This is a genomic window from Proteus sp. fly-1013, assembly GCF_040140245.1.
Classification (GTDB): Bacteria; Pseudomonadota; Gammaproteobacteria; order Enterobacterales; family Enterobacteriaceae; genus Proteus; species Proteus mirabilis_B.
In genome coordinates this window covers 57,672-173,014 of the sequence record NZ_JBEEWD010000007.1, presented here as the reverse complement: position 1 = coordinate 173,014, position 115,343 = coordinate 57,672, and the positions used below count along the sequence as shown (strand labels likewise).

General features: G+C 39.0%; 102 protein-coding genes and 1 pseudogene (2 of these 103 cut by a window edge). 55 read left to right on the top strand and 48 right to left on the bottom strand.

All coding sequences use genetic code 11. The annotated features are described in order from the left end of the window. The 6 genes from pstA to ABN236_RS14495 all read left to right on the top strand — a co-directional run. Positions 1-899, top strand: partial view of a phosphate ABC transporter permease PstA gene (gene pstA / locus ABN236_RS14520; RefSeq protein ID WP_228766712.1) — the 3' portion only. It extends 4 nt beyond the left edge of the window; only the last 899 of its 903 coding nucleotides appear in the window; the start codon falls outside the window, past its left edge; the stop codon is at positions 897-899. A gap of 29 nt (positions 900-928) precedes the next feature. After that, positions 929-1,705: a phosphate ABC transporter ATP-binding protein PstB gene (pstB, locus tag ABN236_RS14515; RefSeq protein ID WP_088494316.1), complete on the top strand. Its 777-nt coding sequence runs from the start codon at positions 929-931 to the stop codon at positions 1,703-1,705. A gap of 14 nt (positions 1,706-1,719) precedes the next feature. Beyond that, positions 1,720-2,454, top strand: a complete 735-nt coding sequence (gene phoU, locus ABN236_RS14510; protein ID WP_088494315.1) for a phosphate signaling complex protein PhoU — start codon at positions 1,720-1,722, stop codon at positions 2,452-2,454. Between the two features lie 214 nt (positions 2,455-2,668). Then, positions 2,669-3,508 (top strand): ABC transporter substrate-binding protein, encoded by an 840-nt coding sequence (locus ABN236_RS14505; RefSeq protein WP_036933789.1) that lies wholly within the window; start codon positions 2,669-2,671, stop codon positions 3,506-3,508. Between the two features lie 106 nt (positions 3,509-3,614). Then, positions 3,615-4,352: an amino acid ABC transporter permease gene (locus ABN236_RS14500; protein WP_088494314.1), complete on the top strand. Its 738-nt coding sequence runs from the start codon at positions 3,615-3,617 to the stop codon at positions 4,350-4,352. A gap of 1 nt (position 4,353) precedes the next feature. Beyond that, a complete protein-coding gene (locus ABN236_RS14495) occupies positions 4,354-5,106 on the top strand; it encodes an amino acid ABC transporter permease (protein WP_311755506.1) in 753 nt (250 codons plus the stop codon). Positions 5,107-5,162: 56 nt separating this feature from the next. Here the strand turns inward: ABN236_RS14495 and ABN236_RS14490 are convergent, their stop codons facing one another. Together ABN236_RS14490 and ABN236_RS14485 are read right to left on the bottom strand one after the other, a co-directional pair. Beyond that, positions 5,163-5,675, bottom strand: coding sequence for a GNAT family N-acetyltransferase (locus ABN236_RS14490; protein WP_109408978.1), 513 nt, complete (start codon positions 5,673-5,675; stop codon positions 5,163-5,165). Next, positions 5,653-5,949: a type II toxin-antitoxin system TacA family antitoxin gene (locus tag ABN236_RS14485; protein ID WP_109408979.1), complete on the bottom strand. Its 297-nt coding sequence runs from the start codon at positions 5,947-5,949 to the stop codon at positions 5,653-5,655. The genes ABN236_RS14490 and ABN236_RS14485 overlap by 23 nt, the downstream gene beginning before the upstream one ends. Before the next feature lie 303 nt (positions 5,950-6,252). Between ABN236_RS14485 and ABN236_RS14480 the strand changes: the two genes are divergently transcribed. From ABN236_RS14480 to ABN236_RS14470, 3 genes are all read left to right on the top strand, one after another. Then, positions 6,253-7,611: an NCS2 family permease gene (locus ABN236_RS14480; protein WP_252957024.1), complete on the top strand. Its 1,359-nt coding sequence runs from the start codon at positions 6,253-6,255 to the stop codon at positions 7,609-7,611. A 219-nt stretch (positions 7,612-7,830) separates the two neighbouring features. Beyond that, positions 7,831-8,205 carry a hypothetical protein gene (locus ABN236_RS14475; protein ID WP_311755507.1) on the top strand — a complete coding sequence of 125 codons (375 nt, stop codon included), beginning with the start codon at positions 7,831-7,833 and terminating at the stop codon, positions 8,203-8,205. Next, positions 8,186-8,848, top strand: a complete 663-nt coding sequence (locus tag ABN236_RS14470; protein WP_311755508.1) for a hypothetical protein — start codon at positions 8,186-8,188, stop codon at positions 8,846-8,848. Before ABN236_RS14475 ends, ABN236_RS14470 begins: the two co-directional genes overlap by 20 nt. Here the strand turns inward: ABN236_RS14470 and ABN236_RS14465 are convergent, their stop codons facing one another. Next, positions 8,849-9,406: a GNAT family N-acetyltransferase gene (locus ABN236_RS14465; RefSeq protein ID WP_349474304.1), complete on the bottom strand. Its 558-nt coding sequence runs from the start codon at positions 9,404-9,406 to the stop codon at positions 8,849-8,851. Between the two features lie 2 nt (positions 9,407-9,408). Continuing rightward, positions 9,409-10,881, bottom strand: a complete 1,473-nt coding sequence (locus ABN236_RS14460; protein ID WP_349474303.1) for a glycosyltransferase family 39 protein — start codon at positions 10,879-10,881, stop codon at positions 9,409-9,411. A 188-nt stretch (positions 10,882-11,069) separates the two neighbouring features. Here ABN236_RS14460 and yihI point away from each other — a divergent pair, with 188 nt between their 5' ends. The 6 genes from yihI (at position 11,070) to ABN236_RS14430 (ending at position 17,155) form a co-directional block, all read left to right on the top strand. Next, positions 11,070-11,567 carry a Der GTPase-activating protein YihI gene (gene yihI / locus ABN236_RS14455; RefSeq protein ID WP_088494309.1) on the top strand — a complete coding sequence of 166 codons (498 nt, stop codon included), beginning with the start codon at positions 11,070-11,072 and terminating at the stop codon, positions 11,565-11,567. 225 nt (positions 11,568-11,792) lie between these two features. Further along, the gene (locus ABN236_RS14450) at positions 11,793-13,238 is read left to right on the top strand and encodes a DUF4026 domain-containing protein (RefSeq protein WP_349474302.1); all 1,446 of its coding nucleotides are present in this window, start codon (positions 11,793-11,795) and stop codon (positions 13,236-13,238) included. Between the two features lie 398 nt (positions 13,239-13,636). Continuing rightward, positions 13,637-13,873 (top strand): ferrous iron transporter A, encoded by a 237-nt coding sequence (gene feoA, locus ABN236_RS14445; protein ID WP_036914344.1) that lies wholly within the window; start codon positions 13,637-13,639, stop codon positions 13,871-13,873. A gap of 48 nt (positions 13,874-13,921) precedes the next feature. Then, positions 13,922-16,249, top strand: a complete 2,328-nt coding sequence (feoB, locus tag ABN236_RS14440) for a Fe(2+) transporter permease subunit FeoB (RefSeq protein ID WP_349474301.1) — start codon at positions 13,922-13,924, stop codon at positions 16,247-16,249. 19 nt (positions 16,250-16,268) lie between these two features. Continuing rightward, positions 16,269-16,499: a FeoC-like transcriptional regulator gene (locus ABN236_RS14435; RefSeq protein ID WP_109395065.1), complete on the top strand. Its 231-nt coding sequence runs from the start codon at positions 16,269-16,271 to the stop codon at positions 16,497-16,499. A gap of 185 nt (positions 16,500-16,684) precedes the next feature. Further along, positions 16,685-17,155, top strand: coding sequence for an OsmC family protein (locus ABN236_RS14430; protein WP_349474300.1), 471 nt, complete (start codon positions 16,685-16,687; stop codon positions 17,153-17,155). Positions 17,156-17,198: 43 nt separating this feature from the next. On the opposite strand, the gene bioH is transcribed toward ABN236_RS14430, so the two are convergent. Further along, positions 17,199-17,972: a pimeloyl-ACP methyl ester esterase BioH gene (bioH, locus tag ABN236_RS14425; protein ID WP_349474299.1), complete on the bottom strand. Its 774-nt coding sequence runs from the start codon at positions 17,970-17,972 to the stop codon at positions 17,199-17,201. A 37-nt stretch (positions 17,973-18,009) separates the two neighbouring features. Between bioH and gntX the strand changes: the two genes are divergently transcribed. From gntX to glpD, 6 genes are all read left to right on the top strand, one after another. After that, positions 18,010-18,702 (top strand): DNA utilization protein GntX, encoded by a 693-nt coding sequence (gene gntX / locus ABN236_RS14420; RefSeq protein WP_349474298.1) that lies wholly within the window; start codon positions 18,010-18,012, stop codon positions 18,700-18,702. Positions 18,703-18,762: 60 nt separating this feature from the next. After that, the gene (gene nfuA, locus ABN236_RS14415; RefSeq protein ID WP_023583208.1) at positions 18,763-19,341 is read left to right on the top strand and encodes a Fe-S biogenesis protein NfuA; all 579 of its coding nucleotides are present in this window, start codon (positions 18,763-18,765) and stop codon (positions 19,339-19,341) included. 179 nt (positions 19,342-19,520) lie between these two features. Next, a complete protein-coding gene (gene glpE / locus ABN236_RS14410; protein WP_069369522.1) occupies positions 19,521-19,847 on the top strand; it encodes a thiosulfate sulfurtransferase GlpE in 327 nt (108 codons plus the stop codon). A gap of 19 nt (positions 19,848-19,866) precedes the next feature. Then, a complete protein-coding gene (glpG, locus tag ABN236_RS14405; protein WP_349474297.1) occupies positions 19,867-20,706 on the top strand; it encodes a rhomboid family intramembrane serine protease GlpG in 840 nt (279 codons plus the stop codon). Positions 20,707-20,744: 38 nt separating this feature from the next. Then, positions 20,745-21,503: a DeoR/GlpR family transcriptional regulator gene (locus ABN236_RS14400; RefSeq protein WP_006534541.1), complete on the top strand. Its 759-nt coding sequence runs from the start codon at positions 20,745-20,747 to the stop codon at positions 21,501-21,503. A 309-nt stretch (positions 21,504-21,812) separates the two neighbouring features. Beyond that, positions 21,813-23,306: a glycerol-3-phosphate dehydrogenase gene (glpD, locus tag ABN236_RS14395; protein ID WP_088494301.1), complete on the top strand. Its 1,494-nt coding sequence runs from the start codon at positions 21,813-21,815 to the stop codon at positions 23,304-23,306. Between the two features lie 125 nt (positions 23,307-23,431). On the opposite strand, the gene ABN236_RS14390 is transcribed toward glpD, so the two are convergent. After that, positions 23,432-23,791: a DUF488 domain-containing protein gene (locus ABN236_RS14390; RefSeq protein ID WP_318620396.1), complete on the bottom strand. Its 360-nt coding sequence runs from the start codon at positions 23,789-23,791 to the stop codon at positions 23,432-23,434. A 279-nt stretch (positions 23,792-24,070) separates the two neighbouring features. On the opposite strand from ABN236_RS14390, the gene metF reads away from it, so the two are divergent. Then, complete coding sequence (gene metF / locus ABN236_RS14385) at positions 24,071-24,970, top strand: methylenetetrahydrofolate reductase (protein WP_088494299.1); 900 nt, start codon at positions 24,071-24,073, stop codon at positions 24,968-24,970. A 50-nt stretch (positions 24,971-25,020) separates the two neighbouring features. Here the strand turns inward: metF and ABN236_RS14380 are convergent, their stop codons facing one another. From ABN236_RS14380 to ABN236_RS14335, 10 genes are all read right to left on the bottom strand, one after another. Next, positions 25,021-25,611, bottom strand: a complete 591-nt coding sequence (locus tag ABN236_RS14380; protein ID WP_311755513.1) for a DUF4291 domain-containing protein — start codon at positions 25,609-25,611, stop codon at positions 25,021-25,023. A 194-nt stretch (positions 25,612-25,805) separates the two neighbouring features. Next, positions 25,806-26,903, bottom strand: a complete 1,098-nt coding sequence (locus ABN236_RS14375) for a Fic family protein (RefSeq protein WP_349474296.1) — start codon at positions 26,901-26,903, stop codon at positions 25,806-25,808. Between the two features lie 106 nt (positions 26,904-27,009). After that, positions 27,010-28,014 (bottom strand): LacI family DNA-binding transcriptional regulator, encoded by a 1,005-nt coding sequence (locus ABN236_RS14370; protein WP_088494296.1) that lies wholly within the window; start codon positions 28,012-28,014, stop codon positions 27,010-27,012. 54 nt (positions 28,015-28,068) lie between these two features. After that, on the bottom strand, positions 28,069-29,586 hold the full coding sequence (locus ABN236_RS14365) for a tripartite tricarboxylate transporter permease (RefSeq protein WP_069369516.1): 1,518 nt from the start codon (positions 29,584-29,586) through the stop codon (positions 28,069-28,071). A gap of 19 nt (positions 29,587-29,605) precedes the next feature. Then, positions 29,606-30,067: a tripartite tricarboxylate transporter TctB family protein gene (locus tag ABN236_RS14360; protein ID WP_088494295.1), complete on the bottom strand. Its 462-nt coding sequence runs from the start codon at positions 30,065-30,067 to the stop codon at positions 29,606-29,608. Between the two features lie 61 nt (positions 30,068-30,128). Beyond that, positions 30,129-31,103 (bottom strand): tripartite tricarboxylate transporter substrate binding protein, encoded by a 975-nt coding sequence (locus tag ABN236_RS14355; RefSeq protein WP_227718964.1) that lies wholly within the window; start codon positions 31,101-31,103, stop codon positions 30,129-30,131. 20 nt (positions 31,104-31,123) lie between these two features. After that, positions 31,124-32,176 carry a sialidase family protein gene (locus ABN236_RS14350; protein WP_088494293.1) on the bottom strand — a complete coding sequence of 351 codons (1,053 nt, stop codon included), beginning with the start codon at positions 32,174-32,176 and terminating at the stop codon, positions 31,124-31,126. A gap of 22 nt (positions 32,177-32,198) precedes the next feature. Beyond that, the gene (locus ABN236_RS14345; protein WP_349474295.1) at positions 32,199-33,128 is read right to left on the bottom strand and encodes a dihydrodipicolinate synthase family protein; all 930 of its coding nucleotides are present in this window, start codon (positions 33,126-33,128) and stop codon (positions 32,199-32,201) included. A 10-nt stretch (positions 33,129-33,138) separates the two neighbouring features. Further along, positions 33,139-34,785 carry a signal transduction protein gene (locus ABN236_RS14340; protein ID WP_075671193.1) on the bottom strand — a complete coding sequence of 549 codons (1,647 nt, stop codon included), beginning with the start codon at positions 34,783-34,785 and terminating at the stop codon, positions 33,139-33,141. A 50-nt stretch (positions 34,786-34,835) separates the two neighbouring features. Next, positions 34,836-36,422, bottom strand: coding sequence for an FGGY-family carbohydrate kinase (locus ABN236_RS14335; protein WP_088494291.1), 1,587 nt, complete (start codon positions 36,420-36,422; stop codon positions 34,836-34,838). 439 nt (positions 36,423-36,861) lie between these two features. Here ABN236_RS14335 and ABN236_RS14330 point away from each other — a divergent pair, with 439 nt between their 5' ends. Continuing rightward, a complete protein-coding gene (locus ABN236_RS14330; RefSeq protein ID WP_270756383.1) occupies positions 36,862-37,290 on the top strand; it encodes a hypothetical protein in 429 nt (142 codons plus the stop codon). A 51-nt stretch (positions 37,291-37,341) separates the two neighbouring features. Here ABN236_RS14330 and ABN236_RS14325 read toward each other — a convergent pair whose 3' ends face one another. The 6 genes from ABN236_RS14325 to ABN236_RS14300 all read right to left on the bottom strand — a co-directional run bounded on the left by ABN236_RS14325 (position 37,342) and on the right by ABN236_RS14300 (position 43,153). Continuing rightward, positions 37,342-38,094, bottom strand: coding sequence for an ABC transporter ATP-binding protein (locus ABN236_RS14325; RefSeq protein ID WP_349474294.1), 753 nt, complete (start codon positions 38,092-38,094; stop codon positions 37,342-37,344). 24 nt (positions 38,095-38,118) lie between these two features. Next, positions 38,119-38,934 carry an ABC transporter ATP-binding protein gene (locus ABN236_RS14320; RefSeq protein ID WP_349474293.1) on the bottom strand — a complete coding sequence of 272 codons (816 nt, stop codon included), beginning with the start codon at positions 38,932-38,934 and terminating at the stop codon, positions 38,119-38,121. After that, entirely contained in the window at positions 38,912-39,781 is an 870-nt protein-coding gene (gene opp1C / locus ABN236_RS14315; RefSeq protein ID WP_349474292.1) for a nickel/cobalt ABC transporter permease, read from the bottom strand. The genes ABN236_RS14320 and opp1C overlap by 23 nt, the downstream gene beginning before the upstream one ends. Positions 39,782-39,783: 2 nt before the next feature. Further along, positions 39,784-40,710 carry a nickel/cobalt ABC transporter permease gene (opp1B, locus tag ABN236_RS14310; RefSeq protein ID WP_349474291.1) on the bottom strand — a complete coding sequence of 309 codons (927 nt, stop codon included), beginning with the start codon at positions 40,708-40,710 and terminating at the stop codon, positions 39,784-39,786. 71 nt (positions 40,711-40,781) lie between these two features. Further along, positions 40,782-42,356: a nickel ABC transporter substrate-binding protein gene (nikA, locus tag ABN236_RS14305; RefSeq protein ID WP_349474290.1), complete on the bottom strand. Its 1,575-nt coding sequence runs from the start codon at positions 42,354-42,356 to the stop codon at positions 40,782-40,784. A gap of 11 nt (positions 42,357-42,367) precedes the next feature. After that, a complete protein-coding gene (locus tag ABN236_RS14300) occupies positions 42,368-43,153 on the bottom strand; it encodes a class I SAM-dependent methyltransferase (protein ID WP_088494284.1) in 786 nt (261 codons plus the stop codon). A gap of 412 nt (positions 43,154-43,565) precedes the next feature. Between ABN236_RS14300 and ABN236_RS14295 the strand changes: the two genes are divergently transcribed. From ABN236_RS14295 to ABN236_RS14240, 12 genes are all read left to right on the top strand, one after another. Further along, positions 43,566-45,083 carry a vWA domain-containing protein gene (locus ABN236_RS14295; protein ID WP_349474289.1) on the top strand — a complete coding sequence of 506 codons (1,518 nt, stop codon included), beginning with the start codon at positions 43,566-43,568 and terminating at the stop codon, positions 45,081-45,083. Positions 45,084-45,662: 579 nt separating this feature from the next. Further along, positions 45,663-47,138 (top strand): SrfA family protein, encoded by a 1,476-nt coding sequence (locus tag ABN236_RS14290; RefSeq protein ID WP_270756378.1) that lies wholly within the window; start codon positions 45,663-45,665, stop codon positions 47,136-47,138. A gap of 3 nt (positions 47,139-47,141) precedes the next feature. Further along, positions 47,142-50,126 (top strand): virulence factor SrfB, encoded by a 2,985-nt coding sequence (locus ABN236_RS14285; RefSeq protein ID WP_349474288.1) that lies wholly within the window; start codon positions 47,142-47,144, stop codon positions 50,124-50,126. After that, positions 50,123-52,834, top strand: coding sequence for a putative virulence factor (locus tag ABN236_RS14280; protein ID WP_349474287.1), 2,712 nt, complete (start codon positions 50,123-50,125; stop codon positions 52,832-52,834). Before ABN236_RS14285 ends, ABN236_RS14280 begins: the two co-directional genes overlap by 4 nt. Positions 52,835-52,837: 3 nt before the next feature. Next, on the top strand, positions 52,838-53,854 hold the full coding sequence (locus ABN236_RS14275) for a hypothetical protein (protein ID WP_349474286.1): 1,017 nt from the start codon (positions 52,838-52,840) through the stop codon (positions 53,852-53,854). A 9-nt stretch (positions 53,855-53,863) separates the two neighbouring features. Continuing rightward, positions 53,864-55,867 carry a vWA domain-containing protein gene (locus ABN236_RS14270; RefSeq protein WP_349474285.1) on the top strand — a complete coding sequence of 668 codons (2,004 nt, stop codon included), beginning with the start codon at positions 53,864-53,866 and terminating at the stop codon, positions 55,865-55,867. Then, positions 55,867-56,559 (top strand): ABC transporter ATP-binding protein, encoded by a 693-nt coding sequence (locus tag ABN236_RS14265; RefSeq protein ID WP_194951439.1) that lies wholly within the window; start codon positions 55,867-55,869, stop codon positions 56,557-56,559. Before ABN236_RS14270 ends, ABN236_RS14265 begins: the two co-directional genes overlap by 1 nt. Then, positions 56,540-57,775 (top strand): ABC transporter permease, encoded by a 1,236-nt coding sequence (locus tag ABN236_RS14260; protein WP_349474284.1) that lies wholly within the window; start codon positions 56,540-56,542, stop codon positions 57,773-57,775. Before ABN236_RS14265 ends, ABN236_RS14260 begins: the two co-directional genes overlap by 20 nt. Then, positions 57,765-59,321, top strand: a complete 1,557-nt coding sequence (locus tag ABN236_RS14255) for a formylglycine-generating enzyme family protein (protein ID WP_349474283.1) — start codon at positions 57,765-57,767, stop codon at positions 59,319-59,321. The genes ABN236_RS14260 and ABN236_RS14255 overlap by 11 nt, the downstream gene beginning before the upstream one ends. Positions 59,322-59,345: 24 nt before the next feature. After that, on the top strand, positions 59,346-60,029 hold the full coding sequence (locus tag ABN236_RS14250; RefSeq protein WP_088494275.1) for a coiled-coil domain-containing protein: 684 nt from the start codon (positions 59,346-59,348) through the stop codon (positions 60,027-60,029). A gap of 17 nt (positions 60,030-60,046) precedes the next feature. After that, positions 60,047-60,535, top strand: a complete 489-nt coding sequence (locus tag ABN236_RS14245; RefSeq protein ID WP_349474281.1) for a hypothetical protein — start codon at positions 60,047-60,049, stop codon at positions 60,533-60,535. A 248-nt stretch (positions 60,536-60,783) separates the two neighbouring features. Further along, a complete protein-coding gene (locus ABN236_RS14240) occupies positions 60,784-61,335 on the top strand; it encodes an Ail/Lom family outer membrane beta-barrel protein (RefSeq protein ID WP_349474280.1) in 552 nt (183 codons plus the stop codon). A gap of 86 nt (positions 61,336-61,421) precedes the next feature. Here the strand turns inward: ABN236_RS14240 and ABN236_RS14235 are convergent, their stop codons facing one another. Further along, positions 61,422-61,880: a GNAT family N-acetyltransferase gene (locus ABN236_RS14235; RefSeq protein WP_088494274.1), complete on the bottom strand. Its 459-nt coding sequence runs from the start codon at positions 61,878-61,880 to the stop codon at positions 61,422-61,424. A gap of 39 nt (positions 61,881-61,919) precedes the next feature. Next, positions 61,920-62,915 (bottom strand): hypothetical protein, encoded by a 996-nt coding sequence (locus ABN236_RS14230; RefSeq protein ID WP_349474279.1) that lies wholly within the window; start codon positions 62,913-62,915, stop codon positions 61,920-61,922. Positions 62,916-62,936: 21 nt separating this feature from the next. Here ABN236_RS14230 and ABN236_RS14225 point away from each other — a divergent pair, with 21 nt between their 5' ends. After that, complete coding sequence (locus ABN236_RS14225; RefSeq protein ID WP_349474278.1) at positions 62,937-63,353, top strand: DUF365 domain-containing protein; 417 nt, start codon at positions 62,937-62,939, stop codon at positions 63,351-63,353. Between the two features lie 112 nt (positions 63,354-63,465). Here the strand turns inward: ABN236_RS14225 and chbG are convergent, their stop codons facing one another. The 6 genes from chbG to ABN236_RS14195 all read right to left on the bottom strand — a co-directional run bounded on the left by chbG (position 63,466) and on the right by ABN236_RS14195 (position 68,827). Further along, the gene (gene chbG / locus ABN236_RS14220) at positions 63,466-64,227 is read right to left on the bottom strand and encodes a chitin disaccharide deacetylase (protein ID WP_088494271.1); all 762 of its coding nucleotides are present in this window, start codon (positions 64,225-64,227) and stop codon (positions 63,466-63,468) included. A gap of 36 nt (positions 64,228-64,263) precedes the next feature. Then, positions 64,264-65,619 (bottom strand): 6-phospho-beta-glucosidase, encoded by a 1,356-nt coding sequence (locus ABN236_RS14215; protein WP_349474277.1) that lies wholly within the window; start codon positions 65,617-65,619, stop codon positions 64,264-64,266. 160 nt (positions 65,620-65,779) lie between these two features. Then, positions 65,780-66,637 carry a transcriptional regulator ChbR gene (chbR, locus tag ABN236_RS14210; protein WP_088494269.1) on the bottom strand — a complete coding sequence of 286 codons (858 nt, stop codon included), beginning with the start codon at positions 66,635-66,637 and terminating at the stop codon, positions 65,780-65,782. Between the two features lies 1 nt (position 66,638). Beyond that, positions 66,639-66,986 carry a PTS N,N'-diacetylchitobiose transporter subunit IIA gene (gene chbA, locus ABN236_RS14205; RefSeq protein WP_088494268.1) on the bottom strand — a complete coding sequence of 116 codons (348 nt, stop codon included), beginning with the start codon at positions 66,984-66,986 and terminating at the stop codon, positions 66,639-66,641. 61 nt (positions 66,987-67,047) lie between these two features. Further along, positions 67,048-68,406, bottom strand: a complete 1,359-nt coding sequence (gene chbC, locus ABN236_RS14200) for a PTS N,N'-diacetylchitobiose transporter subunit IIC (protein ID WP_088494267.1) — start codon at positions 68,404-68,406, stop codon at positions 67,048-67,050. A gap of 94 nt (positions 68,407-68,500) precedes the next feature. Next, complete coding sequence (locus tag ABN236_RS14195) at positions 68,501-68,827, bottom strand: PTS sugar transporter subunit IIB (RefSeq protein WP_069369489.1); 327 nt, start codon at positions 68,825-68,827, stop codon at positions 68,501-68,503. A 453-nt stretch (positions 68,828-69,280) separates the two neighbouring features. Between ABN236_RS14195 and ABN236_RS14190 the strand changes: the two genes are divergently transcribed. Genes ABN236_RS14190 through ABN236_RS14175 form a run of 4 tightly spaced genes read left to right on the top strand, consistent with a single transcriptional unit; the run spans position 69,281 to position 72,964 of the window. Next, positions 69,281-70,246 carry a siderophore ABC transporter substrate-binding protein gene (locus tag ABN236_RS14190; RefSeq protein ID WP_349474276.1) on the top strand — a complete coding sequence of 322 codons (966 nt, stop codon included), beginning with the start codon at positions 69,281-69,283 and terminating at the stop codon, positions 70,244-70,246. A gap of 4 nt (positions 70,247-70,250) precedes the next feature. After that, positions 70,251-71,213: an ABC transporter permease gene (locus ABN236_RS14185; RefSeq protein ID WP_075674003.1), complete on the top strand. Its 963-nt coding sequence runs from the start codon at positions 70,251-70,253 to the stop codon at positions 71,211-71,213. Next, the gene (locus ABN236_RS14180) at positions 71,200-72,207 is read left to right on the top strand and encodes an iron chelate uptake ABC transporter family permease subunit (protein ID WP_088494265.1); all 1,008 of its coding nucleotides are present in this window, start codon (positions 71,200-71,202) and stop codon (positions 72,205-72,207) included. Before ABN236_RS14185 ends, ABN236_RS14180 begins: the two co-directional genes overlap by 14 nt. Position 72,208: 1 nt before the next feature. Then, the gene (locus ABN236_RS14175) at positions 72,209-72,964 is read left to right on the top strand and encodes an iron ABC transporter ATP-binding protein (protein WP_088494264.1); all 756 of its coding nucleotides are present in this window, start codon (positions 72,209-72,211) and stop codon (positions 72,962-72,964) included. Between the two features lie 80 nt (positions 72,965-73,044). Here the strand turns inward: ABN236_RS14175 and ABN236_RS14170 are convergent, their stop codons facing one another. Then, on the bottom strand, positions 73,045-73,599 hold the full coding sequence (locus tag ABN236_RS14170; RefSeq protein ID WP_349474275.1) for a TetR/AcrR family transcriptional regulator: 555 nt from the start codon (positions 73,597-73,599) through the stop codon (positions 73,045-73,047). Positions 73,600-73,685: 86 nt separating this feature from the next. Between ABN236_RS14170 and ABN236_RS14165 the strand changes: the two genes are divergently transcribed. Further along, positions 73,686-75,176, top strand: a complete 1,491-nt coding sequence (locus tag ABN236_RS14165) for an MFS transporter (RefSeq protein ID WP_349474274.1) — start codon at positions 73,686-73,688, stop codon at positions 75,174-75,176. Between the two features lie 207 nt (positions 75,177-75,383). Here the strand turns inward: ABN236_RS14165 and ABN236_RS14160 are convergent, their stop codons facing one another. Together ABN236_RS14160 and ABN236_RS14155 are read right to left on the bottom strand one after the other, a co-directional pair. Further along, positions 75,384-76,199 carry a phosphoribosyltransferase family protein gene (locus ABN236_RS14160; protein WP_349474273.1) on the bottom strand — a complete coding sequence of 272 codons (816 nt, stop codon included), beginning with the start codon at positions 76,197-76,199 and terminating at the stop codon, positions 75,384-75,386. 205 nt (positions 76,200-76,404) lie between these two features. Continuing rightward, positions 76,405-77,190 (bottom strand): AraC family transcriptional regulator, encoded by a 786-nt coding sequence (locus ABN236_RS14155; RefSeq protein WP_088495979.1) that lies wholly within the window; start codon positions 77,188-77,190, stop codon positions 76,405-76,407. A gap of 446 nt (positions 77,191-77,636) precedes the next feature. Between ABN236_RS14155 and ABN236_RS14150 the strand changes: the two genes are divergently transcribed. From ABN236_RS14150 to dmsD, 4 genes are all read left to right on the top strand, one after another. Beyond that, positions 77,637-80,057, top strand: a complete 2,421-nt coding sequence (locus ABN236_RS14150) for a DMSO/selenate family reductase complex A subunit (protein WP_194951450.1) — start codon at positions 77,637-77,639, stop codon at positions 80,055-80,057. Then, the gene (locus ABN236_RS14145; RefSeq protein ID WP_349474272.1) at positions 80,054-80,695 is read left to right on the top strand and encodes a DMSO/selenate family reductase complex B subunit; all 642 of its coding nucleotides are present in this window, start codon (positions 80,054-80,056) and stop codon (positions 80,693-80,695) included. Before ABN236_RS14150 ends, ABN236_RS14145 begins: the two co-directional genes overlap by 4 nt. After that, positions 80,692-81,591 (top strand): dimethyl sulfoxide reductase anchor subunit family protein, encoded by a 900-nt coding sequence (locus tag ABN236_RS14140; RefSeq protein WP_318620344.1) that lies wholly within the window; start codon positions 80,692-80,694, stop codon positions 81,589-81,591. Before ABN236_RS14145 ends, ABN236_RS14140 begins: the two co-directional genes overlap by 4 nt. A gap of 78 nt (positions 81,592-81,669) precedes the next feature. Continuing rightward, the gene (dmsD, locus tag ABN236_RS14135) at positions 81,670-82,239 is read left to right on the top strand and encodes a Tat proofreading chaperone DmsD (protein ID WP_270756351.1); all 570 of its coding nucleotides are present in this window, start codon (positions 81,670-81,672) and stop codon (positions 82,237-82,239) included. A 98-nt stretch (positions 82,240-82,337) separates the two neighbouring features. On the opposite strand, the gene norR is transcribed toward dmsD, so the two are convergent. Continuing rightward, complete coding sequence (gene norR, locus ABN236_RS14130) at positions 82,338-83,855, bottom strand: nitric oxide reductase transcriptional regulator NorR (RefSeq protein ID WP_318620340.1); 1,518 nt, start codon at positions 83,853-83,855, stop codon at positions 82,338-82,340. Between the two features lie 190 nt (positions 83,856-84,045). Here norR and norV point away from each other — a divergent pair, with 190 nt between their 5' ends. From norV to ytfE, 3 genes are all read left to right on the top strand, one after another. Beyond that, on the top strand, positions 84,046-85,494 hold the full coding sequence (gene norV / locus ABN236_RS14125; protein WP_098941608.1) for an anaerobic nitric oxide reductase flavorubredoxin: 1,449 nt from the start codon (positions 84,046-84,048) through the stop codon (positions 85,492-85,494). After that, positions 85,491-86,645: an NADH:flavorubredoxin reductase NorW gene (norW, locus tag ABN236_RS14120; protein ID WP_349474271.1), complete on the top strand. Its 1,155-nt coding sequence runs from the start codon at positions 85,491-85,493 to the stop codon at positions 86,643-86,645. The genes norV and norW overlap by 4 nt, the downstream gene beginning before the upstream one ends. A gap of 298 nt (positions 86,646-86,943) precedes the next feature. Then, positions 86,944-87,606: an iron-sulfur cluster repair protein YtfE gene (gene ytfE / locus ABN236_RS14115; protein ID WP_194951456.1), complete on the top strand. Its 663-nt coding sequence runs from the start codon at positions 86,944-86,946 to the stop codon at positions 87,604-87,606. 317 nt (positions 87,607-87,923) lie between these two features. Here the strand turns inward: ytfE and ABN236_RS14110 are convergent, their stop codons facing one another. Further along, positions 87,924-88,670 carry a phosphoribosyltransferase gene (locus tag ABN236_RS14110; protein WP_349474270.1) on the bottom strand — a complete coding sequence of 249 codons (747 nt, stop codon included), beginning with the start codon at positions 88,668-88,670 and terminating at the stop codon, positions 87,924-87,926. 86 nt (positions 88,671-88,756) lie between these two features. Next, entirely contained in the window at positions 88,757-90,964 is a 2,208-nt protein-coding gene (locus ABN236_RS14105) for an extracellular solute-binding protein (protein ID WP_349474269.1), read from the bottom strand. Positions 90,965-91,326: 362 nt separating this feature from the next. Here ABN236_RS14105 and ABN236_RS14100 point away from each other — a divergent pair, with 362 nt between their 5' ends. The 3 genes and pseudogenes from ABN236_RS14100 to ABN236_RS14090 all read left to right on the top strand — a co-directional run bounded on the left by ABN236_RS14100 (position 91,327) and on the right by ABN236_RS14090 (position 94,149). Beyond that, a complete protein-coding gene (locus ABN236_RS14100) occupies positions 91,327-92,148 on the top strand; it encodes an MBL fold metallo-hydrolase (protein ID WP_006534465.1) in 822 nt (273 codons plus the stop codon). A 13-nt stretch (positions 92,149-92,161) separates the two neighbouring features. After that, positions 92,162-93,401 (top strand): annotated as a pseudogene (locus ABN236_RS14095) (MFS transporter). A gap of 34 nt (positions 93,402-93,435) precedes the next feature. Then, positions 93,436-94,149, top strand: a complete 714-nt coding sequence (locus ABN236_RS14090; protein ID WP_109395250.1) for an MgtC/SapB family protein — start codon at positions 93,436-93,438, stop codon at positions 94,147-94,149. Positions 94,150-94,230: 81 nt separating this feature from the next. Here the strand turns inward: ABN236_RS14090 and ABN236_RS14085 are convergent, their stop codons facing one another. The 10 genes from ABN236_RS14085 to ABN236_RS14040 form a co-directional block, all read right to left on the bottom strand. After that, on the bottom strand, positions 94,231-96,213 hold the full coding sequence (locus ABN236_RS14085) for an acyltransferase family protein (RefSeq protein WP_349474268.1): 1,983 nt from the start codon (positions 96,211-96,213) through the stop codon (positions 94,231-94,233). Positions 96,214-96,316: 103 nt separating this feature from the next. Then, positions 96,317-97,030 carry a hypothetical protein gene (locus ABN236_RS14080; RefSeq protein WP_349474267.1) on the bottom strand — a complete coding sequence of 238 codons (714 nt, stop codon included), beginning with the start codon at positions 97,028-97,030 and terminating at the stop codon, positions 96,317-96,319. 180 nt (positions 97,031-97,210) lie between these two features. Then, complete coding sequence (locus ABN236_RS14075; protein WP_194951460.1) at positions 97,211-98,101, bottom strand: dihydrodipicolinate synthase family protein; 891 nt, start codon at positions 98,099-98,101, stop codon at positions 97,211-97,213. 172 nt (positions 98,102-98,273) lie between these two features. After that, positions 98,274-99,161, bottom strand: a complete 888-nt coding sequence (locus ABN236_RS14070; protein WP_088494247.1) for a MurR/RpiR family transcriptional regulator — start codon at positions 99,159-99,161, stop codon at positions 98,274-98,276. Positions 99,162-99,350: 189 nt separating this feature from the next. Then, entirely contained in the window at positions 99,351-99,824 is a 474-nt protein-coding gene (nanQ, locus tag ABN236_RS14065; protein WP_088494246.1) for an N-acetylneuraminate anomerase, read from the bottom strand. Positions 99,825-99,837: 13 nt separating this feature from the next. Next, a complete protein-coding gene (locus ABN236_RS14060; RefSeq protein ID WP_088494245.1) occupies positions 99,838-101,328 on the bottom strand; it encodes a sodium:solute symporter family protein in 1,491 nt (496 codons plus the stop codon). A 51-nt stretch (positions 101,329-101,379) separates the two neighbouring features. Further along, a complete protein-coding gene (nanK, locus tag ABN236_RS14055) occupies positions 101,380-102,249 on the bottom strand; it encodes an N-acetylmannosamine kinase (protein ID WP_194951462.1) in 870 nt (289 codons plus the stop codon). Further along, positions 102,246-102,944, bottom strand: a complete 699-nt coding sequence (locus tag ABN236_RS14050) for an N-acetylmannosamine-6-phosphate 2-epimerase (protein WP_349474266.1) — start codon at positions 102,942-102,944, stop codon at positions 102,246-102,248. Before ABN236_RS14050 ends, nanK begins: the two co-directional genes overlap by 4 nt. A gap of 208 nt (positions 102,945-103,152) precedes the next feature. Continuing rightward, the gene (locus ABN236_RS14045; protein WP_349474265.1) at positions 103,153-103,848 is read right to left on the bottom strand and encodes an oligogalacturonate-specific porin KdgM family protein; all 696 of its coding nucleotides are present in this window, start codon (positions 103,846-103,848) and stop codon (positions 103,153-103,155) included. Between the two features lie 82 nt (positions 103,849-103,930). After that, positions 103,931-105,088 (bottom strand): N-acetylneuraminate epimerase, encoded by a 1,158-nt coding sequence (locus ABN236_RS14040; protein WP_349474264.1) that lies wholly within the window; start codon positions 105,086-105,088, stop codon positions 103,931-103,933. Positions 105,089-105,710: 622 nt separating this feature from the next. Between ABN236_RS14040 and fdnG the strand changes: the two genes are divergently transcribed. Genes fdnG through fdoI form a run of 3 tightly spaced genes read left to right on the top strand, consistent with a single transcriptional unit; the run spans position 105,711 to position 110,354 of the window. Further along, positions 105,711-108,758 (top strand): formate dehydrogenase-N subunit alpha, encoded by a 3,048-nt coding sequence (gene fdnG, locus ABN236_RS14035; protein ID WP_349474263.1) that lies wholly within the window; start codon positions 105,711-105,713, stop codon positions 108,756-108,758. 10 nt (positions 108,759-108,768) lie between these two features. After that, entirely contained in the window at positions 108,769-109,698 is a 930-nt protein-coding gene (fdxH, locus tag ABN236_RS14030; protein ID WP_088494240.1) for a formate dehydrogenase subunit beta, read from the top strand. Further along, the gene (fdoI, locus tag ABN236_RS14025; RefSeq protein WP_088494239.1) at positions 109,695-110,354 is read left to right on the top strand and encodes a formate dehydrogenase cytochrome b556 subunit; all 660 of its coding nucleotides are present in this window, start codon (positions 109,695-109,697) and stop codon (positions 110,352-110,354) included. The genes fdxH and fdoI overlap by 4 nt, the downstream gene beginning before the upstream one ends. An 86-nt stretch (positions 110,355-110,440) precedes the next feature. Here the strand turns inward: fdoI and fdhF are convergent, their stop codons facing one another. Next, positions 110,441-112,609 carry a formate dehydrogenase subunit alpha gene (gene fdhF / locus ABN236_RS14020; protein ID WP_349474262.1) on the bottom strand — a complete coding sequence of 723 codons (2,169 nt, stop codon included), beginning with the start codon at positions 112,607-112,609 and terminating at the stop codon, positions 110,441-110,443. A gap of 607 nt (positions 112,610-113,216) precedes the next feature. Between fdhF and ABN236_RS14015 the strand changes: the two genes are divergently transcribed. Beyond that, on the top strand, positions 113,217-114,533 hold the full coding sequence (locus ABN236_RS14015; protein WP_088494237.1) for a sodium-dependent transporter: 1,317 nt from the start codon (positions 113,217-113,219) through the stop codon (positions 114,531-114,533). 149 nt (positions 114,534-114,682) lie between these two features. Here the strand turns inward: ABN236_RS14015 and ABN236_RS14010 are convergent, their stop codons facing one another. Beyond that, a protein-coding gene (locus ABN236_RS14010; RefSeq protein WP_088494236.1) for a TRAP transporter large permease crosses the window boundary here: on the bottom strand, positions 114,683-115,343 show its 3' portion. It continues 647 nt past the right edge of the window; the window shows 661 of its 1,308 coding nt (coding positions 648-1,308); the start codon falls outside the window, past its right edge; it ends in the stop codon at positions 114,683-114,685.

The following is a 115,343-nucleotide window of genomic DNA, read 5'->3' as shown; positions in this document are numbered from 1 at the left end:
CTAAAACATCCTCTTCTTCATTGCGAGTTCAAACAGAAAACGAGCTGCGTGTACGCCATAAACGCCAACTTTGGCGTCGTCAAAAAAATCGTATCGCGCTATTTTTATCTGTCTCTACCATGGCATTTGGTCTTTTCTGGTTAACATGGATTTTATTCTCCACGTTTACCAAAGGCTTCGATGGCATGTCACTTGCACTTTTTACTGAAATGACACCTCCGCCGAATACTGATGGTGGCGGATTGGCGAATGCCATTGTCGGTAGTGGATTACTCATCCTTTGGGCAACAGTGATTGGAACACCATTAGGTATTCTTGCAGGGATTTATCTTGCTGAATATGGTCGTCGTTCATGGCTTGCTGAAACCACACGCTTTATTAACGATATCTTGCTGTCAGCGCCGTCAATCGTTGTCGGGCTCTTTGTCTACACCATTGTTGTCGCACAGATGCAGCACTTTTCAGGATGGGCGGGAATTATCGCATTAGCGTTACTGCAAATTCCTATCGTTATTCGCACCACTGAAAATATGTTGAAGTTAGTACCTGATAGCTTACGCGAAGCCGCTTACGCATTAGGGACACCAAAGTGGAAGATGATCTCTAAAATCACCTTAAAAGCCTCGGTATCAGGCATTATCACAGGTGTGTTATTAGCGATTGCGCGTATTGCAGGCGAAACTGCACCACTGTTATTTACTTCACTATCAAATCAATTCTGGAGCACAGACTTAAACGAACCGATAGCTAACTTACCTGTGACTATCTTTAAGTTCGCCATGAGTCCTTTTGCACAATGGCAAGAGCTTGCTTGGGCTGGCGTATTACTTATCACCCTCTGTGTTCTATTTATCAATATTATTGCGCGCGTGCTATTTGCTAAACGCAAGCACGGTTAACGCAGAAAGTTAAGCAAGAGAGACGTTGAATGATTATGGCTAATGATAACGCAGGAAATAAAATTCAAGTTCGTGATTTGAACTTCTACTACGGTAAATTCCATGCGCTGAAAAATATCTCTTTAGATATTGCCAAAAATAAGGTGACTGCATTTATCGGCCCTTCTGGCTGTGGTAAATCAACCTTACTGCGTACTTTTAACAAAATGTATGAGCTTTATGGCGAACAACGTGCAGAAGGTGAAATTCTGCTAGATGGCAACAATATCCTGACAGATAAGCAAGATATTGCGTTATTACGTGCCAAAGTCGGAATGGTATTCCAAAAACCAACACCGTTCCCGATGTCGATTTATGACAACATCGCCTTTGGTGTACGTTTATTCGAAAAATTGTCTCGCGCTGATATGGATGAACGTGTTCAGTGGGCTTTGACTAAAGCCGCATTATGGAACGAAACCAAAGATAAATTACATCAGAGTGGATATAGTCTGTCTGGTGGTCAACAACAGCGTTTATGTATAGCACGCGGTATCGCTATTCGCCCTGAGGTTTTATTACTTGATGAGCCTTGTTCAGCACTTGACCCTATCTCAACTGGTCGTATTGAAGAACTTATCAGTGAACTTAAATCAGAATATACCGTGGTTATCGTGACACATAACATGCAACAAGCGGCACGTTGTTCTGATCACACTGCATTTATGTATTTAGGCGAGTTAATTGAATTTAGCGATACGGATACGTTATTTACGCGTCCTGCGAAAAAACAAACTGAAGATTACATCACTGGGCGTTACGGCTGATAACGAGGCACTAAATGGATAATTTAAATCACAATAAGCATATTTCTGGTCAATTTAATGCTGAGTTAGAGCATATCCGTACTGAGCTGATGGTTATGGGTGGGCTTGTTGAAGAGCAACTGAAAAAAGCCATTATGGCGATGCATAATCAGGATCAAGCATTAGCAAATGAAGTCATTCAAGGTGACCATAACGTCAATATGATGGAAGTCGCCATTGATGATGCGTGTATGCGAATTATTGCTAAACGCCAGCCAACCGCGAGTGATTTACGTTTAATTATGGCGATATCAAAAACGATCGCTGAACTAGAACGTATTGGTGACGTTGCTGAAAAAATCTGTAAAACCGCACTTGAAAAGTTTTCACACCAACATCAACCACTGCTCGTGAGCTTAGAATCTTTAGGTCAACACGCCATACAAATGCTTCACGATGTTCTTGATGCATTTGCGCGTATGGACTTGGATGAAGCAGTGCGTATCTATCGTGAAGACGCTAAAATTGATAACGAATATGAAGGTATCGTCCGTCAATTGATGACTTATATGATGGAAGATCCTCGCACTATTCCTAGCGTGCTAACAGCACTATTTTGTGCGCGTTCTATTGAACGTATTGGCGACCGTTGTCAGAACATTTGTGAGTTTATTTTCTATTACGTAAAAGGTCATGATTTCCGCCATTTAGGGGGCGACCAAGTAGAAAAAATGCTCACAAAAAATGACGATAGCAACGCTTCTAAATAAATTTCTCTCTCTTTTTCTTCTCTTCAAAACAGCGGCGCTCATGTCGCTGTTTTTTTTATGCTCTATAAATTAATACCGCTTTCGCTCAACACTTTTTTCCATCTTATTCCTTAAAAGCATATCCATATCAATTTTTATTATTTTATGAACTTAGATCAACTTGATAGCGTGATATCCAACATAACGATGATAATTCTTTTCTTTGGGGTGAATAATGAAATTACGTGTCTTGGCAACCGCATTAATTGCAGGCTCTGTGCTTTTCTCTGGTATTGCAAAAGCAGATAAGCTCGATGATATAAAAAAAGCAGGTGTAGTACGTATCGCGATTTTTGACAGTAATCCTCCATTTGGGTTTATTGATCCTCAAACCAAAAAACTCGCAGGTTATGATGCAGATATCGCCAATGAGATCGCCAAAGATTTAGGTGTAAAACTGGAATTGCGTCCAACAAACCCAGCAAACCGTATCCCACTTTTAAGCTCTAAAAAAGTCGATTTAATCGCAGCTAACTTCACCATTACCGATGAGCGAGCTAAACAAGTTGATTTCTCTGTTCCTTACTTTGCAACCGGACAAAAATTTATTGCACGTAAAGGGGTTTTAACCAACCCAGAACAAATTCACTCACTGCGTATTGGTGCTGATAAAGGTACTGTTCAAGAAATCACATTACGTGAACGCTATCCTGACACCAAAGTTATCTCTTATGACGATACACCACTGGCTTTTGCTGCATTACGTAACGGTAACGTACAAGCCATCACACAAGATGATGCGAAGTTAGTGGGTTTATTAGCAAATCTTCCTGATGCCATTAAAGCCGATTTTGAAGTGTCATCATTTAGCATTACCCGTGAATACCAAGCAGTTGCAGCCGCTAAAGGTGAAGAGCGTTTAATTAACGAAATCAATAACACCCTATTAAGATTGGAAAAAGAGGGTAAAGCCGACGAGATCTACAATCGTTGGTTTGGCCCTGAAACAAAATCAGCTCAACCTCGTGGTGATTTTAAATTTGCTCCACTATCAGAGCAAACACCACAATCTTGATCTTTAAAGCGTAATAACTTTCTTCTTTCATCAAAATAAAGTTATTCCTTTATTAAAACACCTACCCCGCTTTTGCGGGGTTTGGTGTCTACAATAGGCCTATTATATGTTTGAGCAATTTCTTTCACATTACCTTCTCGAGCCACACTATTTAAATTGGCTCTGGAGTGGTTTTCTAATCACCTTGCTTATCTCTTTTTGGACTATTGTCATTGCAACATTAATGAGCTTTGCCCTTAGTGCTGCAAGAGATAGCGCTTTTGCACCATTACGCTGGTTAGCTACTACTTATACTTCTCTATTTCGTAATACTCCGCTGTTAGTGCAGTTATTCTTTTGGTATTTCGCATCAGGAGAAATTCTGCCACAAAGCGCCATGGTATGGTTAAACACTCCTCATGAGATTACATTTTTAGGTATAACGCTTTCTTGGCCTTCTTTTGAGTTTTTGGCGGGTATTGTGGGTCTGACATTTTACTCAACGCCATTTATTGCCGAAGAGCTAAGAGCCGGTATTCAAGGTGTTAGGCAAGGACAAAAGTATGCCTCTTTGGCATTAGGTCTAACTCAGTGGCAATCTATGCGCTATGTGATTTTACCTCAAGCCTTTCGTATTGCTCTGCCCCCTTTATTGGGTCAATACATGAATGTGATAAAAAACTCATCACTGACGATGGCTATTGGTGTTGCGGAGCTTTCTTACGCATCAAGGCAAGTCGAAACAGAATCACTACGCACCTTTGAAGCCTTTGGTGTTGCAACGATCCTCTATATTGCAGCAATCGCATTGATGGAAGCTTGGGGACAATGGCATCAGCAACGTAAATTAGCACAAGGGTATTAATATGGACTTTACTGTTATTGCTGATAACTGGCAGTACTTACTCTTTGGTGCTTATCCTGATGGGCCTTTAGAAGGTGCAGCACTGACCGTTTTTATCAGCATCATTGCAGGTATTGCATCAATTATTTTGGGTACATTAGGTGGCATTGCTTTGGCTATGCTCAGAGGTGTCTGGGTTAACCTTTTTGCAGCTTTTTTAGGTTTTTTCCGCGCAATTCCTGTCATTATGTTGATATTTTGGGTCTATTTTCTATTGCCCGTTGTATTAGGAATGGAAATTCCTGAAATCACCACCGTAATTTGTGCATTGGCCTTAATTACGTCGTCTTATATTGCGCATGGCGTTAAAGCTGGCATTTTGGCGATTGGAAAAGGGCAATGGCAAGCTGGATTATCATTAGGCTTTAATCGCTGGCAAGTATTGTGGTACATCGTATTGCCACAAGCATTACGCATGATGGTGCCTTCGTTTATTAATCAGTGGATAGCCTTAATTAAAGATACTTCATTAGCTTATGTGGTGGGTGTGGGTGAACTTTCTTTCTTAGCGACTCAAGTTAATAACCGCAGTATGGTTTATCCAATGGAAGTTTTCCTGTTTGTTGCTTTTATCTATTTTATTCTCTGTTTTTCATTGGAGATTATTGCCAATAGAGTAGCGAAATTATTTTCCACACAAAAAGAAAAGCGCCCTTTTTGGCAGATGGTGTTGCCGTTTAAACAACAATCATTTGTTAAGAAAGAAATGGGATAAACAAAAGAGACTAACTTATTGTTTTAATAAAATAAGTTAGTCTCTTTATAATTGATTTATTCATTATCAACTAGACTGATTACCGCTTTAGCATTCGCCATAGTCATAAATAAACGATATTCATTTTGGCTAAATGAAGAAAAACCTAATCCTTGATACATACTTTTTGCAATATCATGCTTTGCATCTACGATAATCATGGGTATCGGAATATTACCAGATGAATTTATTGCTTTTCTTACAGCATCAACTAATAAAATAGATCCTAAACCTTGGCGTTGATACTGCTGACTAATTGCTAACCGCCCGATTAATACGCAATAGAGCTCTTTGGGATATTTTTTCCCGATTTCTTGCGGTAATTCATCTAAATCGATAGTACACAATGCTAATGAATAAAATCCTTTAATTTTTGTAGGCTCGATTTCACTTGTTAATACAAAAGTACGCGCTAAATCTTTTTCATGATGTTGATTGGATATTGCTTTCAAGTAGTTATTAAGTGTTTTATCGCCACAATCAAAAGATGTTCTATCATGTATTTTTCTATTCAGAGGACTTATTTTCATCAAGAATTGTTTCCTTATGCTTGCGCGCGGCACGAAGGAAGCGATCATTTATTTCGATTGGTTTTTCCAATGCATTAATAAAATCTAAAGCATCTTCCTGACAAAGTTTAATACGCATATCTTGCTCGATTAGCCGTTTAGCTTCAGCAATAGCTGCTTGTACAATAAAACTATTTAAACTCGTATAACCTGATAATGATAAAGCCTTTTCTAACAAAATTTTCATTTCGGGACTAATACGTGTTGTGATCCTTTCATTTGATAAAGTAGGCATAATTCCTCCACCTCTTTATTAAAACTTATTTAATAGCTGTTATTTATAAAACTAGTAAAACTTCAAAACAGCTCACTTTTCAAGCAAGATAATATGATCAAATTTTAACAAAGTAAATAAAATGTGCCATTTTGACGTCATGCAATTATTAGCACTAAACTACACTTAGTTTATTAAATATCTCCATCTATTTTTAATGCCTTCGCTGTAGCGCTCTACGCAATCGATTACTTTTTTAGGTGCAGTTATTGTTTTATTTGTGTAGGATAAAGCGAAAAACATTTTTTTTGGGATCTTTTGTCTATGAGCATGTCATCACCAAATTCTGGATCACAGGGTTTGCTCCAACGCCTGTTTAAGCTACAAGAACACGGCACAAACGCTCGCACCGAACTGATTGCGGGTATCACGACTTTCTTAACGATGGTTTATATTATCTTCGTTAACCCTCAAATTCTTGCTGCTGCCAATATGGATATCAAAGCCGTCTTCGTGACGACCTGCTTAATTGCGGCTTTCGGCAGTATTTTAATGGGATTAGTGGCAAATTTACCTATTGCCGTTGCACCTGCGATGGGCTTAAACGCATTCTTTGCCTTCGTCGTCGTTGGTGCTATGGGTTACTCATGGGAAGTCGCTATGGGTGCAATTTTTTGGGGTGCAGTAGGGCTATTTTTACTGACTCTCTTTCGTATTCGCTACTGGATAATTGCCCATATTCCACTGAGTTTACGTGTTGGTATTACTAGCGGTATCGGTCTTTTTATCGCCATGATGGGCTTAAAAAACTCCGGTATTATTATTCCTAATAATGACACTATCGTTACTATCGGTAATTTTGCTTCTCATAACGTATTATTAGGTGCATTAGGCTTTTTTATTATCGCTATTCTTGCTGCTCGTAATATTCATGCCGCTATTCTTATCTCAATTGTTATCACCACTGTAATTGGTCTTCTTTTAGGTGATGTTCAATATCAAGGTATCTTTGCTGTTCCTCCTTCTATCACAACCGTTGTTGGTAAAGTTGATATTATGGGAGCCTTAGATATCGGTCTTTCTGGCGTAATTTTTGCTTTTATGTTGGTGAACCTATTTGACTCTTCAGGCACATTAATTGGTGTCACTGATAAAGCTGGTTTAACTGATGACAAAGGCAAGTTTCCACGAATGAAACAAGCGTTATACGTCGATAGCTTAAGTTCTGTTGCAGGTTCTGCAATGGGAACATCTTCTGTAACCGCTTTTATCGAAAGTACTTCCGGTGTTTCTGTCGGTGGTCGCACAGGTTTAACTGCCGTTGTTGTGGGTATTCTTTTCTTACTCGCTATCTTCTTATCACCACTAGCAGGTATGGTGCCAAGCTATGCGACAGCAGGTGCACTGATTTATGTGGGTGTATTAATGACATCCAGCCTTACACGCGTGAAATGGGATGATTTAACAGAATCCGTTCCTGCTTTTATCACCGCAGTCATGATGCCATTTAGCTTCTCAATTACCGAAGGTATCGCACTAGGCTTTATTGCTTATTGTGTTATGAAAGTGGGTACTTTCCGCTGGAAAGAAATTAATCTATGTGTTGTGATTGTTTCACTGCTATTTATTTTAAAAATATTGCTGATTGATACTCATGTGATTGATTTAAAAAATCTTTTCTAAATTTCACTCCAAAGCAATAGTCTACGGGCTATTGCTTTTCCTATTTTTTATCAGGCGACAAGTTTTGCTTTATTTTTAAACATCACTAAAATACTATAAAGGGAACGTTATGGTTATTTATAATGATATGCAATAAATAATTTTCTTAATAGTTATTATATTTACTAAACATTATATTCATCATAATAACTTTAAGCTTACTAATTATTAGGAGGAGAAATGAATAAACGTTCACCTCATACAATAGCAAGTAGAACTATTCTAATTGGTGAAATTAAAGATAGTGAAGGCATTAATTTCGAAGTTAGAATAATGAAAGAGCGTGAAACAAGACCTAGAGTCTTAATCCTTAATGATGGCTGGGAAAAAACAGCTATTTGGGATAATGTATATCCTATTCTTGAAGTTCAATTAGCGCTATCTAAAAATAAAAAAGGATTTAGTGTTGTATCTGAATCTTTTTCAAATAAAATAAATAATAAATATAAAGTACACTATGAAAAGCTTTTTAATCATAGAAAGCTTAAAAAAATGATTAAGACTTTTAACTCACAGCATAAAAAGGCTCAAATGAATGCCACCCATATTAATTGATCGCCATGATAAACGACTAATTAATCCAGATAACAGCGGGGATTTTGGTGAAATAGATGAATTAGGAATAATTTTAGATAATGATCAAAAAGAATATTTATTATTAAGAGAAAACGTTAGTTCTGAATTAAATCGGTTATATGTTAAAGATATAAAAAATAATATTGTTGTTGCTAATTATGTAATGAGTTTTAATTTATCCACACCAATATTATTTTCACCTAATTTACCTCAAATAGAATCTGCCTATGTAGATAATGAATACCGTTCATTAGGTATTTCAGTCGCAATTTATTTAAGGATAATTGAAATTTACGGTGGCGTAATTAGTGATACTCAGCAAACTCTGGGTGGCATGAGTTTATGGGCTATTGGTTTATCAAATTCAGAAAATATTACGCTTTATGTAATGCATTGTCATAATAATACGCTATCACATAAATACTTTTCTGATGGTGAATTGATGTTTTATGAATGCAATAGAAAATCTCTTATAACAAACAGCGCTCATATTTGGAGTAGACCTTCTTCAATAGATTTCAGTATTGATCTCGCCTTCATAGAAAAATTAAATATCCCAGAAGGCGATTTTGGCGAAAGAGTCGTTTTACTTGCAATATCCAGCCTAATAGACTCCCCTTAATTAGGCTTTATCTATATCTATTGTAGGCAACAACAAACCAAAAACAATCGAATCAGAAACTTCATCACCGACTATCCAACGCTGTTTTAGATACCCTTCTTGTTCAAAACCTAATTTTGCTAACAACGCAGCTGATGCTTTATTATCAGGGTGGATATCCGCTTCTAAACGACGAACAGATAGATGAGTTTGAAGATACGTAATAAATGCCACCATCGCTTCTTTCATGACGCCTTTACCTTGATAAGCTGTATCAAGGCAATACCCAATTTCGCCACGTCGTGAATTAGGGTAATGATTAAAAAAAACACACATGCCCATCAGTGCATTTGTTGCTTTATCTATCACCGCTAAGCGCAGATACTCTTTTCTTTCCATATGCGTGATATCTTGAATAATATCTTCCTGTGCTTCTTGCAGTGACTGCCAAGGAAGATGGCTCCAATAACGCGTCACTTCAGCTGAACTCATGATCTTAAACCAATCTTCAGCATCCCCCATTTCAAAAGGACGCAATCTTAATCTTTCTGTTTCAACTTGAATATCAGCGTAACGCATCTCTACTTTTCCTTATGTGTTTTTGGCGCTACAAAAGCGATACAAACTGGCTCAGTAATGGCATCGGGCTCAGCGCGAAACATTATCTCTTGAGTATCGGCTATTTTTAAACTCGGCCAATACTTTAAGCCTTCATCAAAATGAGCTTTCTCACAGTAATAGCCGACTTCACTGACCAATACGACACCTTTTTCTTCTAACTGTTGAAGTGTGATATGTCGATTATAAATATTCGGAGGCTGCACATTCGCTTCTAACACCCATGGCTGTGAAGATAATGGCCTATCTTTGCCATAAAAAGTTACCCATTCATGCATATATTCACCACCCACATACGCAAGTGGAGTGTGATAATGCTGATACCAAGCTTGTTCAACATCTTGCACAAAAGTTTTTACACCGATAAATTTTTGACCTGCATTACGCACATTCGCGGCTTGAACGACGGTATAACCAGAAACAACCAACATACCGAAAACACCTAAACCATACAGTGCACCACGTAATGAACGTTTGGGCATGACACTAATTGAGCCGACAAAAAGTGCAGTCGCAATCGACATAAAGGGTTGTAACCACTCACTGATACGTCCCCCTTCATGAAAACTAAACCAAATAAAAATAATCGTTAATGGAAACAGAAAAATAAAATTGAGTAATTGGCTATCTTTAGAAGCAGACCAACTTACACGTCCACCATAAAAACGTAAAATTCCCCACATTAAAATCACCGGGTAAAAAACAGTGAGTGCAGCACGAGTAGTACGTAAATTAAAACGGTTTTCGATTTGTGAATCGACCCACTTAAAAGCGGCAAAATCGGTTTGCCATAACCAAATAAAATTAGGAATAACAAAAGCAAACCAAATAGCCAGCGCTAAATAGAAATAAGGTGAACAATAGCTTGCTCGAACTTTAGGGACAAAAAGGCTTGATAAAAACACAGAACCAATAAAAGCTAATGATGAATATTTCCCCATTGTGGCGATACCCATCGTAATGGCAAAACCAATCCAATATTTTTGATTGTCATTAATAGCACAAAGGAAAAAATAGAACGCCCATGCCCAACAACCAACTAGAATATAGTTATCGTTATAAGGGATAATATCAAAGTTGATAACGCCAGATAAATTAAGCGCCAACATAGCAAACCAAGCTAAGTTAGTATTTTGTGTCAACTTATAGGCTAAGTTCCAAACGCCTAATAGCCCAACAGCAATGACAATAAAGTGGATAAAATACCAATAAAAGCTAAAATCGATACCGCCGTAAATAGCTGGTGTCATTATAAAGCCAACAAACCAAGGATTTTTAGGGGAACCCCACCCTCCGTTAGTGCCCCAATTGACAGCCTCTACGGCATCATAAGGCACTGTAGGGTCAAAAAGATAACTCACTAAGATCCAAATTGCCGCATAACCAATAACCCACCAATATACTGGTTTACGAAATTGTGCAGATGATAATGTCATAATAAATAGAAATTTAAGTTAATTAATTTAGTTTAGTCGTTAAATGATGTCACAACACAGTAAAGTATAGTGAAACGAACCGCACATTGTACGTGAGCAAAAATTAAATTGTCTTAAATTTGCACTTTTATTGAAAATTTGTTTCTGATAGATTGCGCAACCAAGAAGATCACTATCGAGTTACCATTATGAATATGATTAAAAGAAAGCCCGCAGCTAAAGCGCGTAAGAAATCGCGTGAAGAGCTGAACGCGGAAGGACGTGAACGTAAACGTCAAAAGAAACACCGTGGCAATCCTGCCGGTAACCGTCAGCAGGAAGCGGAAAATAAACAGCAAGCTAAAAATACAGCGCCGAAAGATCCACGCATTGGTAGCAAAAAACCGATCCCTCTGATTGTAGGTGATGCACCAAAAGTCGTGAAGAAAAAACCTGCGCCAGTTAAAGCAGAGCCAGTTCGTTTAACGCCTGAGCAAGAATTAGATCTGTTAGAAAACGATGCACGTTTAGATGAATTACTGTCTCGTCTTGAAAACGGTGAAAAACTCAATGCAGAAGAACAGGCTTATACTGAGAAAACCCTTGATCGCATTGACGAATTAATGGTTGAGCTAGGTATTGAGTTTGAAGATGATGACGATGAAGAAAAAACTGAAGACATCATGCAATTACTGAAAGGTAAATAATCAAAAGGCTAATCATTTGCCTTGATTACCTTACATCTAACGGATATCAATAACCTATTGATATCCGTTATTTTTTATAAGATATTCGCTTTTTTATTTTTCATTAATCCTCACCATTAACAATAGATTAATTAACCAGCTTAAGCTCAGATAACTCCATCTATTCCTCTCTTGTTATCCCTGATATCCTATTTTTCTATCTTTAATATACGAGTGATAAAAAACATGGATAACAGACAGCAGTACTTAGATATCGCAGCCGGGCAAGGAGAAAAAGTGCCCTCTCGTATAGTGGCTTTCCCTGCACAGCCACTAAACTATGCGCTTATTGAACAACGCCTAGAAGAACAGACAGATTACACTGATGGTGAAATCAATTACCTAAGTGAAAATATTGATGACGGTTTTTTCTATCGTTGTCAGCATGGTGATGACGAATTACATTTTTTTGTCTGCCTTTACCCTCGTGATGAAGATTACGAAATACGCCCAATGTATTCGACTGACGAACTCACGCCGCAACTACTTGCGCATGCAAATGCGACAACACAAGATTTATTATTAGAAACACTTTTTACTGAAACCTTGCATCCTTTGGCAAGTTATCGCCATCAACTGAATTTTCTCAATATCATCGCACCAGAAATGATCTTAGCATTAGATGAATCAGCAGCAGGTAAAGCATTAACGCCTGAGTGGATCCGTTTTCAATTAGAAACACCCGATCTCTATCCTGAAGTTGAAAGCTTATATGTTATTCATGCTGTCTATGATACAGAAAATGATCCACCAACCATGTTCTGGTTCCATACTCATGGATTAGCACGTTGTGGCTTGACCGAAGTCGATTTAGTTATTCCAAGTATGCTTGAGTCTTACTATGGCATTCCTGATCTCTTCCGTTGCTTTGTTAACAACAGTATTAATCATCGCCAAATCGAATTTGGTGAACCGATGCTTTGTGGTCAAACATCATCAGGCTTAGAGTATCTTGTCGCCTTACCTTTTGAAGAGGGTATTCGCCATGTTAATCAATCAACACCGCTTGAAAGCCTTAGACCTTTAGAAGAAATGCGTTATGACACTGAAGGCGCACCAAATGGCATTTTCTTGGGTGATTTAGCCGATCGTGATGAATATCATCAACATCCTTCTTCAATGCTATTTAGAACCAATGAAGAAAACCCGATTTTAGAAACTTTCTTTAAAGGTTATGAAGAACAACAAGCAATGATGCTACTGCGTAGTAATGAAGAAACCTATGAGATGTCTGAAAAAGCCAAGCGACGCTGGGAATACTTCGTTTCTATGTTTGATAACTATAATCAGCCACCTGTTGAGAAAAAGAGTGGTTTCCTCTCTAAGTTATTAGGAAAAGACAAACCGGAAGAAACCGAAAATCCTTGGCAGTTTATGATCAAGTTCGGTATTCCTTATGGTGATGGGGAAGAAAAAGAGCTAGAGCATATGTGGTTTGTGCCACAGTCTCGTGATGGAGATACCATTTATGCAAAATTACTCAACGTGCCATTTTACGTTGAGGATATGCAAGAAGGTGAAACCTATCCTATCAACACCGCATTAATAACTGATTGGGTCGTTTCATACGAAGATGATAGTTATACCCCTAACAATATTTACCAACTTTTTAGCCACCAGCAAACTCACTAATTAGCGAGTATTTCACCATGACAACGCGAGCTTTTTACTTAAGCTCGCGATCTTCATATTCTTAAAATCTACTTTTATATTGTTACCCGTTAACATCATTAACTGATTGTTATTTTGTTGCTACGTTGACATTTCAACTCTTCACATTTTGTTTTTGTCTAGTAACAGATAAGGCAAACAGCCTATTTTCATCCCAATATCTTTTCTCTGGTTGATTTAAATCAAGTGTAGATAAGCGTAGACTAGGCTAAATTATACCCAATAAGGATAATTATAATTCTCATTAGCATTAAAAATATTTATTATAATTACCCTGACTATTATTGTGTGAATTCTCATACGCGTTAATAATTATCAGTATCATTATTTTTTGTATCAATATTCGTGGAAGGACGATTATGTCTCTGATCCCAAATCACAGTTATAAAATCTTGAGCTACTCACCTCAGATTAGCCCTGCATACAGACAGAAACTATTATCTTTAGGTATGTTACCTGGCGCTGTGTTTAACGTTATTCGTATCGCACCACTGGGTGATCCTATTCAAATAGAAACGCACCGAGTGTCCCTAATTTTGAGAAAAAAAGATCTCGCACTCATTAATCTTAGCGAAGTGGTTCATAACGAAAAATAATCGTTATTTCTCATTCAACCAGGCAAGACAACTATTGGCATCACTATTATGACTCCTCTCACTATAGGTCTTATCGGTAATCCTAATGCCGGTAAAACAACACTCTTTAATCAGTTAACAGGCTCTCGTCAGCGTGTGGGTAACTGGGCGGGTGTAACGGTCGAACGCAAAGTTGGTCGTTTCACAACTGCAAATCATAAAATTGAGCTCGTCGATTTACCCGGGACTTACTCTTTAACGACAATTTCAGAACAGACATCTCTTGATGAGCAAATTGCCTGCCATTTCATTTTAAGTAATGAAGCAGACATGCTGATTAACGTGGTTGATGCATCAAATCTTGAGCGTAACCTCTATTTGACATTGCAACTACTTGAGCTTGGTATTCCATGTATTGTGGCATTAAACATGCTCGATATTGCGGAACACCAAGATATGCAAATTGATATCAATGCACTTTCAGAGCAACTGGGTTGCCCTGTTATTCCAATGATTTCAACCAAAGCATCTGGCATTGATAAGCTCAAAGAAGCCATTGATACCTTCCCTGCTGAAAAGAAAAAACCACAAGAATTACTGACTTCTTATCCACTATGGTTATTAAATGAAGTCGAGGCACTTGCTGAAAAAATTAATCATGATGAATTTAATTTACAGCAACGTCGTTGGATGGCATTACAGTGTTTAGAAGGGGATATCTATACCCATCAACGCGCGCAAGTCACCAGTGAAGACATCAAAGCCATTCGCCAACGAATTCAAGATGAACACAATAATGAACCAGAATTAGTCATTGCTGATGCCCGTTATCAAAATATTGAGCGCATCTGTCATGCTGTGATTAATATGGAGTCTATTAAGCCAAATATCCTGACACAAAATATCGATAAAGTGATATTAAACCGTTGGTTAGGCGTACCTATCTTCCTATTTGTCATGTATTTAATGTTTGTACTTGCGATTAACATCGGTGGTGCATTACAACCTGCTTTTGAAGGTGGCTCTGAAGCTATCTTTATTCATGGCATTCAATGGATTGGCGCAACGTTTAACTTCCCTGAATGGCTGACAATTTTCCTTGCACAAGGTGTCGGTGGTGGTATCAATACTGTTCTACCATTAGTGCCACAAATCGGGATGATGTATCTCTTTTTATCTATCCTTGAAGACTCAGGTTATATGGCTCGTGCCGCATTTGTTATGGATAGATTGATGCAGGCTCTGGGTTTACCGGGTAAATCATTCGTACCACTGATTGTTGGTTTTGGTTGTAACGTACCTTCTATTATGGGTGCTCGTACTCTTGATGCACCAAGAGAACGATTAATCACCGTATTAATGGCACCGTTTATGTCTTGTGGTGCTCGTTTAGCTATCTTCGCGGTATTTGCGGCAGCCTTCTTTGGTAAAAACGGCGCGAGTGTTGTTTTCTCACTTTATCTTCTCGGTATTGTGGTTGCTATCCTGACTGGCTTGCTACTAAAACACACCATTATGCGCGGTGAAGCGTCACCTTTCGTGATGGAACTGCCTGTTTATCACGTTCCCCACCTAAAAACGTTACTCATGCAAACATGGCAACGTCTAAAAGGTTTCGTTGTACGTGCAGGTAAAGTCATCATTATTGCGAGTATGTTTATTGGTGCGCTAAATAGCTTTACCTTCTCTGGTAAACCTGCGGATAACATCAATGATTCTGCATTAGCTTCTGTCAGCAAAGTGATCACACCATTACTGCAACCTATTGGTGTTCACAATGATAACTGGCAAGCAACAGTTGGTTTAGTCACTGGTGCGATGGCAAAAGAAGTGGTTGTGGGAACATTAAATACCCTCTATACCGCAGAAAGCATTGTTAATGAGCCATTTGATCCTGAAGAATTCGACCTGTGGGGAGAAATTGGTGATGCCTTTGGTGAAACATGGGATAGCTTAAAAGAGACCTTCACTTTAGCTGCACTTTCTAACCCAATTGAAGCCAGTAAAGGTGATGGTGAAATGGATACCGGCACAATGGGAACCATGGGCGCTAAATTCGGTTCAGGCATTGCTGCTTATAGCTACTTAATCTTTGTTTTACTGTATGTACCTTGTGTTTCAGTAATGGGTGCTATCGCTCGTGAAACTAGTCGTGGCTGGATGACCTTCTCTATTCTTTGGGGATTAAATATTGCTTACTCACTGGCTGCGCTGTTCTATCAAACTGCAACCTTTAGCGAGCATCCACAAAGCAGTACAATCACCATTGCTGCGGTTGTGATATTTAACTTAGTTCTATTTATCTTGTTGCGTAATGCTCGTAATCGTCTAACAATTAACTTAAGCAATAAGTCATCATTGACTAAACAATGTTGTTCAAAAGGTAGCTGTCACTAAGTGACAAAGGAAAAGTAAGATGGCCAGTTTGATAGAAGTACGTGATTGTATCGCCCTTAATGGTCGAGCCGATGCCCGTCTTATCAGCCATCAACTCAATATGCCTGAACCGTTGGTGCAAGCAATGTTAGAGCGGCTCACATTGATGGGTAAGCTTCAAGAGGTCGATGTCGAGGATTGTCTTACGGGTAGTTGTAAAAGTTGCCCAGAAGCCACCGCCTGCCAGACAAAGCTTTATCAAATAGTCTAATAAATTGATAAATGCCATCATAAAAACCCCTTACTTTATGTAGGGGGTTTTTTTATCTAATGCGCAAGATGAATCATTTTCATCTTCCTATTTAATGATTTACTTTCCTAACTATCACGGCATAATTCATTAAATATAGACGTAAAGACGTCTATTTAATTTCACTTAATAAGAATATAAAAATTATGCCAATAACTGAATTTTCATCAACAATTACCACAGGCGAGCAAGGCAGATTACAAATGCAATGCGCGTCGCGCCAATTTCAATTTTTACTTGATGAACCTGTATCACTGGGAGGTAAAGACAGTGCCATGAATCCTGTGGAAGCACTGTTAGGTACGCTAGGTGCTTGTAAAGGTATCGTGGCAAAAAGCTTTGCACGTATGCACCAAATTAATCTCAATGATATTCGCATTGAAGTTAAAGGTGAATTAGATACCGATGGTTTTACCGGAAAAAATAAAGAAGCCAAAATTGGCTTTAGTAAAATTACGACGCACTTTTTTATTCAAGCTGATAATAGTGAAGAAGAGATCGCGGCATTTATCGCTTTTATTGAGCGTACTTGTCCTGTTTTTGACACTATTAAAAATCCGCCGATTTGTGAAACATCTTATAGTGTCGAAAACCACATTGAAAATATAGAGTTATAAACTCTCAAAACTGCCCTCAAGTATGGGCAGTTTTGGGTGATAATTATGATGTTATTTCACAAGCCTCAATTAACGTTTGAGCAAATTCATCTGGATGTGAAATAAACGGCGCATGAGCCGCATTACGGAAAATAACAGAAGGTGAATGAGGATAAATAGCATCTAATAATCCAGCCACTTTCCGAGGAACTAAGCCATCTAAATAGCCATAAAAACGAATAAAAGGACAACTCAGCGTTTTCAACTCTTCTCGTAAATCCTCAGTACGCAAAATTTCTAGTCCACCATTAAGTACTTCGACAGAAGGGAGTGGTTGCTCTAATACTACTGACTTTAATGCCTTCATATCTTCACGTGCACTTTGTGTGCCCAATGTTTGCAGTGCCAAAAAACGTTCAACTGTGCGATGAAAATTCTCGTTTAACTGTTGTTCAAATCCCTTTAACACTTCAGGTTTGATACCCGGCCAATCCTCATGAGCAGCAAAGCAAGGCGAAGAAGCCACTGTAATCAATGCTTGTACATTATTGGGATTATCTAAAACAACACGGCTGGCGACTAATCCCCCTAAAGACCATCCTAACCAAATGGCATTATCGGGGGCTTTGGCAAAAACAATGTCAGCCATCTCTTTTAATGTAAGAACAGGAAAACCTTGGCTACGACCATATCCTGGGAGATCAACAAGATGCAGTGTAAAATGCGAGCTTAGTCGCGGTATTAATGATTGCCAGACCTCTGCATTCAATCCCCATCCGTGTAATAGCACAAGATGCGTTTTTCCTTCACCCATTGTCTGCCAATACAATTTATTCATTGTTATGCTCTCTTCTCTTAGTACAGGGATTTTCATTATGTGGATAACAATAGCAGGATATTGTTGGTTGTGTCGCCAACCCTTACATTATGATACTAAAGGTGTTTGTTCGAGTTGTATTCGACATTTACCTAAGCAGCATAACCGCTGCCCATGCTGTTTATATCCCTCATCTCACTCTATGATGCTATGTGGGCGCTGCTTGCAATCGCCTCCATTATGGAAACAGATGTTGACAGTCACTGACTATCAACCACCATTAAATAAATTATTACACCTTTATAAATACCAACCTCGCCCTCAAATAGCTTTATGTCTTGCACGACTTTTTCTATTGCGATGGCTTTCACATCGGCGAGAAAACTTGGTGCAGAGGCCTGACAGAATTATTAGCGTTCCTTCGCATCATCATCGCCGTTGGTCTAGAGGCTTTGAGCAAGTAGAAGCTATCGCTAAGCCTTTGGCAAGGTGGCTAAATTGTGCTTATCAACCGGATACCCTGATAAGAACTCGTGCTACACTGGTGCAAACGCATCTTAATGCCAAACAAAGGCAACAAAATTTAAAGAATGCATTTGTATTAAATAACACAGTGTCGGTATCAGGGAAAAATCTGGCACTAATTGATGATGTTATCACTACAGGCGCGACATTAAAGAGCATTGTCCCCTTGTTATTTCGTGCGGGAGCACGCTCTGTTGAGGTATGGGCGATTTGCCGAACCTTGTAGTTAACCGCCAATTGGGCGTATGATAACCAACCAGAACAGTCAACTATTGAGCAAGACGATATGATTATTATTACTGATGCCGCACAGGCGCATTTTGCCAAACTACTGGCTAACCAAGAACCCAACACCCAAATTCGTGTATTCGTTATCAATCCAGGCACACCTAATGCTGAATGTGGCGTTTCATACTGCCCACCTGATGCCGTAGAGCCAAACGATACTGAAATTAAGTTCGAAAAACTTTCTGCGTATGTTGATGACATCAGCGCACCTTTCTTAGAAGATGCAGAAATTGACTTTGTCACTGACCAACTGGGCTCACAATTAACGCTGAAAGCACCTAACGCAAAAATGCGTAAAGTCGATGCTGATGCACCGTTAATTGAACGCGTCGAATACGTACTGCAATCACAAATTAACCCACAATTAGCCGGTCATGGTGGTCGCGTTAGTTTGATGGAAATCACTGAAGATGGTTATGCTATCTTACAATTTGGTGGTGGCTGTAACGGTTGTTCAATGATTGATGTCACATTAAAAGATGGTATCGAAAAAGAGCTGTTAAACCTGTTCCCAGATGAATTGAAAGGTGTGAAAGATTTAACTGAACACCAACGCGGCGAACACTCCTACTACTGATCCCTCAGTATCACATCCCCTATGATACTCACCTGCACTGATATCATGGGGGATTTGTTTATTAAAATAATCATTTACAAAGTGTAACGTCATCTTTACCTATTTGACGTTATGATAAATGTATCGTTCTCTCGCTCAGAACAAATAAATCAATTAACAATATAATAAATAAGACAATTATGGATAAGTTTCAATTTCTTAGTATTGAACAAGCCTATCAATTCTGGACATCTCAATCGGCAATCTTAGTTGATGTAAGAGATCCTCAGAGTTACCGCATTGGTCATGCTACTGGCGCATTTCATCTCACCAATGATACGCTAAACCAATTTTTACAAGATGCTGACTTTGATGTTCCTGTTATGGTGATGTGTTATCACGGTCATAGCAGCCAAGGCGCAGCTCAATATCTGGTCAATATGGGCTTTGAAACCGTTTATAGTATCAACGGTGGTTTTGAAGCATGGCTAAGAGAGTTTCCACAAGCGATAACTTCTCTGCAATAACTACAGATGAGTTTTGTTAATGATCCACATTATTACGCTTTCTAACCCTCAAGCAGCTGATTTATTTGTCAATTATATGGCAACGAAAGGTGTGCGAATTCACGCAAAAAATGAAAATCAGCAGATCTCACTTTGGTTAGAAGACCAACATCAGTTGGATATGGTTGAAAAAGAACTAAATACTTTTTTACGTGAGCCTTTTCACCCACGTTACCAAGCCGCGAGTTGGCAAACCGGAGATCCGAAAAATACGGGTATAAAATATCGCCCTGCCTTTTCGATAAAAAATATGGTGCAACACTCAGGCCCATTAACGGTACTGGTGGTCATTTTATGTATCCTTATTTTTATTTGGCAACAAGTAGCAGGCGATTATAACGTTATGCTCCATCTGGCGTGGCCTTACAAAGAGAGCTTGAACTTTGAAGTTTGGCGCTATATCACCCCTGCGTTTGTTCACTTCTCACTGATGCATATCGCTTTTAACCTTGCGATGTGGTGGTATCTCGCAAGTCAAACAGAGCAGCGATTAGGTACGGGTAAACTATTTGTCATCATGCTCGTTTCTGCGCTCTTTAGTAATTGGGCACAATCACTGTTTACAGACTCTAATTTTGGTGGGCTTTCCGGTGTTGTTTACGCATTAATCGGCTATGTAGGCTTAACAGGAATACGTAATCCAGAAAAAGGTATTGGTGCTCCAACAGGCTTAATCGGCTTTTCGATTTTGTGGATTGTTGCGGGTTACATGGGCGTTTTAGGTGACTCTATCGGAAATACTGCACATTTTGCAGGCTTCCTTATCGGCTTATTGATGGCTTTGTGGGATAATCGACATCAATTATCTCGTAGATCATAATAAAATTAACATGATATTTTTAACATTAGGGGATACCTGTGAAGCAAACGCAACGACATGATGCCATCATTGAACTGGTACGCCTACAAGGCTATGTCAGCACTGAAGAATTGGTGGAGCATTTTGAAGTCAGCCCACAGACAATCCGACGTGATTTAAATGAATTAGCGGAAAAGAACAAAATCCAACGTCATCACGGCGGTGCGGCATTACCTTCAAGCTCCGTGAATACGGCTTATCATGATCGTAAAATCATGTGGTCTGATGAAAAATCACGTATCGCACAACGAGTAGCAAGCTTAATTCCTGATGGTGCAACACTGTTTATTGATATCGGAACAACACCTGAAGCCGTTGCGCATGCTTTAATTAACCACAAAAACCTACGTATCGTGACCAACAATCTCAATGTGGCAACATTACTGATGGGCAAAGAAGACTTTCGCTTAATTCTTGCAGGTGGTGAAGTACGTACGCGAGATGGTGGTATTGTCGGTGAAGCTACACTTGATTTTATCTCTCAATTCCGTCTTGATTACGGCATCTTAGGGATAAGCGGCATCGATATGGATGGTTCTCTACTTGAGTTTGATTACCATGAAGTTCGAACTAAACGCGCAATTATCGAAAACTCACGCTGTGTAATGTTGGTGACTGACCATTCTAAGTTTGGTCGTAATGCAATGGTGAATTTAGGCAATATGAATTTGATCGACTACTTATTTACCGATCAAGAACCACCAGCAGGGATCCAAAAAATTGTTGAGCAACACAACGTTCAACTCGAATTATGTTAATTGAATAAATTCCTCAAAAAGTACCTTCTTAGGTACTTTTTTTTCGCCTATTTTTTACTAAACTCTAATTAACTCATTCTATTTACACTCTTTTTTGATACATCACCTGTCTTTTTTATTAATACATTAACAATGTTGTTTATTTTTAATAAGCCCACAAAAAATGTGGATATGATAATAAATTGTTATCCATATCACGCGGTTATGTTTTTTATCAGTTATATAGTTGGCATTTTCATCAAACTTCATTACAATTATGAGCGAAAACGAACATTAAAGAATTGTTTCGCGCATTCGTAGGAGGATGTTATGAAAACTCAAGACTTGATTGTCATCGGCGGCGGAATAAACGGCGCTGGAATTGCGGCGGATGCAGCTGGCCGAGGCCTTTCAGTACTTATGCTGGAAGCTCAAGACTTAGCAAGTGCGACATCTTCCGCGAGCTCTAAACTTATTCATGGTGGTTTACGTTATCTAGAACATTATGAGTTTCGCTTAGTAAGCGAAGCACTGGCAGAGCGTGAAGTATTATTACGTTTAGCACCACATATCGCATTTCCAATGCGCTTTCGCCTACCACACCAACCACACTTACGCCCAGCTTGGATGATCCGTATTGGTCTATTCCTTTATGATCATTTAGGAAAACGTGTCAGCCTGCCAAGCAGTAAAGGCATTAAATTCGGTGCAAATTCTGTGTTAAAACCAGAATTAACACGCGGTTTTGAATATTCAGACTGCTGGGTTGATGATGCACGTTTAGTGGTACTCAACGCACAAGAGATTGTCCGTCGTGGCGGTGAAGTACGCACTCGCACTAAAGTCACTCGCGCTTGGCGTGAAAATAATTTATGGATGGTAGAAGCGCAAGATTTACGCACTGGTGAAACATCGCTCTATCAATCAAAAGCACTTGTCAATGCCGCTGGCCCTTGGGTTAAAACGCTGTTTGATGAAGGCTTAAAACTGAAATCACCTTATGGCATCCGCTTAATTAAAGGTAGCCATATTGTTATTCCTCGCGCTCATAACGAACCGCAAGCTTATATTTTACAAAACGAAGATAACCGTATCGTTTTCGTTATTCCTTGGATGGATGAGTTCTCTATCATCGGTACTACGGATGTTGAATATAACGGCGATCCTAAAGATGTCGCGATTGATGACAACGAAATTCAGTACTTACTGAAAGTCTATAACGATCACTTTAAAAAGCAGTTAACCAAAGAAGATGTGGTTTGGGATTACTCTGGCGTGCGCCCATTATGTGACGACGAATCAGATTCTCCACAAGCAATCACCCGTGATTACACCTTAGATGTTCACGATGATAATGGTCAAACACCACTGTTATCTGTATTTGGTGGTAAATTAACGACTTATCGTAAATTAGGTGAACACGCTGTTGATAAACTCGTGAGCTATTTCCCTAATATGGGTAAACCGTGGACTAAAAACGGTCAATTACCGGGTGGTAATTTAGAAGGTTGTGATCGTGATGGTTATTCTCGTTTAATTCGTCAACGTCACCCTTGGTTACCAGAAGCACTCGCACTGCGTTTTGCCCGTACTTACGGTAGCAACACTGAATTACTGCTTGAAGGTATTACTGATTTAGCAGGTATGGGTGAAAACTTTGGTCATAATCTGTATGAAGCAGAATTACGTTATTTAGTAAAACATGAGTGGGTTATCGAAGTTGATGATGCTATTTGGCGTCGTACCAAACTCGGCATGTGGCTAAATGACGAACAAAAACAACGTATTAGTCAATGGTTAGCGGCAAATACACACACTGCATAAGAGTAGCAAAAATATTCTCTGACTCTGTTCGATGTTTTTATTAGCAATTTTTGTGGCGCCTAATACCGCGCCACTTTTTTTTTGCTTTTTTTGCTTTTTTACTCAAACGCTCAAATTATTCATTATTAACAGTGTGCTAACTGTTTTTCTAAAAAAGCTTTTAACACAGTTGCATTATTTTGTTGCTCATCTTTGCCTGAATAAAGTAGTACTAGCGGTTGCTCTTTTGCTATCACAAGGAGAGGTTGCCAATGTTCAGGAGCACCTGTCAATTCGGCAATATAACGTTGGGTAAATTCAGTAAAATCACCGCCACCCGCATGAAACCATTTTCGTAATTCGGTCGAAGGTGCAACCTCTTTATTCCACTCATCATAATGAAAGTCTGTTTTTTTCACGCCTCTTGGCCACAATCTATCCACTAATACGCGATAACCTTCATGGGTTCCCTCTTTATCGTTATACACTCGCTTACAGGTGATCATTTCGCCTCCCTTCAATAAGTTAATTCATTTAATTGTAGAAGAAAAATCACACAGCTTATGCATAGTGAAGCTAATTTTCTTTATTAAAGAAGACTTCAACATGAAGTTTTCTCTCATTTCTATTGAATTATCCTCATCAAAAACAGGGTGAATAGTTGTTGACTAAATAGCCTAATTAAGAGAATCTACATCTAGACGTCTAAATGGTTAGATGGGTGAATAGGTAGTGATACTTAAATAAGAATAACAACACAGTGACATGATTGATGAGGTACAGGTATGAGCTTTTATCACGCAAGCCAACATGAAGCATTAAATCAAAATCTTGCCGAACTTGATGGTCAGATCCAAGTTTCCTTTGAGTTTTTCCCGCCTCGTACCGAAGAGATGGAAAATACTCTTTGGCAATCTCTTGCGCGCTTAAATACCTTAAAACCGAGCTTTGTTTCTGTGACTTATGGTGCAAACTCAGGCGAGCGAGATAGAACTCACTCGATTATTAAAGGAATTAAAGAGCGCACAGGATTAGAAGCTGCACCGCATTTAACTTGCGTTGATGCTAGCCGTGAAGAGCTACAACATATCGCACAAGATTATTGGCAAAGTGGCATTCGCCATATTGTTGCCTTACGAGGCGATTTACCAGACAACTCTCAAAAACCCGATATGTATGCCACAGATTTAGTTCACTTACTCAAAGGCGTGGGTGATTTTGATATCTCTGTTGCGGCTTATCCTGAAGTGCATCCTGAAGCAAAAAGTGCACAAGCAGATTTAATTAACTTAAAAAGAAAAGTCGATGCGGGAGCAAATCGCGCGATCACTCAATTTTTCTTTGATGTCGAAAGCTATTTACGTTTTCGTGATCGCTGTGTTTCAACAGGTATTGATGTTGAGATTGTGCCGGGAATTTTACCTGTTACGAATTTTAAACAACTAAAACGCTTTGCGGGTTTAACCAATGTAAAAATTCCGGGTTGGATGCATAAAATGTTTGATGGGTTAGATAATGATCCTGAAACGCGTAGTCTGGTAGGTGCTTCGATTGCTATTGATATGGTGAAGATTTTAAGCCGTGAAGGAGTCAAAGATTTCCATTTTTATACACTTAATCGTTCAGAATTAACCTATGCTATTTGTCATACGCTAGGTGTTCGTCCTGAACTTGTGCAAGCCTGATCCTATCTTACAATTACCCCGCCAATTAAGCGGGGTGACATCTTGATGAATTACTCACCAAAGTGATACGGTTTTTCTACCGGTAATAGGCTGTATGCGGTGTCGAGATCACCATTAGCAATACAAGCATCTATTTTACGTACCTTATCGGTAACATCCGTAATATTCACAATCCACTCTTTGCAATATTTTTCAACTGCTTGATTTCGCAAACCAATTTGGATGGTGCGATAACTGAGTCGATTCAGATAAATATCACGTTCAGGATCCCACTGAATGCGGATATTACTGGTTTCTGACGCTTCTTTCCACGCTTGCGCACTGGCATAGCGGTCTGGATCGAAATGACTCACAACACCTTGTGTCAGCATCTCTTGAAAGCCTTCATGCGTAATATCAACCGCAAGAATAGAAGCTTGATTAGCGTCTTTGCGTCCCCAACCAGAGCGGTACATCATCCAAAGAAAGGAAGGTTTTACCCAAGTCATGCGGGTCATACTAAAAGGGGGCGAAACAAATGTTCCGTTTGCGACTGCGCTCTGAGCAATAGTATTTGAATAGGCTTGATAAACACGAACAAAATCATTCGTATAATACGCCCTTACTTCACACTCAGGACATCGGTCAACATCATCGTTCATCTTTCTTTAATATCCTTTTATATTAATAAAATGGAACTATCCGCTTAAATTATGAGCCTCTGATTGCAGATAATCAAGAGCCCCTATTTTTGTTAAAACGAGATAAGTAGAGTAGCGCGCATTTGTAAAAGTAAAAAAAGAATAACAATAAAACGAGCAGACTAATGTTCCTATTGTGGCTAAATAATAAAAATTTAGTCTTGTAAAATATATCTCACACTTCGCCCGCCAGCCCCACTGTCTGCTAAAAAACCCTGCTCAACAAGAAATGCTAAATGTCTTGTTGCACTTGCTCGACTCACTTTTGCCACACTCTTATATTGGCTATTATTAATTCCATCGACAAAATCCCCTTGAAGCATTCTATTGATAACTTTTGATTGCTCTGGCGACAACAACGCTTGATCATGGGTTTGCCAATATTTAGTTGCTCTTACTGTCTTATCAATTTCATGTGTAGCTTCCAAAATAGATAATTGAAGCATTTGTAAAAACCATTGAAGCCATAATGTAATATTACCATCACCTTTTTGGGTATTTTCGATGATGTCGTAATATTCTTGGCGATGCTCATTAATCGTTTTTGACATCGCATATAATCTGACTGTTTTATTTTCAGCTTGAGCTAATGCTAAATCCATAATAAGTCTGCCTATCCGCCCATTACCATCTTCAAATGGATGAATAGTTAAAAACCACAGATGGGCAATAGCCGCTCTGATAATCAAATCAGGCTCATAATGAACTCTTGTTTTATTAAACCAATCCAAAAATAATGCCATCTCAGTTTCTATTGATTCAGGTGGCGGAGCTTCAAAATGTACAATAGGTTTATCAATTCTTTTACCTGAAACGACCTGAACAATACCTGTTCGGTATTTCCCTGAAGTAATAGGATTTAAAATAGAATGTCCTTCAGGAAACAATAGGTTATGCCATTGAAATAAACGTTCATGAGTTAATGGTTCATCTAAATTATTAATAGCATCTAATGCAGCTTGCACAAAACCCTCTGACTTTTCATCAGTTGGATATGTTTTCTCTTCCACAATACCTAAACGAGTCGCTAGTGAAGAGCGCACAGAAAATGCATTTAGCTTTTCACCTTCAATATCACTCGAATAAATAATATTTGCCAAAATAGAATCTAATGCAGATGTACTGTTTTCAGGCAACATTTGGCTTTGACCATAGAGCATCCCTTGAACAAAACGAGTATCAATAAGTAAAGGGATCACGGTACTGTTGTTAAATCTGAAATGAGTCCAGTTTGAATGTTGCCAAATCCACATAAATTACCCTCATGAGTCGAATATAAACTCTATTCTACTCACAAAGTGAGGCGAATAGAAAGCCTAATCTACTCACAAAGTGAGGCGAATAAGCGATTTAATTGACTCATTGGGTAGAAATTAGGCGCTCGATAAGTTGTGTTTTTATTAATGCAGGGGATTTAACTGCGGTGCCAGCTATCTTTGCAGACATGATTTCAAAGGCTTTTTCGACTAATAACGCTTCGTCTTGCTTCATTGACCACACATTATTAGGTAAAAAACTCAGCATCACATGATCATCGAATGTACCAATATGAAGATGAGCAGGAATACTTCCTTCACGCTGACGGATAACACTCAATAAACCTTCAAGAATAGGCAATGATGAGGCAATAAAATGAGAAGGTATTTGCTGATGTTGCTCTAAATACTGTTTCATCATCTGCTCACCATCTTTGGTCGTATTATGCTCAGCATAAGAGACAGTGACACGATTATCATCACCATAATGCCCTTTTATGGCTTGCACATAACCGCGCAAACGCGCTGCGATGGTGGGTAATAATGCATCACCCGCAAAAAAATGAATTGGTGCATCTCGCTTTATCATCGCTCTTGTCAGTTGCGCACCACTGTCACAGTTATCTGAAGCGACACAAATAGCCTCACTGACAGAGAAATCTCTATCTAAAAAAACCAATGGTTTTTGACGATGCTTCACATGGTGTAGCTGATTTTTACGGCTTGATGACACAATGAAAATACCATCAACATTACGCTCGTCCATTGATTTAACGAGCTTATTTTCATTTTTGATATCACCATAGGTACAGCTAATCGTTAGCTGACAACCAATTTGGTGACAATGCATCTCTAATTTTTCAGCCAAAGCGGCGAAGAAGGGGTTAGAAAGGCGAGGGATAACCAATCCGTAGGTATCTGTTTTATTAAGCTTTAAGCTTCTAGCTGCATGATTGACGGTATAACCAAACACCTCAACATAGTCCGCTATCTTCTTTTGCGTTTTTGCACTGATCCGGTATTGATCACCTTTGCCATTTAATACCAATCTGACTGTGGTAATAGACAAATTCAGGTCATTTGCAATCTGTTCAACTGTTTTTGCCATTAATATTCCATCATTGATATTGCCCTCATCTTAATGATGAGGGCCAGTTAACCTTTACTGAGCCGGCTTCGCTCGGTATTTCTTCCACATCGCTTTTAACGAAGGTCCAATAATTGGTAGGATCAACGTCAGTATTGCAATACCTAAGAATGTCGCTGTAATCGGGCGTGTATACAGGATAGATAAATCACCCTGAGACATCATTAAAGCACGACGTAAGTTTGATTCAGCCATCGGCCCTAAGATAATCCCGATAACCACAGGAGACATGGAGAAATCGAGCTTAATCATAATGTAAGCGAGTAACCCTGCCCCCATCATCACGAATACATCAATGATACTATGGTTCACAGAATAAGCACCTACACTACATAATACAAAGATAATTGGTACTAATACGCGACGCGGAACATCCATCACTCGAACAAAGAGTTTCATACATAAGAAACCTAAGATACCGAGGAAAATATTCGCCATCATCAAGCCAATGAAGATACTGTTAACTTCAACTGGATTGTCAGTAAAGAGTTGAGGCCCTAATGCCAATCCCTGAACCATAAATGCACCCATGATAATGGCAGTTGCGCCATCACCTGGAATACCTAAGGTCATTAAAGGCACCATGGTTCCACCTGTTACTGAGTTTGCACCGGCTTCTGGCGCAGAAACACCTTCTGGTGAACCATGACCAAACTCTTCAGGGTGTTTAGACCAACGTTTTGCTTCGTTATAAGAGATAAATGATGAGATATCTCCGCCCGTTCCCGGAATTGCACCAATCGTTGTACCAATGGCAGATGAACGAAAATAAGTTGGTAACACACGTTTAAAATCAGCCCATGTTGGTAAGACTCGGTGAATACGCGCGTTAATTTTTTCGCTCTTCTTCTGCTTACGTTCACGGTACTCTTCTTCAAAACTAATCAAGCCTTGAGAGAAAGCGAACAGACCAACCAAGATAGGAATAAATGAAACCCCACCCATCAGGTACACAGTATCAAAGGTGAAACGAGGTCCAGATGTCATTGGATCAAGTCCAATTGTCGCAATAGCCAAACCTATCGCGCCACCCATTAATCCTTTCACAATCGATTGCGATGATACACTGGTAATAATACTTATGCCAAATACCGCCAGTGCAAAATATTCAGCCGCAGAGAAACCTGTTGCTACTTTTGCTAATTGAGGCGCAATAACGATCAGGGCAATCGTACTAAAAATCCCCCCAAACATAGACCCCATCGTAGATAAACCCAGCGCTCTTCCTGCTTCACCTTTTTTCGCCATTGGATAACCATCCAATACCGTTGCAGCAGAAGCGGGAGTACCCGGCGTACTAATCAATATCGCAGTAATTGAGCCACCGTAAACGGCACCACAATACATTCCTAATAACAGGAGGATACCCGTCATTCCTTGGAAGGAGTAAGTTAATGGGAGAAGTAATGCAATCCCCATATTCACTGTTAGGCCTGGTAATGCGCCGATAATAATACCTGCGAATACCCCTAACAGGATCATCGTTATCGTTTCCAGACTGAAAACGACCATTAAAGCGTCTAGTATTTCCATCTCAAAGCTCCTTTACCGCTTACTCAAAAAAGACGGAGGTTGGCAGAGGTGAATTAAAGATAATGTCAAAGAAGACATAAACGGCGGCAACCATTACAACCGGAATAATAACCAGTGCGATAGGTTTTCTTTCATTCATCAGCCACATAATGACCGGGATAAGAAGCAGTGACGGAATAATAAAACCAAAAAAGTGCAGACCAGTGGCATAGACCAACATAAAGATGCCTAAACCATAAGCGCGTTTAACTGCGGTAGAACTCAGGTCAACAGACTTATGTACGTGTTTGATTTTATCAACCACAATACTAATCCATTGAAAAATCCCCAGTAAAATAAATAAGATGGCAAGACCATAAGGCCAAAAACGCTCCCCAGGCACACCATAATCATCAAACATGCTCATATCACGGGAGAGATAGATAATTAGTGCCCCGAAAGCCACTGAAATCGCACCGATGATTGTATTGATTTTTGTCATGTCGGGATCTCCCCGACCCTACCTGCCGTAACAGGTAGGGTGGTTTATAATAATAGAAAAGTTATTTTTTCAGGGTTGCTGAAATTAACTCAGCATACATCTCGTGGTCTTCTTTCATCATTTGGTAAGCATCGTCACCAGTGATAAATACAGGCATAATACCTTGTTTTTTCAGTGCTTCTTGATATTCAGGTTTTTGAACCACTTCAGAGAACGCACCAACTAACTCTTTCTTCACGTTATCAGGCACATTAGCGGTTGTTGCTAATACTGCCCAAGCACGCATTTTCACGTTAGTGTCTAATTTTAATGCTTCTTTGAAAGTAGGTACTGCTGGGAATAATGGGAAACGACGCTCATCCATTACACCAAGAACACGTAGAATACCGGCATCAACTTGAGATTTAACGGCACCCGGCGTTGTTAAGACGCCATCGATGTGGTTACCCACTAAAGCAGCGATTGAAGGGCCTGTACCTTCGTTGTAAGGGATATGGTTAAATTTAGCGCCAGTGGTACGTTCGATATTAACGCCAGCTAAGTGATAAATAGCACCCATACCTGAGTTACCCACTTTCAGTTTACCCGGATTCGCTTTCGCGCCATCGATAAACTCTTGTAACGTGGTATAAGGTGATTCTGCATTAACAACTAACACGACTGGATCCGCGATAGTTGTTGCGATTGGGGTGAAGTCTTTATAAGTAACTGGTGATTTTCCTTGGTGTGGGAACATCGCAAGTTCAACGGTTGTCATCACTAATTTCGTGCCATCTGGACGCGCATTAGCAACTTCAATCAGACCGGTTAAACCATTACCAGCTGGCTTATTCACAGGAACGAAAATACGTCCCGCTGGCATGACATCTTTTGCAAATTCAATGATAGTACGTGCTGAAGTATCAGTACCACCGCCCGGGTTTTTCGGGATGACAACATCAATATTTTTTGTAGGATACGTTAACTGTTGGGCAACTGCGTTCCCCATGCCCAGTGTCATCGTAATCGCCAACGCTGCGAGTAGACTCTTTTTCATAAAACCCTTTCTCCACATTTTTATTGAGTAGCCATTAACTGCTGATAAACAATGTTTTTTCGATTCCAAGTAAAGGTCACGTGTAGGGTATTGTTTTCAGCAATAATAGCCGGATATGAAAATTCGCCTTCCCCATCGAGTAAATCGAATGGTTCAGACCAAGTACTGCCATTATCGGATGAAAGACTGACAGAGATTGGATAACGACGACTCCAGTTACCTGAATTCGGGTTATACACCAATGCCAGTTGACCATCTGCGAAGGAGACGACATCAATGCCGCTATTATTATTTGGTAATATTGTTGCATAAGCTGGACACCAACTGCGCCCATAATCCGTTGAATCGCTACGATAAATAGTACCGCGCGTACTCCGCATCATGGCATGCACATGCCCAGGCCGGGATTCCCATAGTGTTGGCTGTATCACGCCGTCCCATTGAAAAACGCGTTGTAGATCAGTCTCCCATAAGGCATCGTCCTTTAAACCCTGCCAGATTTCATGTTCCGCTTGTTCACCTTTATGATGTTCAATTGGAATATCTACTCGCAACCAGTGTTGACCGTTGTCACTCGAAATATCGACAAACGCATCCCAGAATTGGTCATCCTCAACCGATCCCGGTGCCAACCACTCGCCATTCGACATCACTAACACTTTATTTTTCACAGGACCTCTAGGTGCTACATCACCAGAAACCAATTCACTCGGTAAACTCCAGCTATTTCCGCCATCCTTCGAGATAACGTATTGGGTCGTCCAACTATGTACATCGGGACCCGTTTTATAAAACAGCCAGATATTACCTGTTGATGGGTCAACATGTAAAACTGGATTCCAGTGTGCAACACCCGGATTTTTAACAACAGGTTGAGCGTGTTGCCAATGATCACCCTCTTTCATTACCAGCCAGATAGCGGTATTACCGCTACCTTCTTTATCGCCAGCAAAAAAAGCGGTTAACAAACGCTCAGAGTTAGGCACACGCACAATCGTTGAAGCATGGCAGTGATTAAAAAGTGAATGTGCATTATCAAGCACAAACTGGGTTTCCTTCATCACGAAAGGCATATTCCTACTCCTGTGTCCTAAATTAATCTAACGAAAGCCACTTCTTCATATTCTCACCCAATGCAGTCATGCTATTGACGGCAGAAGGGAAAAATGAGTTTTCAAACTGACTGCTGTTACGGGAACGGCAGACCAGTGTGCTGAAGTTACCAATCAGGCGCTGATGATATTTAGCGCATGCTGGATAATCCAGTGTTTCGGTCATCGCTGCTGTTGATAAATAATCTGCTAACACCGCAGCCTGCTCTGGTTTATCCTTCCAATTCTCATAAAGCCAAACATAAAGCTCTGGATGGAAGTTTGCCATTACACCGCTATATGCCTGACATCCTGCTTGGAATGAAGCTAATAGCGTTTGACTGTTGGCGTTTGCAAGATGCAAGCGAGTTCCTTTTGATAATGCCAAACGACGTTCTATCATCGGAAGAGAACAGCACGTATCTTTGATAAAGGTAAAGCGATTACTTTGTGCGCACCACTCTACAATTTCCTCAGATAACAAACGTTTGTAAGGATAAGGGCATTCATAGATACCCAAATCAATCTCTTTTGGTACCACATTGGTTAAGACTTGCAGTGTTTCCAGCGCTTTATCATCCGACTCCCCGACTAGAGCCAAGCGATTACTGATCATAATGACGCCATCGACGCCTGTGCCAGCCATTGCCTGCAATTGTTCTTTTTGCTGACTTAATGCTGTTGCAGTATGACCAGAAGCAACTACAGGTACTCTTCCATCTGCTTTTTCAACGATAAAACGGGTGAGTGCTTGAGTTTCCTCATCACTTAAATAAAACATTTCGCTTGATTGGCAGGCGGCAAAGAGTCCGTGTACACCAGAATCAATATACCAGTCTACAAGGCGCTCTAATGACGCCCAATCAATCTCCCCGTTGGCATCAAAAGGGGTTAGCATAACAGGCCAAACACCGACGTATTTTTGCTGACTCATCATCAATTCCTTACAGTAAGTTAATGGCATCACCTGCCACTTTCACTTGGATACCTTGAGTCAGTGCTTGAGCAACAAATGCTTTTAGCACAAACGCCAATTTATCTTCATCAACATAAGCCACAGTAATGTGGTTACTTTGATGTCCCGCCATAAGGTCATCACGAGTTACGCCATCTAACGTACAGTTTAATAATGGCCATTCGTAGTTAGTTGCTTTACGGCGACGTTCAAATTCTGCTTCAGGTAACTCCACAGCCACACCTGTACCAATATGCATAATCACATCAGTACCTTCATAGTGCGCACGACCCCATAACAAGCGTCCTGCTTTGCCTTGACCTGCGATAGTTGAACCCCCTTTAGGGAAGAACATCGGAGGCTGGCGATAACCTGTTGCACCTTTTAGGCCACCTTTAAGGTGTTCAAAAGGAACAGAGCCTGAAATTTCCATATCCCAGTAGAATGTTCCTTCATACTCACTACCCCAACGAATATCATGTAGTGTGGTTTCAGCAGGTAATCCTAATGATGTTAATAAACGCCATAACATCGTTTGAGGAATAGCCGTACCCATATCCACTTCGTTGATACAAGGAATTGGTGTGTTAGGGCAGATAATCTCGCCGTTTTCATCTGGCAGTGGGAAACGCGCGGTTGAACCAATCGCACCTTCAGCAAAGTCAGACGCTGGGCAACAATCTTTTAAGCCCTGCTGATATTGCACACCCACCGCTGTTAGACCAAAACGTTTTACGAAACGCGCCATTGCAATCATCATGGCGCACTGCTCCATCACTTGTTCACGAGTGAGTTCAGTTTTGTCATCTTGACCAAACATAAACGTCATCCCGTTATCTTCGTACCACTGTAAACATGCCTCTCTTAATTCTGTCGGTACTTTTGCCATTTCGACCAGTAACGCAGATTGAGAAAGGGATTCAATTGGCATACCAATATTGATCATTGCCTGTTGTGGGAAGACCCCGTTAATCATTCCCATACAGAATGTATCGAACAAACCAATTATTTCTTTATTTTTAATTATGTATTCGCCGACTTTACGACCTACTTCGCCAGCTTCTGTCGCCATTACCCTGTGTGTTGGCGCAATATCTGTAAGATAGCTAAGCTTATGATTTACATAACCATATTTCAACCAAGTTGCTAAACCATCTACAAAGAATTCATCATCAAACTCTTCTGACCATAAACGTGAATAATTTTTACCTAAACTGGTCATCGTACCCGCTAAACACAACATGCCCACCAGACCCGGCCATGTACCATCAAAGTTAGCCAGCAGTAAAATAGGGCCACGATGATGTGCTAATGAAGAGGCAATATGGTGTGAATATTGCCATGCGGTTAATAACACAATAACCGGTGCATCAGGATCGATTGCGGCAAACATATCGCAACCTTCACGCTGACTGCTGATAAAACCATGACCGCGAGCTTCATTAATTTCATGAGCACGCTTCATTTTGTAACCTTGAGCTTCTAATGCTGCAGCCAATTTATCTTCAAATTTTTTCTGTACAGGCCAGCACGTTACGTTTGCAGGCTCGCGTAAGTCTGCGTTGGTGACCATCAGGATCTCTTTCTGACCTGCTGTGATGGTTGTCGGTAATTTTGGTAGATTTAAGTTCAACATAAGATATCCCTGGTAAGGTAAACTCGGTTCATAATCGGAAAAATTAGTGGTCAACAATCCGACATCATTTCGTTATAACGCTGCTGATCTTGATACATCTGCAAATAAACTTGATATTTGGCCTGATGGAAGGCAAACGTGTCGCTATCTGGAGTGATAATGCCACCTTCTCGCACCATTGCACTGGCAGCTTTAGAGAAATCATCAAAGGCTTTACATGCCACTGCACCTAATAATGCAGCCCCTAAATTCACTGCATCTTCTTCTTGTGCTAAATGAATTTCACGACCTGTCGCATTGGCATATTCGCGTAGCCATAATGGATTTTTCGTTGCACCACCACACATCACGATACGATTGATTTGATGTCCAGCATCTTCAAGCGTGTCGATAATATGGCGTGTACCGTAAGCAATAGATTGCAGTGTCGCGAGATAATAACGAGCCAATGCAACTCGACCACTTTCCAGCGTTAATCCGCTTACCATGCCTTTGGCGGCAGGGTTTGCGCGTGGAGAACGATTGCCATGATGGTCAGCTAAAACATGAAACTGTGCTGTTGGATATTGTTCATTCTCTTCCAATTCAGCGACGGCTTCGTTTAATAAGGCATAGTAGTTAACGCCTTTTTCATTCGCTTCTTGCTCTAATTCAGCCCATGATTCATGACGGCGGATAGACCATTCAACTAACGCACCAGCAGCACTTTGACCGCCTTCGTTTAGCCATAATTCGGGTAACATCGCGCCAAAATAAGGTCCCCAAACACCGGGTACCATAATTGGATATTGGCTCACAATCATGTGGCAGTTAGACGTGCCACTGATAATTGCCAAACTCCCTTCAGGTTGTGATGCTGTTAATGCCAAGCCACCCGCATGAGCGTCAATAATGCCTGAAGCAACAATGACACCCGTGTGCAAGCCAAACGCATTGGCAACTGATTCATCTAAACAACCTGCTTGTTCACCTAACGCAAGGATGGTTTGTGGTACTTTTTCTAATAATTCATCCAAACCTACATCGGCTAACAAACTCTCACTAAATTGTCCCTGATGTGCTAAATAGTTCCATTTACAGGTTAATGTACAGGTACTTGCGACATCCCCTGATGTTGCTTTCCAAACTAAAAAGTCAGCTAAATCAAAGAATCGCCATACATTTTCATAACGCTCTGGGTAATGATTTTTTAACCACAGAATTTTTGGCAATTCCATTTCGATACTCACTTCACCGCCAACATATCGCAATGAAGGATCATTGGTCAGATTGATAGTGACTGTTTCTTGTACAGCACGGTGATCCATCCACATGATGATATCTTGCTCAGCTTTACCGCTTGGTGAAACAGAAAGCCCTTTACCGTCCTTATCCACAGCAACCAAAGAACAGGTGGCATCAAAACCAATAGATTTCACATGGATAGGATCAATAGCAGATAACGCCACCGACTCTTTTACGGTAGTGCAAACCTGCTGCCAAATATCGGTAGACGATTGCTCAACGAAATCCGTTTTTGGGCGGAACTGCGCAATAGGGCGAACAGAAAAGCCCAAACGCTTTCCATTGCTATCAAATACCGCTGCACGGACACTGGCTGAGCCAACATCAACGCCAATAAAATATTGTTGTTCCATGCGAACCCTCATCATTTGCTAACGCTATGCTAATTTTTGCTACTTCGAGTTAGCAAGTTAATTCGAGCATGACGAAAAAACAATCACAATAAGATTAGTTTGTGATGCAGATCTACATTGATAATATAATTATATGATTTTATTGATAATTTATTTATTTGACTTTGTGGGTTATTTAAATGATGTACTGAATCGATTATGTTCGTTATGAAACTAACGAACATTTAATTAATAAGATAGGTAAAAACACTTATTGAAATGTTAATATCTCGACAATAAATACGATTTTATTAAAAGATATCTCACTAATAATAAGAGATATTATTCAAAAAATAATGAAATAAAGAAAAACAATAATATTCCTATTGCTATAACGCGCTATTACTTTATTTTTAATGAGTTAACTTAAATTTATATATTCTTTTTTGGAGCATTTATTATGTTGAAAAATATTGCTATTAGTCTTTCTCTGCTACTTATTTCCTCTTCTGCTTTTTCAGCGACATTAGCTGAAAGAGAATTACAACAAAAATTCGAAGAGAATATTCAGTCTCGTGTTGTCGATTTAAATAAAAGCTGTGATGCCAATATAAAAGTTGCTTTTGATTGGTCTGCATTTACTGCTGAGGATTTAAAAACAATAGGTGTTGATAGTTATTGTAGCGAAGGGTTAAAAGGCGTAATTAATACTTGTGATAGCTCGAAAATAGCACAAGAAACAGTAAAAGAAAAAATACAGAATATTACCTGTTCTAAAGCAACACCGCGTAGTATTGAACTCAAAGAAGGCACGCTGAATTTTGGTATTGATTTCAATGCCTCAAACGATGCAAAAGCAGTTCAAGAACACTTAATGAATAATCTCTAAATACATTAAATTCAACAAGCAGTAATGCTTAAAGACATTGCTGTTTGTTGATTAAATAACAGATTGAATAAGCTTTTTAGAATAATCATGAGAAACATTGCCTAAATCATTTATCTCACACAATTCAATATTCCTGCCTTGTAAAAAAAACATCACTTTATCGCAGAAATAAGCCACCGTTTGAATATCATGACTAATAAAAAGATAAGAGAGTGTAAACTCTTCTTTTAACTGTTTTAATAAATCTAATATTTGAACTTGCGTGGGAATATCTAAAGAGCTAAGCGCTTCATCTAATACAATAAGTTTTGGATAAGACGCTAATGCACGACATAAACAGACTCGTTGAGCCTGCCCACCAGAAAGTTCAAATATATAACGTGTATAGCAACTTTTAGGTAATTCTACTTTGTCTAAAAAAGCAAAAATAAGTGTTTTCAATGCTTGGTGGCTAATACTTGGATTAATGATTTTAATCGGCTCAGCAATAATTTCACCTACTGTTAATGTCGGATTAACGGAAGTCATATAATCTTGAAAAACGATACTAATTATACCTTGGCGATGAAGTCGTTTTGTAACGGGCTTATTATTTAAAGAAATAGCGCCACTATCAGGTAATTCTAATCCACAAATTAAACGCGCTAATGTGCTTTTTCCACTGCCACTTTCACCCACTAAACCAAAGGCTTCACTTGAATTAATATTAAAAGAGAGTGAGTCGATAACCTTCACTTTTTCACCAAATAGTGTGTTATTTTTTTGAGTATAAAACTTACTAATATTCTCAACGTTTAATAACATAAACCCTCTTTTATTATGATGATACTAATCTATTTTTTTATTAATCAATTGCTCGAAACGTAATGAAAGCTGTCGGCGTGCATTAATTAAATAACGCGTATATTCTTGTGTTGGATGCGATAAAACGGTTGTTTTATCGCCACATTCAACCATTTTGCCTCTTTGCATAACGACTATATCGTCAGCAATTTCATTAACTAGCCCCAAGTCATGAGAAATAAAAATCAGCGTTGAATGATGAGTTGTGACGACATGATGAAGTAATTTTAAAATATCTTGGCGAAGTGGTGCATCAAGCGCCGTTGTCGGTTCATCAGCAATTAATAACTTCGGTGATAAAGCAAGTGCAATCGCAATCATCACACGTTGTAGTTGCCCGCCACTTAATTGATGAGGAAACGCCTGCATAATAGATTGAAATTGATAAGGGAAAACATGAGATAATGCCGACTGAGTTTCTTCTATGGCTTGCTTTTTAGAATAGGAAAAATGGTAGATTAAAGTTTGGCAAAATTGCTTTCCTATTCTCATCAGGGGATCAAAAGCACTCATGCCGTTTTGCACAATCACACCTAAAGATGTTCCTAATAAAGCTCGACGTTGAGAAAGTGCTTCATGACCGATTTTCTTTCCTTCAAAAAAAATCCCTCCTGACATTGCTAATTGTTCAGGTAGCAATCCCATAATGGCTTTACTCATCAAACTTTTACCACTACCGCTTTCTCCGACAATTGCTAATATACGTCCCTGTTTTATCGAAAAAGAAATATCATCAATTAGTTTTTTTCCACTTTCTTGATGAAAAATAGAAACATGCTCAAGCGTCAGTAAGTTGTTCATGCTTTTCTCCTACTGACTGACGATTATCGGGATCAAACACATCACGTAAAAAGTCACCCCAAAAATTAAATGCAGTGACAACAAGGGTGATCGCAATTCCTGCGGGTAACATTTGCTCTGGATGTAATACCATGACATTTTTTGCTTCACTGAGCATATTTCCCCATTCTGGCGTGGGTGGTTGTACACCTAATCCTAAGAAGGAGAGAGCCGATATCATTAAAATAACACTACCAATATCCGTTGATGCTAAGACAATAGTTTCAGCGAAAGTGACGGGTAATAGATGTCGCCGTAAAATATGACTAGACGACGCACCAATTACCTGTGCATATGCAATGTAATTACGATGAGAATATTGGCGAACAACCCCTCTGATCATTCTGGCATACCATGCCCATTTCACTAAAATAACGGCAATTAAGATATTACCAATACCCGGTCCCATTATTCCCACTAACGCCAAGATCATAATTTCTGCTGGGAATGACAAAACCACATCACATAACCGCATAATTAATGTATCTGTCTTGCCATGAAAAAATCCGGCTAACATTCCCATTAACCAACCAATTATTAATGTCACACTCATGGCTAATAAGGCATAAAATACCGTTGTTCTTACACCAAACAATAATCTTGAAAAGATACAGCGTCCTAAATTATCCGTACCTAACGGATAATCAAAACTCATTGGCTTAAATTTCAAACGTATCGAGGTTAATGTGGGATCATGCGGTGCCAACCAAGGGGCGAATATTCCTGCGATAACCACAATCATAATCACCAATAAGCACAGTTGTGCGCTTTTATCTTTTGCAAGTCGTTGCCAAAACAGTTGCCACATCATTATCTCCTTAACCGTGGATCAGTCATCATTTGAATGACATCCATCAGAAAATTAAAAAAGAGAAATAACAGTGACATCAATAAAATATAGGCTTGTATCATCGGATAATCACGACCAAATATAGCACTGATACATAGTCGCCCTATTCCCGGCCAAGCAAAAATATTTTCAATCACCACCGTACCAGCAATAAGCTTCGGAATACTCATTCCCAATGCCGTTAAACTGGAATACAGCGAATTACGCAAAATATGGCGACGTAAAATAAGGTTATCGGGTAATCCACGCGCTTTGGCATAAAAGACATAAGGCTGATGCCATTGATTTAACATCGCGCCGCGTAATAATCGTAAATAAGTGCCGATATATCCTAAAGAGAGTGCTAATGCGGGCAAAATAACAGACTGTGGCGATAACATCCCGCTGACAGGCAGCCAATCTAAATAAACCGCGACGCCCCAAATTAAGAGCAACCCTAACCAGTAATTAGGAATTGCCGTTAAAACAAACACAGTAAAACGAATGCATTTATCCGTAAAACTTTGAGGTTTAGCCACGCACCATAATGCTAAAGGTAATGCCAAAATAATCGTAAAGAATAGCGCTGTTGAGGCTAACCAAAGTGTTGGCGGTAATGCCCTTAGCATCTCTTGAATAACAGGCGTTCTTGTAAGAAAAGAAGTACCAAAATCGAGTTGTAAGCCTGACATTAACCATAAAAAGTAACGCGTGAAAAAAGGCTTATCTAACCCTAACTCATGGCGCATCCCTTCAATAGCTTCGGGTGTTGGTACTATTTCATTGACGCGTAACGCGACTTCCGCAGGATCAGATGGGGCTAACTCCAACAGAATAAAGGCAATAAATGAAATCATCAGTGCCAGTGGGAAGATAGCCAGCACTCTCCAGAATATATAACGTAGCATAAGGTTTGATCAGTGTGGTACGTTGATATTACGAGCCACACTTATTATGGTTAATCTCATTGATGCATTAATTAAGGCTTAAAGCGCATCTTTTCAAACGGTATTTCATATTGAGATGGATTAAAGCCCACATTTTCTAATTCACTACGATGGATAGCCTTAGTACGTGAATAAGTTAATGGAATATAAACTGCTTGCTCTGCTAATGAGGTAAACAAGGTTTTATATAATTCCTGACGACGCGCTTCATTAGGTGTAATCAATAACTCGCCAATCATTGCATCCAATTGGGCTTTATTCGCCAATCCTTTTTGCCCTTGATAATCCGCGTGAGCAGGTATTCTAAATGATGAAACAAAAGAAGCCGGATCGTAAGGTGTTCCCCATGAGAGCGAATATTGTAAATCGAAATCACCATTTTTTTGTCTATCTAAATAGGCTTGTTTCTCTTCACCTAAAATCGTTAAGCCGACACCAATCTTTTTAAAGTCATCTTGAATAAGCTCAGCTATCTCTTTTTCAACAGCATTATTCACATTATAAGAGAGCAATAGCTGTAATTTCTCACCTTGCTTCTCACGGATAGTCTCACCTTTTGGTAATACCCAACCTTCCGCTTCTAATAGATCAATCGCTTTTGTAGGACGATAAATATAGGTTGGAGAAGCAAAATCACAGTAAGGTACACTGCGAGCCATTAAACTATCAGCAACTTTTTCACTTCCCGCTAAAATACCTTGTGCAATCCCTTCTTTATCAACCGCATATTGCAATGCTTGGCGTACTTTTTGGCTGGATGTCATTGCACGGCTACTATTGAGCACAATGGCACGAGACGCGATCGGCGCACTCATTTCAGTTTTGAATTTATCTGATGCCATAAGGGCTTCAAATGAATCCATATCTAACATGTCACCATCTGCGCCAAAAATAAGCTGAATATCCCCTTTTTGCAGTGAAAGTAGCATGGTTTGTCTATCGGGGATCACTCGCCACATCACGCCATTTAATACCGGCTTCTCTCCCCAATAATTGGGGTTAACTTTAAACTCCGCATATTGGTCTTTTTTATGCTCAGTTAATACCCAAGGTCCTGTACCCACATAGTTCGCAACACCCGTTTTAGTTTTGCCATTAATAAAAGAATTCGGCGAAATAAAGCGGAATGGGCGAGTTAAACCTAATTCCGTTAAGGTTGGGTAGTAAGGGTTTTTTAGATTTAATTTAACCGTGAATTCATCAACAATTTCAACGCTATCAATCTGACGAACTAACTCTAACCACGCATGACGTTCATAATTGTCTAGTACCGCTTCAATGTTTAGTTTTACTGCTTTAGCATTAAAGGGTTCGCCATCACTAAACGTCACATCATGGCGTAAAAAGAAAGTGTAGCTCTTTCCATCAGGAGAGATATCCCAACGCTCTGCTAAATAAGGTGCAACGCCTTTTTCGGTATTTAATACAAGGGATTCAAATACCATGTTTTGAGCCGCCATCTCACCAGAGTAGAGATGCGGGTTGATATCACGAATATCTTTTGTGCTAGCATAATCCAGCATATTATTACTTTTGTCTGCTAATGCAGGAAAAGCACATGCAAGTGTTAATAATAGTGTTGGGAACACTGAAAGTAAGGGCTTCACGTTATTCTCCTTTAATCATCTATTCTTTGTTTTTGTGCGTGGATCATAAACATCGGTGTTGAACCATAATTGATTTTTTCTTCTTCGTTCCACACAAAATCACCAATACGAGTATCTATCATATATCGACTAAAACCGACTTCTAACAAGGTATTAATATCCCATTGCGGACGCTTAATTTGACTTAATGGTAATTGGCGAGCAATTCGCTCCATCTCTTTGGTATCTGTATTGACGTAATGATCTTCAACTTGTTTTTCAATTGAACGCTCTCTATCCGCCACAAAACCTTGCCAGTAGCTTTCATCAAAGAGATGTAAATACCAGTTAGCATCGAAATTAATTAAACTGCCACCCGGTTTTAATACTCGAAACCACTCCGAATACGCTTTTTGAGGTGCTTTTAAATTCCATGTCACGTTACGACTGACCACTAAATCGAATTGTTCGCTGGCAAAAGGCAGTTGGTGTACATCACCGCGAACAAATTGAATATTTGCCTTGTGCGTTTGCGCATTTTGTTTGGCTTCCAGCAACATACCTTCCGTTGCATCAATTGCCGTCACCTCATGACCTGATAACGCTAATAAAATGGCAAAAAAACCAGGTCCCGTTCCAATATCAAGCACTTTTAAGGTTTCTCCTACTTTGGTATGCCCCAATAATAGATGACGCCATTTCTGTTGTTTCTCACTCAGCAATTCCTGTTGATTCGACTCACTATAACTTTCAGCTCTGATATTCCAGTAGCGAGTTACATCATTAAGTAATTGGTTATTATTTATTTTATTTGTCATCAGAAACCTGCTGTTATATCAACGTAAAGAGAGGAATAAATTCCCCTAAAAGCGAATGATTTGGCTATTTTTTAGTGTGGGTAACATACCTTGTAACCCCAAGATGCTCTATGTGCTATATCAATATTCACCAGTACTCAATAAGGAAGATCTGCCAATTTGCGATCTCCCGCTTTAACATAAATACACCATCCTAATGGGCGTGACGATAAATAAGCAAATGGATTATTTCCCCTGTTAAAATAGAGAAATAAATTGAGCGAATTTAGAAATAAAAATTAATTTTGCCTTATATTAAAAAAGTGAGCGCTTTAATTTCACCTTTTTTATAAAACCGTTATAGTCAATAATATTGTTATCTTAAATTTCTTTCTTTAAACGAATATAGCCGTCACATAAGGCTCTCTAAAATATGAATCGAATCTCACGATTAACGGCTGATATTACCCGCGCCGATTTTGCCTTAACGCATCAACAGCAATTACTTCAATTGCTAACTCAACACTTTCCGACTAAGTACCGCTCTCTATTTGCGACTCCAGAGAAAAAATCGGATGACGTCGTTGAGTGGTATTCTCCGGTTTCAGGTAATCCTGTCGCTTTAACGTCGTTACAAGGACAAGAGCAACAAGAAATAAGACGTATTTTAGATGAACGCCTTAACGATATTAAAACGCAAACGGCGCTATTAGCATCACAAAATAGGATCACGGATGAAGAGCGCCATCTTTTAGATACAGCATCAACGCTACCTGATAGCGAAAGTGTCTATATTATTAATGGGCAACCCGTTATTACATGGTGGCCACGCACCACACCATTACCCCCCCCAATTGCACAAGTTACCGCAGGTGCAAGTGCAGCTGCTGCGGGTGCCGCACTTGCCGATGTGCCCGCCAAAACACGTAATCGCTGGCTACGTTGGTTATTACTGCTGTTATTCTTACTGTTTTTGGTCTTACTGGCATCTTGGCTAAAAGGCTGTTTTGATCCGAAAGTGGTTCCTCCTGTGGTTGAAGAGAAACCAACCGTTGTCATACCGCCAAAACCAGAGCCTATCCCTGAGCCAGAGCCTATTCCTGAACCCGTTCCAGAGCCTGTACCGGAGCCTATCCCTGAACCTGTACCTGAACCTGTACCAGAACCGGCTCCAGTGCCTAAACCTGTACCAGTGAAAAAACTCACGCCACTAGAAGCTTGTGTACAAGATGAACTGAAAAAATCGGGTGTGACGGAGAAAACAGCAAATGCCACCTGTGAAAATCGTTTAGCCAGCAAAATTAAGCAAATGTGCCCAGCTGAACGTCCAGCAGAGTTAGCACCTCAAGTTATCATTATCTTTGATGCTTCAGGTTCAATGGCATTGAGTATGAGTTTAACGGAAGACGATTTAGACTTTATCTCAAGCACCGGAAAACTCTTCGCGGGCTATGATGCAGAACCTCGTCGTATCACCGTAGCAAGAAATGCAGCGACAAAAATTATTAATAGCATTCCTTCAGATATGAAGATCACCACCGTTGTGGCATCAGACTGCGGTGTAGTAAAATCCAGTCCGGCTTATGGTGGCAATGAGCGCTCAAAATTGCTTAACTACATTAAACGTATTGAACCTGATAGCGGTACACCATTAGCCGAATCTATCCAACGAGCAGGCTCTCTGATCAAAAGTAATAATCGTGACACTATTATTGTCTTGTTATCAGATGGTTTAGAATCTTGCGATCAAGACCCATGCGCAGCGGCCAGAACGTTAAAACGAGCTCATCCCCGCGCCGTCATTAATGTAGTTGATATTTTAGGCACGGGCGCAGGTAACTGTGTGGCAAGTGCCACTGGTGGTAAAGTCTTCACGGCGCGTAATGCTAATGAAGTTACTTTAATGACTCGAAAAGCGATTGAAGATTATATTCCAAAGAACTGTAAATAATGATTGATTACTGTTTCTAATATTTAATTCACCCTCTTTGATTTCATATTGAGGGTGAATTTTTCACGTATTACGTGTATTTTATTATTATATTGGCGCTGGCAAACTCTATATCTTATCTATTTAAGACCATTCCTTAATTGTGTGTTTTTTTCTTTTCTTATTATCTCATTATTCAGAATAAACCTATTTTGTGATTATTATCACAGCAATTAGACACTTACCAATAGTTTATTCTTTTATATTTTGTCTTTTTTTTCTTCTATTTCATTATTTTTTAATGCAAAAGCCAATATATCGGTGATTTAATCCATATATTTAAGAAAATATAGCGCAACCTGTAATGTCATTATTTAATTATCATCATCGTCATCTTAATATTCCCATTTTCACTCAAGAAAAATAAAAAATCCTTTAATAATAATCAGTTAATTAACCCTAAATAATCCGCTAGATAGACACCAAATTTCTGATAATATAAAATGTATATAAATTTTATATCTTTATTTTTAGCCTTAAAGCCTATTTACGGATAAGCCAACTTACCCATAGATAATCTTGCCTAGCGGAATGATCGTCGTGAATAAAGCATTCTTACGAAGTGGTAAATTAGAAAGTTACCTCCCTATGGGAGAAAATGGACAGGCTGTTTATATCTCTGCACTGCAGCTGCGTGAAACCCTGCGTTTAAGAGGAAAGGCTCATATTTCTCAATGCCTTGCTATTCCTCAGCCAAATGAAACTGGCGAGCGCATTGACTGGTATTCACCGATTGACGGCTCTGTTATTCCTTGGTCTGCGGCTTCAGAAGAAGAACGCACCGCCGCTTATGCGCTACTGAAAAAGAATCAAGATGATTTAATCGCCTTTAGTGAACAAGAGCAGCAAAGGGCTGGAAATAAAGAAAGTCAGCTTTTTGGTGCTTTACTCAGTAAAACTATCCAATTTCCTGATGAAAACCATATTTTTATTGTTGATGGCCAACCTATTATTACCTTCTGGGGTTTTGTCAGTGCTAATCAACAGCTTAGAGTTGACCCTGTTGCTTGCTTAAAGCCTGCTGTTGCGCCAATAGCACCAACATCAACCGTGGTTCCACCAGTGCAAGAAAAAGTCATTATTACTGACACTAAGCGCCCTTGGTGGCGTTTCTTATGGTGGCTATTACCTTTATTATTACTTCTACTCGCGATTTTCTTCTTAAGAGGCTGTTTTTCAACGCCAGCATTACCTACGGTCGATATTAAAACACCCGATATTGAAGCGCCTAAATTACCAGATCCTACGCTTGAAAAACCGAAAGTCCCCACCGTGGTCACTAACGGTCACACCGTTGGTGTGCCAACAAATACGGTTCACACAGGAACATTAGGCACCGTTGATGCCAATGGGAATGTAATTAATGGTACAAGTGATAACGGCGCAGTCGTTGATCCTAATACGGGTTTACCTGTGGTTGATCCTCAAACAGACAATAACCAAGGTGCATTACCTGAAGGAACATTGCCTGAAGATGCGCAACAACCTAACGTACCTCCGGTTGATCCAGCGGCACAAAATGAGCAACCGAAAACAGATAACAATCAAAATACAGGGAATGAGAACAACACTCCTACCCCTCCTGTTGATCCCAATGCACCACCAGATGTGACACCACCTGCGACAGCAGATAACACAACACCGCTGACCATTCCGGCGAATGCGTTAGCGAATGGCTCAACCCAATTCCTAAATGGCCAGTGGAAAGCAGGGGCAGGAATTCAAGATCAAAAAACAGGTAAACCACTAAGCCTAAATTACCAATTAGATAATGGTAAAGGACAAGTCGTCATGACACGCAGTGATGGCGTGACCTGTAAAGCACCTGTTAATGCTGCCGTCAATCAGGGCGGATTAAATATCAATAACCAAGGTCAGGCTCTGTGTAGTGATGGTTCAAACTATTTGATGCCAAATATTATTTGCCAACCAGGAAGCCAAAATATTGCTGATTGCCAAGGGAAATATGAAAACAATCAGCCATTCCCATTATCAATGAAGCGGGAGAATAACTAATTCATGTTAGCGCCACTGACCGATTATAAAGATAAAATTACCCTTATCCGAGACAGCAATATTCAGTTTCTGGATTTTGGTTTTAAGCTACCACAGCGCAAAGAGTACGGTGAGTTTGTTAAAAAAGGCGAAAACGGCCCGTTAATGCGACTCATCTATAATGAACGAGATGATAACTATCTTTATCCAGCACCTAAAAATCAGCCTCAAACACCGAGAGAGGCTGAATTTAGCTTCTCCCTTGAAGAGTCATTAACGCTATTAAATGACACATGGCTACCAGTGCCATTTTTCCGTTTTAATCCACCCCGCGCATTCTCTCAAGGCCCTGATAACTGGGTAAGAATGATGTTCCATCAACTGCCAGAGCCAGATGAAGATGGACATACACACCGCGTTGTTGTGGCATTTGATACTCGAATTGAACCCAATCGCGCCAATACAACTTATCTAGCACCAAACGAAGAAGATGTTCGCTCTGGTGTCGCTTTTGCGTTGGCTTATTTGGGCTATGAAGTTGAGAACTTCCTTGAAACACCGTGGATTGATGGTTGGTTAAAGGAAGTCTTTAGCGAAAGAGCACTGGCTGTAACCAAAATGTACCATGATGAACTTGAAGATGCGCTCAAAGAGTTTCAACATCAGGCACATTATCTCAATTTACTCAATATCTTAGGTGAGAAGCTACGCTTACCTGAAATCAAAATTAACGAAACCAAACCACAAGAGCCAGCGATTGAAGTTGATCTTATTCTTGATGTGGGTAACTCACGCACTTGTGGGATCTTAATTGAAGATCATATCAATGATAATAAAGGGTTAACGCAACTCTATGAAATGACGCTGCGTGATTTAAGCCACCCTTATCAAATCTATAATGAACCATTTGAAAGCCGTGTTGAATTTGCGCAAGCTGAATTTGGTAAACAAGATTTCTCAGTGAATAGCGGTCGCAATAATGCCTTTATGTGGCCGACGATTGGTCGTGTTGGCCCTGAAGCCAACCGCATGGCTGCACAACGATTAGGAACAGAAGGCTCAACAGGTATTTCAAGCCCTAAACGCTATTTATGGGATGATTCGCCCTATTCTCCGGGTTGGCGCTTTAGTCGCTCTTTTGGTCAAACTGACAGAGAGCCACTGGCAACCGCTGTTCCGATGACATACCTTCTAAACGATCACGGTGAGCCATTATTCCGTTTAGAGCCTGACTTTCGCATGCCGGTATTTACGCCAAACTATACCCGTAGTTCATTAATGACCATGATGTTAACCGAAGTGTTAGCGCAAGCATTAACGCAAATGAACAGCCCAGCTCAACGCCTTAAAATGAGTCACGCAAGTGCGCCTCGTCAATTGCGCAATATCATTTTGACTATTCCACCAGCGATGCCAAAACCAGAGCGTGCCATTTTTGAAACGTGTATGGAAAACGCATTAGGACTCATTTGGAAAGCAATGAATTGGGACCCAACTGACGAAAAACTACGTTTTGATGGCAAAGATGAACAGTGTCGTATCCCAATGCCAAACATCCATGTGAAATGGGATGAAGCCACTTGTGGCCAGTTAGTTTACCTTTACAACGAAACACAAATTAAATTTGGTGAGCGCACTGAAGCCTTCTTTGCCAGCCAAGTGCGTGAAGATAACCGCGCATTAACGGGTGATAGCACGTTAAAAATTGCCTCAATCGATATTGGTGGCGGAACAACCGATCTCGTTATTACACGTTATAAACTGGATACGGGTACAGGTAGCAACGTTAAAATTATTCCAACACAGTTATTCCGTGAAGGATTTAAAATTGCGGGTGATGATATTTTATTAGATATCATCCAGATTTGCGTATTACCTGCATTACGCACAGCATTAACAGATGCCGGTATTTCTGATGCCGATGCTCTGATGTCTTCTCTTTTTGGTAGTGAAGGTTTAGATGCAGGGCAGCAAGTGTTGCGCCAACAGCTTACCCTACAAATCTTTAATCCGATTGGGTTAAAGATTTTAAGCCAATATGAAAACTACGATCCATTAGTTCCACATGAAGGTATTAACAGTACTTTTGGTGAATTACTTAACGTTCTACCGACAGAGCATGTACGTCGTTATATTGATGACGCAACCAATAAAGAGCTGGGTGGTGGCGAGAGTTTCTCCATTTTAAATGTGCCTGTACAAATTAACTTTGCGCAATTGCACGCCGAATTTATTTCAGGTGGACGCATTAATATCACGCGTAGTTTAAAAGCGCTGTGTGAAGTGCTTTATTACTACTCCTGTGATGTTTTACTGCTGACAGGTCGTCCTTCGCGCTTACCGGGTATTCAAGCACTGTTAAAAGTATTACAGCCAGTACCGCCTTCTCGTATTCTGCCATTACATGGCTACAAAACAGGTGGTTGGTATCCATTCAACAAAAAAGGCCGTATTGACGATCCAAAATCAACAGCAGCGGTCGGTGCGATGTTGTGTTTAATGGCTGAAAATGCACGTTTACTCAACTTTTACTTCTCGACAGGTAACTTTAAAACTTACTCAACAGTACGTTATTTAGGGATGTTGGATAATAACAACACCATTTCTGATAATGACGTTTACTACCGTGATATTCAGGATAAATTTGAGCCTGATCCTGATACCTATTTTGAAGTCAGAGGCGGGATACGCTTAGGTTTCCGTCAATTAGATAATGCCCGTTGGCCCGCATCTCCACTTTATACCTTGCGCATTAAAAATCCGAAATTGGCACAGCAACTTAGCCAAGAAGACAGCGTATTGCATATCAAGCTAGGGGAAGAAAGAGGCGCTTCTGGCCATAATGATGACAATAAATCTGAAAAATTACGCATTGAAGAGATGGAGCTTATTAATGGCAAAGGTGGCGTTAATAAGAACGGTTTAAGCTTCAAACTCAATACGTTAGCAGATAGTGGTATTGGTGAAACATCCTATTGGCTGGATAGCGGGAGTGTATTAGGTAAATGAATATGATGGATGAAAAACAGTTAACAGCCAAATGGGATGCCATTTATCAAGGCGCGGGTAAAGCCATTGATTGGGTAACGGCAGTAAGAGGTAATGCACCTCGTTTAAATACCGAAGCCGATAGCCTTATCTATCGTCTGCGCCGTAGCCGTAACATGGCAAAAAATCTCAGTTTAGCAACACAGAGACCAATGTCTGTGGGCTTTTTTGGTCTTTCTCAAGCAGGAAAGTCGTACCTGATTTCAGCACTTGCCGCAGGGCAAGATGGTCGCCTAAGAACCAATATGTCAGGTAAAACCCTTGATTTTATCGACCACATCAACCCACCGGGTGGCGGTAAAGAAGCCACAGGTTTAGTAACCCGCTTTAGTCGCAACGCCACAAAAGGTACGCAAGAGTTTCCTGTTGAGCTGCATCTTTTCAGCGAAATTGAGATAGTTAAAATTCTCGCCAATGCCTATCTGTATGACTTTAATCAGGAAAAAATTGAATTTGAATTAGATGACGAGAAAATTTCTCGTTTAATCAATTCATTAAGCACACAATGCAGTGCTACACCTGTTGCTGGCATTACTCATGATGACGTTGTCTCGTTATGGGATTATCTGCAACGTCATGCTGAAAAAAGCCAGAAAAAATTGGCAGCAACCTATTGGCCTAAAGCGATTGAGTTAGCGCCTTATCTCAGCATTGCACAACGCGCTAAACTCTTTTCTGTTTTATGGGGCGATATTGCAGAGCTGACATCCGCTTATCAACGTTTTAGCACCACTCTTGCCTCTTTAGGTAATGCACCTCTTGTTTTGGCTCCGCTCACTTCTTTAGTCAAAGAGCAAGACGGCGTGTTAATACAAAAAGACAGTATCATGAACGTGGATATGTTAGAGCGTCTCAATACTGCCAATGATAGCCAGATCAGCATTTGTCCTGTTCATGGCGATCGTATTGATGCTCCTGTGACGCTTTCGTTAGCAGAGTTAACGGCGCTGACGGTTGAATTAGTCGTTCCACTATTAGATACACCAAGTAAAGCCCTGTTTGAACACGTTGAACTGCTCGATTTCCCGGGCTATCGCGGCCGTTTAGGGGTTGAAACTATGGCTGATGTACGTCGTCAAGTTAACGATGACAGTGCAAACCCGCTGGCACAGCTTATTCTACGGGGTAAAGTCGCCTATCTGTTTGAACGTTATACCGATAACCAAGAGATGAATGTTTTAGTGGTATGTACCGCATCAAACAAACAATCAGATGTGAAAGAAGTCGGTGCAGTCCTCACAGAATGGATCAATAACACCCAAGGTAAAGATGCATTAACACGCGCCAAACGCCCTTCAGGTTTAATTTGGGCAATGACCATGTTTGATATGCGTATTACCAACTCCTTAACCATGAATGAAGCATTATTACGTCAATCATGGGGTAAAGGTGGCATGATCAAAATGGCGATGTTAGAGCGCTTTGGTCAATATGAATGGATGTCATCAGATTGGATCAACGGTGAAGCATTTAATAACACCTTCTTAGTGCGTAAACCGGGCGTACCTACCCCGTTTATTCAAATCAGTAATGGCAAAGAAACTGTTCTAAATGAAGACAGTGTTTCTCAGCTACACCTGATGAAAAAAACCTTTGCTGAAGATGAAACGGTCCAACGCTATATTCGTGAGCCAGACCAAGCATGGGATGCTATGTTGGCGCTTAACGATGGCGGTATGCAGCGCCTTGCCGACTACCTTGAAACCGTTGCATTAAAATCACTAAAACTTGAACGTATTAGCGAACAACTGGAAGAAATTCAACGTGATTTAATCGGTCATCACCTTGAAAAATGGTATCAATCAGGTGGTGAAGAAGAGCTTCAAGTCAAACGCCGTAATGCAGCCACTATTTTACGCTTTATGCAAAGCCGTCCTTATTTACAAGGTGCGTTACTGGATTACCTGTTGCCTTCTCGCAAATCACTCTACGACCTGTATATGCAGGAAAAAGAGGTTATCGATACACTTTCAGACAAGAAGGCAACACAAGCCCCTGTTTCCGCCTTTGCGGCTATGGAACAACCTGCTTTCGATCTCTTTAGTGATGCGCCAATCTCTCTAGTACCAGAAGAAGATGAACTCCCTAAAGGTCATGGCAATGAGGTTACTTACCCTAAAAAAGTGATGGCATTATGGATAAACCATCTACGTAGCCTGCCTGATAACAGTACTTTGTTAACCTATTTAGGCATTGATCAAGAAATTATGGTGCTGTTAGTGGATGAACTTATCACTGCAATCAATCGCCTTGGTGTTGAACAACGTATGTTGAAAACCCTTGCAGGGACAGAAGCTATTGCTCGTCGTGATGACTTAGCCGAACAGCAATCATCTCGTGTTTATAATGTACTGGGTGATTTTATTACTTGGTTTAATTTCAAAGATAACGGTGTTGAGAAGCCTGATAGCAAAATCAATGCAGGTCATAAGATCTTTGAAAGACCCGATAGCGCTAGTGTGCAATGGGGTGATGATGAGCGTTTAGTCCGCTTACCTACTAACCCTGTTAACTACACCCTTTTATTTGTGATTGATTGGCTTATCGCTTTATCAGCGGTTATTACTGAGAATGCGGGGCATTCTGCGGGAAGAGAGATCAGTGCTGAACAAAACGCACTATTAGGTCAAATCATTCAAACCATGAAATCATCCGTCGTGGAGTCATAATTCGTGTTTAATCCAGAATTAAAACCCGTACAACCTGCTCGTCCCGGCTTTGCGGTATTAAGTATTCGTAATTGGGAAGGTGACGCTTCCCCTGTTTATTTAAGCATTCAGCGTAACCAAGATCGCTATTTCTTAAATGATAAAGGGGAATGGGTAGGTAATGCCTTTTTCCACCAGCTTTCACTTGAAGATGCTGATGATGGTTATCAAATCATTCTTGATAAAACGCTCGTTGATCCCCTAGTTAGCAATTTACAAATGGCGTATCAATTTACGTTAAAAGACGATAACGAAACACAAGATATCGGGCGATTACGTATTCGTGATGGCGTATTAGCCTCACAAGCGCAAGGCCAGAGTGAAGTATTAAAATCAACAGCGACATTAGATAATCAGCCAGTTCCGCCTGCTCCTATTATTGAAGAAACACCACCGGAGCCAGAGCCAGAACCTCTCAAAATTGAGCCTGAAGAAGTAGAGCCGGTTATCCCTGAAATCAACGTGGATGAACCGCCACAACGACCAACACCACCTGCACCGAAGAAATCAAAAATTGGCTTAATTTTAGCCATTATCTTAATCTTAATTTTAGCGGGTGTCTTAACATGGTTCTTCTTACTAAGAGGTAATCCTGCTGGCGAGCCAGCACCACAACCGACACCCGAACCCGCAACACCGAGTGTATGCAGTGTCGAAAATATGAAATCGGGTACCGCATTAGCCTTTGTACAAAGTTGCATACAGAGCCAACCGGATAGCAAAACTATCCTTGCAACTATTGAACAAGCGAAACAGAACAATCAATGTGATGTTGCTCAGCGTTTATATGCTTATAAAGCACAATCAGGTGATGTTGATATCGCACTGAATTACGCTCGTGAATACGATCCAGAAACCGCGTCAGCACAAGGTTGCTTTGGTGCAGACAAAGAAACGGCCATTTATTGGTACGAAGCGGTTCTTAATCACGACTCACAAAACAGTGACGCAAAAGCGCGTCTTGAAGCTTTGAAAAAATAGGAAAGTCGCATGAAAAAGGCGCATTGGCTTACTCTTATTCTCAGCGGTTTAATTCTGACAGCGCCAGCAAGTGCTGAAGAGAAAAAGCCGTTACTACAAGAGGGTAAAAAGACTCTCTATCAACGTGTATTAACTTACCCGGGTTGCCAAGTGGCTGACACTATTGGCGCAAAAGGTAAAGAGCAACCTGCATTTAGCCGTTTTTATGTTTATCAGCGCCAAAAACAAGGTGCCAATGAGTGGTTACAAGTTGGCCCTGATAGCTTAGGTCATATCAGTGGTTGGATGAATGCAAGTTGTACCTCAGAGTGGAAAATGCAGTTAACACTCGCATTTACTAACCCTGCGGGTCGTAACCCAATGCTGTTTTTCAAAGATAAGCAAACGGTTGAAAGCTTACTTGAAAGCCCAACACCTGAAAAACAGTACAAGCCCTTTTTAGCAGATATCAAAAACCAGAAAGTGAATCCGGCTGTTTTAGCAAAAGAGCCAGATTATATGATTGATCAGAAAAGCAATTTTTATCTGTTACCAGTATTAGGCTCAGATGAAGTCTTTACTGATGCAGGCTATAAAGTGCGTGTCCTCAATGTGGCTTCTGTCTCTTCACAAACCAAAGACAGCAAAGAAGCACAGAATGCGAATGCAACGGCAAATAATACAAAACCGGCAACACCTAACAGCAAAGATGCTGACAATATGATGCAAGGTTTTTCTGCCGCAGTCGTGTTTGTTATCGACTCGACCATATCAATGGACCCTTACATTGATAGAACCAAAGAAGCGATTCAAAAGGTTTATGCACAAGTCGAAAAAGACAACATGTTGGATAAGGTAAAATTTGGTTTAGTAGCATTTCGCTCTAATATCAAAGCCGTCCCTGCATTGGAATACGACAGCAAAATGTTTGTAAATCCTAATGATGTAAAAGACGGTCCTGATTTCCTAAATAAAGTTAAAGAATTACGCCAAGCCAAAGTCTCAAGTAGTCGTTTTGATGAAGATGCTTATGCAGGTGTAATGCAAGCGCTTGATGATGTTGATTGGACACGCTTTGGTGCGCGTTACGTTATTTTAATCACTGATGCAGGTGCATTAACGGGAGATGATCCTCTTTCATCCACTAAGCTCGACGCAGAGCAAATTCGCCAAGAAGCAGCTTATCGCGGTGTTGCACTTTATACACTGCATTTAAAAACGCCATCAGGTGCAAAAAATCACGCATCTGCACAAGCGCAATATGAAGCATTAACGCTTAATCCGTTCTTACACAAATCGCTTTACTACCCTATCAACTCTGGGGATGTGAATAGTTTTGGTCGTATGGTAGACAGCTTAGCAACCGCTGTAACCACTCAAATTCAAACCGCTTATCGTGGCGAAGCCACCGTGGGTAGTGCGTTAAATGCCGATCCTACTTATAGCAAGAATAAAGAGACAGATACCTTACTGAATGATGCACACGATTTAGGCTATGCAATGCGTTTAGCTTATTTAGGTGAGAAGCAAGGTACAAAAGCACCTCCTGTCTTTAAAGCATGGATAAGTGATCGGGATTTATTACAGCAAAATATCCCAACAACAGAAGTGCAGGTTTTACTGACTAAAAGTGAGCTGAGCGATTTAAGTGATGTGATGAAAAAAATCGTGAATGCCGCTAATGAAGGTTTGATCTCTCCTGACAATATGTTTGCTGATTTACGCTCGATTGCCGCCACGATGGGGAACGATCCAAATCAAATCAAACAAGGTTCAGCAACCAAATTAGGTGAAATGGGCTTACTGGGTGAATATGTCGAAAATCTCCCTTATTTAAGTGAAGTACTTGGCTTAGATGAAGAGACATGGAAAAGCTGGGATGGTCTTGCGCAAGAGAAATTTATCCGCCGACTAAATACGAAATTACAATACTATCAACGTTATAATGAAGATGTTGATCGTTGGATATCCCTTGCACCACAAAGCGATCCTCGCGATCACGTTTATCCTGTTCCACTGGAAAACTTGCCTTAATGATCCAGATTGAAGGTATGGCAATTACGCGTGGTGATGCGCAACATGGTTTTCGTGTTGCGCTTCCTTCATTAACCCTTGAAAAAGGGGAAATCGGCGCGCTAACGGGATTAAGTGGTTGTGGTAAAAGTACCTTATTGGAAATGATAGGGTTAATCTTACGCCCTGATGAATTAACTCATTTTCAACTCGGTGACGATTTAATTATCACACAAGCGGTGTTAAGTAATGAACAAGCTCGACTCGCTTCATTACGTGCGGAGAAATTGGGTTTTATGCTCCAAAGTGGCGGATTACTTCCCTTTTTAACCGTCATGCAAAATATTCAATTACCTCGTAAGATGCTGGGATTAACACCGCACTCTGCTTGGCTTGATCACGCCATTGACCATCTGCAATTACGCCCTTTACTGAGTCGTCTACCTCGCCAACTCTCCATTGGTGAACGTCAACGCGCTGCGTTTATTCGTGCTATCGCCCATGAGCCCGCTCTATTACTTGCTGATGAGCCTACAGCCGCTCTCGATCCTCATAATGCGCAAGCGTTGTATGCATTGATTGTTGAAATGGTAAAACAGCTCGATATCTCTGCACTGGTTGTCAGTCACGATTGGTCTTTAGTCGAGCGTTTTGGATTTAGCCACTATCACGCACAACTACAAGGGGGCGGTAGTGTCTTTATCAAACAATAACACTAATCCCAATCGCCTTGGCTTACTCAGTTCACTCGCTTGGCGCGACTTAATTTATGATCGCAAAGTCGCACTCTGTATTGTGTTCTCTTTAGTCTCAGTTATCGCACCACTGCTACTGCTGTTTGGGCTAAAAAACGGTATTGTGACGCAACTTCACAACCAACTCCTCAATGATCCGCGTAACCTTGAAATACGTATGTTAGGCAATGGTAATTATCCACAAAATTGGTTTAATGATATTGCACGTAAAGATGAGGTTCGATTTGTTATCCCATTAACACGTAGCTTAAACACTCAAGCCGATATTGTGATTGATGGGCAACGTTTTATTGATAATGCTGAAGTTATCCCGACAGCAGAAAACGATCCCTTATTAGAGGGTGTCACAATTCCCCAAAATGCCGACACCATAGTGCTCTCTGCTAATGCAGCACAAAAATTACAAGCAAATGTAGGCGATAGTGTGCGTTTATTTATCAGCCGTAAGCTTAATGGCGTCAATGAACGAGCCAAGCGTACCTTTACTGTTACCGCCATTATCAGCGATAGCAAATTTTCAAGAGCGGCAGCCTTTGTTTCTCTTGATGTTTTAGTGGCAATGGAAGATTACCGTGATGGTTATCAAGCGCCTCTTTTTGGCGTAACAGAAGGCTTTGAAGCGAAGCCAAGAACTCAGTTTGCTAAAGCTCGCCTTTATGCAAAAAATTTAGATGCCATTGCACCACTAGATGATTGGTTTAGACAACAACACATTGATGTGATGACACAAAAAAGCCAAATAGACTCTGTAAAAGCAATCAGCTACGTCCTTAACGTTATTTTTTCCGTGATTGCTTGGGTATCACTATTAGGCTGTATAGCCTCATTAATTGGTGCATTCCTTGCCAATATTGACCGTAAACGTAAAGACATGGCGGTATTACGCCTATTAGGTTTTCGTCAATTTGCAGTCTCTTTATACATTGTGTTGCAAGCACTGTTATTAACAAGCGTTGCCTTTATTTTAGCCCTTGGGCTTTATGGCATCGGTAGCGCCTTATTCACCACATTATTAGGCACACATTTACCTGAACAAGCTTTTGTTTGTCAGTTAACGTTTTGGGATTTATTGATTGCCATGTGCAGTGCCTTACTTGTCGCCTTAATAGTGGCAAGTATTGGTGCACTGCGTGCCGTTTCGATTGAACCTGCGGAGAGCTTACGTGAAATTTAATTTATCGCTTCTAACTTTATCATTCGCGCTGTTATCTAGCAGTTTTACCGCATCTGCCAAATGGGATGATAAATTCGTTAACCCTAAAGCTTTGCCTGATGATGTTATTTTGCCTTTCCCTTGTGAAGGTTCAATGGTTTTTCGCCAAGTAACCATACCCTTAAGCCAGCCATTACAAGATTACAGTGTGACCTTAGGGCAAGAAGGTGATGAATGGGGCTATTTAGAACAATCTCGAGCAGAACATATTGCGGGTAGCTTTCCATTAAAAGGCAAAGAAAAAGGTCGTTACTACCTTATGGCGAAATACCCCGTTACCGATCTGCAATATAACGCCATGCAGAGCGTGATTAATGGTAAAGAGTGCCCCGTTGCTTCAAATAAATTACGTTTACCCAAAGTGAATATCAGTTGGTATGAAGCGATGCAATTTGCTGACCAATACAACCAATGGCTAAGAAGCAATCATCCCGAAGCGTTACCTGTTGAAGATGGCGCAAAAGGCTTCGCAAGATTACCGACAGAAACTGAGTGGGAATTTGCGGCACGTGGCGGTTTAAAAGTATCAGCTTCAGAGTTTCGTGATATGCGTTTCCCAATGCCAGAAGGCACCAAAAACTATATTTGGTCTGCGGGTAGTCAATCCGCTAATGGCTCATTACAGCTCACCGGTTTGTTATCACCCAATCCATTAGGCTTACATGACATGTTAGGTAATGTCGCTGAAATGATGTTTGAGCCTTTTCGATTAAATAAACTCGACCGCTTACACGGGCAAGCGGGTGGGTTTATTGTGCGCGGTGGTAGCTATCTTACCCCAGAAAGCGATATGCGCAGTTCATGGCGTCAAGAAGAGCCTTATTACACCAACACTGGTGCAAATAAAAACAAATATACAGGTTTTCGTTTAGCCATTGTTGCTCCTGCATTGACATCACGTGACAAAATTAAAGAGATAGAAAAAGAGTGGCAACAATTAGGGAATGAGAAACCAGCGAACAATAACTCAAAAACTAATAGCGATAATTCCATTAATAGCCTGAATACGCTCTCAACCCAAGTACAAGATGAAGCGCTGAAAAAACAGTTAGCTGAATTAAAAAATACATTACGAGCAAATGCACAACTGCGTGATGAGCAACGTGATCAAGCTATCCGTACTTCACTGCAATTAGGCGCTTTTTTATGTACCAAATTAAAAGATGATGGCGAGTTCTATGATCGATTAATTGCACTGCATGAGAAAAACTGCCCTGCGGGCGCAAAAGATGCCACATGTGAACGACGTCAAGAGCAAGTTAACGAACATAAGAAAACCCTCGACTTTGTCGTGAGTTATTACGCAGACACATTAGTGGATATGGCAACAACGTATGATGCCTCTTTAGTAAAACCTCAAGTTGACGTTGTACGTCAATTAATGGAAGCCAGAGGCAAATCAAATTTAAATACGTACCTTTCAACGTATATGCAGGGACTCCAAGGATATTGGGCTAACGGTAAAGTTTCACGGAACGAATGGCTTGAAGCGTGCAAAAAACAATAACAGAGACTTTGGGATAGGTGTGGTATGAATAAACGACTCATGGCGGTACTTGGCATTAGTGCCATACTTGCCTTATCAGGATGTCAAAGTAATAGCGGTGCTGATCCACGTTTGAAAAATAACAGTGATATGGAGTTTTTCAGTAAATCTGGCATTGGGGCTTGTGCTGGTGGTGCCGCTATTGGTGCATTAAGTTGCCTAGTCGCTAATGTTGATAACAAAGGCGCATGTATGATTATCGCGGCGGTCGCGGGTTGTGGTGTCGGTATTGGTGCAAATGCCTATTTAGACAATAAGCGCCAAAACTATGCCTCGAAAGAAGAAATGCTCAACTCGATGATAGAGGATGTAAAAAAAGAGAATCAGCGCCTACAAAGTGCCTCAAATACCGCAAGAGCCGTAATCAACGACGATAAAAGAGCGTTGGCAAAAATTGAGCAAGATATGAAACAACAACGCCTTAATAAAGCCACAGCTGAAAAACAATTAAAAGGTATTGATGCCAATATCGCAGCACTGCGTTCTCGTTTAGCGGATATGAAAAAACGTGAAGGTGAATGGCGTGATATCGCTGCGCAAAGTCGCCAAGATGGCCTAAAGACAGCACAGCTTGATAAACAAATCAATGGGATGAAACAACAAGTAACCTCTTTACAAGAAGAACTTGATAGTCTTTATACCCAACGTACAGCAATAAAACTTAGTTAACGTTAAAAAGGATGATAATGAAATTTTTACCTCTTTCCCTTGTTGGCATGACCTTACTCTTAAGCGGTTGTGTCACCAATCCCGCTGATTGTGATCCAACAACGGGTGATGTCAGTATAATTACTAAATTTAACTGTAATTATTCAGGGACTTATGACAATCGCATTGAACAAAAAAAAGCGATTTTAGGTAATGAACAAGCATTAAACACCGAGTTTAAAGCCGTTCTTGCCGCCATTGAAAAAGAAAAACAGCAGACCAATGCAGATCTAAAAAGTAAACAAGCGAGTCAACGTGCATTAAGTCAATCAATGAATAATCTGTTAAATCAAATTCGCCAAAAAACCAAAGGGCAAAATGATATTCAAAAGCAGATCAATGAAATTGATAAGCAAATGAAAGCGGCACAAAATAACCCATCAAAATCAGTGATGGAAAAACAGCTTGAATTAGAGAACTTACAAAATCAAGTACTCAGTTTACAAGGTGATTTAGGACTTAAATAAATCTAAAAAGGTTCTCTATTATTTAGAGAGCCTTTTCCTTTTATTTTGATTACTATAATTTATATATTTAAATAGTGATTTATATTTTTTATATATTATTAATTATATAATAATTAATAGAGCACTTTAATAAAACAACCTTATTTAAATAAGAGTGCTATTTTTTATTCCATTAAAAATAAACTCATTATTATAATCCCATCCGCTTAATAACGCGTTCTTATTATTTTACTTATGGGATATAACTAATGAAAAAAAATTTACTATCAACTTTATTTATAACTGGTTTATTAGCAACTTCTTCTGTTTATGCTCAAAACGATTTTAAATTAGATAAAACTACAATTTCAGCGGGTTATGCACAAGTTAAAATGGCAGGACAAAACCCGATACATGGTGGTGTTTTTTCTATTCGCCAAGAAATCAATTCACAGTTTGGTATTTTAGCAACCGCAACATATGCTCAAAATGAATATGATCTGAATAAGCCAGTTAATACTTTTTTTAAAGATGTGAATGCACGTTATTATTCTGTAATGGCAGGTCCTACACTACGTTTAAATGAGTTTATTAGTGTTTACGGCACTGCAGGTATGAGCCAAATTCAATTTAAATCTGATAATTCAGAATTAAAGAAAATAAAGAAAAATGCATTTAGTTGGGGTGCTGGTTTAATCGTTAACCCAGCAGAGATGGTTTCTATTTCTCTTGGGTATGAAAATAGCCGTTTTAAATTCAAAGATACCGATAACAAGATAATTCTAGATGGTTTTGTTGCTAATATTGGTTATCGTTTTTAATTAATATAAAGCACATATTATTTTATGATATGTGCTTATTTTATTATTAAATTCAAAGAACAATAAATTTTTTAAGTATTCAATGATTATCTTAAATTAAAGAATAATTCCGTACTATCAGGTCGATACATTCCTTTATTTGCTGATGTAAAAGTAAAGCCCTTTGACTTTAAAATAGGCGTCAACTCTATCAATTTTTCTTGTGCTACGGTGATCAGTACATCTGGTGAATCAAAATACTGCAATGATAAATCAATTAATTGGCTACCAATCCCTTGTCCTTTATACAGAGGTGAAGTGTAAAGTGTACAAATTTTATTCTCATCAGTACTCTTTTTTAGTAATGCAACACCTAATAATAGATCACCATTATGAGCAATAATGATTTTTCGTTGGGTATCATATGATGGTTTATAAAATTTATTTTCTAACCAATAATTAAAATTTGGATATAGTATTTTTAGCTCTTTTAAAAATAAATTTATCTGTAATAAAGAAAGATTATCTTTATGCATACATAAAAAAGAATAATTAATATTTTTCATATAACTGTCTCATTTCCTTATAAGGAGATTAATTTATAGTTATGAGAATAGATAAATAATATTTGTTGCTAATAAACTAGACACAGTGCCTAAAAAAACTATCCAAAGAATAATCCAACTCACTTCTTTTTTTCCTACTTTTCTTGTTAAGAAGCGAGCAAAAGCTGAAAAACATTCTACATGTGTATGTGCATTCGTTTTCCATTGATAAATCAACATTCTAGTTCTAATTTTTTCACCTTGATTAAAGAGATAATCATTCCACACATTTTCTTCTAAAATTCGGCATCGATTATATGCTGTATGACCCATTTTAAATTCTGATGATTCATTTCTAATTAAAAAGAAATGAATATTACTAATATCTCTACAAGTTGCTATTTTTTCTCTTATTGTTTTCGGTAAATTACGAGATTCATTAACTCTAAAATCCACTATTTCGCTCTTTTCAAAATAATGTGTAATGATTGAGTCTTTTGATTTGTATTCTCTGGATATATTTTCTAAATCTTTCCCTTCTAGAATATATCTAAATCTAAAATACCAATTTTTAGCTTCGTGTTTACTTTGACAGTTAAATATTAATTTAGAGAATTTTATAATAGTTCCGTGCTTACCATTTTCGCTATGCAGTTGAATAGAGACTCTATTTTCTGATGTTCCATGTGATAAATTGGTGAAAAAAAGTATTTCATTGTTATTATCAAGATCAGAAAAGATAATATGCTTTGCACTACACTCCCTTATTGGGGTAATGCTTTTTACATCATTATTAAAAATTGCAGAAAGTAATTTTTCACTTTCAGTTATCTTATCACCTAAGCTATCAATGTAACTTTTTTCATTATAATTGAATGGTAAGTAGACATTTATAGAATTAAATAATTTATCTTTCCCCTTTAATAATATACCAACATCTAAATAATTAACCTTTTCATCATAAAGATGCCAATAATTAAAATGAAGTTCAATAACCGGTTGTTTTTCTCTATTCTCTATTGAATTTTCAATCCAAAACGCTAAACTTTGAGTCATCTAAATAAATCCTTTATTAAAATGAAAAAAATTATTATTAGCATTAAACCTAAATACGTTAAAAAAATTTATGAAGGTAATAAAGTAATAGAACTTCGAAAATCAGTAGGATTAAATTTTATACAAAATAATAAAATGTATATTTATAGCTCATCGCCTAAAAAATCTATTACAGGTCATGCTTATATCGAAAAAATAGAAAAAGCGACTAAAAGCGAAATAAAACGATCCTATTTAAATAAAATTGCCATCTCAGCCGATGAATTAGAAAACTACCTTGTTGATGATAAAAAAGGAATCCTAATTTGGTTAAAAGAGATAATTGAATATGAAAAACCGATCCCTCTCGCAAAACTAAAAGAAACTGGTTTCACTGCACCACAATCTTATTGTTATGTTTCTGATGCACTTACATTATTACTTAATGAAAACACATAAAAACAAAAATGCCTCTGTCTAATTAAAAACAGAGGCAAAGAGACTATTCAAATTATAATTTCCAAAGACTCACACCAGGGAATAACACAGACTCCGATTGTCTAAAAACCCACTACATTAAATCTTGATACGTTCCTAACTGATAACCTCTTTCCAAAATCGCGTGCTTTAATGCGCTATCTGTTAATACTTCAAGCTCTGTTAGGCGCTGAAAACAATAACCACTTGCTCGCAATGGGTTATCCACAAAAGCAGGGTGTGTCATCACTTCAATAGAATGTTCATGACGTGCTTTCGATTCATCAAGTACCTTTAAAAATAACGCTTGAGTGATTTCATCACCATAAAATTGGCTATCAAAACCATCGCTACTTATCACGCCTTGGGTATCAATCCCTTCTTTGTGTGCAAGTGGTCTATCAACACGCATCGGTAATGATTTTTCTTTGGCAAACTCCGCCACAATAGGGAAAATTTGCTTAAACATATGCACATGATGGTGACTATCGATATGGTCTGGCGCACAACCAAAGATCTCAATAAAACGCTGATATTGTGCTTTAAGTTCAACACGAATTTCATCAAGCGGTAAATCGCCCTCTTCTGCCATTTGCCATACCCATTTTCCTAACACACCTTCACGCGTTAAAGAAGGTAAAGGAGACAGCGGTTTACCCATCGTCAAAGTAAAGTGAAGCCCAACACCTAAACCGGGCAACTCATGGCGCAATTGTGCTGCGTGTTCAATTCCCTCGGCATTGACAAGTGCCGTTGTTGAACTAACAACACCATGACGAAAACACTCTGCAATGCCGTAGTTTTGACCTTTACTAAGCCCGAAATCATCCGCATTCACAATTAATAAACCAGCCATTCTGTCTCCTTATTACTTATTTTTCTCTACCGACAATTAATGAGAGGCTTTTTCTAACTCAGCAATTGCTTTAGCAAAATTAGGTAGATGTGACTTATGCGCTAATAACATTTCACGCGTAAGTACTTCTGCATCTTTATCTGAAAGTACCAGTGGTGTTAAATTCATTGCTAATAAGGCATCATTTAATTCGCCACTAATAGCTGCTTTACTCGCCGCGATTTCAAAGGCCTTAATGGTATGAATTAATCCCATCACTTTTTCATCAAAATGCGTTAAACGTGGATGAGGTTTAGCGCCATCACGCCCTAAAATAGCCGTCACTTCAATTGACCAATCTGCTGGAATATTATCGACATGACCATGATGAGGAATATTCACATAATGCTCAGCTTGTTTATCATTATAAATAGCGTTAATCACTTCACAGGCTGCATCAGAATAGTAAGCACCACCGCGTAATTCCAGCTCTTTCGGTTTGATATTTAAATCAGGATCTTTATACAATTCAAATAGTTGTTTTTCGACTTTTTGTACTACTTTAGCGCGAGCACCACCTTTATAGTATTCTCCCATCTCAATCGCTAACATCTCTTTTTGCTTGAAGTAATACAGCAAATAAGAGCATGGCAACATATTAAGAGAGCGGATCAAACCTTCACTAAATGGTAGGTCGAAAATATTTTTCACAGAGCCTGCGGTTAATGTTCCTGAAGCTACGCCGTCTAATAATTCAGGAAAACGGGATTGACCATTTACAATGACATCTTTAATAAACACCATATGATTTAAGCCAAATAAATCAATGGAGAGTTCATCTTTTTCTGTCAGCTTCAGAACATCTGTAATAAACATCTTCATACCGATTGGAATATTACAAACCCCAATAAATTTCTTAAAGTTGGTATGACGATAAACCGCTTCTGTTACCATACCCGCTGGATTGGTAAAGTTAATGATCCACGCATTAGGGCAAATTTCTTCAACATCTTTAATAATATCGAAAATAACAGGGATAGTACGCAAGCCTTTAAATAGACCACCAGCACCATTGGTTTCTTGCCCTAAATAGCCATGACTTAAAGGAATAGATTCATCAAGCTCTCTTGCCTTCAATTGACCAACACGTAATTGTGTTGTGACAAAATCAGCCTCTTTTAATGCTTCACGGCGATTAAGTGTTTTATAAATGGTTAAAGGAATACCCGCTTTTTTTACCATGCGCTGGCAAAGCTCAAAAATAATATCAAGCTTCTCTTTCCCTTCTTCAACGTCCACTAACCATAATTCTGTGATTGGTAGCTCATGATAACGCTTAATAAAACCTTCTAATAATTCAGGCGTATAACTGCTTCCACCACCAATGGTAACGATTTTTAATTTATGACTCATAAAATACTCCCATACAGCGTAATAGTGCTGTTATTTGTGTATTAATGGCGAAATTAAGGCGTAAAGAGCCATGAAGAAAATAAGCTTATTTTCTTCTTTCTCTCTATTTTCAATAAAATTAATCTTTATTGTTGATTAATTTCTTACGCTTAATAATGAATTAGTTTGTTTCTTTAATACTGTATAAATTTTTCCGATAACTATTTGGTGTCAGCGAAGTTATTTTCTTAAATGTCTTAATAAATAAACTTGGACTGCTGTAACCTGCATCAAAAGCAATATCTGTTATCGAGTAGTTTGTAATTTCCAATTGTTTTTTAGCAAAATTAATTCGAATATCATGAATAATTTGCATCGGTGTTTTATCGTAATAACGCCGAGTTGCTCGGGTTAAATACTCTTGTGATTTTCCTGATAGCATTACCATATTAACCAGTGCATTTTCGCCAAATTTTTGTTTGTCATGCATCTCGCTTACAGTCTCTCTTAGCCATAAAGGAATATCATCTTGCGTTCTATTTTCTCGATGGTGTCGTAATCTATTCACCACATTAAAGGTGACAATTTCAATAAATTCATTAAATTCGGTATGGCGGAAATTTAATGAGCCAATGACCGATTCAATATAGGAAAGAAACTCATTTTTTAATTCATAAACTTGTGAAGCGATAAAATAAGAAGGCAATAACGAGAGGTAATGTTTATCAAAAAAGGCTTTACTAATTCCCACATTTAAAATGCGTGTTGCCCCAAAATCATAAAAACTTTGATGATGAGAGCCGATGGGGATAAAAACAAAATCACCCCGCTCTAATAAAATCTTTTTACCATTAATTTCTTGATAATAGCGCCCTGTTAATACAATGGTGAATTCATAATAATCATGTTGATGCAATCCACTGACACTTTCTGTTTTATTATAAATAAAGACATGAAAGTTTTTGCCATTAAATAGCTGATCTTCATAGACCATGCGTATTTCGCTTTGTGCTCTCAATGACTCCACCACAGTATTCATCTTATTTTATCTTCTCATGTAGCTCGATTAATTCCGTCACTAACTCTCTGGCTAACATCGATGTCATTAAATGATCTTGCGCGTGAACTAATACCAAGCTGACTTTTGTTTTGCCCACACCTTGGTCATCACCAATTAAACGAGTCTGTATTTTATGCGCCTCATTTAATGCTTCACGAGACTGTTCCATTAATTTTCTAGCGCCATCAAAATCACCTTCTTTGGCTTTTTTTAATGCGCCATAAGCCACACTACGAGCTTGACCTGAATTAATGATAAGCCCCATGATGATCTCTTCAAATTCATCATCAGTTGCACTGCTATCAACGGCATTTTCAATATCTAACATCATATTTCCTCTTTGACACTGGCAAGTGCAGAGAAACCTCTGCACTTGTGTTTTCTATCACTTAAAATTTCAATGCATTGGCAATATCTTCTTCACTTTCTTCTTTTTCAATTTCAGTTTGAGCTTTATTTGAAATAATCACGAAAGGAAGATAAATCAGTGTGGCAACACCTAAGTTAAATAGTGCTAATAACAGTGCCGCAATACTACCGTTGGTATTAAAGAAAGCACCTAGCCCAGTTGGCATTGTCCACGGCGCAATATTTGTCACTGGTGGGATTATCCCTAAGTAATAAGCAGTCACAGTAATAGCGGCAAGAATAGGCTGAATAAGAATAAATGGAATAAACATCACAGGGTTCATAATCACAGGTAGACCAAAAATAATCGGTTCATTAATTTGGAATAAACCTGCTGGCAGTGCCAGTTTTGCCACTTGACGATGATCGGCACGACGAGAGGCGATAAAGATTGCAATAATAAGCCCCAGTGTTGCCCCTGTACCCCCTAAGAAGATAAAGGAGTCTAACATCGGTTTCGCCCAAAGATGGAACGTTTTACCCGCTGCAAGTGCAGCTTCTACTGAACCGTACTCAGTATAGATGGAGACGTTCTCTAACGCCCAAGGCGTCATAATACCACTATCAAGTGCAGCAAGTGCGAGCGAACCATGAATACCAAAGAACCACAGTAGAGAGGTGAAAATAACGTATGCCCAACCAACCACTGAGCCCATTGATGCTAATGGTGTTGAGATAGAATCTAAAATAATTTGATGGAAGTTCGTTTCATACGTCGCTAATCCCCACGAAACAATCCCCATAATTGATAAGATAATAAAACCCGGAATTAATGCAGAGAACGAACGTGAAACAGAAGCTGGTACGCTATCAGGCAAACGGATAACCCAGTTGCGACGCACAATAAAGGTAAACATCTCAGCCACAACAAGACCAATAATGATACCTGAAATAATATTTGCCCCACCTAACCAGTTAGCGCCTACTGCATAAGCACCACCTGCGTTATAAGGTGTGACTGTCATAAAGGCAGCAATAGAAAGTAAACCTGCCGCAATTGGGTCAACTTTACGCTCTTCTGCTAATGCCATTCCGATAAAGAACGGCGCCATCAACGACATTATCCCTAATGTACCATTATAGACATTCCCCCCTATGGCTTTAAAACCATTGAGCGTTTCTATTGTTGATGCATCAAGGCGGATACCTAAAGAATAAAAGAAGGAGCCATCACCAAAACTAAGAAAAACGTTATTGATAAGTACAAACATTGCCCCTGCAAGGGTTAACGGCATTAAACGAATAAAGCCATTCTTAATTGCATTAACGTGAGGTTGCTTTCCAATTTTAACCGCAAAAGGAAGGAGTACCTTTTCAAGTGAACCAATAAACTTACTCATAGAAAAATACCCTTAAAATGCCGCTAATTGCTCGGCTTGCTGAAAAATTCGCTCTTTGACTGGAATAGAAATAATAAAAAAATAAAAAATAAAATTAATTTGTTGTTGCAGATGCTTTTTTAATAGAGGCGACAGCGGCTTTTAACACACCTAAGCCATCTACTTTTCCGTATAACAAAGAATCGATCACTTCGACCGGTTTATTAGGGAGTAATTTTTGGATATCAGGCAACATCCAGCTAATTTGTGGACCAAGTAAAATCAGATCTGCATCCTGTCCTTTTTGTGCTGCTAAGGTTTCAGGAAATGCTTCAATGACCACAGGCACTTCATATTTTTCTGCTTGTGCTCGCATTTTGGTCACGAGAAGAGATGTTGACATGCCAGCAGAACAAAATAAGTAAATATATTTCTTTTGCATAAAACCCTCTTGAGTTGGCAACGATTTACCCTAGAGATAACAAGGCTTTCTCTTGTGCATTCATTACTGTGTCAGTACAGAAACCGAAGTAAGATTAAAATAAGGATTGTTTCTGCTTGAATGAAGTATACGCAATGATACTAGTTAACGATATTTCTTATAGGTTAAGAATTGTCTCTCCTTGACCTACTCTTTTGACACTCTTCACAAATTGAGCAAATAATCTGAAGAGTTCTTTCACGTCACGAAATTTGTCTTTTCCATTTACACCGATGACCACTCGCAAAATTTCGCCATTTTAGTCAAGTTAATCCTTTATTATTATGAGAATGTGAATTAGTATCATTACTCTTTATACTTTTGATGGTATTATCGTCTTCTTTGTGGATCGACATTTAGGCCACTGCTGTAAAGATCCGTGTTATTTCGTGTTGCAACAATATGGGAAAGAGAATGTTTAAAAAGTCATTAAGCCCACTGTTTTTACTGCTTTCTTCACTTGTTATCGCAGGTTGTGATAACGCTCAAGACACATCAACAGCACAATCAGCTGAGAAACAAACTCTCACGATTGAACATTTCCAAGGGACAACTGAAATCCCTGCACATCCACAAAAAGTGGTTGTGATGAATATGGAAACCCTCGATATTATTGATGCATTGGGTGTTTCTATTGTTGGTCTTCCACAAACGAATGTTCATTTACCAAAATTCTTAGAGAAGTACACCAATCCAAACGACTATATCAATGAAGGTGCATTATTTGAGCCGAACTATGAAAAGCTCAGCACAACAGCACCTGATTTAATTTTAAGTGGTAGTCGTGCTCGTGATGCGTATGCAAAATTAAGTGAAATTGCACCTGCGATTTCAATGGATATCGATCCTAAGCGTTTCGTTGAAAGCCTTGCTGAACGCACAACAACATTAGGTCAAATTTTTGGCAAAGAAGAACAAGCTAAAAAATTACTGGCTGATTTCCATAGCAAAATTGATACCGTAAAAGCCAAAACACCCGATGCAGGTAAAGCAATGGTGGTTTTAGTCAGTGGCGGTAAAATTTCTGCTTATGGTCCAGGCTCTCGCTTTGGCTTTATCTATGATGTATTAGGTTTTGAACCGGCTTATGTTTTTGATAGCCCAGGTTCTCACGGCAACATCGTTAACTCTGAATTACTGTTAAAACTGAACCCAGATTGGATGTTTGTTATTGACCGTGATGCAGCAATTGGTCGTGAAGATTCACAACCAGCTAAACAAGTTCTTGATAATGCACTGGTCAGAAAAGTAAACGCTTGGAATAAAGACCAAGTTATCTATCTTGATGCAAGTTCCATTTATATCTCTGGCGGGATCCAAACTTACTCTCGCTTAATGGATACAATTAATCAGGCATTGGATCAAAAAAAAATAAAGTAACTGAATGAAAACGTTCCATTTATCATTGGGGATAGGAGGTATCGCTATCCTCTCAATGATCAGTCTATTTGTCGGCGCAGGAGATATTACTCCTGCTTCGCTTTTTTCTGATCCCGATATGCGCGATATCTTCTTTATCAGCCGTGTTCCAAGAACCCTGTCATTATTACTCGCCGGTGGAGCCATTAGTGTTGCAGGCTTAATCATGCAACTGCTCACCCAAAACCGCTTCGTTGAGCCTTCTCTTGCCGGAACCACCCAATCTGCAAGTCTTGGTTTATTAGTCGTCATGCTGCTCTTTCCAGCTGCTGGCATCTTTACCAAAATGATGGTTGCCACTGTTTTTGCCCTGCTTGGTACTTTGTTGTTTATGTTGCTTCTGCAAAGGATCACCTTAAAAACAACACTGATAGTGCCTTTAGTCGGCATTATGCTCAGTGCAGTTATTGGCGCGCTCACCATCTTCTTAGCGGTGTATTTCGATTTACTGCAATCATTAGATGCATGGACTAGTGGCGATTTCTCAAGTGTGCTGCAAGGCCGTTATGAGCTGTTATGGCTTGTCGGTGCGCTGGCAATTATGGCGTGTTGGGTTGCAGATAGCTTTACTGTTGCCGGAATGGGGAGAGAGTTCTCCATTAACGTAGGGCTGAATTACCGCAAAGTGATGATAATAGGGTTATCGATTATCGCGCTTATCAGTGGTGTTGTGGTTTCTGTTGTCGGTGCATTGCCTTTCCTTGGTTTAATTGTGCCCAATCTGGTGAGCTTAGTGATGGGGGATAATATCCGTAAAACCATCCCTTGGGTTTGCTTAAGTGGTGGCGCGATTGTTTTACTGTGTGATGTGATTGGTCGCCTTATTCGCTACCCATTTGAAATTCCTGCCAGCGTTATCTTAGGGGCTGTGGGTGCCATTATTTTCCTTTTCTTACTACTAAAGCAGCAACGTTATGCAAAAAGTTAATTCATCCATAATTAGCAAATGTACTGGCGCTGTCGAACATAAGAAAACGCGCCTCTCCCCCATGTCTCGTATCTGGTTATTATTAGGGGCATCGTTATTATCTATTGTGTTATTTATGACGATAAACCTAAACGGCAATATCTCTTATATTCTGACTCACCGCGCTTACATTATTCTCACCATGATTGTGGTGGCGTTTGCTGCTGGTGTTTCGACTATTCTGTTTCAAACCATTGCCAATAATCGCATTTTGACACCTTCACTTATGGGGTTAGAAGCCCTATTTGTGTTACTACAAACCGTATTTGTCTTCTTTGAAGGCGATATGCCTGCATCGTGGATGCTGAACCTATCAAAGTTCTTCTTAGAATCGACATTGCTCGTGCTATTTTCGGTTGTACTTTATCGTTGGTTGTTTAGCTCAGTACGCTTTAACATTAATTTAGTCCTGATGATTGGGATTATCTTAGGGACTCTATTTCGCAGTTCCGCCACATTATTACAACGCTTGATGGACCCTAATGAGTTTTCCATCTTACAAGGTCGCATGTTTGCCACTTTCACCCGCGCCACGCCTGATCTTATCTTTTGTGCCTTAGCGATTATTGTGGTTGTTGGTATTTTACTTTGGCGTATGCGTTATAGCTTTGATGTAATGGCATTAGGGCAAGCGAATGCCATTAACCTCGGTATTAATTACCGCAAACAGACCACATATATTCTGTTACTGATTTCTGTTTTAGTTGCCGTTTCTACCGCTTTAGTTGGTCCATTAACCTTCTTGGGTTTAATTGTGGCTAACCTTGCTTATCATATCAGTGGCAGCAGCCAGCATCGTTTCTTGATGCCTGTCGCCTTCCTACTGGGTACTATCGCCTTAATCGGTGGGCAACTGGTTTTAGAGTATGGCTTAAAAATGACAGGAACACTTTCTGTTGTGATTGAGTTTGTTGGTGGGATGTTCTTTATCTATTTGGTGTTAAGAAGACTTTAATATGATTGAAATCAGCAAAATATCAAAACGTTATCAAGACACAACCGTTCTCGATAATATAACAACAACAATTCAACGTGGCGGTATTACTTCGATCATTGGCCCTAATGGCGCGGGTAAATCCACACTACTTTCTGTTATTGGACGTTTATTACTTCCTGAAAGTGGCATGGTAAGCGTTAACGGTATGGATGTTGCTGCAACTAATAGCGATGTTCTTGCTAAAAATCTCTCAATACTGCGCCAAGAAAACCAATTTGTTAGTCGTTTAACCGTAGAAGAATTAGTTGGCTTTGGGCGTTATCCTTACAGCAAAGGGCGTTTAACGCTCGATGATAAAAAAGTGATTGATGAGTCACTCGCCTTTTTGAATTTGACTGAATTTCGTCATCGCTATCTAGATGAATTATCGGGTGGGCAACGTCAGCGTACCTATGTTGCAATGGTGCTATGTCAAGATACTGAATATGTCATGCTTGATGAACCGCTTAATAATCTTGATATGAAACACGCGGTAATAATGATGAAACTTCTGCGAAAAGCCGCAGATGAATTAGGAAAAACTATTATTATCGTTATTCATGATATCAATTTTGCCTCTGTTTACTCTGACTATATTTTAGCCATGCGTAACGGACAACTGTATTATCACGGTTCACCCAAAGAGATCATGAAAGCAGATATTATCGAAGATATCTTCGACACACCCGTTGACGTTAAAGAGCTCGATAATAAGCTAATTGCTATGTATTACTAATTACAACGTATTACTAATGCCGTTTAGCCGATTATCTTCAATAAAAAGCATGTTGTTCTTCTCATTAACAGCGTGCTTTTTTATTGCCTTTTCCCTTGCTGAAGTAACTCTGAATCAATATCTTCAAAGATAGATTGCCATTCATTATCATCAATATCCATTAATCCAAAATAACGCAGCAAAAAGGTACCTTCTGTTGCTAAAAATGCCAATCGTGCGCGTTTTCCCGCTTCTGTTGTCGTATCGATACCGGCTAATCGTTGTTGATACCACTCTTTAGTACTTTGTAGATATTCTGGAGTTTGTAGCAACGCTGCCATCAAACTAGCGCCTTTGGCAAAAGAGACTTTATCGTGATGATGTGTGGCATGGATATGTGCAGCAACTCGATTTTCAGGGGAATTATCACTTTCAACTATCTTATTAAATTGAGTTTCATAACTCTCTTCCCAAAAATCAAACATTGCATCAATCATCGCCTCTTTACTGCTAAAACAGTATTGAACGCCCCCTTTTGAGATCCCCATTTTTTTTGCAACAGTATCAATCGTTAACGCTGCTGCGCCCTGCTCCATCACAATGTCGAAGATAGCTTCTAGCAGTTTTTCTCTATCAATAGTTCTTTGACGTCCCATAAAAAAACCTCTTTTCAATACGGTCGTATGGATTTATATTATAGCCGCTAGTAAAAATAATACACATAAAAATAACTGAGATTTCTATGATAAAAGATTATAAACGTTGGATAGTATTACTTTTGGTATCTAGCATGCTGTTTCTCATTGTTGTTGATGTAACAGTGCTTTATACCGCATTACCACGTTTAACTCATGATTTAAACGCAAGTGCATCAGAGAAACTTTGGATAATGAATGCTTATCCATTAATTGTTGCTGGATTATTACCCGCAGCAGGTATGCTCACAGATAGGATTGGTCATAAAACATTATTTATTAGTGGATTACCGCTATTTGCACTCGCTTCATTGTGCGCAGCATTTTCACCTTCGGCTACCGCTTTAATCGCTTCTCGGGGTTTTTTAGCTGTGGGCGCGGCAATGAGTATGCCAGCAACACTATCAATAGTGCGCCAAGTTTTTAGCGATCCACAAGAGCGTGCTATTGCAATTGGTATTTGGTCTGCTGTTGCTTCGGGCGGTGCGGCGTTAGGACCTTTAATTGGTGGTATTTTATTAAATAACTTTTGGTGGGGCTCTGTATTTTTAATTAACGTTCCCATTGTTCTTTTTGTACTACCGTTTTCTTTTTGGCTTATCCCTAAGTTTTCAGGACATGGTGATCATAAAATTGATTATTTAAGTTCAATATTGATTTTAGTGGGTTTGATCAGCGCCATTTATGCCTTAAAAGAGATAGGAAAACCTTATACACAGTGGAGTGAAGCCACGATTGCCACAGTGATTGCCGTGATCTTTCTCACTCTATTTACCTTACGTCAGCGTAAACAAGCTCACCCAATGATTGATTTTGGGCTATTTAAAAACCGCTTTTTTAGTATCGGTATTTTAATGGCAGTGCTTTCTATGGTGATCATTGTGGGTATTGAATTACTGCTCAGCCAACGCTTACAGCTTGTCGCAGGTTTTACCCCACTTAATGCAGCGTTGGTCATTTTGCCCATTCCTATTGGCTCTGTACTGGCTTCTCCATTGGCAGGTTATTTCTTGGTGCGTTTAGGTGAAGTTCGCTTAATTATTGCCGGATTTATGCTGACTTTAGTGGGAAATCTGTGGCTAATTGCCGTTTATCAAACAACATCTCCAATGGTATTAATCGGCAGCTTATTCTTAATCGGCTTTGGTTTAGGTATTATTTTTACCACCGCATCGACGTCAATTATGTTGAGTGTGGCAGATAGACAAGCGGGAATGGCGGCATCCATTGAAGATGTAGCTTATGAGCTCGGTAGTGTGATTGGCGTGACATTTATGGGCAGTTTGATGAGTACGGTATACACCTTAAAACTGATGTTACCAGACTCATTAACCATTGATGATGCGGTATATGACAGTTTAGATGAAGCGCTGATTGTGGCAGAGAAGTTACCAAATGACATGGCTTCTCTTGTGATATCTCAAGCAAATTTAGCCTTTGAAAATGCCTTTTTCGTGGTGTTAACCGCGACGGCAATTATTACCGCACTTAGCTTAGTGGCTCTGCCTTATTGCTTGCGTAATAAGGTACGAGAGTAAAATAGTTTTAATAATAGCTATCTGCACATTTTTTGTAGAAATTAGAAAGTAAAAGGAGAGCTTACGCTCTCCTTTTCGGTATTTCTCTACGACAACAATTCTGTTGAAGGATTAGCCGCTGCCTAATCGACTGATATTTGCTCTTTACAAGCTGACCTCAGCCAGGTGCTTACGCGGGTCTCATCTGGATTTTGAGAGCGAGGAGACTCAAGCACACTCTGTGTCATCTTTATATCTTTTTATCTTGATATTATCAAGCCTTTGATTTTGCCGTTTCATTGAACTAAATAGACAAATAGCATGTATAACCGCATTAGGATATTGTTGTGCGATTATTTCTCTTGCTGTAATTAGTGTTGTTCCAGTCGCCATAAGATCATCAACAAGTAGTATTCTTATTCGTTTATAAGAGAGTGATAAGTGTTCATTTAAAATGAATGGTGGAAATATATCCCGATATTTCGTTGGAATTCCTTTTAGTGAAAAATTACCATTATTTCCAACCTCTTTTTCTTGTATTTTAATTTTAAATTCGAGGCTTTTAGCTTCTTTAACATTAACATTTGCACTATCAAGCAGTTGAAAAGCATTATTAACTGTAATTTTTCTTAGCGTATTAGTTAAATGTAACGCATTAAATTTTTTTGCCAACCGTTTTGCTATGATATAACTAATGTTATGAGCAGATGGTATTGATATTATTAATTGATATCCTTGTGATTCTAGCTTCATAATTTTAGTGCAAATTATTTCAAAACTATAATTAAGTTTTTTTATACTTGAAATATTCGTATATAAACCATTTTTTCCTTTTAATGCGTAAATTAAAGGACAGTTATCTCCCAAAAACCGCTGTTTTCTATTATGACTTTGTTTACCAGAAAGAAATTGTCGTTTAAAAACAGCATAAACTTTCAAGTCATTAGCATATTCAATGGTTGGATTTCCTTCTGGCTGGGTTATTAACCAATCAGAGCAATCATGTTGCACGATAACACACTGTTCTTTAATTATTAATCCCACAAATATATTCCATCTAAAAAGAGATGGCATTATAACAACGACAAGATAACAGGGCTATTTTATAAATAAAATATTTATTAAGAAGAATGATTTTACTTATTTAAATAAAATCAACTTCTAAATTAAAATAATAATATATCTATTTTTTAAAACTAATAACTTATCCGACTCATCCATTTTAAATTGAAATAATATAATTATTTTATTAAAACCTATCGATATCCAGTGCATCCATACTAAAGTGAGAAGGTGATTGTCCCATCTGTTTTTTAAACATCGTCGAGAATGAACCAGCGCTGTTATAACCCAAATCAAAGGCAATTTCGGTGATGCCGCGTCCCGATAAGATTTGTGTTAATGAATTCAATAAACAGACTTGTTGTCGCCATTGTGAAAATGACATTCCTGTTTGTTGGCGGAAAAAGCGGCTAAAAGAGCGCTCACTTTTATGTAATTTATCTGCCCACTGTTGCGGTAAAGAATCTATTTTTGGGTTACGAATAAAATCACGACATAATTTAGCTAATTTACTGTCTTGTGGAATAGGTGCAAAAAATGGTAACGGTTTTGCTTTCGCTAATTCACATAAGATTAACTGCATTAAAAGTCCATCTCGCCCTTTTTTATCATATTCTGCGGGCACATCTACGGCTTCAAGCAAGAGTTGGCGAAAAAGAGGGGAAACACTGACAACTTCACATTGTTTGCTATGACGAGGAGCAGCAGAAGGCTCGATATACAAGCTTCGAGTACTCACATCTAACATGCGAGTTTCATGCCCAGTTTCTGGTGGGATCCACACCCCACAAGACGGTGGAATAACCCACTCACCATCATCTGTACTCACTTCAATTAACCCTGTTGCAGGGTATAAAAATTGGGCTCGGCGATGTTGATGCGTTTCTAACAACGTATTGGGTAAATAGTCTGTACCCAGCGCAATAACATCTCGGTCAAGTGAATCAACGCTTTTTAAAGGTACATTTCTCACAATTTGGGTCACTCTCTTTTTATTTTCGTTCTTTTAATATAGCAGTTATCCCACACTCTACACACTGGCAAATAATGACCTATATAATTAAAATCGTTATATATTTAAGTAAATAACGAAAACGCCTTATGTGAAATTTAAACCTTCTTGATATCTATTTAACAAACCCTATTAACAATCAAAAAACGAGCTTTTAACACCCCTTGTAAATAGGCTGAAATTCGAATGTCATTGTCTGGTTTTAGAATGTTGGCAAAAGATTAATCAACTACTATCCCTCTCGCAGATGTTATTTCGAGCATTCTGCAATTATCTATGCATTCAATAATAATGCAGCGGATACCAGGCATTCCCTTTATTCATAGCCTAGAAAAATCACGCACATTCTTTATATCAAGTATCGGGTATATCGGGATCCGCCTATTATGTTTAAGGTAGAGTTCATTATGAGCAATCAGTCCGATCACGATAGTGATACAAAGAGCATTCTCAACGATGTTAGCCGCCGTCACTTTATTCAAGCGAGCTCAGCATTAGTCACCCTTCCTTTTCTCGCATCAAACTCTTTTGCTGCGACAACTGATAACGCTATCCCAGTAAAATCAATAACAACCGAAGATGGTGAGCGCGTTGTTTCAACTTGCAGTAGCTTTGACTGTGGCGGTAAATGTGACATTCGTGCCCATGTAAAAGACGGCAAAGTTACCCGTATTAGTACACGCCCAGATGCTGATTTAGATGAAGAAATGCCAATTATGCGTGCCTGTGTACGAGGCCGTGGTTATCGTAAATTTGTCTATCATCCAGACCGTTTAAAATACCCAATGAAACGCGTGGGTAAACGTGGCGAAGGTAAATTCGAACGTATCACTTGGGAAGAAGCAACCACCCTTATTGCGCAAAATATGCAACGTATTAACCAGCAATATGGTCCAGCATCTCGCTTTGTGAGTTTAAGTACAGGTGTGACTGGCGGTATTTTCTCTGGTGCGAATATGTTACGTCGTCTGTTTAATATCACAGGCGGTTTTCTGGAAAACTATCACTCTGTCAGTAACGGTAATACCCTTGCGGTCACTCCTTATACTTACGGTACAGCCGCCAGTGGTAGCACACTCGATACGTTAGAAAATACCCCTCTTGTGATTTTATGGGGTCATAACCCTAACGAAACTATTTTTGGTCATTCAAACCATTTCTTCCAAAAAATGAAGAAAAACGGCACTAAATTTATTGTCGTTGACCCGCGTTATTCAGATACCGCTTCTTCTTTAGCTGATCAGTGGATCCCGTTACTGCCAACGACAGATAACGCCATGATGGATGCGATGATGTATGTCATCGTAAGCGAAAATCTGCACGATCAAGCCTTTATCGATAAATACACAGTTGGCTTTGATGAACACCAAATGCCTGAAGGTGTAGGTGAAAATGAATCTTTAGTTGCCTATTTAATGGGTAAAAAAGATGGTGTTAAGAAAACCCCAGAGTGGGCTGAAACCATCACTAAAGTCCCAGCAGATACCATTAAGCAATTAGCTCGTGAATATGCATCGACAAAACCGGCGGCATTAATGCAAGGCTGGGGTCCTCAACGTCATATTTGTGGTGAACGGACGGCGCGGGGTGCGACATTACTTGCGACTATCACTGGTAATGTCGGTGTTCGTGGTGGTTGGGCTGCGGGTTATGGCATGGCATTAAACTCTGAACTGCGTAAAACCATTGCAGGGCCAAGCCTATTAACTAACCCAGTAAAAGCGAAAATCAATATCACCAACTGGGTACAAGCGTGTGAAGATAAGAATTTAGTCACGCCACAAAATGGGTTACTGAACGCCGAGAAACTTGATACTGAAATCAAGATGATTTTCTCAATGGCGGGTAACTACATGACAAACCAAAATACCGATATTCTTCATGCTGCAAAAGTACTTGAAGATGAATCAAAAGTAGAATTTATCGTTTGTAGTGATCTCTATCTAACCCCAAGTGCAAAATACGCCGATATTTTACTGCCAGAAACCAGCTTCTTAGAACGCTGGAATATCGGTGGTACATGGAGCTATGGCGACTACATTATTCTTTCTGAAAAAGTGATTGAGCCTGAATTTGAACGCCGCACTGACTACGACTGGTTACGTGAAGTTGCCGATAAATTAGGTGTAGGTGAGCAATTTAGCGAAGGCAAAGAGACTGACCGTGATTGGATTGAATATTTAGTTGATGACGCGAGTGTTAAACGCCCTGAAGACGGTATTCCAACCTTTAAAGAGTTGTTAGTTAAACGTCGTCATCTATTAAAACATCGTCCACATACTCAAAATGTGGCGTTTGAGAAAAATATCCAAGATATCGAGAATAATCCATTCCCAACGCCATCAGGCAAAATTGAGATTTTCTCTAAGCGTTTATATGACATGAATAATGTCGATATTCCTGCGCTCTCTCATTATGTACCCGCCATTGAGGGTCCTGAAGATACGTTAACGGATAAATTCCCATTACAACTTATCACATGGAAAGGGCGTAACCGCGCAAACTCAACGCAATTTGCCAACCCTTGGTTGCAAGAAGTACAGCGCCAAGAACTCTGGCTAAACCCGTTAGATGCTCAAGATAGAAACATCAAAGAAGGCGAAAAAGTCAAAGTGTATAACGATCGTGGGATCACGATGGTTCCCGTCAAATTAACACAGCGAATTATGCCTGGTGTCGTCGCCTTGCAAGCAGGTGCTTGGTGGCAACCTGATGCAAAAGGCATAGATCAAGGTGGATGTGCCAACGTATTAACATCATCCCGTAGCACCGCAATGGCACACGGCAATGCTCACCAAACATTATTGGTCGAGGTAGCAAAAGCATGAGTAAATTTATCGTTTATCCCGCTGTGAGCAACAAACAGTTAGGATTTTATATCGACAGCGCTCGCTGTTCAGGTTGTAAGGCGTGTCAGGTTGCTTGTAAAGATAAAAACAACCTCGATGTTGGACGCAAATTTCGTCGTGTTTATGAAATCACTGGCGGCGGTTATACCCGCAATCCTAAAGGTGCGCTGGTCAATAATGTCTTTGCTTACACGTTGTCTATCTCTTGTAACCATTGTGACGACCCAATCTGCGTTAAAAACTGCCCAACAACAGCAATGCATAAGCGTGAAGGCGATGGCATTGTCATGGTAGATACAGACAAATGTGTCGGTTGTGGTGCTTGTGCGTGGTCTTGCCCTTACGGTGCGCCACAAATGAATCCAGAAACCAAACAGATATCAAAATGCGACTTTTGCATCGATTTACAGCAAAAAGGTGAACAACCCGTTTGTGTTGCGACTTGTCCGCTAGGTGCAATCCAATTTGGTCCTATTGATGAACTGCGTGAACGCTATGGTGATTTAGATTATGTCACGGGTTTACCTTCCCCTGAAATAACGCATCCAAACCTTGTTATTAACCCACATCAGGGTGCCAATAATGACGGAATTAATAATAAGGGAGAAAGAAAATGAATGAATGGTCATTATTAATCTTCACATTTATGATGAATGCGACCATTGGTCTTGCGCTAACAACAGGGCTTTTTGCTCGCCGCCTTTCTCATTATCTCAATGCAGAAAGCTACTATCGTTTTATGCTGTTAGCCTTATTTGTTATTTGTGGATTAGCCGGTTTAGGCTCTATCGCTTCAATTACTCACTTAGGTGTGCCATTAAATGCCCCTAATGCCATTAGAAATGTTTTTTCTGCTTGGCTAAGTCGTGAAGTCGCCGTCACTGCTATTTTTGTCGGTTGCCTAGGATTAACCTTTTTATGGCTCTGGCGCACTCGCAAACTCTCAATGCTGTTATTAAGTACCAGCATTCTGATTGGGCTATTTGATATTTATTGCATGGCATCGATTTACCGCCATACCTCCATTTTGACATGGATGGACCCTAATACTTACGTGATGTTCTTTGGTGCGATGCTAACGCTTGGTGCTGCTATTTTCTTTTTGCTGATCAAAGTATTACAACGCATAGGAAGTAAGTTAGGTATTGAAATACCACAAGACTCTTTCCCAATGCGCTGGAAATGGCAATTATGGGGAATAATGGCATTTAGCTTAATCGGTCGATTACTGTATCAACCTTTTTATGAGCAATATTTAACTAGCACGTTATATAGCCAAAAATCGGTGACATTCCCGTTATCACCTATTCAAGTGTATTACTCCATTGGTTCATTACGTACTACATGCTGGATCTTAGCAACCTTTGCAGTATTGGCTTGTGGCTATAGTTTAGTAAAATTCCTAGCCCCTAAAAATCAAGGTAAAACAACCGAGTCTATTTTTGCACTTGGTTGCGTTATCGCGATTATCGCTGACTTTATGTTGCGTTATGTTTTCTACTCAATTCACTAATTGTAATTGAGCTTGTTGTTTAAATAATAAAAAACAAACCTCATTAATTGGGGTTTGTTTAAGGAAGTATCAAAAATTATGAGCAGACTCTCTTATTATGCGGCTGCATTTAATTTATTGGGAATTTGTTATTTATTCCCACCTGATGATGACACCAATAAAACGGCACTCAACTTTTTTAAAACTGGGGATTTTGCAGCACAGTGGCCTTGTAAAATTGAAAGCCGCTTGTGTGAACGTTTAATTGATTCTGTTTCTATCGATACAGAGCAATTAAAAACCCAATGGCAAAATCTTTTTGTTGGCCCTAATGCATTGCCAGCCCCCCCTTGGGGCTCAGTCTATTTAGATCCTGAAGGCTTATTACAAGGGGATTCTACCCTTGCACTAAGTGAGTTTTTAAAACGGGAACGCTTAAAAGTAAACACGCCTTTTCCAGAGCCTGTTGATCATATCGGTTTGATGTTATTTCAAGCTGCGGTATTGGCATCAGAAAACAGAGAAGAAGCGGTTAATGAATTATTATCCCTTCATTTGACCACATGGCTACCTCACTATTTAAATAAATTAAAAATGAGTGGGTATAGCCAATTTTATAGCACATTGACAGAACTGGTAACCATCACGGTGAACGCATTCAGAAAATAGAAATTTATTAACAACTTATCATCCTAACATAATTATTTAAGGTAATTTGGACCACGCACCCAAATTACCTTTTTTCGTTTAAGACATTTCTTTTTAAATTATGACGACTTTAATCCTAATCGTTTGGTTAAACGACGTAAGTTAGCGGGATCGAGTGATAATTCTCGCGCCGTTGCCGCCCAATTTTGGTTATTACGTAGCAATGCTTGTTTAATTAAATCCCGCTGAAATTCATCTGTTGCTTCTTTTAAATTCTTTTCTTCCGAAGGTAATGCTTGAGAGGTAGAGTGAACTGGATTTTCAGCCCCTAAAGCAAAATGGCTAACTTGTAAAATAAGGCTATCGGTTTTATTTCCAGCTCTTGCCAACACAATTGCTCGATGAATGGTATGTTCTAATTCACGAACATTGCCTGGCCAAGAATAGTGTAATAAATAAAGGCGTAATTCAGGACTAATAATCACTTGCGTGAGGTTAAAACGCTGACGATATTGCTCGCAAAAATAACCTACTAATAGCAAAATATCTTCATCTCTTTCTCGTAATGGCGGAACATGTAAAGGAAAAATGCTTAACCGATGGAAAAGGTCGGCACGAAAATTTCCCGCTAATACTTCTTCCCATAAATCACGATTCGTTGCCGCTAATACACGCACATTAACGCGTAAATTACGATCATCACCAATACGTTGAATATCACCATATTGTAAGACACGCAGTAATTTAGCTTGGAGTGATAATGATAATTCGCCTATTTCATCAAGAAATAAAGTTCCATTATCTGCCATTTCAAATTTACCACTACGATGGCTAATTGCGCCGGTAAAAGCTCCCTTCACATGCCCAAATAATTCACTTTCTGCCACACTCTCAGGAAGTGCCGCGCAATTTAAATAGACTAACGGATTATCTGCACGATTAGACATTTCATGAATGGCTTTTACCACCAGCTCTTTACCCGTTCCCGTTTCTCCACTCACTAGAATATTCATATCTGCGGGGGCAACAATTTCTATCTCTTTTTTCAGTTGCATCATCGAAGGCGATAAACCAATAATTTCTGTTTTTACTGTAGGCTTAAACGTATTGGTTGGCGTAAATAACATATTTTGATTTTCGAGTTGCTCAATCAATAACGCATTATTTAATGCACCAGAGGTTAATGCAGCAATTAAACGTAATTCTTCATCACTAAAAGTATCGAACTGATGAGGGTCCATTCCATCAAGTGTTAACGTACCAATTAAATCTTGCCCTGCAAATAATGGTAATCCCACACAAGCATGAACTTTTAAATGCTCTCTATCTGGGATAAGTCCATCATAAGGGTCGGGTAAATCGCTGTCCGCGGGGAAGCGAACCACGTCGCCCGCCCGCGCGATAGTTTCAAGGCGAGGATGTCCTTCGAGTAAAAACCGACGACCTAAAACATCAGGTACAAGACCATCTATGGCTAATGGAATAAATTGATGAGGCTCATAACGAAGCAACGCAGCTGCATCGCAATTTAACACTTGCCGAAGCGTGGTCACCAGTCGCTGAAACCTATCTTGATGACCCACATCTTTTTGTAATTCAATGGCAATTTTAGCCAACACATCAACGGAAAAGCCCATAAAAACACCTCATAGTCATTATGACTGTTATTATGGTCATTTTGACATGATAAAGATAGTCATATTGACAATATTTAAATCACCGTAAAAACAAAAGTCATTTTAAAACAATAAGATAAAAACTGGCACGCTTCTTGATTATATCTATACATATCCCTATGAAAAGATTAATGAGAAGGAACAATACAAAATGGCTATTCATGTTAAAAATAATGTTAATTGGGTTGGACAACGTGACTGGGAAGTTCGTGATTTTCATGGCACTGAATATAAAACATTATTAGGAAGTAGCTATAACAGCTACCTAATACGTGAAGAAAAGAATGTCCTTATTGATACAGTTGACCATAAATTTAGTCGCGAGTTTGTACAAAATTTACGAGCTCAAATTAATCTGGAAGAGATTGATTACATTATTATTAATCATGCAGAAGAAGATCATGCTGGCGCACTTACTGAGCTGATGTCTTTTATTCCTAATACCCCAATTTATTGCACAGCAAATGCGATTGATTCAATCAATGGTCATCACCATCACCCTGAATGGAATTTTAATATCGTTAAAACAGGCGATAGCCTTGATATTGGCAATGGTAAGCAACTAATTTTTGTTGAAACGCCAATGCTACATTGGCCTGACAGTATGATGACCTATTTAACGGGTGACGCGATTTTATTTAGTAATGATGCCTTTGGTCAGCACTATTGTGATGAGCGTTTATTTAACGATGAAGTTGACCAAACAGAATTATTTGAGCAATGCCAACGCTATTACGCCAATATTTTGACGCCATTTAGCCGCCTTGTAACACCCAAAATTAATGAAATTTTAGGCTTTAATTTACCTGTCGATATGATTGCCACTTCTCACGGCGTGGTATGGCGTGATAATCCAACACAAATCGTTGAATTATATTTAAAATGGGCAGCAGACTATCAAGAAGATCGCATCACTATTTTCTATGACACCATGTCTAACAATACCCGTATGATGGCAGATGCCATTGCACAAGGTATCAATGAAATTGATCCTAACGTGTTTGTAAAAAGCTATAACGTCGCCAAAAGTGATAAAAATGACATTATTACCAGTGCATTTCGTTCTAAAGGCGTGCTTGTTGGTTCATCAACAATGAATAATGTCATGATGCCAAAAATTGCCGCCATGCTTGAAGAGATGACGGGCTTACGTTTTCGTAATAAGAAAGCCGCTGCTTTTGGGAGTTATGGTTGGAATGGCGGTGCCGTTGACCGTATCCAAACCCGCTTAATGGATGCTGGATTTGAAACCGCACTAGCGCTAAAAACCAAATGGCGTCCAGACATGCAAGCACAAGAGATTTGTCGTGAGTATGGCCGTGAAATTGCACGTCAATGGGCTTTAGCGCCACTTCCTGCGACCCAATCTTGTTGTACAACCTCATCACAACCTGAAGTTACCACAAGTGTTGAAGCTATTGATTTAGGTCCACGTATGCAATGTAGTGTATGCCAATGGATTTACGATCCAGCAGTAGGTGAACCAATGCAAAACGTTCAACCTAATACACCATGGAGTGAAGTACCTGATAGCTTCTTATGCCCTGAATGCTCATTAGGAAAAGATGTCTTTGATGCGCTTGCAAAGGAGGCAAAATGAGTACAGATCTTCTCAATAATGGGATTGTTATTATTGGTGCGGGGTTTGCTGCGCGCCAATTAGTCAAAAATATTCGCAAATTTAATGCAGATATTCCCATTACCCTCATTGCCTCAGACAGCATTGATGAATATAACAAGCCAGATTTAAGCCATGTTATTAGTCAGGCTCAAAATGCGGATGATCTAACAAAACAAACAGCTGAAGACTTTGCGCAACAATATCAACTATCCATTTATCCTTATACACAAATTGTTGATATTAATACGGATGAAAAACGTATTCAGAGCACTCAAGGTGAGCAATGGTATTACGATAAATTGGTATTAGCGACTGGCGCTAAAACTTATTGTCCTGCTATTTCGGGCCATGAGTTAATGTTTACGCTTAATAGCCAACAAGAATATCGAACTTATGAAGCACAAATTCATCAAGCTAAGCGCGTATTAATTTTAGGTGCGGGTTTAATTGGTACTGAATTAGCGATGGACTTTAGTCGGGCAGGTAAAGAAGTGATCCTTGCAGATATTTCAGGACAATTATTATCTTCCCTGATCCCCTCCGATCTCAGTGGACGCTTGCAATCTAGCCTCACTGAAATTGGTGTACGATTAATGCTGAAATCACCATTACAGTCATTAGCACAAACCGACAACGGTATTTTAGCGACATTTAATCGACATCATCAATTAACCGTTGATTGTGTTATTGCCGCAACAGGACTCACGCCAAATATAGAGCTTGCCCATCTTGCAGGTTTGCATACTGATCGTGGGATTATTGTGAATGAATATCTACAAAGCAGTAATAGCGATATTTATGCCTTGGGCGATTGTGCACAAATCAACGGTAATTTATTACCCTTTTTACAGCCAATACAATTAAGTGCGATGCATTTAGCAAAATCACTTGTGGGCGAAAACAATGCACCTCTTAATTTACCACCGATGATTATTCGGGTGAAAACACCGTTAATGCCACTACATCTTGCCGGTGAAACTGCTCGTAATGACTTAACGTGGAATATTAATACAACACAATCGGGTGTTATCGCCAAAGGCTTTGATGAAAACGACGTATTGCGCGCCTTTGTCGTAACGGAAGAACAAGTAAAAGAAGCTTTTGCTTTATTAAGAGCACTGTCCGCTTAATTTAAGCAGTGATATCGCTAAACAAAATCAGCAACGCTATAACTTGAATAGACACAAACAGATACTCTAAATAATTCAAGAGTTACAACTTAAATAGACGCAAACAGATACTCTAAATAATTCGAGGTGTAGCTAGGCGACAAGTAAATGAGTCGCTAGGAGCATACATAAGTATGTGACTAGTGCGAATGAACGCAGTCAACAACGCTACAACTTGAAGTATGACGAGTATAAGTATGTGACTAGTGCGAATGAACACAGTCAACAACGCTGCAACTTGAAGTATGACGAGGAAATTATGAACTTACGTGACCAACCATTAGGCCAACTGGCCCTATCCATTTCCGGCGCCAGTGCCATATTCCGCCAATATAACCTCGACTTCTGCTGTGGAGGAAAAAGAACATTAAGCAAATCTGCGGAGAAAGCAGGACTCAACATTGATGAAATTGAAAGTAAATTAATTGCCCTTTCAGAACAGCCATTAGAAAAAGATTGGCGACAAGCACCATTAAGTGAAATTATTGATTTTATTATTGTTCGTTATCATGACAAACATAGAGCACAATTACCGGAGCTTATTCTACAAGCAGAAAAAGTAGAACGAGTTCATGAAGCAAAACCGACTGTCCCTAAAGGGTTATCTCGCCAATTAACACTATTATTAGAAGAGCTAACAAGCCATATGATGAAAGAGGAACGCATTCTCTTTCCTATGATAAAGAATGGATTGGGAAGCCAAGCTGGGGCCCCTATTAGTGTTATGGAACACGAACATGATGATGCAGGTGAAATTGTTGAAGTGATTAAATTTATTACCAAAAACGTCACACCACCACCTGAAGCCTGCACCACATGGCGAGTACTTTATAATGGTATTAATGAGTTTATTGACGATTTAATGAATCATATTAGCTTAGAAAACAACTTATTATTTCCAAGAGCATTAGCGGGCGAGTAATTACAATCCTGACTTACTTGATTATCGTCCTTACCCTTTTAAAGCCATATTCTTACTTTAAATTAGCTCACCTAAACGACAAAAAGCACCTTAAATAGGTGCTTTTTGCTTAAACAATACAGATCTAAACTTGCAATATTTTACAACTTTGCATTGTTGCCTTATCCGCTTCCTAAGGTGTATACATTTTGATCCTTACGATCTGACCATATACAAGGGTGCAGCGCGGGCGACGTTCGATAATTTATAGAGCAGGGCCGCTCATACCAGCTCTTGAACAAATACTATATTGATAGTAATTGTAATGCAAGCCATACTCATTTTCGAGATGAGCCAAATATTGTCAATGCTTCAATTCTCACATTAGGGTAACGAGCTCTAATAATATTCTCTGCGCACACTAAAGATGTTCCTGTCGTTATCATATCATCAACTAATAATATTCGTTGTGGAGGCTCAGTGCTGCAAAGAATATTTCCCCACATAAGAGGATTAACATATTTACGTAATTTTATTCTCTTTATCGCTTTTATTTGAAATGGAGTTTCTAGGCTATTTGATGAGATAAATCGTTTAATATCTTCGTGAATAGCACTTTTATCTTTTGAAGAGATCTTTAAATCTCGAGTACAACGTAAAACTTCTGCTGAAGTTACTTTATCTAAAGCATTTGGCTGACAAATACCTATCTGAGTTCTTTTTTGAACCATGCTAGCAAATCGATTACACACAGAACTACTTGAAGGTAAAGGAACAATCCAATCCCATTGGGATGTGTTACTTAAAAAGGCGGGTAATATTTGACGAAAACTAAGACATAGCATTCCGATATCTCTGGGTCTGGTGATAAGACCATGCATTCCCTTTAAAGCATAAAGCATTGGACTATTATCACCAGGTAAAGAGCGATCTCGTTTACCTTTAGTTCGAGAAAAAATAGAAGTTACTTTAAGATCTCCAAGAAAAAAAATAGCAGGATTTCCATTTGGAGTTGTAACACAAAAATCATTATGTGCATGATCAACAGTAACTAAATTATTCGATATATCAATAACAAAGCCCACAGAAAATTCCCTAAAAAGAAGATAAATGCCTCTAAATGAAGCTCTTAAAAATCCCACATCCTTATTATTTCTGTTAAATCAAAACCTTACCGCTCACCTTGAGTATCTATTAACAAACGCTGATTTATATATTCGATAGTCTCGTCTATCGTCATAATATTATTAACGACATTAGTAATACCTTGCCCAATAATCGTTTCTGCTTGGCGTAAATTAAATAATTTGCCATTTGGTACTGATGACTCTCGTATTCCCTTATTAATTTCTTGATAAGCCAATGTCATCCACGGATAACGATGACTAATTTCTTGGTTATGGCTGAAATTTTGATGATTACTGTTTCCACCTAATAAAATAAGGTGATCCATAACCATTGGGGAATAAAGCCAACGATAAAATTGCTCTGCATATTGTGATTTTTGGCTATAACGCGAAACCCCTAATACACCACCGCCTAATTGCGGAATACTTCCCGGTACAGGTGCAAAACCTGTTTTAGGTAAAATATTACTATGAGCAACATCGTTAAATAAATTCATATAAGCGATAAGCATAGCAAGATGCCCTTGCTCAAATTGTCTAACCGACTCACTCCACCACTTATTATGAATATTCTCAGTGATCGACAACTGTTTTAAATATTCTTCTAATATTTCACCAGCTAAAGGCATTTCCAATCTAGGAATATTATGACTTCCTATTAAACACCCGCCTTTTGCGTAATAACGTAATAAATACTCTGTTGCGATCAGCCCTGCACTACCCAATGTTGTTGAAGCTCCCATTGGGCGACTTAATTGCCCTTCTTCATGTTGTTCAGTAAAAAACTGCGTCACATTATCGTATTCTTCAAATGTTGTCGGTACGGTTAACTCATTACCTGTTTTTTCGTAATACATTCTTTTTAAAATAGGATCTTCAAACAAATCTTTTCGATAAAACAAGAGTTGCGCACTGGCATCAAAAGGCATGGCGTAAGCAACATTATTCACTAAACTAAATTTCTGCTGAGTAGGCAGTGAAAAATTATTTAATAAGTCTGTTAATCCGTTACCGATTTTATCTAATGGCTGTAATATTCTTTCTGCAAACCAAGGAAAACAAGCCATATCAATACGCAATAAATCATAATATGGGTGCAAATGTAACTGACTTAATATTTGATAAACTTCATCGTAAGGGTGTATCGCTAAATTAACTTTAATGCCTGTTTGGCGATAAAAATGAGGTAATAGCTTTTTTAATGCACTGGTTGAAGGGCTAGGTAAAATCAGTAAATTAAGACTGATATCCGCTTTATCTTCACTGATAACTGCCGGAGTTAAAGTATAAAGATGGTCACTTTGATTACGCACACAAGTCACATTCTTTTCAGTTATTTCACCTTCATCCTCTTCTTGCATTAATGCATCCATGACTTCTAATCCAAGTTGAGCGTAATTCATTGGAAAGTAATACAACCCTTTTAATACAGGTGGAATATTGTCGCTCAATGCAAAGATAGGTGGGCAATCATTATGACTACCGAAATAACTGGCTTGTGTTAAATAACGTGCTTTCTCTATATCTTGAGCAATAAATATGTCTGGGATTTGCTCCATAGAAAAGAAATCAAACGCAATTTTATAACTCTCTTCATCTGACGCACAAAGCACCACATTTTTCTTATTGGGTGCCTTCTCTAAAAGTCGATTTTGTAATTCATTGGCAAAGTTTTGATTATTTACATAGTCGCTACTTCCTATAAAAATACCCACTAATTTACCTGTCGTTTTTGCAATCTGTTGGCAAATAGCTTCTGCTGCTTGAGCAAAATCGAGTGTGAAATATCGTTGAGTATTTAGAGGTTCACGATAAACAAATGCAACTTGAGAAGGCGGTAATTTTAACGTGTCAAAATAGATATTTGCATCTTTGAGACAGCTAACGGTGATCACTTGTTTATAGCCACCTGCTGCAATTTTCTGTAACGCCTCTAATTCTGTAGTTTCAAGATCATCGGTTAAAAAAAGATCGTAAGTGACCTCAGGAAAGTGAGCAATAGACTGTCTTAAGGAATTAAAGAAAACGGCATATTTTTCAGAGACTAATTGAGGTAGAAGTATGGCAATTTTATGGCTTTTATTGGTTCTTAACAGTTGAGCCTGCGTATTTAATTGATAGCCCATTTTTTTGGCGGCTTGATACACAGCTTCAATTTTCTCAACACTCACATTTCCACGTTTATTCAATACGTTAGAAACCGTTCCATGAGAGACACCCGCTAATTTTGCAATATCTTTAATCGTTGCCATTGACCTTTTTCCATCTCAATTTCTGCTTTCACTAGCATACCTGAATTATTTATCGCGACTACTGCTAATTGATTTGAACGTTCCATTTTTAATTTGTTTATAAAACAAGCGTTTACTACTTATCAAAAACAAATAATTATCAAAAACAAATAATTATCAATATCAATTAAAAGTTATATCAATATTAATCAATATGATAAGAAATTTAATTTGAATGAGATCACTGATCTGATCTTCATTTATTGGCAAATGATTTTCATCATTTTATTATTGGAACGTTCAAATTAATCTATAACTTATAGATAGCCAACACCAGATAATTAATAAAATCATAATAAAACAATAGGATAAGGGGATTTCTTATGAAACTTCATTTTTTAGGGACGGCTGCCTCAGAAGGCATACCCAATCCCTTCTGCCGTTGTGAACACTGCCTAAAAGCAAGAGAACTGGGTGGGAAAGATATCAGAACTCACTCTTCTGCCATTGTCGATGACATTATGTTAATCGACGTATCACCTACATTTAGTTACCAATTAATGCGTGATGGAATGGATGCTACCAACTTTGAAAGCCTTCTATTCACTCACACTCATCCGGATCATTTCAATGTTGGCGATCTGTTTAGCCGAATGGAAGGTTATGGTTTTGAAATTAACCATCCTCTTCATATTTTTGGTAATGATCGCGCGATTAATGGTTGTATCGAAGTTTTACCTGGTTACAGCAAAGAGCGTTTTGCTTTTCACTGCTTAATTCCTTTTGTTACTGTCGAAAGAAATGGCTATAAAATTACACCATTACTCGCTAATCATGCGAAATGGGAACTTTGCTATGTTTATCATATTGAGAAAGATGGCAAGGTTATTTTCTATGGACATGATTCTGGTTGGTTCCCTGAATTAACATGGAAATGGTTAGAAAATAAACCACTAGATATCGTTGTTTTTGAATGTACTTATGGACTCAATGGTAAAGATCGTACCGATAATCATATGAGCCTAGAAACGGTATTTGCAGCGAAAGAAAAACTGCAACAGCAAGGTTGTTTACATCAAGATACACAAATTGCCGTTTCGCATATTTCACATAGCGGCAAATTGCTTCATCACGAATTAGAAGCTGTTTGTGCTCCTCATAATATCCGCGTTGCCTACGACGGATTAACGTTAGAAACAAATTAAGAGGAGAACGATGATGGATATGAAAATAACCTCTCGCTTACTGATAATGATGTTTGTGCAATATTTCATGCAAGGTGCGTGGAATATGACTATGGGGCTGGTATTAAGTAGCTATGGTATGGCAAGCATTATTGGTAATGCCTACGCTTTATTAGGTGTCGCTACCATTATCTCCCCATTATTTATTGGTATGGTGGCTGACCGTTTCTTTGCTTCACAAAAAGTCATGGGCATCCTTCATTTAATTAATGCCGCAGTCATTATTTGTGTTCCTCAATTTATTGAAGCACAAAACAGTGGCATGACTTTATTCTTAATTTTCATTATTGGATTATCCAACAACTGCGCTTTCAAATAGTATTAGTTTCTCCCATATTAATGGCGTGAAATATTTCCCTATTATTCGTGTATTCGGTACGTTTGGTTTTATGGCCATCGGATTTATATTAGGTGAAATGGGCTTCTCTGGTAGTACGATGACTTGGTATATCGCTTCTGCTGTGGGTGTTTTACTTGGTTTCTACTGCTTTACCTTACCTAACACGCCACCGAAAGCAAAAGGTAAGCCATTCTCTACTCGTGATATTTTATGTTTAGATGCGCTTTCATTATTTAAAGATCGTTATTTCGCTATCTTAATGTTTAGTATCTTTATTTTAATGATCCCAAAAACAGCTTACTCCGCTTATATTCCCGTTTTTATTAAAGCATTAGGTTTTAATAACGCGGCGTCTATTATGCAAATAGGTATAGCCTGTGAAGTTCTGTTTATGTTCGTATTGTCATTCTTCTTAATGAAGTTTGGCTTCAAAATTACATTACTTTTAGGTGCTGTTAGCTGGATCATTCGCTCAATATTCTTCTCTTATGCCGCGGTAAATACAGAGTTTTATTTTATCGTTATCGGATTAATGTTACAGGGATTATGTTGGGACTTCTTCTTTACTGCTGGTGATATCTATGTTGACCGCAAAGCCAAACCGGAAATTCGTGCTCAAGCACAAGGCCTACGCTTTATTGTCTCTAATGGTTTCGGCTTATTATTTGCTTCCACTATTTGTGGTCAAATCTTTAATTCAACCGTAACAGAAACAGGTGATGCTGCATTACCACAGTGGTCAACATTCTGGATATATCCAGCAATCGTTGCTGCCGTTGTCACCCTATTCTTTATCTTCTTCTTTAAAGATGATGTGAGTAAAAAGAAAAATAACGAAGACAAGAAAGCACCAGAAGGTGCAGTAACTCCTTAGTCTTAGAATAATAGGCCAACGTTAGGAGCAAACCGTGGACGCATTAATTCAGTTTGTTGGCAGCATTGGCCCTTTATCACTATCAAGTATCGCTAAATTACTGGCCGCCTTTATTTTGGGTGGCCTTATTGGCTTAGAGCGTGAATCAAAGGGAAAACCTGTCGGTTTTAAAACCTGTGTCATTATTGCCGTTGCCAGTTGTTTATTAACCATTGTCTCTATTCAATCTGCAGAATATTACGCCAATATTTCAGACAATATTCGTAGTGATCCCATGAGATTAGCGGCACAAATTATCAGCGGTGTCGGCTTTCTTGGCGCTGGCGTTATATTGCATCGACGTGATGATGCAATTTCAGGTCTGACGACCGCAGCCATAGTATGGGCGTCAGCAGGTGTTGGTATTGCTTGTGGCTCAGGTTTTTATTGGCATGCCATGATTGTGACTGTTCTCTTTTTTATGGCTATTCAACTTAGCCCGCAAGTGGTGCTATTTCAGATGAAAAACCAACGCTTAGGTAAGATTAAAGTGCGCATGTTATTTACTCATGAAAGCGGTGTTCCTCTTTTAATTGAGTATTTAAAAAACCATAAAGATGTCATTGAGAATCTGACTATTCGCGATATTAAAAAAGAGCGCGTTGAAGTGAACTTGAAACTGTTAGTTCGGCAAAAAATTACCTTACCCGAATTTTATTGCTCATTAAAACAGCTTGAACATGTTCATTCTGTTTCTTTGGATCATTAATATATTCAAAAATAAAAAGTGCGCTTTATCTAAGATAACTGCGCACTTTTTTATTGTTTTGATGATCGATTAACTGTCTTGTTAAGGATTTTTCACGACTAACGGATTACCAAAACGCTCTAAATACATCATGCCAAAGATTGTTGAAGCATAGTCTGTAATATGTCCTACATCACGATAAACTGGCACACCTTCTATATCGGTTAGACAGACATTTTTATCACACTGCACATCTTTAGGATCGATGATAATTAAAGTTGGATAATCCTTTTTTAACTTAACAAATAACTGATTCATCCATGTGTTTCCCTCACCTTTATAGTTTTTTGGGTTACAGTTATTATCTGCAAAATCCTTTCTTAATTTTGCATTTTCATAAAAACAGGTCATAAAGCCACTTGGCATAGAATTAACTGTTTTAATAAAAACAGGCTTAGCCCCTGTGGCAATAATAATATCAAGCGCTTCGCGCATCGCTTTCTCAACACGTTTGCGAGACTCTTCAACGGTTCTAACATCACCTATCTTATTAATGACATGATTTGACGCGTAGTTATTCCAAACTTGCCCAAATATTACATAATCGAAGTGGCTATTCTTGATAAGTTGATAATATTTCGCCGTTTGATCGTAACAACGTTGATAAACTGTATTTTTATGATTAGACCAGTCATAAAGATAAATATTAGGAAGCGTAATACACGATGAAGTTGCTTGTGCATATACATCTATCTTGGCGTCTTTACCCAAAATATCCATAAAGCCCCAATAATGATTTGCATGAGAATCACCAAATAAAAAGGCTTTTTTCTGACTTCCTACTTCACCAATATGGCACATTTTATCTGGATCAGTGGCTTCAAAATTCATACATTTAGTTCGATTGGGATAATCAAACTGATTCAATTTTTCTTCTAAATTAACGTAATTTTGACCAAGCCTTGCTCCAATACCTTGATATTTTTCATTCAATGCATTTAGCCCAAAAGCAAATAAAATAGGAATAATTAATAAGAGAGTGATGGAATATTTAAAGGCTAAGCGCTTTCTTCTAAACGGTTTTTCAATCAGAAAATAAGAGCTAATCGATAGCAATAAGGTTAATGCTAACATCGATCCCTTTTGCAGTTCTGTATTAAACACACCAATATAACGTGCAACTGCAAATAATGGCCAATGCCATAAATAGAGAGAGAAAGATAATAACCCGATAATCACGATTGGCTTTAGTGAGAGTATTTTTTCAATAATGCTTCCATGTTGTCCGGTATAAATGATTAGCGCAGCACCAAGACAAACATACAACGTATTAAGGTTCGGATAACCTGCAATAATATCGTTTTGAAATGCAACCCAAACAATAACACCTAACGCAATTAAGCTAATAACGTCATTTATTCTTTGATTAGGTTTTATCTTTGTTGGGAAGTAGGCAACACAAGCTCCCAGCATAAATTCGAAGATCCGCGTACTAAAATAGTAGTAATTTTTCGGTTGATCTTTTTGGTAATAAAACACCAGAATAAATGAAATAGCAGTGACTAACACCACTAGATAAAAATGATTAACCCTTTCTTTTGCATTGATTTTATGTAGAAAATAAAGTGCAAAAGGTAAAAAAAGATACCATTGCCACTCTATCGCTAAAGACCATGTATGCAATAACGGTAAAAAGAGTGCATCTTGCGCTGCATAGCTGGTTGTCGCTCTCGCAAAATATTTATTAGAGAGGAAGGCTGAGGCATATTTCTCGCTATTTGTAATATCCAAATAATCACTAGGTAGGTAAAAAAGCCCAGAAATCACTAGAACTGAAATTAATACGACAAGATAAAGTGGTTGTAATCGCCATAATCGACGATTATAAAAATCACGAAATGAAAAATTACCTTGTGATAATGAAGTTTTAATTATCAGCGAAATCAAAAAACCAGAGATCACAAAAAAAATATCAACACCAATAAACCCTGACGGAATTAAGCGATTATCCAAATGAAAAAGGATAACCAGAATAACAGCGACCGCTCTTAAACCATCTACATCAGCACGATATTTGACATTCATAATTCAAAAAAATAATCCAAATAAAAAGAATCGCTGGATTATATACTAATTAGCCATATCGCTTTAGTCACAAAAAGATGTGATAGCCATTTAATACTTAATATTAATAGCACCGAAATGGCCATAACTGATTAAATTCCATCGTTAAACCCAATTGCACTTCAGATGAAAGCGAACCTTTGCTTACCACAAATTTTGGATGTCGAATAATAATAGGGGTATTAATCGCATGATGTATTAATGATCGGTTTTGCTCTAGCTCATCATAAAGCTGCTTCATCTCTGCTGATGACGTATTTTCACCTAATCGCCCAAGCGTGATATGAATAATGTCTTTATGAAGCACGCTTTCAATTGGGATTTGCTGATAAATTTGCTGCCTAAAGAGTGTTAATTCCTCTGAGATACCCGTTAATATCAAACTGCCATTGGATGTGAGTACAACGTCATTAAATAAAATTTCGATACTTTTTATTTGATTAAAGATTTTTGCAATCTCATGACACCACGATAATAATACGGGTCGTTGCAGTTTAAACTGCTCATTTTGTTGATTAAAAATTGTTAATAATGTGGAATGAAATTCTTGTGGTTGAGTCAATTCAATAAATGGAAACTTAAGCGCAAGCTGTTCACAATAAGCGATTAGTTTTTGACTAAAAGGAATAAAGCTTTCCTCAATTTCAGGCTGAGAAATTATTAATTGCCCTGCATTTAAGCTGACATCAATAATACTTTCATCATTAACTTGTCGTTGCCAAATTTCGCCAGTTGCCAGTTTTTTGAGTGTTGCTTGTGTCAGGAATTCGTATGCCATCCGTACACCTTAATAAGAATAAAATAGTAACTCGTACTTTGGTTTGAGTGGCATTTAAAATCAAGTTTTAGAGTCAATAATAAAAAAGTGGCTTTCTTCTAAAAGCCACTGTCACATCAAAGGGGGAGAGATGTTAAAAAATGGGTCTATCTATAAATAATTCAATTAAAGCTAAATTGATTACAGAAAATCAGCTGCTTTAAACTTCGCTAATGCATCAGCTTTTTGCTCTGCTGTCATTGGGCGTAATGGGCGACGAGGAGAGCCCACATCAATACCATGCAGCTGCATTGCTACTTTTCCTGCTGCAACACCGCCGTACTCAACTAAAACACGAATAATCGCAATCACCTTATCCATGCAAGCAGTAACACCTTCATGATCACCAGCTTTAAATTTTTCAATAATTTCAAGATATAATGGTGCAGCATAGTTATATGTACTGCCGACAGCGCTTGATGCACCACAGGCTAATCCAGCAGGAATAAATTCATCAACACCAAATGGAACATCGTACTTTCCGCCATCTACGCGTAAGCAACGCTGGAATTCATACATATCCGGGGAATTAAATTTCATACCAGATAAATTAGGTATTGTTTTACCCGCTACTTGTAGGAATTTTTCCATATCAATATTTAAACCTGACATGGTGGAGTGATAATAGTAAAAACCTTTAGAAGGTGCGCTAGCAGCGGCCAAACGGCAATATTCAACAAGATCATCAACATTACCTGGTTTGAAGAAACAAGGACCAATAACGGATGTTGCTTTGATATCTAAGGTTTCGGCATGGCGAGCAAGTTCTAGCGTATCAGCAATACTTAATGCACCTGTATGAATAATAAGATCAAGCTTACCCTGACTTGCATTAACCCAGCGTTCAGCTACTTTCTTACGTTCTTCAACAGAACAATGAATACCTTCGCCTGTTGTTCCTAATACATAAGCACCTGTCACACCACTTGCAATTAGGTGTTTTGCTATTTCATCAATGACAGAATAATTAACGCTACCATCAGTTGCAAAAGGAGTATGAGGTGCGGCAATCAGTCCAGAGAGTTTGTTCATGATAACTTCCTTTGGAGGTTAATTTCTTTTATATTAATTTTATGGAGCTTAACTCTATATTAGGGAGCAATACTTCAGAACGCAATAACGAAATGAGCATTAAAGGAAGAGAAAAATGAAAGTGTGATCTTTAGCCAATTTTCACTAAAAATCACACAATGTAGAGATAAACTTATGCGGAGTGAGTCTGTTTTAACGCATTCAATGTTCGCAATTTTTGCTCTTTAACCATATCAGGCTGAGCTTGCACTAATAGCGTATAAAGAAGATCTAATACAAAGAGTTGTGCTGTTTTTGTACCAATAGAGTCACCTTGCAGTTTCCCTTGTCGGTTACCATTAATTAAATGATGATCAGCATACTCCATAATTTGTGAGCCTAAATTATGAGTCAATGCGATCGTGCTGGCTCCTGCTTCTTTAGCTAATTTAAGAGCATGGACCGTTTCAGGAGAATTACCGGAATGGCTAATTCCAATAGCCACATCGCCTGGTTTTAATAACGAAGCTTGCATATACATAAAGTGGTTATTTGTAACAGCATCAACACGATAACCAATTCGCATAAGCTTATTTTTTAAATCTTCGGCTGTAATTCCTGAAGAGCCAACACCACAAATAAAAATATAATTTGCTGATAATAAAGCATTTACAGCACCTTGAACTTGCTTCATATCGAGCAGATTCAATGTCTCTGATAGTACGTTATTAATCGTTGCTTGAAGTTTTAAACCAATGGTATGGATATCGTCTTGATGAGTCACTTCTGCATCAAGAATAGGCGACTCTTCATTATCAGAGGTCGCCATTTCAATCGCCAAATCCATTTTAAAATCTTGAAACCCTTTATAACCCAATGTACGGCAAAAACGCACAACCGTCGCTTCACCCGCTTTTGTTGCTTGTGAAAGTTGGGCAATAGAGAGTTGAGTAACTTCTGTAGGATGGAACAGGATATAGTCTGCAATACGCTGTGATACTCGCGTTAGACTATTTTTCATTGCGCCTAGCGTATCAAGTATTTTACCCGGCTTTAATCGAGTCGTTGCCTGTTCTGTCATGGAGATTATCCTTGGTTGCAGAAGATACACGGAAAAAAATTCTGCCAACAAGAGTACCAATTCCAACAGGTTAAAAAAAGCCTTGCTCATACAATAATATGATAATAAAAAACGCTTTATTCCTTAATAGCATCAGAATACAACTTACTGATACATCAGAAATAAAGCGCTTAATAAAAATAGTAATTATTAGTCAGTTAATGCAGTGACATCTAACTTAACAACGACTTTCTTCAGTGTGTTTGCACCCTTTTCAGCCGAAATTCCCGGTTTATGAGGTTCATAAGGCATAAAAACAGCAAACATGCTTGATGAAAGCGTTAAGGTCTGTTGACCTATTATTGTATCGGTTAATTGGTAATCATCAGCCTCATTATAAGGTGTTACATTTTGAGCAGAACCCTGTATACCAAAATCAATAATTTCTTCACCACTAAGCAATATTTGAATATCAATATAACGCTGGTGTAATTCAGCTCGCTTCTGTTCACGAGGCTGTGTTTCAAACGTCATTACATTCATAAATAGCGTTTCACCATCGATTTTATAACTACCCGGAGCAAGTGAAGTAGGGTCAAGCGCTAATGCTCTTTCCATCGCGTCACGCAATGCGGGATTCATTTCTGGCATTGTAGCCAAATCTGATATGTGTCCAAATAACATAGATTTTTCCCTATTAGTTTCCTGATGTTTCACTATCATCTAATGAAATTTGTTTTGCTGATGCGAAAAGCGGTGCTGTAATTGTTCCTGCAATAACAACAGACATCGCGCCAATCACTCCGTAGAAGAAGAAATTAAGATCACTGCCATAACGCGCAGCTAATACTGCAATAATACTGACAATGATCCCGACAACTGCACTACCTGCATTTGCACGTTTGACAAAAATACCCAGCATAAACAAACCGGTCATTGGGCCACCCATTAAACCAATCAGACTATTAAAGGCATCCCAAATTTCGGACTCATCAGATAAAACTAACCAAATTGCAGCCAAGCTACTAAAGACGCCAGCAACAATAATGACTAATCTTGCAACTTTCATTTTTTGTTCAGCGCTGCGTTCAGATTTACTTAAACGAGTGTAGATATCAGAGTTAAAACAGCTTGAGATACTGTTTAAGCTACTCGAAATACTAGATTGAGCAGCTGCAAAAATAGCTGCAATAATTAATCCTGCAATACCGACAGGCATTTCAGTCACAATAAACAGAGGTAAAATTCCGCCTGTATTAAAGCCTTCAGGTAAAAAATTAGGATTCTGTTTGTAATACACAAACAAAGCAGATCCAATAGCAAAGAAGAAGATAGGAATAATGGCAACTAATTTTGCATTTGTTATCAGTGTACGTTTTGTTTCTTCAATGGAATCCGTCACAATATAGCGCTGTACAACATCCTGACTTGCTGTAAATTGTTGAATATTAGCGAATAAAAAACCGATCATCAAAACAGGGATGGTGCTATCAGTCCAACTCCAACGAAATTGAGTCGTAGGAAAGAATTTATCAGCTTGTGATGTTGCAGTGAAAATCTCAGTAAATCCACCATCAACTTTAAAGCAGATCATAATAAAAATAAGAACTGCACCACCTGAAAGTAATAACCCTTGAATAACGTCTGTCCAAATAACACCCTCAATGCCGCCCATCCAAGTATAAATAATACAGAGCAAGCTAATCAGTACGATTAAGACAACAGGATCGATACCCATAAAAGGACGTAGAGCAAGTACAGTTAAATAAGTAATAATGGCAACCCGACCAATATGGAATAACATAAATGAAAGGCTGGCAAATAAACGACTGCGTACATCAAAACGTGCTTCTAAATATTCATAAGCCGAAGTGATTTTTAATTTTCTAAAGAAAGGAATATAAAAATAAAAAACTAATGGCAAAATAGCGATAGCTAAATATTGCCCGATAATAAAAGTCCAGTCGGAGGTATAAGCTTTTGCTGGGATCGACATAAAAGTAATAGAACTTAAAGTAGTCGCGAAAACAGAAACCCCTGCAGCCCAACCAGGAACTCGACCTCCTCCACGAAAATAATCATCCGCTGTTTTTTGGCGTTTAGAGAAATAAACACCCACGAGTAACATTGCTGCTAAATAACCAAACAGCACTGCATAGTTAATAAAACCAAAATCATGTAATTGCATTTTTTAGTCCTGCCATATGTAGGGTAAAAGGTAAGTTTTACGACAGTTTTTTTATTGCTCTCTAGCCCAAAGGACAGCGCCCCAGAGCCCGGCATCATGATGATAGTGAGCCGATAATATCGGCACTTGTAATGCAACTGGTTGCTTTATCTGGGCAGCTTGAACGAGTTCGATATATCCCTTTGCCAACCCAACGCTTCCACCAAGAACGACACAATCAGCATCCGTTGTGGCTTTAATATCGGTCACCAAATTTGCAATAGTGTTTGCTGAGCGTTCAATAATTGATTTTGCTTGTGAATTTCCCTGGTGAAAGGCAGCAAAAATCGCTTTTGCATCTTTTCCAGCAAGCTCCTGTGTCGCTTGCGACGCAATTGCACGACCAGAAGCGATGGCTTCAACACAACCATAGCGACCACAACCACAAAGTGGGCCATGAGGATCGGCAAGCGTGTGACCTAAATGACCTGCAATACCTCGTTTTCCTGTAAAGAGTTGTCCTTGTTGAATAACGCCACCACCAACACCTGTCGATACAGTAATAAATGCCATATCAGAAATCGTTTCACGACGATGATCATATTCAGCCCATGTAGCTGCTTGAGCATCATTGAGTAGCCAACAAGGCAATCCTGTAAGTGCGATGAGTGTTTCTTTTAAAGGAAAACCTTTTAGTCCACCTAAATTATCTGGATTCAATGCGGTCAAAATGCCATTACAAATAATCCCTGTTGATGCGACAGCAACACTATCTGCATAGCTTTTTAGTGGTGTAGTAATATCAACTAAAGCTTTATAAAGTTGCGTTGGTGATGCACTTGCTGGTGTGGCTATCTGAGTATGTTGTGTCAATTGGTTATCTCGACTAATTAGTGCCGCCGAAATTTTTGTTCCTCCAATATCAATTGCTAATGTATTCATTTATCTAACTCCTGCTGCCACTTTAATGCCTGAGTAAACCAATCACAGACATGCTCAAGGCGCGTTAATGCAGAGCCTACCGTGACAGCCCAAGCACCAGCTTGCATTCCTCTTGCAGCAATCATTGGTGTGTTATAACGCCCTTCAGCAATCACTCGGCATCCCTTTTCAGCCAATGCGGTGACAAGTTGTAAATCAGGTAGCTTTGGTATCTCACCACCGGTATAGCCCGACATCGTTGAACCAATAAATTCAGTGCCTAACTCTTGGCAATACATACCTTCGTCAAAGGTGGCACAATCTGCCATCGCCAATCTTCCTAAACGATGAATATGTTCTAATAGTGTTTTCACTGGTACAGGACGCACACGATCAGTACCATCAAAAGCAATAATATCGGCACCCGCTTTAGCCAAGTCATCAACATCACTAAGCCACGGAGTGATCCTTACAGGGCTATCAGGTAAATCACGCTTCACAATGCCAATAATCGGCACATCAATAAGAGGACGAGTTGCTCTTAAATTATCAATTCCCTCAATACGCACTGCGATTGCTCCTGCATTTACCGCGGCTTGAGCCATTGCAGCAACAATCTCTGGCTTATCCATTGGGCTATTATCAACAGGCTGGCAAGACACAATCAGTCCACCTTTTTGTTGAATATCTTTAGTCATCTTTTCAATTAGCGCCATTTTGAACTCACTGTTCTCTTCTTTTGAAATGTAACTCCAAATTATAGTATTTTACGGAGTTTAATTTCTCAACCAGAGAAACAGTAATTTGTGAAGAAGATCAAACAATAATCAATGACTCACAACTTACTGATAAATAAATAAAATAAAAGTAGAGTGATGTTTCCACCACTCTTCTTCTTTTTTATTCCGCATTACTTAACTTAAATTAGAAATGAAACTGCAACCCAACTCGATAACGTGTCTGGCGAGCATCACTAAGAGGGCTTACAGCCATATTGCCAACTTCAATATAAGGTGTGAAAGTACTGTTGAGTTGATAAGAGAAAGCGACGTTATGCTCATAATTGCGTTTTTTATTATCATATTTTATGGCGTCGCTATACATTTGAGTATAATCATATTCCACTTTAAATTTGTTATATTTATAACCTATAAAACCATCAAGACGATTTGTTTTTTCATCATCAGCACCTTGTTTTGTTTTACGGGCATAATCAAAACGATAACGTCCTGCAATATATAACCCATTATCAAAGTTATATTGTGCTTTTAAATAGGGTTTATATATAGAAGTATCTGTTACAGTTTCAAAAATAAGACCAGGCTGTAATGTAATATGATTATTTAGTTTATAGTTATAACTTAATCCCATTTCAATAGCATTATTAACAACATCACTAAACAGTTTATCTTTCTCACCATCTACACCACCCGATTTAACGCTAGCATCAATATAGAAACCAACACCATTTGAAAAAGAGTGAATAAATGCAACTCTATCTTTATTAATTCGAGTAGAGTCTGCATATTCATGACGAAAGTCTAATGTAGTCGCATATAATTGAGATGACATTAATAAAGTACAGCATGACAATAAAAGTTTCTTCTTTTTATTTAGCATAATATTTTTCCAAAAAGGTGAGATCCCCTGTATTAACAAAGGAGATCTTTATGAATTATTTTAATTTATATTTAGGAAGAGATTATTCAATAATTAATTGTTTATCTTTCATCGTTAAAGTAATAACTGAATTAACAGCTTCACCCTTATTTGTTTCGCCTCCAATTAAATAAAGTGAATTATCATGTGAAACAGTAACACCATAACCAAGAGGAAGAGGTAATTCACCAATGATTTTCCATTGATTATTAATAAAGCCATAAATTTCTTTATGCCATGTCTTTTCTAATCCTTGATGTGCAAAGTAATGTTGCTGTGAATAGTTTGCCTGAGCTCCCGGAAAATTTGCCCCGCCAGCAACAAGTAAAGTGTGCATACTGTAACCGGCAAACGCACCAGCTAAACCGTCTTGCGGCTGATTAGACATTGGATCGGGTAATTTCTGAGCAACAGAATTCCATTGTAATTGATTGTTTTTTAATGTGGCGGTTTGCACTTCACTGGTGCGTAATCCTGGCTTTATTTCACCATTGATTAAAGTGATTTTATTGCCATCATAAGCTAATGCAGAGCCTGCTGTTCCATTAAATGGCGTAGTACCTAACAATCGCCATTGATTATTTTCAGCATTATATTCCATTATATTTCGATTAAAAAAATAACCTTCAGCTGGCTTATTAAAATAATCACTAATGATTTTTTTACTTTCAGATTCATTCAATTTAGTACGATTTAAATCAACGAAATAACCGTCAAAGATTTGTTGATTAACTCCACCAAGAATAATAGCTTGATCATTGTTAATATTAACTCCCGTATGCCCTACTAATCCATAAGGTGCTCGAGTGTTGACCTTTTCCCATTTATTTTCTTTTGGTAAATAGCGATAAACATCTGTAAGCGCACTAATTGTTTCGCTATTTTCATTTTCTTTTCCTGCTCCACCAAAAATATAAATATTATTATTTAATTCTAGAGCAATAGATTGATCTCTTGGTGTTCCAGGAAAGTCTGCTATTCTTTCCCATTGTTTTGTCGAACAATTGAGATCAAGCTTATACCATGATTTTCCCGCTGTACCTAAACCAACATAAATAACATTTTCGCTGATTGTTCCAGCACCACTTTTAAATGTTACAGGTAAATTAGGTAGTTTTTCTGCAAAACTAGTAGACGTGAATATTGCCGACACTAGCATTACAGAAAGACAGGAGTAAGATATTTTCTTTATTCTGTTCATACTTATTAGCTCTTATTATTGTCATCAAGTAGGGGTTTTTCTTGTATCTTAAATATCACTCCAATATATAATTATTTTCGGAGTTAAACTTCAAATCGATCTTTTCTGAATTGTGAAGGCGATCAAAATGTCTATTTTTTAATCTTATATTTTTACAACTTTCTTTAAATCAAATTTAGGAATAAAAATCTGACAATAGAATAGAAAACAGTCTCAATAATTTATTATTGAGATTTTATGCAGAATATAATGTTAATTCTTTTACAGTAAAAAAATTTTATGACACAGGTAAAAATGGAGTTTTATTTCAAGAGCCTTTTTAATCGATTAAATGCTCATTTTTACCTTGTGTGTTAATTGAAAAATTGGTTATTTAACATGATGGAAATCAAACTAAATTGTTATTTTTTAATATATTTTGTATCCGCATTGTTAGTATGGATTTATTTTTTTTCCTCGTTATAATCACCAGCGTCATTTTAAGTAGTAGTTCATCACATTGAGTTCACAAAACGATACTCAGGTCTGTCTTGAATGATTGAAAAATGAAATCGTATCTTTACTGGACGTTTTTTAAACGCCCGGGACGGATGTTATTTATCAATTTATCAAGGAGACACTGATGCAAATCAGTCGTAGGTCTTTCTTTAAGATCTGTGCTGGCGGTATGGCAGGCACATCTGCTGCATTACTCGGCTTGGCACCTGAAGTATCTATTGCGAATGCTCGCCAATATAAATTATTACGTTCAGTCGAGACTCGTAATAACTGCACTTATTGCTCTGTGGGTTGCGGTATTTTGATGTATAGCCTTGGGGATGGTGCAAAGAATGTCGATAAAAGTATTTATCACATTGAAGGCGATCCTGATCATCCTGTTAGCCGTGGCTCTTTATGTCCGAAAGGTGCTGGGCTTGTCGATTATATCCACAGTGAAAATCGCCTGAAATATCCTGAATATCGTAGACCTGGCTCTGATAAGTGGGAGCGCATTTCATGGAATGAAGCGATTGATAAAATCGCCCGTCTGATGAAAAAAGACCGTGATGAAAACTTTGTTACCCATAATGAAAAAGGGCAAGAAGTTAACCGCTGGCTTACCACTGGAATGCTTTGTTCTTCTGCTGCTAGTAATGAAACCGGGATTTTAGATAATAAATTTTCTCGTTCATTAGGCATGATAGCTATTGATTGTCAGGCAAGACTTTGCCATGCGCCAACCGTTGCAGCATTAGCACCAACCTTTGGTCGTGGTGCAATGACCAATAACTGGGTTGATATTAAAAACGCTAACGTGGTGCTGATCATGGGCGGTAACCCTGCTGAAGCACACCCTGTCGGTTTTAAATGGGTTATCGAAGCTAAAATTAAGAACAATGCGAAGGTTATCGTTGTCGATCCCCGTTTTAACCGTAGTGCTGCTGTTGCCGACCTTTACTCTCCTATTCGTGCAGGCTCTGATACTGCGTTCTTATTAGGTGTTATTCATTACCTTATTGAACACAATAAAATTCAGCACGAATATGTGAAAGCCTATACCAATGCTTCTTTAATTGTGCGTAAAGATTTTAGCTTTGATGAAGGCCTGTTCAGTGGGTTTGATAAAGAAAATCAAAGCTATGATAAAACCTCATGGCACTATGAACTTGATGAGAATGGTTTGGCATTAAGAGATAACTCACTGCAACATCCTCGTTGTGTGTGGAATCTTTTAAAACAGCACGTTTCACGTTATACCCCTGAAATTGTTACTACACTTTGTGGTACACCTTTAGAAGATTTCACCTATATCTGTGAAGCTCTTGCTTCCACCAGTGTAAAAGACAGAACCTCAACTATTTTGTATGCCCTCGGTTGGACACACCATACTGGCGGTGCTCAAACTATCCGTGCAGCAGGTATGATCCAGCTATTATTAGGTAACGTGGGTATGCCGGGTGGCGGTGTGAATGCATTACGTGGGCACTCTAATATCCAAGGCTATAGCGATTTGGGTTTATTATCATTAAACCTACCGGGCTATATGCCCCTGCCTAATGAAAAACAGACATCGTTAGAAACGTATTTATCTCAAGTTACACCAAAAACCGTGGTTGCAGACCAAGTTAACTACTGGAAAAGAACCCCTGATTTCTTTATTAGCTTACTAAAAAGCTTCTGGGGTGAGCACGCAACGGCACAAAACGAATGGGGTTATCACTGGTTACCAAAATGGGATAAAAGCTACGACATCATGGCGCAAACCCAATTGATGATCGAGGGGAAAATGAATGGTTATATCGTTCAAGGTTTTAACCCATTAGCCGCTTTTGCCGATAAAAATAAATGTAGCGCCGCATTAGCCAAGCTGAAATATATGGTTGTCATTGATCCACTCGTGACTGAATCTTCTAATTTTTGGCAAAACCACGGCGAGATGAATGAAGTCTCACCAAAAGATATTCAAACTGAAATCTTCCGTTTACCTTCATCATGTTTTGCTGAAGAAAATGGCTCGATTGCAAACTCAGGTCGCTGGCTACAATGGCACTGGGCGGGGGCGAAACCACCAGCACAAGCATGGCACGATGGTAAAATTTTAGGGCATTTATTGATGCGTCTACGCGAGCTTTATCGTGAAGAAGGCGGTGTTTGCCCTGAGCCTGTCATGAATCTTTCTTGGAACTACGTTGACCCTTACGATCCACAACCTGAAGAAGTGGCGAAAGAAGCGAATGGGCAAGCCATGCAAGATATCTTTGATGAAACAGGCAAATTGTTGTTTAAAAAAGGACAACAACTTGATGGTTTCCATCAACTGAAATCAGATGGCTCAACGGCAAGTTTCTGTTGGGTTTATTCCGGTTGTTGGACTGAAAAAGGCAACCAAATGGCGAACCGCGATAACGCCGATCCTTCAGGGCTAGGTTGTACACCGGGTTGGGCTTTTGCGTGGCCGCAAAACCGTCGTGTGTTATATAACCGCGCATCTGTTGATCCACAAGGCCAACCTTGGGATGCAAAACGTCAGCTTATCAAATGGAATGGTAATCAATGGGTTGGCCCTGATGTACCAGATTATAGTAATGCCGCGCCTAATAGTGGTGTAGGTCCTTTTATTATGCAACCAGAAGGTATGGGACGCTTATTTGCTGTTGATAAAATGGCTGATGGTCCATTCCCTGAATTCTACGAACCGTTTGAATCGCCAACAGAAGATAATATTCTGCACCCGAAAGTCTCTCGTAACCCTGTTGCACGTTTATACAGCTACGATGCTGAACATTTAGGTAAAGCAGATGAATTCCCTTATGTGGCAACAACCTACTCAATTACTGAATTGTTCCGTCACTGGACAAAACACTCATTAATTAATGCCATTGCACAACCCGATCAATTTATTGAGATTGGTGAACAACTTGCTTCACGTAAAGGCATTGTTCAAGGTGATGAAGTTAAAGTCAGCGCTAAACGTGGCTATATCAAAGCCAAAGCCGTGGTGACTAAGCGAATTAGACCTCTAACGATAAATGGCAAAGTCGTTGATACTATCGGTATTCCTTGCCACTGGGGCTTTGAGGGAGCAACACGCAAAGGTTTCCTTGCCAATACATTAACGCCATCTGTGGGTGATGCAAACTCATTCACACCTGAATATAAGGCGTTTTTAGTCAATATCGAAAAGGCATAAGGGGAAACTAATGTCATTGCAATCTCAAGATATTATTCGTCGTTCTGCTACCAATTCTCTCACGCCAGCACCACAGGTACGTGACTTTAAAGAAGAAGTAGCAAAGCTTATCGATGTGACGACCTGCATTGGCTGTAAAGCCTGTCAGGTTGCCTGCTCAGAATGGAACGATATTCGTGACAAAGTGGGTCTTAACGTCGGTGTTTATGATAACCCGATGGATTTAACCGCTAAATCGTGGACCGTGATGCGATTTTCTGAAGTTGAAGAAAACGGCAAGTTAGAGTGGCTAATTCGTAAAGATGGCTGTATGCACTGCGCTGATCCGGGCTGCTTAAAAGCGTGTCCCGCAGAAGGTGCCATTGTTCAGTATGCTAACGGTATTGTTGATTTTCAATCAGAGCACTGTATTGGTTGTGGTTATTGTATTGCGGGCTGTCCTTTTGATGTTCCTCGTATTAATGAAGAAGATAATCGCGCTTATAAATGCACATTGTGTGTTGATCGTGTTGAAGTCGGTCAAGAGCCAGCTTGCGTAAAAACCTGTCCAACAGGGGCAATTCATTTTGGCTCTAAAGAAGCGATGACTCACCTTGCAAACGAGCGTGTTGCAGAACTCAATACCCGAGGCTATGACAAAGCAGGTTTATACGATCCTCAAGGGGTTGGCGGAACTCACGTTATGTATGTACTTCATCATGCAGATAGACCTAATTTGTATCATGGCTTACCAGAAAACCCAGAAATTAGCTCAACAGTTAAATTCTGGAAAGGTATTTGGAAACCATTAGCGGCAGTTGGTTTTGCAGCCACCTTTGCAGGTGCAATATTCCATTACTTAGGCATTGGCCCTAACCACACCACAGAAGAAGATGAAGAAGAGGCACAAAAAGAGATGGAAGCATCACAAAATTCAGTGAATAAAGAGGAGCAGAAATAATGAAGAAGAAAAGCGATAAAATCCTTCGTCATACTGCCTCAGAGCGTATTAATCACTGGGTTGTGGCGATTTTCTTTATCTTTACTACCTTTAGCGGATTGGGTTTTTTCTTCCCATCTCTAAACTGGTTTATGAATATTTTAGGCACACCACAGCTTTCGCGTTTACTGCATCCATTCACGGGTGTTGCGATGGTGTTCTTCTTTATCTTTATGTTTTTTAGATATCTAAAACATAACTTTGTTGATAAAGACGACTTAGTATGGGCGAAAAATATCCATAAAGTGCTACAAAACGAAGAAGCCGGCGATATCGGGCATTATAACTTGGGTCAAAAAGGAATTTATTGGACGCTAAGTATCAGCCTTATCGTGCTTACCATTAGCGGTATCATGATTTGGCGTCCTTATTTCGCGGACTATTTCTCTATCCCTGTTATTCGCATTGCCTTACTGGCTCACTCACTGTCAGCTATTTTGCTTATCATAACGGTGTTTGTTCATGCTTATGCCGCGTTTTGGGTAAAAGGTTCGATTCGTAGCATGATTGAAGGTTGGGTAACTCGAGGTTGGGCGAAAAAACATCACCCGCGTTGGTATCGTGAGATTTTAGAAGAAGAGAAAAAAGAAGCAGAAAGCAAAGTAAATCAAAAATAATACACTGCTTTTACTTCTATAAAGTAGATGTGAGAAAAAAATGGAGGCTTAATCGCCTCCATTTCTATTTTAAATCAACGCTTAACTTAATGTGCCGCTGTTTTTGCTTGCTCCACTAAATTAATTAAGCGACTTCTCATTGTATGATAGTGCTGAGAAACTTGGCTTTCTGCCCATTTTTGATCGGCAATTTTTATCACTTTAGCTGCACAATATTTAGTTTCAGGTGTTTTAGAGACAGGATCAAGATTATCCTGAGTCAGCTCATTACATGCCCCAATCCACCATTGATAAGTCATATAAATCGCTTGTTTATTGATCGTCTCATTCACATTACAACGAGACATCACCTTACCTCGACGAGATTCAACCCAGACAATTTCTTGATCACGAATACCCGCTTCTTTAGCAATCTCTGGGTGGATTTGAACATAACCCGGTTCATCCGCAAGTGATGCCAAGGCTTTACAGTTACCCGTCATAGAGCGACAAGAATAATGCCCCACTTCACGCACTGTAGATAAGATCATTGGATAATCAGCATCTGGTAATTCAGCGGGTGCTCGCCATGGTGTCGCGAATAACTGGCCTTTACCAGATGGTGTGGTGAATTGGTTACCTGAATATAAATAAGGTGTCCCTTTATCTTCAATATCAGTACAAGGCCATTGAATATGCGCTAAACCCGCCAATTTTTCATAAGTGACGCCAAAAAATAGCGGACATAAGGCTCGGACTTCATTCCAGATCTCTTCATTATTTTCATAAGACATCGGATAGCCCATTTCAGTGGCGAGTAAACTAATGATTTCCCAGTCACGTTTTACATTGCCACGTGCTTCAATGGCCTTTTCAAAACGTTGGAAACCTCTATCTGCACAGGTAAAAATACCTGCATGTTCACCCCAACTGGTTGAAGGTAAAATCACGTCGGCTTGCTCTGCGGTTTTTGTCATAAAGATGTCTTGAACTACGACAAAATCGAGGGCTTCAAAGCCTTTTCTTACTAAGCCTAAATCGGCTTCTGTTTGAAGAGGATCTTCACCCATGATGTAGTAAGCCTTCACTTTACCTTCAATCGCTAAATGAGGCACTTCAGTAATACGATATCCCACTTCAGGATCAAGTTGTTCAACAGGAATATTCCAAGCCTTAGCGAATTTCTGACGCGTATTTTCGTCAGTGACATATTGATATCCTGGGAACATGTTAGGTAAAACACCCATGTCACAAGCACCTTGAACATTATTTTGTCCACGAACTGGTGCGACGCCAACATGCGGTTTACCTAAATTACCCGTTAATAGCGCAAGACCAGACAACCCTTTGACGACATCAACTGCTTGACCAAATTGCGTTACTCCCATGCCCCACATAATAGTTGCTGTTTTAGCTCCTGCATAAGTGCGCATTGCTTTACGGATTTCAATGGCTGGGATACCGACAATATCTTGTACTGCTTCAGGGCTATAATCTGCGAGTTGTTTTTTATATTCTTCGAAACCTTCGGTATAACGGCTGACATAATCTTTATCATAAAGATCTTCATCAATTAGCGTATACGCAAATGCATTGACTAACGCCATATTAGTACCATTTTTTAATGGTAAATATTGGTTAGCAATTTTGGCTGTTTCGATTTTACGAGGATCACAAACAATAATTTTTGCACCTTTTTGTTTCGCTTTAACCACACGGCGCGCCACGATAGGGTGAGAATCAGCACAGTTATAACCAAAGACTAATAAGCAGTCTGAATCTTCAATATCAGCAATAGAGTTACTCATGGCACCATTGCCTAATGTCTCTTGTAAACCTGCAACAGAAGGCCCATGGCAAACACGAGCACAGCAATCGACATTATTATTACCTAATACTGCACGAACAAACTTTTGCATCACAAAATTGGTTTCATTCCCTGTACCTCGAGAAGAGCCCGTACACATGATGGATTTCGCACCGTATTTTTCTTTGATTTCCAGTAATTTTTTTGCCGTATATTGAATCGCTTCATTCCAACTTACAATTTCAAAATCAGCCCCTTTTTGTCGGCGGATCATGGGTTCATGAATTCTGGCTGTCAGAAGTTTATTGTCATTAAGAAAATCCCAACCATAGAGCCCTTTTAGACAAAGTTCTCCTTGATTGGTGACACCATTGGCACCTTCAGCTTTGATTATACGACCATTTTCGACACAGAGATTGATTTTGCAGCCAGCGCCACAGTAAGGACAGACGGAGTTGATTTTGTTCATTTGATATCCTTTCCCCTAACTAGGGAGTAAAAGAGTCATAAAGAACGTTCAACTAAGCAGGAATTATGCCAATTAATTTTCAAAATATAATCAATGAGATACAAAAACAAAATAATATTTGATAATCGTTTCGTCATTTTTGTCGGTGCTCACTTTACACAAATAGGGCTAACTTATTACGGAATTAAGCAATTAGCATCAGCGAAACATTTAGAAATAAAAATTAATACTGAATTCTAATAAAATTTATTTCTTTAGTTTGAATTTATGATATAAATAATAAATACGCATTTTGAAAAACAATATTTCATATTGCATTGCGATTATATCCATTTCAATAAAGAGCAAAAAGATGAATATGAACACCAACAACCGACTCTTAGGCCTAAACCTACTACTCCTTCGTTAGGTGGCCGAGCACGTTCATTTTTTTGCAAAAGCCACCAGTAAGGTGGCTTTTTGTTGTGCCCCTACTGGTGGAACTGTTTTTTAGGGGAGTTTCTATGATGTTTAGTTTCACCATTAGGATGATGAGTTACAACGCCTTACCAATAAGCCACTGCATGGCAATAGCCTCTATCACTCATTCGATAACACAGGGGGCAAAATGAGCCAACAATGGACATCACGGGTCGGTCATATCTTAGCAGCCGCTGGCTCTGCAATCGGCATTGGCGCAATTTGGAAGTTTTCTTATGTCGCAGCCAATAATGGCGGTGGCGCATTTTTAATTGTCTTCTTGTTATTTAGTTTTGTTATCGGGCTTGCGGTATTACTGGCTGAGAATATTTTAGGCAGTAGCACACACGCTGAAGCCGTTAACGCATTTAAAAGAATGATGGGACGCAATTGGGTCATCATTGGCGTTATTGGTGTATTCAGCTCTTGGTGTATTTATAGCTTCTATAGTGTTGTCGGTGGTTGGACAATTGGCTATACCGTTATGGCGGCAACAGGTCAATTGAATATTACAGATAGCGCTGAATTAACCGGTATTTTCACCCGCTTTATTAGTGATCCTTTATGGCCTATTTTGGCTCACCTTGCCTTTGCTGGATTAACCTGTTTCGTGGTTTTAGCAGGTGTACAACGTGGATTAGAAAAAGCCGTTAAAATCATGATGCCGATGTTATTTATCATTATGATTTTATTGATTATTGTTGGTATCAGCTTACCCGGCTCTTCTGAAGGTTTAAAATTATTTTTATACCCTGATTTTAGTAAGTTAACCCCACAAGGCGTATTAGATGCGTTAGGATTAGCCTTCTTCTCACTGTCTATCGGTTTAGGTATTCATATCACTTACAGTGCTTATTTAGCGGACAACAAAGGTATCGCTAACTCCAGTATGTGGGTGGTTATTTTATCTTGTATGGTGTGTGTGCTTGCCGGATTAATGATTTTCCCTGCATTATCTGCCGCAGGCTTAGAGCCAAATGCAGGTCCCGGTTTAACCTTTATGACGATGCCGGTTTATTTTGCCAACTTACCCGGCGGTAATATTTTAGCTGTGACTTTCTTTGTCTTGTTATTAATGGCGGCGTTAACCTCTGCAATTTCATTACTCGAGCATATCGTGGCTTATGTGCAGATGCGTTTTCAGTGGACTCGTCGTCGTGCTGGATTAGTCGTTACGGCCTCAATTATGCTGATGGGTATTCCAGTTTCATTATCTTTCGGCCCGATGAGTGATGTGACATTAGGGGGTAAAACAGTCTTTGATTTGTTGGATTACCTGACTTCCAATATTTTGATGCCACTGTTTGGTATTGCAATGTGTTTGATCTTTGGTTGGTCACGTAGAGCGAATGCATTTATCCCTGAAAATATCACTGGATTAAAACGTCAAAGCTTATTACTGGTGTGGCGTTATATTGGTCCAATTTGTATCGGTATTATTTTAATTCATGGATTGATTGGCTAAACAGATCCCCGATAAAAACAGTTTATTAAACATAAAGAGAGGGTCAAATGACCCTCTCTTTTTTCTTGTTTTATAACAGCCTTTTTATTATCGGCTTATTTTATTTTGGATACTTTATATTACTTTTTTCCCTAGCAGTTTTATCAATATTACCCAACCAATCCCATTGCTTGAGGTAAGAACATAGAAATTGCAGGAATATATGTCACTAATAACAACACAAGAATAATAACGGCAAAGAAAGGTAATAGCGGTCTAATTACACCTTCAATCTTAATTTCACCTATCTTACAACCAGTAAATAAAATAGGACCTACTGGCGGTGTTATCGTACCTAATGAAAGGTTAAACACCATCATGATACCGAATTGAACAGGGTCCATACCAAATTGAGCACAAATCGGTAGGAAGATTGGGGTAAAGATTAACACTGCGGGTGTTGGGTCCATAAAGGTACCAACCAACAGTAAAACCAAGTTCATAATCAGTAAAATAACTAAGAAACTATCGGTAAAAGAGAGTAAGCCTGATGCGATAATGGCAGGTATTTTAGTAAATGCCATTACCCAAGACATAATGGATGATGTGGCAAGCATCAAAATAACAATTGCCGTCATTTTTGCGGTGGCTAAGAAAATAGCAGGCAAATGGTTTATTTTGATATTTTTATAACACATACCTAAGATTAAAGAGTACACAACTGCAATGGCTGAAGCTTCTGTTGCAGTAAAAATACCACCTAAGATCCCACCGATAACAACCACAATCATCATTAAGCTAGGAACAGCATCAAGTACGAGCTTAAACGCT

What these genes read in the sequence shown, in the direction of transcription:
- ABN236_RS14230 (WP_349474279.1), bottom strand. Translation starts at nt 62,915, where the DNA reads ATGACTCAAAGTTTAGCGTTTTGGATTGAAAATTCAATAGAGAATAGA.
- ABN236_RS14465 (WP_349474304.1), bottom strand. Translation starts at nt 9,406, where the DNA reads ATGCGTTACGCTGATATTCAAGTTGAAACAGAAAGATTAAGATTGCGT.
- ABN236_RS14325 (WP_349474294.1), bottom strand. Translation starts at nt 38,094, where the DNA reads ATGTTATTAAACGTTGAGAATATTAGTAAGTTTTATACTCAAAAAAAT.
- ABN236_RS14060 (WP_088494245.1), bottom strand. Translation starts at nt 101,328, where the DNA reads ATGCAATTACATGATTTTGGTTTTATTAACTATGCAGTGCTGTTTGGT.
- ABN236_RS14045 (WP_349474265.1), bottom strand. Translation starts at nt 103,848, where the DNA reads ATGCTAAATAAAAAGAAGAAACTTTTATTGTCATGCTGTACTTTATTA.
- ABN236_RS14470 (WP_311755508.1), top strand. Translation starts at nt 8,186, where the DNA reads ATGCCACCCATATTAATTGATCGCCATGATAAACGACTAATTAATCCA.
- ABN236_RS14105 (WP_349474269.1), bottom strand. Translation starts at nt 90,964, where the DNA reads ATGGCAACGATTAAAGATATTGCAAAATTAGCGGGTGTCTCTCATGGA.
- ABN236_RS14100 (WP_006534465.1), top strand. Translation starts at nt 91,327, where the DNA reads ATGAAACTTCATTTTTTAGGGACGGCTGCCTCAGAAGGCATACCCAAT.
- ABN236_RS14360 (WP_088494295.1), bottom strand. Translation starts at nt 30,067, where the DNA reads ATGACAAAAATCAATACAATCATCGGTGCGATTTCAGTGGCTTTCGGG.
- ABN236_RS14500 (WP_088494314.1), top strand. Translation starts at nt 3,615, where the DNA reads ATGTTTGAGCAATTTCTTTCACATTACCTTCTCGAGCCACACTATTTA.
- ABN236_RS14505 (WP_036933789.1), top strand. Translation starts at nt 2,669, where the DNA reads ATGAAATTACGTGTCTTGGCAACCGCATTAATTGCAGGCTCTGTGCTT.
- ABN236_RS14460 (WP_349474303.1), bottom strand. Translation starts at nt 10,881, where the DNA reads ATGACATTATCATCTGCACAATTTCGTAAACCAGTATATTGGTGGGTT.
- ABN236_RS14365 (WP_069369516.1), bottom strand. Translation starts at nt 29,586, where the DNA reads ATGGAAATACTAGACGCTTTAATGGTCGTTTTCAGTCTGGAAACGATA.
- ABN236_RS14140 (WP_318620344.1), top strand. Translation starts at nt 80,692, where the DNA reads ATGAATGAATGGTCATTATTAATCTTCACATTTATGATGAATGCGACC.
- ABN236_RS14240 (WP_349474280.1), top strand. Translation starts at nt 60,784, where the DNA reads ATGAAAAAAAATTTACTATCAACTTTATTTATAACTGGTTTATTAGCA.
- ABN236_RS14015 (WP_088494237.1), top strand. Translation starts at nt 113,217, where the DNA reads ATGAGCCAACAATGGACATCACGGGTCGGTCATATCTTAGCAGCCGCT.
- ABN236_RS14490 (WP_109408978.1), bottom strand. Translation starts at nt 5,675, where the DNA reads ATGAAAATAAGTCCTCTGAATAGAAAAATACATGATAGAACATCTTTT.
- ABN236_RS14375 (WP_349474296.1), bottom strand. Translation starts at nt 26,903, where the DNA reads ATGTGGATTTGGCAACATTCAAACTGGACTCATTTCAGATTTAACAAC.
- ABN236_RS14080 (WP_349474267.1), bottom strand. Translation starts at nt 97,030, where the DNA reads ATGGCATACGAATTCCTGACACAAGCAACACTCAAAAAACTGGCAACT.
- ABN236_RS14180 (WP_088494265.1), top strand. Translation starts at nt 71,200, where the DNA reads ATGCAAAAAGTTAATTCATCCATAATTAGCAAATGTACTGGCGCTGTC.
- ABN236_RS14265 (WP_194951439.1), top strand. Translation starts at nt 55,867, where the DNA reads ATGATCCAGATTGAAGGTATGGCAATTACGCGTGGTGATGCGCAACAT.
- fdnG (WP_349474263.1), top strand. Translation starts at nt 105,711, where the DNA reads ATGCAAATCAGTCGTAGGTCTTTCTTTAAGATCTGTGCTGGCGGTATG.
- feoA (WP_036914344.1), top strand. Translation starts at nt 13,637, where the DNA reads ATGTCTCTGATCCCAAATCACAGTTATAAAATCTTGAGCTACTCACCT.
- ABN236_RS14335 (WP_088494291.1), bottom strand. Translation starts at nt 36,422, where the DNA reads ATGGAACAACAATATTTTATTGGCGTTGATGTTGGCTCAGCCAGTGTC.
- ABN236_RS14300 (WP_088494284.1), bottom strand. Translation starts at nt 43,153, where the DNA reads ATGACAAATAAAATAAATAATAACCAATTACTTAATGATGTAACTCGC.
- ABN236_RS14040 (WP_349474264.1), bottom strand. Translation starts at nt 105,088, where the DNA reads ATGAACAGAATAAAGAAAATATCTTACTCCTGTCTTTCTGTAATGCTA.
- gntX (WP_349474298.1), top strand. Translation starts at nt 18,010, where the DNA reads ATGTGGATAACAATAGCAGGATATTGTTGGTTGTGTCGCCAACCCTTA.
- dmsD (WP_270756351.1), top strand. Translation starts at nt 81,670, where the DNA reads ATGAGCAGACTCTCTTATTATGCGGCTGCATTTAATTTATTGGGAATT.
- chbR (WP_088494269.1), bottom strand. Translation starts at nt 66,637, where the DNA reads ATGAATACTGTGGTGGAGTCATTGAGAGCACAAAGCGAAATACGCATG.
- glpG (WP_349474297.1), top strand. Translation starts at nt 19,867, where the DNA reads ATGATCCACATTATTACGCTTTCTAACCCTCAAGCAGCTGATTTATTT.
- ABN236_RS14250 (WP_088494275.1), top strand. Translation starts at nt 59,346, where the DNA reads ATGAATAAACGACTCATGGCGGTACTTGGCATTAGTGCCATACTTGCC.
- glpE (WP_069369522.1), top strand. Translation starts at nt 19,521, where the DNA reads ATGGATAAGTTTCAATTTCTTAGTATTGAACAAGCCTATCAATTCTGG.
- chbA (WP_088494268.1), bottom strand. Translation starts at nt 66,986, where the DNA reads ATGTTAGATATTGAAAATGCCGTTGATAGCAGTGCAACTGATGATGAA.
- norW (WP_349474271.1), top strand. Translation starts at nt 85,491, where the DNA reads ATGAGTACAGATCTTCTCAATAATGGGATTGTTATTATTGGTGCGGGG.
- nanQ (WP_088494246.1), bottom strand. Translation starts at nt 99,824, where the DNA reads ATGTTATTTGGACACATATCAGATTTGGCTACAATGCCAGAAATGAAT.
- ABN236_RS14225 (WP_349474278.1), top strand. Translation starts at nt 62,937, where the DNA reads ATGAAAAAAATTATTATTAGCATTAAACCTAAATACGTTAAAAAAATT.
- ABN236_RS14145 (WP_349474272.1), top strand. Translation starts at nt 80,054, where the DNA reads ATGAGTAAATTTATCGTTTATCCCGCTGTGAGCAACAAACAGTTAGGA.
- ABN236_RS14215 (WP_349474277.1), bottom strand. Translation starts at nt 65,619, where the DNA reads ATGAGTCATAAATTAAAAATCGTTACCATTGGTGGTGGAAGCAGTTAT.
- ABN236_RS14170 (WP_349474275.1), bottom strand. Translation starts at nt 73,599, where the DNA reads ATGGGACGTCAAAGAACTATTGATAGAGAAAAACTGCTAGAAGCTATC.
- ABN236_RS14430 (WP_349474300.1), top strand. Translation starts at nt 16,685, where the DNA reads ATGCCAATAACTGAATTTTCATCAACAATTACCACAGGCGAGCAAGGC.
- ABN236_RS14150 (WP_194951450.1), top strand. Translation starts at nt 77,637, where the DNA reads ATGAGCAATCAGTCCGATCACGATAGTGATACAAAGAGCATTCTCAAC.
- norV (WP_098941608.1), top strand. Translation starts at nt 84,046, where the DNA reads ATGGCTATTCATGTTAAAAATAATGTTAATTGGGTTGGACAACGTGAC.
- ABN236_RS14050 (WP_349474266.1), bottom strand. Translation starts at nt 102,944, where the DNA reads ATGGCGCTAATTGAAAAGATGACTAAAGATATTCAACAAAAAGGTGGA.
- ABN236_RS14340 (WP_075671193.1), bottom strand. Translation starts at nt 34,785, where the DNA reads ATGTTGAACTTAAATCTACCAAAATTACCGACAACCATCACAGCAGGT.
- ABN236_RS14190 (WP_349474276.1), top strand. Translation starts at nt 69,281, where the DNA reads ATGTTTAAAAAGTCATTAAGCCCACTGTTTTTACTGCTTTCTTCACTT.
- fdxH (WP_088494240.1), top strand. Translation starts at nt 108,769, where the DNA reads ATGTCATTGCAATCTCAAGATATTATTCGTCGTTCTGCTACCAATTCT.
- ABN236_RS14350 (WP_088494293.1), bottom strand. Translation starts at nt 32,176, where the DNA reads ATGCCTTTCGTGATGAAGGAAACCCAGTTTGTGCTTGATAATGCACAT.
- ABN236_RS14175 (WP_088494264.1), top strand. Translation starts at nt 72,209, where the DNA reads ATGATTGAAATCAGCAAAATATCAAAACGTTATCAAGACACAACCGTT.
- opp1C (WP_349474292.1), bottom strand. Translation starts at nt 39,781, where the DNA reads ATGTGGCAACTGTTTTGGCAACGACTTGCAAAAGATAAAAGCGCACAA.
- chbG (WP_088494271.1), bottom strand. Translation starts at nt 64,227, where the DNA reads ATGGCTGGTTTATTAATTGTGAATGCGGATGATTTCGGGCTTAGTAAA.
- ABN236_RS14165 (WP_349474274.1), top strand. Translation starts at nt 73,686, where the DNA reads ATGATAAAAGATTATAAACGTTGGATAGTATTACTTTTGGTATCTAGC.
- nanK (WP_194951462.1), bottom strand. Translation starts at nt 102,249, where the DNA reads ATGAATACATTAGCAATTGATATTGGAGGAACAAAAATTTCGGCGGCA.
- nfuA (WP_023583208.1), top strand. Translation starts at nt 18,763, where the DNA reads ATGATTATTATTACTGATGCCGCACAGGCGCATTTTGCCAAACTACTG.
- ABN236_RS14195 (WP_069369489.1), bottom strand. Translation starts at nt 68,827, where the DNA reads ATGCAAAAGAAATATATTTACTTATTTTGTTCTGCTGGCATGTCAACA.
- opp1B (WP_349474291.1), bottom strand. Translation starts at nt 40,710, where the DNA reads ATGCTACGTTATATATTCTGGAGAGTGCTGGCTATCTTCCCACTGGCA.
- ABN236_RS14345 (WP_349474295.1), bottom strand. Translation starts at nt 33,128, where the DNA reads ATGAGTCAGCAAAAATACGTCGGTGTTTGGCCTGTTATGCTAACCCCT.
- ABN236_RS14280 (WP_349474287.1), top strand. Translation starts at nt 50,123, where the DNA reads ATGAATATGATGGATGAAAAACAGTTAACAGCCAAATGGGATGCCATT.
- ABN236_RS14075 (WP_194951460.1), bottom strand. Translation starts at nt 98,101, where the DNA reads ATGAACAAACTCTCTGGACTGATTGCCGCACCTCATACTCCTTTTGCA.
- ABN236_RS14485 (WP_109408979.1), bottom strand. Translation starts at nt 5,949, where the DNA reads ATGCCTACTTTATCAAATGAAAGGATCACAACACGTATTAGTCCCGAA.
- norR (WP_318620340.1), bottom strand. Translation starts at nt 83,855, where the DNA reads ATGGGCTTTTCCGTTGATGTGTTGGCTAAAATTGCCATTGAATTACAA.
- ABN236_RS14355 (WP_227718964.1), bottom strand. Translation starts at nt 31,103, where the DNA reads ATGAAAAAGAGTCTACTCGCAGCGTTGGCGATTACGATGACACTGGGC.
- ABN236_RS14495 (WP_311755506.1), top strand. Translation starts at nt 4,354, where the DNA reads ATGGACTTTACTGTTATTGCTGATAACTGGCAGTACTTACTCTTTGGT.
- ABN236_RS14295 (WP_349474289.1), top strand. Translation starts at nt 43,566, where the DNA reads ATGAATCGAATCTCACGATTAACGGCTGATATTACCCGCGCCGATTTT.
- feoB (WP_349474301.1), top strand. Translation starts at nt 13,922, where the DNA reads ATGACTCCTCTCACTATAGGTCTTATCGGTAATCCTAATGCCGGTAAA.
- metF (WP_088494299.1), top strand. Translation starts at nt 24,071, where the DNA reads ATGAGCTTTTATCACGCAAGCCAACATGAAGCATTAAATCAAAATCTT.
- glpD (WP_088494301.1), top strand. Translation starts at nt 21,813, where the DNA reads ATGAAAACTCAAGACTTGATTGTCATCGGCGGCGGAATAAACGGCGCT.
- ABN236_RS14330 (WP_270756383.1), top strand. Translation starts at nt 36,862, where the DNA reads ATGTTGAAAAATATTGCTATTAGTCTTTCTCTGCTACTTATTTCCTCT.
- ABN236_RS14320 (WP_349474293.1), bottom strand. Translation starts at nt 38,934, where the DNA reads ATGAACAACTTACTGACGCTTGAGCATGTTTCTATTTTTCATCAAGAA.
- ABN236_RS14270 (WP_349474285.1), top strand. Translation starts at nt 53,864, where the DNA reads ATGAAAAAGGCGCATTGGCTTACTCTTATTCTCAGCGGTTTAATTCTG.
- pstB (WP_088494316.1), top strand. Translation starts at nt 929, where the DNA reads ATGATTATGGCTAATGATAACGCAGGAAATAAAATTCAAGTTCGTGAT.
- ABN236_RS14185 (WP_075674003.1), top strand. Translation starts at nt 70,251, where the DNA reads ATGAAAACGTTCCATTTATCATTGGGGATAGGAGGTATCGCTATCCTC.
- ABN236_RS14475 (WP_311755507.1), top strand. Translation starts at nt 7,831, where the DNA reads ATGAATAAACGTTCACCTCATACAATAGCAAGTAGAACTATTCTAATT.
- chbC (WP_088494267.1), bottom strand. Translation starts at nt 68,406, where the DNA reads ATGAGTAAGTTTATTGGTTCACTTGAAAAGGTACTCCTTCCTTTTGCG.
- ytfE (WP_194951456.1), top strand. Translation starts at nt 86,944, where the DNA reads ATGAACTTACGTGACCAACCATTAGGCCAACTGGCCCTATCCATTTCC.
- phoU (WP_088494315.1), top strand. Translation starts at nt 1,720, where the DNA reads ATGGATAATTTAAATCACAATAAGCATATTTCTGGTCAATTTAATGCT.
- ABN236_RS14070 (WP_088494247.1), bottom strand. Translation starts at nt 99,161, where the DNA reads ATGACAGAACAGGCAACGACTCGATTAAAGCCGGGTAAAATACTTGAT.
- ABN236_RS14480 (WP_252957024.1), top strand. Translation starts at nt 6,253, where the DNA reads ATGAGCATGTCATCACCAAATTCTGGATCACAGGGTTTGCTCCAACGC.
- ABN236_RS14450 (WP_349474302.1), top strand. Translation starts at nt 11,793, where the DNA reads ATGGATAACAGACAGCAGTACTTAGATATCGCAGCCGGGCAAGGAGAA.
- ABN236_RS14380 (WP_311755513.1), bottom strand. Translation starts at nt 25,611, where the DNA reads ATGAACGATGATGTTGACCGATGTCCTGAGTGTGAAGTAAGGGCGTAT.
- ABN236_RS14435 (WP_109395065.1), top strand. Translation starts at nt 16,269, where the DNA reads ATGGCCAGTTTGATAGAAGTACGTGATTGTATCGCCCTTAATGGTCGA.
- ABN236_RS14370 (WP_088494296.1), bottom strand. Translation starts at nt 28,014, where the DNA reads ATGGCAAAAACAGTTGAACAGATTGCAAATGACCTGAATTTGTCTATT.
- ABN236_RS14390 (WP_318620396.1), bottom strand. Translation starts at nt 23,791, where the DNA reads ATGATCACCTGTAAGCGAGTGTATAACGATAAAGAGGGAACCCATGAA.
- bioH (WP_349474299.1), bottom strand. Translation starts at nt 17,972, where the DNA reads ATGAATAAATTGTATTGGCAGACAATGGGTGAAGGAAAAACGCATCTT.
- ABN236_RS14085 (WP_349474268.1), bottom strand. Translation starts at nt 96,213, where the DNA reads ATGAATGTCAAATATCGTGCTGATGTAGATGGTTTAAGAGCGGTCGCT.
- ABN236_RS14285 (WP_349474288.1), top strand. Translation starts at nt 47,142, where the DNA reads ATGTTAGCGCCACTGACCGATTATAAAGATAAAATTACCCTTATCCGA.
- ABN236_RS14235 (WP_088494274.1), bottom strand. Translation starts at nt 61,880, where the DNA reads ATGAAAAATATTAATTATTCTTTTTTATGTATGCATAAAGATAATCTT.
- fdhF (WP_349474262.1), bottom strand. Translation starts at nt 112,609, where the DNA reads ATGAACAAAATCAACTCCGTCTGTCCTTACTGTGGCGCTGGCTGCAAA.
- ABN236_RS14245 (WP_349474281.1), top strand. Translation starts at nt 60,047, where the DNA reads ATGAAATTTTTACCTCTTTCCCTTGTTGGCATGACCTTACTCTTAAGC.
- yihI (WP_088494309.1), top strand. Translation starts at nt 11,070, where the DNA reads ATGAATATGATTAAAAGAAAGCCCGCAGCTAAAGCGCGTAAGAAATCG.